We start from the raw sequence: 115343 nt of genomic DNA, 5'->3' as shown, positions 1-115343 counted from the left end.
CGCTAATACCTTTAATATGACCTCTGAAAAGCTAATGGGAAAACGCCTCGCTGCTTTTGTTGAGTATGAATTTTTGAGCACATTCAACTACCATCTAAATTCTGTATTTAGCGCAAAACAGAACACACACTGTGAATTACGACTGAACATTAATTCGAAACAAATATGGATGCAGGCCAACTTCAAGCTAGATAAAAATCAGAGTAAATGTTTCATTGCATTGATCGACATCACCAAGCAAAAAGTGGCAGAAGAAGAAATTAGACTTGCTGCAACGGTTTATGAATCGCTAAACGAAGCTGTTGTTGTTGCCAATAATGAAGGCAATATTATTGCGGTTAATCCCTCATTTATAAAGTTGACGGGAATGAGCAGCGAACAAATAGTTGGACAATCTTGTAATGTATTGCGCTCAAAGTTTCATAACAACGCATTTTATAAGAATATGTGGTATTCGCTGCAGAAGACGGGAAGATGGCAAGGTGAAATAACCAACAACAGACAAAATGGCGAGCGGTACATGGGTTGGTTAACCATCAGTACTATTTATGATGCAGATAAAAACGTATCCAAGCGCGTTGGCTTGCTCACTGATATCACAGAGAAAAAACGCGCAACTGACCTGATTGAAAAACAAGCAAACTTTGATAGCTTAACAGGTTTGCCGAATAGGCGTCTCTTCAATTCAAAGCTCATGCAAGAGCTTCTCCTATCTCACCGCAAAGAGAGACAGTTTGCTTTGTTTTCTATTGACCTAGACCAATTTAAAGATATTAACGATTCATTGGGTCATCATGTAGGTGACCAACTGCTAATTGAGACCGCTTTGCGACTTCAAAAGTGTATTCGAAATGTTGATACTGTCTCTCGACTTGGTGGTGATGAATTTACTATTATTATGAGCAACCTTGCGACGATCGAAAGCACAGGGATACTAGCTGATAGAATTCTGCAGACTTTAAACGCACCGTTTCATTTGGGAGATAATTTGGGGTATATTTCGGCCAGTGTCGGCATAGCGATTTACCCAGATGATGGTACCAATATAGAGACATTGATAAAGAATGCTGACCAAGCTATGTATGCTGCCAAAAATGATGGTCGCAACTGCAAACGCTATTTTACTCTTGCTATGCAAGACAAAATACAAAAAAGACTAAGCCTAAGTCATGAGCTTCGAAGCGCAATTGAAAATAACGAATTCTGGATAGCCTATCAGCCGATTATCGATTTGAATTCAGGTCTAATTCAAAAGGCCGAGTCTTTGTTAAGATGGGAGCATCCCGAGCTAGGCAACGTGCCGCCGATGGAATTCATTCCCATAGCGGAAGAGTCTGGACTAATCTCGAACATAGGAGATTGGGCTTTCGAGCAGGTAACATTGCAAACTCAGCTGTGGCTGCAAACATTCCCGCAAGATTTCCAAATAAGTATTAACATGTCCCCCGCTCAGTTTAGAGGCGAGAGAACCACTCACAAGCATTGGCTAAAACACCTAAAAAAGTTAAATCTGAATTCAAAAAACGTAGCGATAGAAATAACCGAAGGCTTGTTAATGGATATGAGTAATCAAGTGATGGCTCAGCTTGATAGTTTCGATACCGCGGGGATCGAAATATCGCTCGATGACTTCGGCACTGGGTACTCTTCGCTTTCTTACCTTAAAAAATTCCATATCGATTACTTGAAAATTGACCTTTCCTTTGTGAAAAACCTTGAGGCAGATTCAGATAACATGGCGCTATGTGAAGCGATTATCGTGCTAGCTCATAAACTAGGTTTGAAAGTAATAGCAGAAGGTATAGAAACCACAAAGCAGCGAGATTTACTAATTGCAGTTGGCTGCGATTACGGTCAAGGCTACTTATTTTCAAAACCTCTATCGGCAGTGGATTTTGAGGCACTTGTCCGAGAGAACCTAAACGAACCATAGTTACTTGGCAAAAGGGGAAATGCAAGATAACTAAAAATTCGTCACCGATAGGCTATATCTGTATCCCTAACTAATTCCCGAATTCTGTTTGCAACTTCCTTAAGTGCTTAATCACACGCATCATGGCCGTGCGCGTCGTTTATCAATCTAAACTAGGTATAAATTGTGAAAGCAACTAGTAGACCAACTAAACGCAGAAATTGGCAAAGCTAGTGCCGTAAATGCAAAGATGTCCCTTTACACAATGTTGTAAATATCGTTAATATTAATTGAATCAGTAATTTGCCGATAAAATAATGGCTCAAACTCGATTAATTATAAAAATCGTTAGATACTTAGCGAATAATTCAATTTTTGGCACATGTGAACTATGGCATTTTCAATCATTTTTTTCGTTCTTATCAGTCTTGCTATCATGTGGTTATTAATTCTCAAATATGACACTACGTTCTTGCTTGCCAATGGCATATACAATTCAGCAAATAAGCTTGAAGCTAAAATTGCCAATCTAAAGCATTATTCAACTTGGAGTGAAACCTTTAATCTACAAACACATTATTTAAGCAATGTAGAAAAATTTGATAACGATAAACCGATTATTGTTTTACTTCATGGATTCAGTGCAGATAAGTATATTTGGAATCGAATTTGTAAAAAGCTAACGAAAAAATATCAATTATTTTGTCCAGACTTACTAGGACATGGAGACGTTATATATCGTCCAAGTGACAACTATTCGGTGCCTGAACAAGTGCGATATTTGATTGATATGATTGATCAACTTAAAATTCAAAAGTTTCATATCATTGGCAATAGTATGGGCGGACTTATGGCAGCAAAAATGCTAGAGCGCTGCCCCGAGCGTATACGCAAATCAGTTTTAATTGACCCTGCAGGTATACGTTCTGATTTTTCATTAGAAATGGCTAAAACCAATCAAAATCCTTTTAATCACTATAACGAAAAAGACTTTTTCTATTTCTACGACCTGGTGATGACCAAACCACCTTACTTGCCGAAATTTATTTTGCGTGCCATTGCAAATAGATACATCGGTAAACGAGAACAATATGTACATATGTTTCGAGATTTCTTCAATCCTGACGATTTTTTTGACATAACGCATGAAATTGAGGCCTCTAACGTGATGTTGATTTGGGGAGTAAATGATAAACTCATGCCTGTAGCTGATTATATGATTTGGCAGAACATGTTAGATTCTACTACGTACATATACGAGGACTTAGGGCATATGCCGATGGTTGAAGATGTCCGCAAAGTATCCAAGGATATCATGTCGTTTTTAGAGCAAAGCACCTAAGCCCCTATTTTTGGTGCACTTTGGCTGTATTTTTTCGGCCCCTTATTGATTACTTGAGAACATAAAACGCCAATGGAATATATCTACTTATTACTTGCCTTTACTTTCGGATTTGCCTTTAAATTATTGAGCTTACCACCGCTGATTGGGTATCTCATCGCTGGCTTTGCGTTAAACGCTTGGGGAATAGAAAATAACAGCAGCCTGCAAGAAATAGCAGACCTTGGTATAACAATCATGCTGTTTACGATCGGCCTTAAGCTTAACATTCAAGATTTATTGAAACGCGAAATATGGTTGAGCAGCATTTTACATACGACTGCATGGATCGTATTTATTAGCTCTATATTTTTGTTATTAAGCTTAATTGGACTGCCCTACTTTACCGATATGTCACTCGCGACAGCTGCTTTAATTGGCTTTGCATTTAGCTTTAGCTCAACCGTTTGTGTGGTAAAAATATTAGAGGAAAGTGGTGAAAGCCGAACTCGTCACGGTAAAGTTGCTATTGGTATTTTAGTAATGCAAGATATATTCGCCGTTCTATTTATGGTTGTGGCAACAGGCAAGATACCCTCACCTTGGGCTTTGTTACTCTTTTTACTCATACCTGTCGTCCCCCTTTTACACAAGTTATTAAACAAGTCGGGACATGGTGAATTACTTCCATTGTCGGGTTTTATTTTAGCATTGGGTGGTTATCAGTTATTCGAACTTGTTGGCATTAAAGGTGATTTGGGAGCCCTTATATTCGGCGTATTGATTGCAGGTCACTCAAAAGCAAACGAGTTGTCAAAGGCACTACTGAGTTTTAAAGACTTATTTTTGATCGGCTTTTTCCTGACCATCGGTTTAACAGCGCTCCCAACCCTAGAGATTACCGTTATTGCTCTGCTTATAACCCTATTGCTCCCAATTAAATTCTACCTGTTCTTTACATTACTGACCAAATTTCGACTAAGAGCAAGAACGTCTTTTTTGTCCAGTTTAGTCATGTCTAACTACAGTGAGTTCGGGCTTATTGTAGCAGCCGTTGCAGTTAGTGTAGGGTTCTTAGACAGCGTTTGGTTGGTTATTATGGCGCTTAGCGTTTCATTTTCTTTTGTTTTTACAAGTGCAATTTACAAAAGTTCACACAGCAGATATAACAAGCATAAAGACCAATTGAAAAAGTTTCAATCACGCATTCCCTTGAAGGAAGACGTTTACCCGGAGCTACTAGACACCAAAGTGCTAGTTATTGGAATGGGACGGGTTGGCAGAGGTGCTTTTGAAACCTTAGCGAAATTAATGGAAAAAGGTGTTACTGGTATGGACGCAGATTTGGATAAAGTGAGTTCATTACGAGAACAAAATTTCAGAGCGATTCTCGGAGATGGTGAAAATATAGATCTTTGGGAAAATGTAGATATCAGTAAAATTGAATTAATTCTACTAGCCCTTCCGTCTATTCAAGATTCATCAAATATCACCAATCAGCTGAGAACAGCATCTTATGCAGGAAAAATTGCGGCTATAGCCAGATATGAAGATGAAGTTCAACCACTGTTAGACGTAGGCGTGGACAAAGTATTTAACTTTTTTACCGAAGCTGGCTTAGGCTTTGCTGAAGAAAGCTTCGAGATGCTGAAGCATGCAAAGGATTGAGTGATTTCAATTGCCAAACGTTGTTACTTAATGCAAATCATTCTCTTTACTATCATGTTGAAATTTAAGGATTATTTACCATCCAGATTGATATTACTCAAAACCTAGCTATAATAGATTTGAAAAGAAAACAACCTGTTCACTATAGTCAGGTAAAGAGGCAGTCAGATGAAAGGTAAACCCGAAGTTATCAAAGTACTGAATGAAGTGCTTACCACTGAACTCACTTCAATAAACCAATATTTTTTGCATGCTCGTATGTATAAAAATTGGGGTTTTGAAGCGCTTAATCAAAAATGCTACAAAAAATCGATCAAGGATATGATACAAGCAGATGAATTGATCGCTCGTATACTATTTCTAGAGGGTCTGCCTAATTTACAAATGCTTGGAAAAATAAATATAGGTGAAGAACCCGTCGAAATGCTGAAGTGTGACGCAGGCTTTCAAACTAAACAAATTCCTCAGATGAAAGATGCGATCGCGCTTTGCGAATTACATTTAGATTTTGTATCTCGAGACCTATTATCTAACATTCTTGAATATGAAGAAGATCATTACGACTGGTTAGATACACAAGCTTATCAAATTGAACAATTGGGAATTCAAAATTACCTCCAATCTCAAGTAGAGGACGATTAATATGCAAGGCAACAAGAATGTAATTGATGGGCTAAATACCCTACTTGGTTATGAGTTAGCGGCAATGGACCAGTACTTTGTGCATTCACAAATGTATCTTGATTGGGGCTTACATAAGCTATACGAGCGCATTAATCACGAGTTTGACGATGAAAAGAGTCACGCGACTAAACTGATAGAGCGGATGTTATTTTTAGGTGGCAAACCCGACATGGAAACTCGCGTTGGCTACAAGGTAGGAAATACGGTTGCTGAAATGCTGCAGAGTGATTTGCGCGTAGAGTATGAAGTTGCCGATAAGTTAAGAACGGTCATTGCAATGTGCGAAAGCGAAAAAGATTTTGTGACGCGAGACATGCTAATGATTCTGCTCGATGATACTGAGATGGACCATGCGCACTGGCTTGAGCAACAACTCGGGCTTATAGAAAGGCTCGGTCTAGCGAATTATCAACAATCTCAAATGTAGTTTATTCGCTGCTAGTATAAAAAACGGCTGAGTATGAATTTACTTGGCCGTTTTTGTCTATAACTTTTATAGTAAGTTGCCAATGCATTGTTTCAAGATTGCAACTTCCTAAAAACGTAACGTAGCGCCCCGCTTCCTCTATGACAGGTGTTTTTCCCATGAACATATTGAGGCCTTCAATCCAAGCTTCGGTTAGTTTAACGTTTGGCGGTAACTCTAAACGAAGTAAAACTTCCTCTTCAGTGACGATCGGCGATAAAAAATTTACAGATATTTCATCATCTCCGTATACAAATGTGCACTTTCCAAGGTTTAAATCACACTTATCTTGCGAGGCACCCGAGCTGTTAACATTTTTATAATATACTCCTGCAAGGCTTATAGCTAAAAGAGCTACGAAGAGTATTAGTGCCTGTTTTGAATACATTTTATCTACTTTATTTACTTTTTATTAACGATTAAATTAGGTTTATTGATGAAGATCAAGACAACCGTAAGTATTATATCTTTTTGTACTTAAAAACATTATGATCCGTATGTAATACCTCAATAGCTTACTTAACTTGTTTCCCTTACTCAACTAGTGAGAGACAGTGGGTTGGCAATATTGCGATTTAGTTATTTTTTCTCTACGCGGAAGATTTATTGATATGAGTGAAACAAGCCAAGTACATCCTGATTACAATTATAAGGTAGTCAGACAATTCACGATAATGACGGTAGTTTGGGGCATTATTGGGATGTCATTGGGGGTATTAATTGCTGCGCAATTATTTGCTCCTGCGCTAAATTTTGATATTCCATGGTTAACTTATTCTCGTCTGCGCCCTCTACACACCAATGCGGTTATTTTTGCATTTGGTGGCAGTGCACTGTTCGCCACTTCGTACTATATTGTGCAGAGAACATCGCAGGTGCGACTCTTTAGTGACAAGCTGGCAGCCTTCACTTTTTGGGGCTGGCAAGCGGTTATTGTAGCGGCTGTAGTGACTTTGCCTCTCGGTTATACGTCTAGCAAAGAGTATGCTGAACTAGAATGGCCAATTGATATCTTAATTACATTGGTTTGGGTTGCTTACATAATTAACTTTTTCGGTACATTGGTTATACGAAAAACATCCCACATTTACGTTGCGAACTGGTTTTTAGGCGCCTTTATGTTGACGGTCGCTGTATTGCACATCGGCAACAGCATGGTCATACCCGTCACTTTCGGTAAATCATATCCAATCTATGCAGGCGCTGTTGATGCGATGATGCAGTGGTGGTACGGACACAATGCAGTAGGTTTCTTCCTAACAGCGGGTTTCTTAGGAATGATGTATTACTTCGTGCCTAAACAAGCTGGCCGCCCTGTTTACTCATATCGTCTATCAATTGTTCACTTCTGGGCGCTTATATCTCTATACATCTGGGCTGGACCTCACCATTTGCATTACACTGCGCTTCCTGATTGGACACAATCTTTGGGTATGGCTATGTCTATCATTCTATTCGTACCCTCTTGGGGCGGAATGATTAACGGCATCATGACGCTCTCAGGTGCTTGGCATAAGTTGAGAACCGACCCAATATTACGTTTCCTTATTGTTTCACTGTCTTTCTATGGTATGTCTACCTTTGAAGGTCCGATGATGGCTATCAAAACGGTAAACGCTCTATCCCATTATACTGACTGGACAGTTGGTCACGTTCACTCAGGTGCGTTAGGTTGGGTAGCCATGGTCACGATCGGCTCTGTATATCACTTGGTCCCAATTTTGTTCGGGCAACCAAAAATGTATAGCACCAAGCTTATCAATGTTCACTTCTGGCTAGCTACAATCGGTGTGGTTCTGTACATCGTTGCAATGTGGATGTCAGGCGTTCTGCAAGGATTGATGTGGAGAGCAGTAAATGCTGACGGCACTCTAACCTACTCTTTTGTGGAGTCATTAGAAGCCTCTAAGCCATTCTACATCGTTCGCTTCATTGGTGGCTTGTTCGTTGTAGCCGGCATGTTAATAATGGCTTACAACTGCTATCGCACAATCCGTGCACCTAAAGAAAGCATTGTAGAAAATACTGCAACCGCTGCGGCATAAGGAGAACGATAATGAAAAATCCACATGAGTTGTTAGAAAAAAACGTTGGTTTATTAACTGTTCTTATTCTAGTCGCAATTAGCTTTGGTGCTATGGCGCAGATCTTACCATTAATGTTTGACCAACAAGCATTAGAGCCAGTTAAGGGCTTGCGTCCATATACCGCCTTAGAGTTGGAAGGTCGTGACATTTACATCCGTGAAGGTTGTGTTGGCTGTCACAGCCAAATGATCCGCCCTTTCCGCTCAGAAACAGAACGCTATGGGCATTACTCAGTAGCCGGTGAATCTGTTTGGGAACGACCCTTCTTATGGGGTTCAAAAAGAACAGGTCCTGATTTAGCGCGAGTTGGCGAACGCTATAGTGATGAATGGCATCGCGTTCACTTGATGAATCCAAGAAACGTAGTACCTGAATCAAATATGCCGGGTTATCCATGGCTAGCTGAGAACACACTTGATGGTAAAGATATCGTCAAAAAAATGGAAGTTAACCGTATGCTAGGTATGCCTTACACAGATGAAGATATTGCAGGTGCTGAAGCTGCAGTAAAAGGCAAAAAGGAAATGGAAGCTTTGATTGCCTACCTACAGCAACTTGGGACTCATTTAAAATAATGGACCAGGGAACTATAGGCAGCATATTTACGGTTATCGTTTTCGTCTCTTTCGTTGGCGTTTGTTATTGGGCATTCAGCAGCCGCAATAAAAAAGGCTTTGATGAGGCAGCAAACTTAGTTTTCGATGACGAAGAAAAGAAAAACTTAAATAAAAAAGATCAGGAGTCTTGAACTTATGAGTATGTTTTGGACAATTTGGATATCAGTAATAACATTAGGTTCAATATTAGGCTGTTACGTTCTTTTACGTTGGTGTTTATCAAATAGCACTGGGGTCAAGGAAGGCGAGTCGATGGGACACGTTTTCGATGGCATAGAAGAGATGAACAACCAATTGCCTCGTTGGTGGACAATATTATTCTACATTTGTATTGTTTGGGGTGTTGCTTACTTACTCTTGTACCCTGGTTTAGGCGGGTATAAAGGGCTTCTTGGTTGGGAAAGTTCTAACCAAGGTGTGCTTTCACTTGAAGAGTCGAAGCTTGCATTGCAAAAAGACATTGAAGACGGTAATTGGAACGAGTATGCCCTGCAGATCAAATATGCAAATGAGAAATTCGATCCCATTTTTGCTGAGTATGCAAAAACACCGGTCGAGCAACTAGCAAAGAATGAAGAAGCTGTGCAAGTTGGCCAACGCTTGTTCTTGCAGAACTGCGCGCAGTGTCATGGATCGAATGCAAAAGGTGCAGCATCAGGTTTCCCTAACCTTACGGACAACGATTGGATATATGGCGGTTCTGGTGACAAGATCAAAGAAACATTAATCTTAGGTCGTCGCGGCGCAATGCCTGGTTGGCTCAACAGCATGGGTGAAGACGGCGTAGCCGAGGTTGTAGCATATACCTTGAGCCTAAGTGGTCGTGACGTTGATCAAGGCTTAAAAGAAGCCGGCAAAGCCAGATTCGTGGTTTGCGCAGCCTGTCACGGAATGGATGGTAAAGGCAATCAAATGATCGGTGCTCCTAACCTGACAGACAATATCTGGTTATATGGCGGCAATCAGAAGACTGTGACTGAAACTCTCTATTATGGGCGCAACGGTGTTATGCCGGCGTTTAAAGAGACGCTTGGTGAAGACAAGGTGCATGTCGTTGCAGCTTATGTTTATAGCCTGTCTCAAATAAAGTAAAAATACGACTCAAAAAGCCTCGTAATGACGAGGCTTTTTTTTACCCAATTCCGTATACTCTCCCACCGACAGCATAGTTAATTCACGCAAGTAAAAAAAGAGTTAAAGCATTATGGAAGAACTAGACGTTAAGCCTTGGTATAAACAGTTTTGGCCTTGGTTTCTAATCTGTATCCCCGTTTCATCATTTATCGTTGGCGGCATTGTAGTCAATTTCGCAACGGATGGTACCAACAGTCTTGTAGTTGATGACTACTACAAAGAAGGCAAATCAATTAATGCTAGATTAGATAAAATTGAGAAAGCAAAATCACTCGGTATCAGCACTAGATTAAACATAACGGACGATGTCATCTCCGTTGAATTTTTATCAGGTGCACCGCAAACCAGAGAGGCATTAAAACTAGATTTTTTTCATGTCACCCTAGAAGAGAGAGATTTTTTTGTGTTGTTAAGTGCCGACGCCAGTGGGATTTACAGAGCTCAAAACGATACCAGCGTAGAAGGAAAATGGCGGTTACGACTTACTCCACTTGACGAGAGTTGGAAGGTTCAAAAAACCATTACCTTACCGACATCGAAAGCGACTAGTTTTAATCCATAATGGCGGTACCCATACTCAATGGCTATTAATATTTCAAAAGGTGATTGCTTTCATTGTGGGCTGCCAAATTTAGAGGGTGACAAATACCCCGTCACTATTCTCAATAATAAACATTATATGTGCTGTCCAGGTTGCCAAGCCGTGGCGAGCACAATTGTCGATAACGGGCTAGAGAGTTACTACGAATTCCGGACTGAACCTGCAGCAAAAGGCGATTCTGCGCTTGACAATACGATGAGTAAACTTGCGGTTTATGACGAGCCGGAACTGCAAGAAGAATTTGTTTTTGATAGCGGTAAAGATAAACAAATTCAGTTAACTGTTGAAGGTATAACGTGCGCGGCCTGTGGTTGGCTTATAGAAAAGCAACTGGCAAAAGTAAGTGGCGTTAAACAGGTTGCTGTTAACGTAGGTGCAAGGCGAGCGATGGTTACATGGAATGATGATGAAATTCATCTTTCACAACTGCTTGGCAAGCTTAAAACTATTGGCTATGAATCACTTCCCTTTCAAGCTGATAAACATGAAGCGTCATTTCAAAATGAACAGAAAAGTTATCTAAAAAAGCTCGGCCTAGCGGGTATCATGACTATGCAGGTGATGATGTTAGCCATGGCTCAATATTTCGATCTCTTCGGCGATATGGATGCTGAAACAACCCGCTATTTCAATTGGGTCAGTCTTGTTTTAACTACCCCTGTTGTTTTGTATTCAGGCAGTGTTTTTTATCTCAGCGCTTTAAAATCCACATTAGCAAAAACGATTAATATGGATATTTCAATTAGCATTGCCATATTATCTACCTATATCGCTGGGATAATCACAATCAATCAAGTTGATGCTGAAGTGTATTTCGAATCAATTTGTATGTTCGTTTTCTTCTTGCTTATTAGTCGCTACTTGGAACAAAGAACGCGTCATAAAGCAAATCAAATATCTTCAAATATGTTAAAGCATATTCCCGTCACCGCATTTAAGTGGGTAGATGGCGAACTGAAGTCCGTGTTAGCTAAGCAGTTACAAGTAAACGACCTAGTACTTGTTAAGGCCGGTGAAATCATCCCAGTGGATGGGGAAATCACTGAAGGACAAGCAACCATTGATGAATCGATGCTAACAGGTGAGTTTGAGTCCGTCGAAAAACAGCAGGGCGCACAGGTATATGGCGGAACAATCAACCAGCTAGGTGTTATTACTATCAGAGTCACTACATCGCTTAAATATGCGATGGTGAATCAAATTTTACGGCTGCAGGAAACGGCATTAGCGAACAAGCCTAAAGTTGCCTTGATGGCTGACAAACTTAGCCGTCACTTCGGTGCGATTGTATTGGCATTTACAGCTATCACTTACACATTTTGGTACTTTCAAGATGGTCCAAATGCATTTTGGATCGCTATTTCTGTGCTCGTTGCTACGTGCCCCTGCGCTCTTGGTTTGGCTACGCCTTCTGCCTTGACGTGTGCAATGGCTAAGTTAAACAAAGGCGGCATATTGCTTAAACGAGCCGATGCACTCGAGCAACTTACTGAAATAACAGACATCGTGTTTGATAAAACGGGTACGCTAACCCGTGGAGAGTTTTCTATCGAAAGAGCTTGGTTTGCTGATGACCAGCAGCGAGATAAACTGCTCTCAATAGCCACAGCATTAGAAATAAGATCCGAACACCCTATTGCAAAAGCCTTTGCAAAACTCAACATAAATACTAAAGACGAGCAAATTGACGATTTTAGCTTAAGCATTGGTAATGGCATTGCAGGTAAGCTTAACGGGCATGTTTATAAACTAGGTTCAGCTAACTTTGTTAATTTAACTGGGTGCCCACCTTTAGCTAATGAGCTTGATAATGCCACAGTGATACTTACTAAAAATGACGCTGTTGTCGCCGCGTTCTGGTTAGTTGACCAAATAAAGAGTGACGTAGCAGCAGTACTGAAGAAATTAAAGCGCTATGACACAAGTATATTAAGTGGTGATAGCGAAAAAAATGTTAGCTTTGTAGCACACAAGTTAGGCATTAATAATAGCTATGCACAATGTACCCCGTCACAAAAGTTAACAACAATAAAGACCATGCAGCAGCAAGGTAAAAAAGTATTGATGCTTGGCGATGGTATTAATGACGCTCCTGTATTAGCGGCAGCGGATGTGTCTTTGGCCGTAGGTAATGCGTCAGACTTAGCGAAAAACGCAGCCGACGTTATTTTGCTTAACGCACGATTGGATTCTCTTTCTTTGGTGTTGGCTATGGCAGACAGAACCCGGCGTAAAATAAAACAGAATATGGTGTGGGCAATTGGGTATAACGTGCTAGTTTTACCACTAGCAATGGCTGGTTTTTTAACGCCTTGGATGGCTGCTCTTGGCATGTCTATTAGTTCCATCATTGTGGTAATTAACTCTACGCGGCTGCTTAAAGATTAAGATAAAACCCTATAGGTAACGGAGTCTATTGAAAGTATGAGTATTATTTATGTGTTGATACCCCTTGCTATCATCATTGTAGGTATCGCGATCGTTGTATTTTTTTGGGCTGTTCGGTCGAATCAATTTGAAGACCTCGATCGCCAAGGCTATAGCATTTTGTTTGATGACGACATCAATACCCAGGATAAAGAAGCTGATCAGAGTATCGTTACACTAAACAAAAGTAATGGCTCCGACAGCAACGAGTCGAAGCCAAGCACTGTCGATAAGTAATAATGGTCGACATTAACTACATAGGAGCTTTCTTAATTGGCATCGCCGGAGGTGTTCATTGCATCGGTATGTGCGGTGGTATTGCCAGTGCATTTTCATTTGCAATTCCTAAAGGGCAATCACAGCTTCCCTATATTTTTTCATACAACCTTGGTCGTATAGTCAGTTACACGATTGCAGGTGCAATTACTGGTTTTATAGGCAGCATTGCAACCGTTAATATTCAATCCGCATTCCCTTTTTTGCAAATTATTAGTATTGTATTTTTGGTTTTATTAGCGCTTTACATCAGCGATTGGTACAAGGGTTTATCTTACTTAGAAAAACTAGGTGGAAGTCTTTGGAGAAAAGTAGCCCCTCTATCCAAAAAACTTATTCCCTTCAAAAACCCATTGTACACTCTACTGTATGGCATGATATGGGGCTGGTTACCCTGTGGTTTGGTTTATTCGGTGCTGACTTGGTCTCTGGCCAGCGAGTCGGCAATGCAAGGTGCGCTTGTAATGTTTTCTTTTGGCGTAGGGACACTCCCTACGCTTTTTGCAGCGAGTTTAGGAGCAAGCTTTTTAGTCCCCATTTTTCAACATAAATTGACTAGGATTACGATCTCTTTGCTGTTGCTTCTATGTTCTTTGGCCTTGACCTTAAACCTAGTTATGAGCTAACTTAACGGCATAATTAACAAGGATGAATAAGTAATGGCAAAAGCCCCCGAACTTTCGATTCACTGTCAAAGTTGTACCTTTAGTCACTTGTGTTTGCCGGTTAGTTTGAACAAAAATGAATTGGAATCGTTAGACGACATTATTGAGCGCAAAAAACCTCTACACAAAAATGATAAATTAGTTCGCCATGGCGATGATTTCCATTCTTTGTACGCTGTACGCTCTGGTTCGTTTAAGTCATACGTTAGCGATAAAGATGGTGTTGAACAAATTATCGGCTTTCATTTCCCTGGCGATATTATTGGCTTTGATGCATTAAAAGACAATAAGCACGGCAGTTCTAGCCAGGCCCTAGAAACGGCTATGGTATGCGAGCTCCCCTACGATACCCTCGACGAGATGTCGGTGAAATTTCCAAAGTTAAGACAGCAAATAATGCGCTTCATGAGTGCGGAAATTAAACATGACCATGATTTAATGATGTTGCTCAGTAAGCGCAGCGCAGAAGAGCGGTTATTGCACTTCTTGAGCCATTTATCGCAGCGCTTTGAAGAAAGAGGCTTTTCTGCAAAACAGTTCAACCTATCCATGACCAGAAATGAAATAGGCAACTACCTTGGCTTAACGGTGGAAACTATCAGTAGATTATTAACCCGCTTTCAAAAAGAAGAATTAATAAAAGTTGATGGCAAATTAATATCCATTATTAATTTTGATGGAATTAGGCAGCGTTTACCCGATATGGAAATTAACTTTACTAACGTTTGTTAGTGCAAATAGTAAACATCTCATGTGCTCTGTTATTTTGGCTCTTTCTGCGCAGAACTTAATAGAGCTAAACTTTTAACTTTTTTCGGCAATTATTTGATCTGCGGCAATAGCTTAACTGGTGTATTGAACAAAAAGCATCCACACTACAAACTTATATATCAGTGTTGGAGAAAATCATGTTTACGTGTAAAAAAATACTCGCTGTTACCGACCCCACCCTCGAACAACAAACTCCGGTGTTGCGTGCGCTGAAATTTGCGCAAAGAACAGACGCTACAATAATCGTGTTTTCCTGTATTTATGATAAATCTTACGATATGACCGCAGTGCTTAACAGCGAAGCACGTGTCAATATGAAAGAGGCCATGGTTGAACAAGAAAGATTAAAGATAGAGGCTCAAATAAAACAACTCAACCTAACAGGTAAAGTTAAGATTGACATAGTTGTTGTGTGGCATAAAAAATTACATGAAGCGGTAATAAATACCTGCAGTGATTATGGTTGTGACCTTATTATAAAAGCGACTAAGAAGCATGGATTACTCTCTTCTAGTTTATTTACTGCTGCAGATTGGCACATTGCTCGAAACTCATCTGTTAACTTACTCTTAGTAAAGTCTCACGAATGGCCACAAAAACCAACTATACTGACTGCAATCGGTGTTTCGGCTAAAGATGATGAACATGTATTCTTGAGTGATAAAGTGGCTGAAACAGCATATGAGTTATCTCAGCTACTTGATGCGAATCTTCATTTTGCCAACTCATATGCTGGTGCACCGGTCCAAGTAACGGTCGAAGTACCTAGTTTTTCTCCCGAAATTTACAATAAAACGGTGCAAGAAAGACATACTACACAATTAAATACACTGGCTGAGAAATACAAGGTCAACGATACTAATATACATGTGCAGGAAGGATTACCCGAAGATATGATCCCAGCCATTTGCCAGCAATATAAAGCCGACCTCGTAGTTATTGGCTCAGTTGGAAGAAAAGGATTAACCGCCGCACTCCTAGGTAATACAGCGGAGCTTATTATTGACTCAGTTGATTGCGATACCTTGATTGTAAAAACAAATTAAATTCAGTTGATATTAGCAAGAGCCAAGCTTATGCCAGAAAATTAAGCTATTGCGACCTAGGCAGAAGCTTTCTCTACTCGCTTTCTCAACTAAATACTTAAAGCGTTTAACTTAACGCCTCTTTGTTAATTGCTTACCAAGCTCACAAGCATTAAAATGACACCCATCGAAAAACGCCATATTTTTTTGTATTCTATGGAAGCATACACAGACCAGCGTTTTTATTTTGAATGAATTGACCCAGCTTATGGGTTGTCGGAATGCATAATGAGTGAAGAAACAGGCTTTAACCAAAAGCTAAAATACAGTAACGATAAATTAGCAAAAAAAATACGTAGAAACGTTGGCAAAGCTATAGACGACTACAACATGATAGAGGATGGGGATGTTGTGATGGCCGCCATAAGTGGTGGGAAGGATTCATTTGCCATGTTGGATATTTTGCTCAGTCTGAAAAAATCAGCTCCCATTCATTTTGATGTTATTGCAGTCAACTTAGACCAAAAACAACCCGGCTTTCCAGAGCATGTCTTACCTAACTACCTAGAATCAAAAAATATCCCCTACTACATTATCGATAAAGACACATATTCAGTTGTGAAAGCTAAGATTGACGAAGGTAAAACCACCTGTGGTTTGTGTTCTCGACTTCGTCGTGGCAGTTTATATTCGTTTGCGGAGAGCATAGGCGCAACTAAAATTGCACTTGGGCACCATATGGATGATATGGTTGAAACAACTTTTTTAAACATGTTTTATGGTGCCAAATTAAAATCAATGCCTCCTAAACTACTGTCTGACGATAAGCGAAACATTGTCATTAGACCCATGGCATACTGCCGAGAAAAAGATATTGTTCGATTCGCTGAGCTCAATGAATACCCCATAATTCCGTGCAATCTGTGCGGTTCTCAAGAAAATTTACAGCGTCAAAATATTAAAGCGATGCTCACTGATTGGGACAAAAAAACGCCGGGCAGAATAGAGAATTTATTTAAATCTTTTCAAAATATCAGTCCAAGTCAGATGGCAGATAAGCAGTTATTCGATTTTGACACATTAACGATAGACCGCAGTGCACCAAAGAAAGAATATAAATTCAATAGTGAAGAAATTTCATCGACCAATATCGATGATTCACTTGTGATACAAATTGCAAATATATAACAAGGAATAATATGAAAATTGGACTTGCACTAGGTGCTGGTGCTGCGAGAGGCTGGGCTCACATTGGCATCATAAGGGCCTTGCAAAAAGCTGGCGTTCAGATAGATATTGTCGCGGGTTGTTCAATTGGAGCATATGTAGGCGCTGCTTTTGCAAGTGGAAAACTTGATGAGCTGGAAGCTTGGGCAAATACATTAACCGAATGGCAAGTGTTTAAGCTACTGGGTGTCGGTTTTCGACGTGGTGGACTTGCTAGCGGACAAAAGGTATTTGACAAACTAAGAGAAGATTTTTGTGCTTCTACCTTTGAAGAAATGAACTTGCCTTTTGCTTGTGTAGCCACTGATCTTTACTCTGGTAAAGAGGTTGTTTTTAATCAAGGTGAAGTTGGTGATTCTATTCAAGCATCGTGCGCAATACCTGCATTATTTAGCCCCGTAGAACATAATGGTCGCTGGTTAGTTGATGGCGCCGTCGTGAACCCTGTTCCTGTGAATCAATGCAGACATATGGGCGCTGATTTTGTTATTGCTGTCAATTTGAGCGCAGACTTCCGTCCACGCCTTATTGAAACTTGTGAACGTGAGCACGAAGAAAACCAAAGAAAAACGGATGAAATGCTAGATAGAGCAAGCGATGGCTTTATAAAGAAATGGTTTTCACCAGACACTAAACCGAATAAAAGAACGCCTCCGGGGATTGTAGGTGTTATGAGTAGTTCATTAGAAATACTGCAAGCTAGAGTAACTCGGTCTCGACTCGCTGGTGAGCCGCCCGATATTTTAATTGAACCTCAACTGCATGATGTCGGGATACTTGAATTTCATCGCGCAATTGAGGTTGCAGAGAAGGGAAATCAAGCCGTTGAGCGCCTAGCGCATCAAATTGCGTATCAATTAAATATTGTGAAAGAAACTTAATTCCTAGACTACTTGCTGGCCATAGCCGTTATGCGTAACGGTATGGTTTGCAGTTTCAGCCCCTTTTTACGTTCAAACCATTCATCATCCAACATCAGTGTACCTGCATTGACCATCTCGCCTGTTTTGGTGGCTTCACGTAAGTCTTGGTCGCTAAATTGAAACATCAATCCCTTGACCGTTGGCATCATAAAGGATAGAAAGCTGCCCATCTCGTTAAAAAATGCTTCGTACTGTTCGTAAATAAACTGCATTTCTTCGAACGTATACTCTGCTTTTAAAAACTCTGGCTTTGTTTCAAGTTGAACGGAAATGTCGCACTGATTTGAAGGCTCTTTAAAATCAATCACAACAAACGCATCCGCCAAACTAAGGGCTTTTTCAGATTGTATAGTGAAGCGGTTCTCTGCCGTAACCGTAAGGGGGAGCTGAACTTTTTGTGTGCTTATTCGTGCTTTATTTATTGTGCATAGCTCACCGGTGCCAACATGCTTAAACCCAAAAGCAAACTGCAGGGCCTGAGTGTCTTCATTATCTAACTTTTTAACGTGACTATAAAATGTCTTGTAACTTACTTCTACTTCATCAGCATAAGCTACTTGCGTCAGTAACATTGCTAAAACTACCAATAAGATAGGTTTTTGCATTACATCAAATCCTTATTAACTCTAATCATTTGTTTTAATTCCACTACGTAATCGTCGCCGCGCTCTGAATACTTCGTTAGCCCTTCAGTTAGTGCAACAGCTGAAATCGGCTGCATTTTATTCCGCAACTGTTTTCTAATTGCGCGCATTTCTCGATAAGCGTCATGCCTATTCAAATTGCGCATATATGTATACATAGCCCTTGATAGATTATTAAACTTTGCTACCTCATGTACCGAACCATCATTACGACGTTTGGGCACAAAACCACAGCCTTCTTTAAAACACCAAAGACCAAAGAAATTGTAACCTTTGCGAGCAAAGCGTGATGTTCCCCAGGCTGATTCATTCGCAGTTTGGACCAACACCAACTCTACAGGAATAATATCAACCCTAGTTAATAGCTTATCAAATACGGGCTCTAGGCTTTTGTCTACGTCGACACGATATTCATCGGCGAGCCAATTGAGCTCTTGCATTTGTTTCTCAGTTATCATTTCGCCGGATATATATTTTGCCCTCAAGCCATGAATGAATTCTCGTTGTACTAAAATATGATTGTTTTGTGCTTCAACGGCTGGCTTTAAATAACTAAAAAATGCTCTCTTTTTTTCCGTCGTGATTTCATATTGGCTAAAGTCTGGGATGGGCTTTTTAGCCGATTCACTCTGCGGGATTTTTTGTATAACCGATTGCTCTGGTTGTAATGAATATACACCAAACAGCACTAAAACAAGAACGATGACGGCAATCGAAATAATTTTCAATTTATGCATCAAAATGCGTTTCCTCGGAGTTGCCAGCTTGTGTTTGAGGGGCCTCAACGTTGGTTCCAAACAAGTCATTATATAAAATGCCGATAACGTTGTAATAAAGAGGCAACACCCAAATAAATGCTAAACCAAAGGTTAGCATGCCGATCACGAACAAGACTAAGAAAATAGCGAATAAGACGGTAAGTTGCAATAAATACTGGTTACACATTTGAATCGAGGTTTTTATTGCAAGAAACGGTCTTAGCTGTTTATCCGCTATTAAAAGTTTCGCAAAGATGGTAGTAATAAAAATGTAAATTGCGGGCAAAATAAACAGCGTCATACCCACTTGGGTAAGCAAGGATATAATCAACTCTGCTGTGGCTAGCCAGAGTATAAAGGGGACGTACATAAACAAACTAATAACATTAATCGCTTGTTTTCGTTCAGTTTTAACCGCCAGCATACCCATCCCGGCCATCAGCGGTGACAATAAAACTGTCAATAACATATTAAAGAAATACGTTTCAGTTTGCATGGCTTCAAGTTGAGCCACTGTTTCTATCTCATAGATGTTGAAGAAAGCCACGAATGCAGCAAGCCCGATAAAAAGCAAAATAAACATGCAGCGAAGCATAACTGGTAAGTTTTGCTTGGTCGCGATGTTCCCTCGTTCAAAAAGGCTTTTAATATCTAAAGTATAATTTTGTTTTGGTACTTTATTCATTGAGACTTAATTTTCCACGTTAATTAGGTAACGCCACTAATTTTAAATTAGAACCACATACTCACCACATATTTTACGTATGAATTACGTCATTTTACAGATTTATTCATCGTTCCCATAGAACAAGTACACACCATTTGCCGTGACGAAGTATACTAAAAAATGTAAAGAGGTTCTCTAATCAACTGGTGACAACAAGGAATAAAGCCATGATTATGAGAACAACTCCCATAATACGGTCAAAGATGTAGCCATTTAGCTCATAAAACGCACGTACTTTTCGATGCGTAATGACAACAGATAGAAATATAAACCATGCGGCAGTGGCAACAGCCATATATAAGCCATAGATAATTTTATGTGATAAAAGCGTTTCTGATGATATTGCTACCGTGAAAACAGACAAAAAGAATAACGTGGCTTTCGGGTTTAGACCGTTAGTGATGAAACCTATCATAAATGATTTTATCAAGCTTTTTTGTGGGACAGGCACAGCCGATAGTTTGGCCTGGCCATGCGGTTGACTCTTTAAAGCACTGATACCAATCCATGCTAAATAAGCAGCGGCCAGATATAGCAGTATATTTAGCAACCACGGAGTGGTCTTAATTATTAAGCCTATTCCAATCAGAGAATAAGTAACATGCAACAGTATGCCAGTACCAATACCAATACTGGTGGATATTGCAGCCGCTCTTCCCTGCTGCATACTTTGCTTAAGTACAACAGCAAAGTCGGGCCCAGGACTTGCTACAGCAAAAAAGTGAATAACAGCGATTGAGAAGAGTTCTAACCAGTTAAATGCTATGACTTCAGTCATACACCCACCTCGATGGGCAATGTCTGACTGGCGCCCCACTCTGACCAACTAGCATCATAGACTTTAACGCGAGGCGCTCCTAAAGAATAGGCAGCTTGTGCAACAATGCAGGCTGTTACGCCACTACCACAACTTATTATCATTTCATTCTTGAGATTAATATTATTGTCCTCAAACATGTCTGTTAATTCGTCAGAGGATTTAAACTTGCCTGCATGCTGCAAACTTGCATAGTGTATATTCACAGAAGTAGGTATATGTCCCGACCTCATACTAGCCCTTGGTTCGGACTCAATGCCTGCATAACGTCCAAAACTTCTTGCGTCAATCAGTTGAGACCTATTTGTTTTGCCTGTCTGCAGGGTAATCGTAGTTGAAGCTTTAGATGCGGGTACTAATAAACATGCGGACAATGCAGTACAAATATAGTCTGCATCGACAAAGGAATAATTAAGCGATGCTTTCAACTGAACGTTGGACTCAATGTTGGGACTTATTAGAGAGCTTTCCGTTTTATAACCACACTTAATCCATTGGGGTAACCCGCCGTCCAACGTTTTAACATTCGTAAAGCCCATAGATAAGAGCATAAACCAAGCCCTTGACGCACAAAAATTACCAAAGTCGTCATAAACCACAATCTCGTCGTCTACGTTCAGTCCGAGCTTTTGAGCCGAAACTTGAAAGGCACTAAGAGATGGCATCATATTGCTAAACGAATTTTGTTTATTCACAAAGTCATTTTCGAAATCGAACAACAAAGATTTTGGTATATACAACGAAACATCTTCTCGCTTCAAATCAGGCTTTGACGTAGGTGCGTTTGCCATGGTTGTGAACAGTATTTTTATACTAGACGTGTTTTTAGACTCAATTTTTTTAAATAAGTCATGACACGAAATAATGGTGGATATCATGATGTAAGAAAACCAATAATGTTATTCGAAAAAACATGGGATAATTAAAACATTAATTTGTTATACATAACAGGTTGCTAAAAAATTATAAGTGCCGGGGCCTGAACATCACTATCTTTAGGGTATTGAAAGCGATGCATTATCACTGATTTGATTGCGCGCAATAGCAGTCCTGAGGATAGTTACTTTTAGCAGATGACAGAAATAAAAAAAGCACCTACCGAATGGCAGGTGCTTTCAGAAAAATTAATAAATTTATTTTTTGAAGCGACGCGCGCCTAAACCAATTAAACCTAATGCTAGGATGGCTAATGTTGATGGTTCTGGGACCTCATGTAGAGCATAACCATTTAGAACAGCTCTTCCTGGTTGATTATTAGGACCGTCGAATCCGACAAATAAAGTCTCTGCTTCGGCAGTAAACCTTACAATTAAGTTTACAGCATTTGGCTGCCAATTTTTTAACGAGAAGTCAGACCCTAACAGCGAAACAAAAATGTCGTTACCAGTAGAGTTTTTGTCATTTGAGAACAGTAATTGTAATCTATAGCTGTTACCGATCGTTAGACCGTCTAACGTGAACCCAAGACTCCCGAAACCAGATGCGTAAACCAATTCATCTAAAAGTGCTTCTAGATCAGTATTGAAATTATCATTAGAAAAATTTCCAGAACCATCTGTCCAACCTGCGCTCAATGCAGATTCGTCTGAGCCGAACAAGACACCGTTTATTGTTACAGGGTTATTGCGAGCCCCTAGATTATTAGCTTCGATTAATGAACCATCATTTAAAACGCTAATTTCGCCCGTTATAGAAGTTTGTAAAAAGATTGGAACAGCGTGAGCGGGAACTGTTAGCCCGATTGATAGAACTAAGAAACCGAATAGTGTTTTTGTAATTTTCATTTCTGTAAACTTATGGAGTTGTAATAGCCTTGTTAAGCAAGTTTTACGCCAAAAATTAAAACCAATATTTATCAATACTTTAAAGCTAATACTTGTTTGTTTTATTTAGCCTATGTAAAAAAAGCTGACACAGAAGTGTTTGAATTTTATCCAATTATGGAACAATACAAAACCGAATGCCGAACAACCGTATCATTTAAAACCGTCCATTTGTCCTATTTCGTCGCCCCAAGCCGAGAATCGCTCATTGTCGCCCCCTCCGGTTAAATAGCAATAATTCGGATAATGCCAACGCTTGCGCTAAATTGGCTCGCAGAACCTGATCGTTGGGATGGCCTAAAGCGCCAAAATTCGTTTTGAACGTTAGATTTAATTAATTAGGGAAGTATGGCGTTGATACAAAAAACATTGAATGTGTCATCATGAGATTTTCTATTGATACATGTTTGACGCGTATCTTATTATCATAGTAACAACTATCTTTGGAAGTGGTGCCCGGGGCCGGACTTGAACCGGCACACTCTTACGAGCGAGGGATTTTAAATCCCTTGTGTCTACCAATTTCACCACCCGGGCACTGATGCTGCGACTTAATTAACTAGCATTAAGTGGAGGCGGAACCCGTCCACATATAGCGTAGTTAACTAGCTGATAATTAATAGGTATTTGTGTTTACTAAATACCCTGTACCAACTAAAGTACCAACAGAACGTAGGTGAACGTCTGCGGAACGAGGAGCATTATACATACAGAAATGTACTGTGCAACAATAAATTTAAACAATTAAACTAAGTGAGTAAATTATGGGCAGCATGGTAGATGTATTCGTTAACACGAAGAAACATAATGTAATGCAAGACACATGGGGCCACATGTATCCAGAGCCAGGTTCTAAGCATGAGGGCTACATTGTGTTAGCTCATGGTGATTATGGCGGCACAACGATACTGGAGTACTCATTTGGCGATCTATGCGGAAGCCCACAGGTTGCAGAATTAGTTGCTACCTCTATGAGCATGTATGAATGGACAAATGGACTTTACCGATTAGATTGTTCGCTTTGGTTTTTTAAGAACTCAAGTAACCTCTATCTAACAAACGATAGCATCGGTCGGATCATAAAACCGAAGCTTACTACCCTATACACTTTTGAGGTCTAAACATGCTTTATTGGTTTGAAGAAGAAAACATACTCTGTGATAAATATGGAGAAGAATATTCGGTCATCAACGGAGGTTGGCGTTTTAAAATCAGAAATGGAAACTCAGTCTTAAGTTCTGGTGAAATTATTCATCGTGGAATTAGTGAACCACTCAAATTAACAAGAGAAGAATTTGATGAACGCCATCCTGAATTTGGTTATTAAATTCTGTCTCTCACCTATTTTGTTAATCATGTTAAAACTGTATGAGTCCCTAATAGAGATCCATAAACCCATTGTATATACTTATATTACTTAATTTATATTGTAATCTATTAGTTAAAGTACCATAATATGTACCATATAATTAAGTAGTAACAAGCCACCGCTGACGCTATGGGCTTGACTAGATCAACTGTTGGTGATTCTGTTCTCAGGGTTAAGAAGTATGCTGCTTTGCGTGGCTATGCCCCTGAACATGACATGATGCATTACACACCTGATACCCATTACGTTAAGGGTGTATCAACAAGATACAACGCAGAAGGCCAAGTTGCCGGACAGTGGGTAAAAACAGATGTAAACAAAGAAGACAGTATCGCTTTAATGCAGGCAGTTATTGACGGCTTAGTTAAAGATATGCCGGTCTACAAACCAACTAATAAAATCATACATGGATCATCCGATCTAATGGCGGTATATCCACTTGGTGACCCGCATATTGGAATGTTAGCACTAGCTGATGAAGCGGGTGAAGACTGGGATATTGCCAAGGCCAGAGAAGTATTCATAGGAATATTCACTCGACTGGTATTAACAGCTCCTCCTTGTAAACAATCAGTGATCGTAAACTTAGGTGATTACTTCCATGCAGATAACATCGCAGGGACTACTACCCGTTCAGGACACCCATTAGACACAGACAAGAACTTTCTTACTATGGCTGATGTTGGTGTAGAAATCTTATTACACATGATCATGGCAGCACTAGAGCACCATGAGACAGTACGTGTGATCAATGCAATCGGTAACCATGATGATACTGGCTCAATGTTCCTTCAAGTAACACTGAAGCACATGTTCAAAAACGAACCAAGAGTCATCATTGATGTAACCGCTAATCCTTATAACTTTGTGCGGTTCGGTAAGTGCTTCTTCGGAGTGCATCACGGACATACGACAAAGGCTGACAAGCTTCCGCTTGTTATGGCGACTGATAAACCGCAAGACTGGGGCGAAACCCAGTTTAGATATTGGTACACAGGCCACATTCACCACGACACTTTAAAAGAATACAACGGTTGTACTGTTGAATCCTTCCGTACACTCGCAGCCAAAGATTCTTATGCATCATGGGGCGGATACAGATCAGGACAAGACAGCAAAGCTATTGTACTTCATAAGGACTTTGGTGAGGTGGAACGACACACAGTAAACATCGCGCAACTAGGAAGTAAATTATGAAAACCAAAGAAGAAATTGAAACAGCTCGTGACAATGTGCAAGAAAATGAACCCAGTAAATACCCAGGCATGACCTATGAACAAGGTGTTGCTGATGCGTTAGATTGGGCTGCTGGTCATGTAGCAGATGACGAGTTCGAGTACTAATTATGCAATTAGACACACTGATTGAACAACTCACAGAAATGCAAGCCATCCATGGTGGCGAAATGGAAGTTAGGGTCAATGCTGATCATGGTCAAACCGCTATGGCAGCAACATACGTTAGTGCTGCTTATATCGACCAAGATACTTACATGCCTGAAAGCATAAACGATGGTGATTTGGAAGAGTTCCCAGATGCCATCCAAGTTATCGAAATACAGGGGTACTAGTATGTTCCAGCCTTTCCCAAAAATAGGACAGTTCCGTAATGTAGTTAAAGACATACGCGACATTGCAGAATCTTCCACGATTACACACCTAAGCTTTATTGGAACCGTTAAGTTACACGGAACCAATGCGGCAATAAGTTACTCGGTACAAAAAGACAAGGTTTACTATCAAAGCAGATCACGTTTAATTCAACCTCTTAATGACAATGCTGGTTTTGCTACATGGGCTGAAAGTATTGAAACTGATTGGCACTACTTTTTGCAAGACATTGCAGATGGTAAAGATGTCATCGTCTATGGCGAATGGTGTGGCGGCAATATCCAGAGAGGTGTTGCCTTAACTAATATGCCTAAGATGTTTGTAATGTTCGCAGCAGAAATTGAAGGTAAGCATATACCATTAAGTTCTCTACATCTAAGCAGCGATTCACACGGCCTACTTGAAAGAGCAGATGTATTCTTTATTGACGACTTTCCTGTTTATGAGGAAACAGTTGATTTACAGATGCCTGAAAACTCCATTAACCGACTCACAGAGCTTACTTTAGCTGTAGAAGACCAATGCCCTGTAGCTCATGCATTAGGTGTAACTGGTGTAGGTGAAGGCATTGTTTGGAGATGCACCCATCCTAGCCATACTGACTTACTTTTTAAGGTTAAAGGCGAGAAACACTCTGTGTCTAAAGTGAAAACTTTAGCAGCTGTTGATCCAGAGAAGCTTAATTCAATGAGAGAGTTCGTTGAGTATGCAGTTACTGAAAACAGGCTGAACCAGGGTGTTGAAGTACTGGGCCTGGATCAAAAGAATGTAGGCAATTTCATTGGTTGGGTAAGCAAAGATGTTTGGACGGAAGAACAAGATGTTCTCGAAGCCAATAATCTTACGATGAGGGACGTAGGTAAATTTATTGCCAACAAAGCCCGTCATTTTTATCTAACAAAACTCAATAACGAGGTGTTCGCCTAATGAAAGCTGAATACGTAGACCGTATGGGCAATGACCTCTCAGTAGTTAACGCTGCTAGAGTGAGCTTCAATAAAACGTCATCTTATGTCTACTTAGATGAAGATGGTAATGAGGTGGAATTAAAAGTCCAAGACGGTATTAGTAAAGACTTTTTAGATCCACCAAAAGTAATACGTGGCAAAGACGTAGGACTGATCAAATTCTTAGCCAAGCATCATCACTGGACTCCGTTCGCACACACAGCAATTACGTTGCGTATGCAAGCACCTATCCCAATCAGAACTCAAGCGTTTAAGCACAAAGTGGGTTTGATTGAGAATGAGGAATCCAGACGCTACATTAGCACTGCTCCTGATTACTTTACGCCTACTTTTAGGCAGCAAGCTAGTGATAAAAAGCAGGGCAGCGGTGAAGCATTTGATCCAAGCACTCAAACTAAGCTTCAGTCATTTTACGATGGTGTTATGAGTGATGCCGTTTCTAATTATGATTACCTACTAGAACTAGGTGTAGCTGAAGAACAAGCACGATTTGTTCTACCACAAGGCTGTGAAGTCAATTGGGTTTGGACGGGTAACTTAGTTAGCTTCGCTAACTTCGTAAACAAACGTTCTAAGTCTGATGCACAAGGTGAGATCCAAGATCTTGCTAAACAAGTGAACGATGTTATTGCGCCATTATTTCCTCATAGTTGGGCCGCTTTAACCTCTTAAACTTTGACTGCTAGGAAAGACTAGCAACCTCCCCCACACACACCACAGATTAGGATAATCATGTTTAATAAAAAACAAATGGTAACAATGCTGACTTTACAAAACAGCATGAACTACAAAGTCAACTCAGATTGGCTACAAGCAGGTAATGACTGGTCACTGGCTGCAATGATGGAAGCTACTGAAGCTATTGATCATCACGGCTGGAAATGGTGGAAACATCAAGAACCAGACATGGATCAACTCCAGATGGAGCTTGTAGATATTTGGCACTTTATCCTTTCAGGAGTTATGGAAGAAGGCTGCCACGGCTCTATTGATACAATATCCGAAATCATGCTTGAGCTGATAGAAGAAACCAAGATCGGTGTAACTACCACAGATAGCTTTAATGGCTTACCTGTAAAACCGGCAGGCATGACATTAGTTGAATTACTTAAGCTCTTTGCAGGTTCTTGCGCTTCTGGATTGATGCCAACACATGTCTTCTTACTTATCGTAGAACGCAGCGGTATGACTACTGATGACCTGTATAAGCAGTACATCGGTAAGAACGTGCTTAACTTCTTTAGACAGGATAACGGCTATAAAGATGGCACTTATCAAAAGATTTGGGCTGGTCGTGAAGACAACGAACACCTAACCGAAATACTACAAGAGCTTGATGCGACAGTAGATGATTTTGAAACCCACTTATACGATGCATTAGGTCGTATATACAAACTAGCAACGAAAACGGAAGCAGCGTAATTATGTACGAACAAGATCAAGCAGCAGCAGTGAAACGAATTAAGCGATACATCACATTAGCAATTGTAGCGGTTGTGGTTTTCCCTATATTACTTGGTACATTCTTCACAGTTGAAGAAGGCCACATTGGTATCGTTAAGCGATTCAGTGAAGCCAAGTATCAAGTAAACCCTGGTATTCACTTCAAAGTACCGATGATCGACTCTGTTGAAGAGATCGAAGTGCGTACTCGCAAGAACGAAGAGAACATGGCTTCAAGTACTGCTGAACAAATGCCGGTTACAGTTGCTGTCTCAGTTAACTGGACGGTAGAAAGATCCTCTGCATTGGATTTGTTCAAGCAATATGGTGGCCTAACTCAGTTTGAACAACGCATACTAGATCCAAGATTTAGATCAGCCACTAAGGACATCATTCCAAAGTACACCGCAGAAGCTCTTATACAAGACCGTGCGGCTGCTATTGCTGGAATTGAGCGTCTACTAATGGACGAGATGGAAGGCTTCCCAGTCACTGTGGACAACATTCAAATTGAGAACATCCAATTACCTCAAAAGTACTTGAACTCAATTGAAACCAAGCAGACTGAGAAGAACTTAGCTGATGCCGAGCAACATAGATTAGCTCGTCAAAACCTTGAAGCACAGCGTGATGTGAATACTGCTAAAGCGAAAGCTGATGGTATTACTCTAGTCGCAATTGCTGAAGCTGAGTCAACTCGTATCAAAGGTATTGCTGAAGCATCTGCTATCACAGCGAAAGCCAAAGCACTTAATGGTAATCCTCTTATCATAAAGTTAACTGAAGCTCAGAACTGGGATGGTAAATTACCACACACAATCTTAGGTGGTGGTTCAACACCTATCCTAGATATGCGGAGCAAATCGTAATGGCTATTAATTCCCTGATTAAAGCATTTGAAGTAATCAAGACAAAGCTAGACAAGTACATTGCCAAGCAAGAGTCTGAAGTCAATGAGCGTGAACTGATGCTATCGCAAGCAGCTGATGATCTTAGACTAGCCAACAAGCTTAAAACCAAGCTTGCTGACTTTGTAGTTTAATAAACCAAGGCGGTAACACCAGCCATGAGGCAGCGGGAAACCGAGGTTAGCCTTTAAAGACCCCTTCTGGTCGTGTTACAACTCAATGGAGATGGTATGACTACCACCCTAGAACCATTCTTAAAAGAGAGAGTCATTCCACTTACCCGCATACTGAGAAGAAAAGAAGTATTGCAGTTATGTGGCATTGGACAGACGCATCTCTATGATCTAATCAAACGAAACGAATTCCCCAGACCAGTAAACCTTACGGGCAAAATTGTAGGCTGGGTAGATAACGAAATTCAAGATTGGATTGATACAAAAATACAACAAAGGGATCAATAACGATCCCCTTTAATTAAACCCTTTAAGGAACACCATGGAAATCAAAATCACGATTACACCGGATACTAACCAATCTTCTGATATTGAAATGAATTTTTCGGAAGACTTAGTGTTACCAAATACACAAGCATTTGTGGAACTTAGCGAAGAAGATAAAGGCCGCCATTACGCAGCCTTTATTGTTGCTAGAGCAGTTCAAGACAAACTTCAAGAAACTCAGGCGCAAGCAGAAAATGCTGCACCACTTGAAGTAGCTGTTGAAAGCTAGTTACACATTGTTAGGCTACCTGTCGTCAGGCAGGTAGTCTTTACTCTAGGAGGATTCATTGAGTTAGCAAATGACTCTAAAGATTTATTATAATTTTCCACATACCTCTGTTCTCGTCCCTTAGCCTTGTCACTGGCGCTTTTTACCTGAGTTAATGCAAATTCATGATTCTTACAGTTACTAGCATTAGTGATCAAAAATCTAAATCGAATATCAATTTCTTCCTTCATCCTGTCAACATCGTAAACCCAAGTATTTAGTACGTGAGAAAAACTATCTATACCTTCAGCATATTGTTGAGGAGATATATAGTTTTTCTGGTAACAACCTACATTATCAGCCCAAATGTTTGCGAACAGTAAGTACACATCCGGTGTCATAACTTTCTTAGTTGGGCCTGTTGCACAACCAGTTAAGCCAACTACTAACAATCCTACAAGTAACTTCTTCATTTTATCCCTTAAGTGAATTTTCGTACTTAGATTTAATTTCTATATTGTTCTGTGTTTTAAACTCCAAATCGTCAAGGTAGTCCGACCACATTTGTAACATGACTCTTCGTTCATCTAACTTAGTTGTTCTGTTGTACGCCCTACCATTTACATCTTTAACCTTATGGGCTAACTGATGTTCAATGTATTCTGGGTTCTGAGACAACTCTTCATCTAACAGGGTTCGAGCCGTGGCTCGTAACCCGTGGGCAGTCTGTTTACCTACATAACCCATTTTTCTTATTGCGGTGTTAACCGTATTTTCACTCATTGGTTTGGCTAAACATCTAATTGAAGGAAAGACATAAGCTGAAGGTCTATTGTTATCTTTAATAAACGTCAACATCTTCTTGGCTTGATCACTCAGTGGAACCCAATGATCCTGACTCATAGAAGTCTTTTTCATATTGGCTTTATCAATCTGAATACAGTTCAAATCCCAATTAACATTCTCCCATTTAAGCGTTCTCAGTTCTCCTGGTCTGATGAACCAATGCAATGAGAGTCTCATAGCTATTACAGTAAGCCAGTACGACTTAGAGCTGTGCATATCACAAAGTAGTCTGCCAACCTCTTGTGGGGTTATCAACGCAGGGTGATGCGACTCAGGAGCTGTCTTGATCAGGGTTTTTATATCATTAAGCCAATTGCGATCAATCGGCACCGAGGGTTCTGCAATACAGTAAGCAAAGAACTGATTAAGCAACGCTGCAACTTTATGTGCAGTAGCTCTCTTGTTCTCTTTTTCAATATCTTGAATTAAGCCAAGTACTTTCTGTGCTGTTATCTCTCTACAACCAATAGTCCCAATCTTTGGTTTAATCCAGTTACGTATCAGACCTTCTGCTTTAGTTATTGTTTTAGGGTCTTTACCATCTGAATAGTGTTTAAAGAAATCATCAAGCACTTTTGATATTAAGACAGACTCCTGTTCTTCCTCAGTACGTTTTATCCTAATATTCTTTGCTTCTTGCTGGGGATCTATATCGTTAGCTAAAAGAGTACGAGCATTGTCTCGTTTATCTCTTGCTTGTTTTAAAGTTACTTCAGGGTAAACACCGAAAGCCATAGTCTTTTGTTTACCTTCAAACCTGTAAGACCATCTCCAGTATTTTGCGCTATTTGTTTTGACAAGCAGATAGAGTCCTTTGCCATCTGTCAGCTTGTAATCTTTATCCCGTGGCTTGGTGTTAACCAAAGCCATGCTAGTTAAGGGCATGTGATATTCCTAAATTTGATGGTACATTTTTAAGATACTACAAATTTGTTGGTACATGCAAAGTAAAAGTACCAACAAAAGTGCTGGTAGCACACGAATAGTGGTGAAATTCAGGCGTAAAAAAATCCACTCAAAAGTGGATTATTCTATGTGAATCAGTTGCTTGCGGTGTGTTGTGGTACTGGGTGATATGAGCATTGGAGGCGGAACCCGGAGTCGAACCGAGATCCACGGATTTGCAATCCGCTGCATAGCCATTCTGCCATTCCGCCGCAACATTGTTGCTTTTACATTTCGTCAATCAAGAGATTGGAGCGGGAAACGAGATTCGAACTCGCGACCCCGACCTTGGCAAGGTCGTGCTCTACCAGCTGAGCTATTCCCGCCTCGAAATGTGGGGTGCATTCTACCCTCAAAAACAAACCTGTCAACACTAAATCTTAAAGAAATATACTGTTTCATTAAAAATTGTACAGTTCGCTGCTATTTTGCACTGAAACGACTGAAAACTAAGCTTTTACCTGACTAAGTTGCTTCCACGCGGCTTTGGTGTAAACAACCATAGACCAGACCGATAGCACTGCAGAAAAATAAAGTAGAATTTTCCCTAGCGTGACCCAATAGATCGGAAAGCCCATGAACTCCTCTAAACCAGATAATAATCCGATTAACGCGAGCATTTGCGCCATCGTTTTAGATTTCCCGATAAATGACACCTTAACAACTGAAGCACTTCCATACTGCCCCATCCATTCGCGTAAAGCCGATACATAAATTTCACGCATCAACAAGGCAATGGCAGGGACAGTAATCCACACGCTAGCATAAGTGTGCGTTACCATGAGCAACGCTGCTGCAACAATTAATTTATCGGCAACCGGATCAAGGAAAGCACCAAAAGGTGTTGACTGCTTTAGTTTTCTGGCCAGATATCCATCAAACCAATCGGTTATAGCTGCAAACCAAAATATAAATGCGCCAGCCTGATGAGCCCATCGCCAATCAAGAAAATAGACAAGAACAAATACTGGTATCAGAAGGACTCTGAACATGGTGATAATGTTGGGGATGGTCCACATAATAACTACATACCTTGGTTTAAAACTCTTCTCTCGGAATATGATACCAGAACAGACTCAATTAAGAATGCAAATGATCGTATATGATATCGGCAAGTTCCTCGCTTATCCCAGGAACCTTGCTAATTTCTTGCTTACTCGCTTTTTTAAGACCCTGCAGACCACCTGAATATTTCAATAAAGCCTGTCGTTTCTTCGGGCCTACGCCTGATATACCCTCTAAGGTCGACGTTTTCTTGACTTTCTGCCTTCTATTTCGATGCCCTGATATCGCAAAACGATGCGATTCGTCTCTAATATGTTGGATTAAATGTAAACCAGGAGAATCACTTTCCATCGGAATAGTTTCGTACGAGCCGGCTCTTATCAATGTTTCTAGTCCGGCTTTTCTACTGCTGCCCTTAGCCACACCAATAAGCATGGGTTTGAATTCGGCTGGCCAGTCTTCAAAATGCGCTTCTGCTTGTGAAAGCTGCCCTTTGCCACCGTCTATGAATAATATATCGGGTAGCTTAGCGTCTGCGTTAGGCGACTTGTAACGGCGCTTCAATGCTTGTGCCATTGCTGCGTAATCATCTCCCGGAGTAATACCTTCAATGTTAAAGGTTCTATAATCGCTCTTTAATGGACCGTCGCGGTTAAAAACAACGCATGAAGCAACGGTTTGCTGTCCCGAGGTGTGACTTATGTCAAAGCATTCCATTCTACTAATGGGTGTATCTCTTTCAATCGCTTTTTCTAAATCGACAAATCGTGCAAACATCGATTTCTGCTGATTTTGTTGAGTTTCGAGTGAATTGTCGGCGTTCTTGTTTGCTAACTGCAAATATTGCCTTTTTTCGTCTCTCACTCCCTCAAAGAATTTAACTTTGTAGCCAGCTTCAGTTGTCAGCACTTTTTCGATATCTTCCATTTCTGGAAACTTCATTGGAATAACAATCTGTCTAGGAATAGTCTTATTTCCTGCAAGATAAAATTGCAGAATGAAAGACTGAAAGACGGTCTCACCATCTATATCTCGCGGAATTTTAGGAAAAAATGACTTACTGCCCAACAACTGGCTATCGCGAATAAAAAGGCCTTGGACGCAGGCGTAACCATTTTTAAAGGCAAAACCAAATACATCCATTTCTTGCTGATTACCAGTCACAAACTGTTGTTCTTGTATGCGACGCAGTGCGCTAATTTGATCTCTATAACGAGCAGCTGCCTCAAAGTTTAAGGCGATACTTGCCTGCTCCATTTTGTCGACTAACGAAGCTATCACTTCAGAATTCTTTCCTCTGAGAAATAGTGTAGCTAAGTTTACTTGTTCTCGATACTCTTCGTCGCTTACATAACCAGCGACACAAGGTGCTGAACAGCGCTTCATTTGATATTGCAAACAGGGTCTGCTGCGAGCTCTATAATAGCTGTCTTCGCACTGTCTGATTGGAAATATTCGTTGCATGGATCTGAGGCTTTCTCTTACCGCCCACGCGCTAGGATATGGGCCAAAATAGGTACCTTTTAGTTTTTTTGTGCCACGATGGAAGCTCAGTCGCGGGTGTTCGTGTTCAGACAGGAATATAAAAGGGTATGATTTATCGTCACGCAACACCACGTTGTAACGCGGACGATATTTTTTTATGAAATTATTTTCTAGTATAAACGCTTCGGTTTCACTTGAAACAACCGTCACGTCCATTTTTGCGATATGCGTAACAAGCGATTGAGTTTTTACGCTGTCTACATTTTTGCGAAAGTATGAACTAACTCGTTTCTTTAGATTTTTAGCCTTGCCTACATAAATGACTTCTTCTCTAATGTTATACATTCTGTAAACACCAGGCTTCGAAGTCAGGTTCTTGAGAAAGGCCTCTGAATCAAATAAAACGTCTTCACTCATCGCTATTCGGTTTGTATCAGCTTATGGCGCAGCGCTAAATGCGTTAATTCAACATCGGAACTCACATTCAACTTATCAAACATCCGATACCGATAGGTGTTCACTGTTTTAGCCGTAATATTGAGATTAGATGCAATTTCTGGCACTCGAGTGCCTCTTGTCAGCATCAATGTGATTTCGAGCTCACGATCTGACAAATTTTCAAAAGGATTATCATGATTCTGTGAAGTGCTGCCTATGGCAAGCTCCTGCGCAACGTCAGCTGATATATAACGCTGACCTGAAGATACTTTATAAATAGCATTTACCATTTCGCTAGGGTCAGCATCTTTCGTTAAGAAACCATGCGCACCCGCCTGCATTATTTTGGTAGGTATAGGATTTTCTTTGTGCATTGACAAACAAATAATGCGTGTACTGTCGCAAAATCGCAAAATTTTGCGTGTCGCCTCCAAACCACCAATGCCAGGCATGCTGACATCCATCATGATGATGTCAGGCGGACTTTTACGACACAGCTCAACGGCTTCTTCGCCACTTCCAACGGAAGCAACAACATTAAAATCTTTGACATCGTTTAATATACGACTGATCCCTGTCCTAACGAGCTCATGGTCATCAACCAATAAAATCTTGATCACGTAGGAACCTCAATTTCTTATTATTTATTAAATTCAGCTAACTGCGAGCCGAGAGTATCTTACATATAGCGCCATATTGGAATAACTTAATATATCAATAGTATTGATTTCTAACAATAAAGGAATGTGTGGTATCGATAATCTCTTTAAAGTACTGTCGATACCAATTTGGCTGCTGAAAAACTAGGCTTTGAGGATATTGCCTCTCCCTGTTCGTTCGATCACCGAAATCATTTAAAAAGGGTAAGCTAAGCTTTAAAGTTTGATAGTTAGCTTTTTAGGGCATTGCTTTCATTAATATTGCTTTCATGAATTAGAGAGTTTGTAGAAAAAACCTTGATAAACAGCTTGTAGAAACCGGCTCAGAACCAGCCAGTTTTATTTGCGCAAACCAAAAAGGGCCTAAACATTGTTTAGGCCCTTAAATTGGCGGATAGCGAGGGATTCGAACCCCCGGTACGTTTGACCGTACGTCTGATTTCAAGTCAGGTGCATTAAACCGAGCTCTGCCAGCTATCCATAAACTTTTTACGCTATGTCATTAATCTATTTCTAAATTAATGAATTGTCATATTACCCTAGCCCCAGGGTTAACTTCAAGTTATGACCCTGTTTAGGTTCATAAGTTCACCTTGAAACAAGTGACTCTGCGTAAGAGGTGCGCATATTAAGCATCAAACTGACTGTTGTAAAGTCTTTACATAGAAAAAACTGTTTTTTTTTGTTTGTTTGAACATTTTTTATGCATTCCTGTAATAATATACATTACTTAGTGAAAACTACTTGAAATTTTGAACCAAACACCCTACAAAGTATCTAACAAATAACCAACTGTTTTACTCAATTATTATTTAACGTGGAGACGTACAAAATGGAACAACGTTCAGTATATTCTGCTTCTGGCACTCGGTCAGCGATAGAAATCAATAAGGTATTAAAAAACACCTATCTACTATTGTCGATGACTTTAGTCTTTAGTGCTGTTTGTGCCTGGATCACGATGGGTATGAATCTAGGTGGTTTTGCAAGAATTGGCCTCATGTTGGCTGCGTTTGCTTCGCTGTTTGCTGTTTCGAAATATGCAAACTCTACCGCTGCACTTCCCTTAACGTTTTTGTTTACAGGTTTAATGGGCGCAGCGCTCGGTCCATTGATAAACTACTACTTAAATGTAGGTTATCCTGGACTTATTATGGAAGCGTTTGGCACAACCGCAATTATTTTTGTAGCATTGTCAGGTTACGTAATCACTACTAAGAAAGATTTTAGTTTCTTAGGTGGCTTTCTAATAGTAGGTTTAGTGTTCGCAATAATAGCAAGCATAGCAAACATGTTCTTTGCTGTTCCGGCCGTACATTTAGCGATTAACGCGGTTATTGTTTTCATCTTTTCTGGCTTTATCCTGTACGACACTAGCAGAATTGTAAAAGGTGGTGAAACGAACTATGTCATGGCAACGGTAGCACTGTATTTGAATATATATAACTTGTTTACTTCGCTACTAGCGCTGTTAAACGCATTTGGCGGCGACGATTGATCGCTCAAACTCACGATGGAAAACACCCCTTCTAAGGGGTGTTTTTGTTTGTTATGAATAGATTCCTTATTTTTATTACACGCTCTCCATTTGACTCTCTAAATGGCCAAACTGCTCTATCTTTTTGTGAGGCAGCAATCGACTTAGGCCATCAAATAGAACAGGTCTTCTTTTATCACCATGGTGTCTTGCACGCGAATAGTGACATTCAGCCGGGGGCAGGTGAAAAAAACATGCTTCAACTTTGGACGCAGTTTACAGAACAAACAAAAACACCACTGAACGTTTGTGTTACCGCATCAGCAAAACGTGGCGTATTATCAGAAGATGATGCGAGCATGTTTAAGCGACACAGCAATATCCACGAAGCGTTTTGCCCGGTAGGTATGGCTGATTATTTTTCTGCGCTTAATTCAGCTGCAATTGGCAACGATAGTTCGCCAATTTGTATTCAGTTTTAGAGACTGCTCATGACAACCTTACTGATCATTTCGACATCTCCACCTTACTACAACAGTGCTGCACAAGACGCATTAGAAGCAGCGCTGGCAGCAAGCAATGTTGGTGTCGAGGTGACATTTGTATTTGCCCAACAAGGGCTTTACCAATTACTAGATAAGCAAGACGGTACTTATTTACAAAAGAAATCGATGGCGAAACAAATCAATGTAATGCCCTTGTATGATATTGACGCTATATATTATTTAGAAGACGATATGGCTTCCCTTAATCTTTCCAGTGATACCATTATCGACACTGCATCAGCCATAAGCAGCATTGAATTCAGTCGACTTTGTGAATCGTCAGCCGCTGTTATTCGATTTTAGTTCAGGAATATTGTACTTATGTTAATTCTTTTTTTAGGTTCCGACTATCATGCCATTAAACCTATGCTGGGCAGTCATAGCGATGAAAATAGTGCTGAAAAGCACCATGCTATTATTGTAGCGCAACAAGCTGTTTTTCAACTGTATAATATATTGGATGAGCTAAACGAGCGCACTGACACTCTTATTTACGTCATCAAGCGTGACCTACAGGCGAGCGGTCTTTTAGCTAATTTTGCAGGGCACAATAAAATTAATATTATAGAATTTGAAGAGTTTGTAACATTATCTACGCAACATATCCCGTGTATTACGCTGCAATAGCACAGGCTGTCAGTTTAAAAGAGAGTATTTGTAAACAGTATGCAAGAATTTTTAGAGGTCGCTGGAAAGAAAATAGAAGTAGATGCAAATGGTTATTTGTTGGACCATACAGAATGGAACACCGAAATAGCAGAAATTATTGCGCAAAAGGAATCGATTGAGTTAAGTGATGCCCATTGGGAAGTGGTACTTTTTGTTAGAGAGTTTTATAAAGAATACGACACTAGCCCAGCAATACGCGTATTAGTAAAAAGCCTAGCAAACAAATTTGGGCCTGACATTGGAAATAGCCGTTATGTACAGCGTTTGTTCCCAAAAGGCCCAGCGAAACAAGCAACGAAAATTGCTGGCCTTCCGAAGCCAGCAAAATGCCTATAAGTTTATAAGTAAGTAAGCTTTATGCAGAAGGTGAAATTACTTCAACACCATTCATATAGGGTACTAAGGCTTCGGGAACTTTGACGCTACCATCAGCCTGTTGGTAGTTTTCCAGTATCGCAACTAGTGTTCGTCCAACGGCTAAACCAGAACCATTCAATGTATGCAATAATTCAGGTTTTTTCATCTCGTGAGATTTATACCTTGCCTGCATTCTGCGAGCTTGAAAATCGCCCATATTTGAACAGGAAGATATTTCTCTATAGGTATCTTGAGCGGGTAACCAAACCTCTAAATCGTAAGTTTTAGTTGCACCAAACCCCATGTCGCCGGTGCATAAAAGAACTTTACGATAAGCCAATCCTAACTTTTGCAATATGGCTTCAGCATGACCAGTTAACTCTTCTAGGGCTTGCATTGACTGTTCAGGGTGAACTAGCTGAACCATCTCAACTTTATCAAATTGATGCTGGCGAATAAGTCCCTTTGTATCACGACCATACGAACCGGCCTCACTTCTAAAACAAGGTGTATGTGCCGTCATTTTGATTGGAAGTGCACTTAAAGGGAATATTTCGTCTCTTGCTATGTTCGTCAATGGCACTTCTGCGGTTGGAATAAGCGACATTCCCTGACCTTCTTCGGTAGCCGGCTTGGTATGAAATAAATCGGCTCCAAACTTCGGCAACTGACCGGTACCGTAGAGACTGTCTGAATTTACGAGGTAAGGAACATAAACCTCTTGATAACCGTGTTCCTGCGTATGCATATCGAGCATAAACTGACCGAGCGCTCTGTGCATTCTGGCAACGGCTCCATTCATCACTACAAACCGTGAACCAGATAGCTTAGCCGCTGTTTCAAAATCAAGGCCGTTGTCTAACCTTGTAGAAACATCAGTATGATCCTTTACTTCAAAATCGAAGCTAGGAACTTCGCCCCACTTGAGGACTTCTTGATTTTCACTTTCATCTTTGCCAACAGGTACTTCGTCAGATGGCAAGTTTGGTGTTTCTTGATAAATAATGTTAAACGCATTCATCACTCGTTCTAAGCCAGATTTAGCTTCATCTAGCTTTTCACCAAGACCACTAACCTCATCAAGTAATGGCTGTATATCCTCACCAGAGGCCTTCGCTTTGCCGATTGCTTTGGAGCGAACTGTACGCTGATTCTGTAATTCTTCAGTCGCTAATTGCAGAACCTTGCGTTTTTCTTCTAACTCAGTAATTGCGACAACATCGAGAGAGTAACCACGTTTAAGCAGTTTTGCAGCCACTTCGTCAAGGTTATTTCTGATCAATCTAGGATCTAACATTTTTTACATTATCCTTTGAAAATTAATAAAGCCAACCACACTGAAATGAGACAAACAGTGACGTTGAAAAAAACATTGAGCGAGGCTTTCATGATTTCGCCGTGCTGAATGAGTAATACGGTATCGAGTGAAAAGGTTGAGAAGGTAGTGAATGCGCCTAACAGGCCAATGCCAATTAGGGCTCTTAACCCTGCGTTTTCACCGTTATCCTGTTGCATAAAGGAATACAATATGCCCAATAGGAACGAGCCCAATACGTTGACGACAAGAGTACCAAATGGAAAGCCCTTTCCCAATAGATTAGTCGAGATTTGAACAATTAAATACCGCATAGAGGCGCCAACTGCACCTCCCATTGCTACAAATAGATATACTTGAAACGTATGCATTTTATGAACCTGTTGTGTTTTTTCGTGATTTACCTTGTGCATGAGCTTCGGCATCAAGTTGGGCCAAATAGTCCATCTTCGCACTTAATTGCTTCTCTAAGCCTCGCTCACTGGCATGATAAAATGTTATTTCGGCGATATCCGGTGGCAAATACGATTCGCCTGCCGCATAAGCATTAGGTTCGTTATGAGCATAGCGGTATTCATCTCCATGGCCCATTTCTTTCGCTAGCTTAGTAGGCGCATTTCTTAAATGTGCGGGAACGTCGTAACTTGGGGTTTCGTCAATAAGTCGCTGTGCCTTTTTAAAAGCTGTGTAAACGGCGTTACTTTTGGGTGCAAGCGCGCAATAAATGACGGCTTGAGCAAGCGCTCTTTCGCCTTCAGCAGGGCCCACGCGATGATATAAATCCCAACTATTAAGACAAACTTGCAGTGCCCTTGGGTCCGCATTGCCTATATCTTCAGATGCTATCGCCAACAGGCGTCGCGCGATCACTAGCGGGTCACCGCCACTCTTTAAAAGACGACAAAACCAATACAAAGCGCCGTCTGGAGATGAACCTCTCACTGATTTGTGAAATGCCGATAACAAATCGTAATAGTGGTCTCCATTTTTATCAAAGGCTAAGGTTTTAGCGCCTGTTGCTTTCTTTATCAACGATAGACTTATTTTTTCACCGCTGTTGGCCAAATCGCTGCAAATTTCGACTGACATTAATAGGCTTCTTGCGTCTCCATTCGCTTGAGTAACCAGCGCCAAAGCCGCGTTTTCTTCAAACTCAATGGTCTTTTTTTCGCGTTCTTGCAAGAATTCAATCGCAGCATTCAGAAGCTTCATCAATTCATCTGTTGATAGTTTTTCTAAAATAAAAACACGTAATCGAGACAACAATGCGCGATTAACGGAAAAGCTAGGATTCTCTGTTGTTGCGCCAATGAGAATGATATGCCCGCTTTCGACATAGGGTAGAAAAGCATCCTGCTGACTTTTGTTGAAGCGATGAATTTCATCAACAAAAACCACTTTTTGCTTCGCAAATAAATCCGAATTCCCGCGAGTTAATGAGCCGCTGACCTCCCCAATAGCTGCACGTATCTCTTTTACTCCCGAGTTAATGGCAGAAAGTTCAATCACGTCGGCGTCGAGTTGCTCTGCAATTAAATGCACTAGTGTAGTTTTACCTGTACCTGGCGGCCCCCAAAATATCATTGAATAGCAATTATTTTGCGCTAGCATTTTGGAGATAGTCCCCTGCTCACCAATTAAATGGGACTGGCCCACGTAATTATTGAGGCTGCTCGGTCTAAGTAAGCTAGCTAGGGGCTTATAGGTAGAAGATTTCATCCATTACTCGAGGTTAGTAGCAAGTTAGGCTATTGCTGCAAGCTTCAATTATTGACTACGTTGGTCATCGATAATATAGTTTTCTGGGATTTGATACGAAAACAGCATCTGAGCAACCGGTTGATTTTGTTCGATATTTGAAAATATCAATAGACTCTTTTGTTGCTGTCTATCTGTAGACTGCAGGCGCGTAAGTTGATCACCGCTAAACTCAATATTCAATGAAATTATATTGGCATTCTCATCTTGCGAAACAACCATAAATCGAGATTCTTTCTTTTCAACAGTCACCGCATTCCATTGTTTTTGGTCATCCGAGACAAGCAGCATCAATGGGTTATTTTGTGTAATCGACGCTTGTTGCATCACAGTAACTTGCTCTACGAAAGGGTCAACATTCCATACGGTTGTGCCATCAGCAATGAGGAGAGTTTCATCTGGCAATTGCGTCTCCCAGCGCAGCATATTGGGTGTTTTAAGGGTCAACGTGCCAGAAGTTCTCTGCAGCTCTTTACCGTTGATGTCAGAGATGCTCTGAGAAAAGTTAGCGGAGTATGAAACCAGTTTACTTAGCTTCATTTTTAATTCATCTTTAGCCGCTATATTTTGTGTTTCCTGTTGCGCAAGCGCCGCGCTATTAGCAGTGCTGCTCATTGCACTTGTACTAACAGCAATCAGAGTAGAAGCACTCATCACGCTGGCTATCATCGTCAATAAACCAGCGCGTATCTTTTTATTCGCAGCGAACATAATCTAATCCTTTCGTGGAGGTGGAGCTAACACTTCTCTATTGCCATTATGGCCGGGTGAACTTACGACACCGCTCTGTTCCATTTGTTCAACCAAGCGGGCTGCTCTATTGTAACCGATTCTAAACTTACGCTGCACACTTGATACAGACGCTCGTCGTGTTTCTGTGATGAAGGCTACTGCTTCATCGTAAAAAGCATCATTTTCCTGATCATCACCTTCCGCCTGTTCTCCCGGCAACAATACTTCGGATGTCGCTTCGCCGTTAAGAATTTCGTCGATATATTGAGGAGCGCCTCGTTGTTTCCAGTCAGCAACAACAGCATGTACTTCGTGATCATCAACAAAAGCACCATGAACACGCGTCGTTATACTTGTTCCTGGAGGGTTATATAGCATATCACCTGCTCCTAACAATGACTCTGCACCCTGCTGATCTAATATGGTTCGAGAATCAATTTTACTGGATACCTGAAACGCAATTCTAGTAGGAATATTGGCTTTTATTAATCCGGTAATGACATCAACGGACGGTCTCTGTGTCGCTAAAATAAGGTGTATTCCCGCCGCACGTGCTTTTTGTGCTATTCGAGCAATTAACTCTTCTACTTTTTTACCGACAATCATCATCATGTCGGCAAATTCATCGACGATAACGACAATACTAGGCAGTTTATCGAGCTCTGGAGCCGTTTCTTCCATACTTTCTTCAGACTTCCACAGTGGGTCGAGTATGGGTTCACCGGCGTCTTTAGCGTCTTTTATCTTTTTGTTATAACCTTTTAAGTTTCTTACACCTAATGCTGACATCAAACGATATCGACGTTCCATCTCACCAACACACCAACGCAAAGCGTTGGATGCTTGTTTCATATCTGTTACAACTTCGGTTAATAGATGCGGTATACCTTCATAAACAGAAAGTTCTAGCATTTTAGGGTCGATCATAATTAGTCGGACATCTTCAGGAGTCGACTTATACAGCAGACTCAGAATCATGACATTCACGCCCACTGATTTACCAGACCCTGTAGTACCAGCAACCAATAAGTGTGGCATCTTACCAAGATCCACGACCACGGGTTTACCCGAAATATCGGCACCAAGTACCATCGTCAATGGTGATTCACTCGCTTGAAACGCTCTAGTTTCAATCACTTCACTCAAGCGCACCATTTCACGATGTTTATTGGGCAGTTCAAGACCAATCACAGACTTACCAGGAATAACTTCGACAACACGAACCGATATGGCCGACATAGCTCTTGCTAGATCTTTGGATAAAGCACTAATTTTGCTGACTTTAACTCCCGGCGCTAAGTCCAATTCAAAACGAGTAATAACAGGGCCCGGTAAAACATCAACTACATTCGCAATGATGTTGAAATCTGCTAGCTTCTCTTCTAACAGCCTAGAAACCTGATCTAACTCTTCTTGCGTTATCGGGTTTTCATGCTTATCAGCTCGTTGCAATAAGTCGAATGAGGGCATGACAGCTTTTTCTAAGGGCTTTATTGCCACGTTTTGACTGGTTGCTAGTGGCTTAATACTCTGCTCTGCACGCAAACCGCCCTGCCCTGCACTTTTTGAAGCTCGGACAACCTTGATACGCTGCCGCTCAATCTCTGGGCTTGGCTTTTTTTCATCCTCGTCGTCGCCAGCATTATAAACATATTTATCAGCTGGCCGAACATCATCATCCTCATACATAAATACAGCGTCTGGTATGTGAAACTCAGGTTCTGTTCTAATTGATGAGGTGTTATTTTGCGTGGTTTCAGTGCTTGTTGGCTGAGTTACTTTTTCTGACAATGCATCAGGTTCTGGTTCTGCGCGTAAACTCGTGATATTTAATTCAGAGCTATCAGTATTGATTGGTTTAGGTAAGGCTTTTTCGTTACTGTTGCCAAAAGTCGGCAGTGAGAGCGCGCTGACCTTCTTAGGTAGACTATAAATGTCCTTAGCTCGGTTAATCGTAAATGAACCAATACTGTCAATGATGCTCAACCACGAAATACCTGTCGCTAACGTGAATCCAGTGCAGAAAAAACAAATCAATAACAACACAGTGCCAACAAAACTAAAGTGCGGGATAAGCGCTGTGCTAATGATGTCACCCATTGCCCCGCCAGCAGATACGCTGTAGAAGTCGTCAAAGTTGATGCTAGCAATACCTGTAAAACCAAATATCACTAATAAAGCACCGACAAGGCGAAGGCTGATTGTTAGGTAATCTAATTTAGTTACACTCTTTATATGCAGGAAAATAAACCAGCCGCAAAATGCGAGAGTAAATGGAAGAACATAGGCCGTTATGCCAAATGTAAAAAGCAGTATATCGGCGGCCCATGCGCCGATAGAGCCCATTAGGTTTTGAATTTCGTTGTGTAAACCCGCCTGCGACCAACCTGGGTCGCTTGGGTGAAATGAAGCCAGTGCTATTAGCAAGAAGAAGGCCGTTGCACATGACAGCATCATGCCTACTTCCATCAACCGCTGTGTTCCGGATAATCGCGCCATATCCCTACAATTCTTTTATTTATAATGCTAATTGAATTAGCAATAATTTAACTAATCCATAATGGTCGGTAAGAATATCATAATCCAAACAACCGAATACAGAACGAATGTTATTTATCGTTAATTTTTATAATATTGGTATGTTTTACTTCTTCCATTACGACATATGTTCGAGATTCACTTACACCGGGCAGGCGCAGCAATGTGTCCCCTAATAACTTTCGATAGCTCGACATATCTGCTACACGTGCTTTCAATAAAAAATCAAAATTTCCTGAAACTAAGTGGCACTCTTGAATGTCATCGAGTCCTTGCACTGCCGCAGAAAATTCTGCAAAGATGTCTACTGACGTTTTTGATAAGGTTATTTCGACAAACACTAACATTGCCGCCCCTAGCTTCGTTGGATCAACGGTAGCAGTATAGCCTGTAATATACCCCTGCTGCTCAAGTCTCTTAACCCTTTCTAAACAGGGGCTAGGACTCAAGCCAACCTTCTTTGCTAACTCAACATTTGAGATTTTTCCGTCAATTTGCAATACAGTGAGAATTTTTCTATCAATTCTATCAATATGTTTGGGTGTTTTGACTAGCATTTAATTTCAAGAGTAATGAATTAATCAACATATTATACTGCAATTGCAAAATCTTCGATATTTTTATTTTCAAAAAATGCAGTACACTGCTCGCAATTAATTAACGTTTAAGGTCTAAAAATGATTGTTGGTGTACCAAAAGAAATAAAAAATCATGAGTATCGTGTTGGTCTTGCTCCAGCAGCGGTTCAGGAGTTTGTTAATTGCGGTCATGAAGTACTCGTACAAACCAGTGCTGGTGCATCGATTGGCTTTACAGATGAGCTGTACGTGAATGCAGGTGCTAAGATTATACAAACACCTGAAGAGATATTTGCTAAGGCAGACATGATCGTAAAAGTAAAAGAGCCACAGCCGAACGAATGTAAAATGCTTCGTAAAGGTCAGACTTTATACACTTACCTGCATCTTGCTCCAGACCCAACGCAAACAAAGCTGTTGGTTGAATCTGGTGCAACTTGTATTGCTTATGAAACCGTCACTGATAGTCGTGGCACATTGCCGCTTCTAGCACCGATGAGTGAAGTTGCTGGTCGTATGTCTATTCAAGCAGGTGCGCATTACCTTGAAAAAGCACATGGCGGTAGCGGCACATTATTAGGCGGTGTTCCGGGTGTTGCGCCTGGTAAAGTATTAATAATAGGTGGCGGCGTTGTTGGCTTGAATGCTGCAAAAATGGCTATGGGTCTTGGCGCTGATGTTACCATTCTTGACCGTTCATTAAATCGTTTACGCGAACTCGATGATATTTTTGAAGGCCGCTTAGCGACTGTATTTTCTACGGCAGACGCGATAGATTATTACTCATCACGCGCTGACTTAGTTATTGGCGCTGTTTTAGTGCCGGGTGCTGCTGCGCCAAAATTACTGAATGGCGAACATATCAAAAATATGAAGCCTGGTTCAGTGCTAGTCGATGTTGCAATTGACCAAGGTGGTTGCTTTGAAACATCTCGCGCAACGACACATCAAGATCCTGTTTATATTATTGACGATGTTGTGCATTACTGCGTAGCAAACATGCCTGGTGGCGTAGCGCGCACATCAACCATGGCTTTGAACAATGCCACGTTGCCATTCGGTTTAGCCCTTGCAAACAAAGGTCCTAAGCAAGCAATGCTTGATGACCCACATTTGCTTAACGGCTTGAATGTACACAACGGTATTGTTACCTATAAAGCGGTAGTCGATGCGTTGGGCGAGAAACTAGATCTTACCTACATGCCTGCAGCAGCAGCATTAAACTGTTAATTTTTTAATCTAGAACCAAAAAGGAGCAAATGTGAATTTGCTCCTTTTTTTTAGCTGTTCTATTCAACAACCGATAACGCCCACCAGAAAAACGAATCTTAAAGACTTAAATTTTTGTTAAATGCTCAATAGAGGCGTTAATTTGCTTTAAGCTACTTAGTGGATCAAGCGCTTGTGTAATAGGTCTGCCGATAACTAAATAATCAACTCCGCTTTGAATTGCACTCGCAGGTGTTGCCACTCTAACTTGGTCACCCTTTTCAGAACCCGCAGGTCTTATGCCCGGTGTAACCAACAAGAACTTCTCGTTGACTATTTCTCTTAATGTTATCGCTTCTTGCGCAGAACAAACGATGCCATCTAAACCACACTCTTGAGTAAGCAACGCCAAGCGCTTAACTTGCTCATTTATTTCTCTATTTCCTAGCACCGAATCCAATTGAGATTGATCCATGCTGGTCAACACTGTTACCGCCGTTAGCAAAGGTCTATTTTCACCTGATTCATTAAGCGCTTTTACCGCTGCCTTCATCATTTCAGGGCCACCGCTTGCATGCACATTGACCATCCAAACGCCTAAGGAGGCTGCTGCTTTAACTGCCTTAGCCACTGTATTAGGGATATCATGAAACTTTAAATCCAAGAAAACGTCGAACCCGAGTGCGACCACTTTTTTGACCCAATCAGGACCATAATAGGTAAACATTTCCTTGCCAATTTTTAAGCGACAGGCTTTTGGATCAAGCTTAGCAATGAGCTCATTAGCCGCTGCCTCGTCGTCAAAATCGAGTGCTACTATTACTTTAGGGTCAGAATGAGCGGTAAGCATACTAATATTATTCTCCGTCTAGTCCTTTAATAGGTTTAATGCTTGACCACGTTTTACAAGATGGACAAAGCCAGCGCAATTGACGGCCGGAAAAGCCACAGCTGCTGCATCTATATTTTGGACGTTGGCCGATTTGTTTATCAAGTAGTGATTGCAAGTGACCTAAACTCTCTTGAGTTTTTTCAGCATCGCTAAAATTCTGCTGATATAGTTGGAGTAGTGTTTTAAATCCGCGCATAGTCGGATGTTTTTGAAGCTGCGCAATCAATATATCAACGGCATGTTCATTGTCGCCACTGCGAGCAATAATATTGACCTTAGCAATATAGGATGAAGCACACTTCTGCCAGTAAGGCTCCAATAACTTATCTAGTTGTTCCCAACCATCTGTTTTACCCGCCCACTCTTCTAACAGCGGGATCGCTTCACTTAGCCAATCTACGTCACGCTTTGGTATTTCAGATAGATAAGAGAATGCTTCTTTATAGTTTTCAGATTCGAGAGCGAGCTTACCTAAATCCAACCAAGCTCTTACTTGACTACCATCGATCACAATAGCCTTTTTAAGTAACGAGGTTGCTTCATCGTTTTTATTTTCCTCGAGCAATGCTTTTGCTTGCTCGCAATAAAAATGGGAAAGCAACACATACAAATGTTTATCATTGGGCGTTATTTGAATACTAGCACTAGCCAAATCGATGGCTTTATTCCACTCTTTGGTCACTTGGTAAATGTTAAACAACTTCTGCTGAGCAACATCGAAGTGCTGTGTCTGTTCTAATAACTGTAGAAACACACCTTCGGCACGTTCAAGAAAGCCAGCCAATAAATAATCAGTACCTAATTCCAATAAAGCGAGCGCTTCTTGCTTGTTGCTGATCTCGTCTCTGCTGATTAGATTTTGATGTACTCTGATGGCTCTGTCGAGTTCGCCTCGATGTCTAAAAAAGTTACCCATGGCAATATGTGTTTCAACGGTATCGTTATTAACGCTGATCATTTTCATGAGAGTATCAACCGCTTTATCGGGTTGATCAGATAACAGGAAGTTGAGCCCCCTATAATAATGCTTTGAAAGAATAGATGATTGTCTACGCTGCGCTTTTCTGAGGCTGTTTCGGCCCATTACCCAACCATAGGCAACGGCTACAGGCAATGCTAAGAATAATGCTTCTAACATTTATGCGGAATCTTTGGATAGCTTCTTTAGCCGACGTTGCAAAAGTTTGTTTTGCACTTTAAGACCAAGAAAACGGAGTAGCATCATCAAAAAACCGATTAAAAATCCGATCGCAATGGTAATAACCATAAACGTCGAGACTCGGAGTTCAGCTTTAGCGATAACATAGTTTACGGTAATCATTTGGGTATTTTGAGAACCAATTACAATCGATATCATTAACAACAGTATAATAACAACGAAGACGATTATTGCTTTCATCGAATAACCTTGATTACTGAATAGCTAATATTTACAGGTCAACTCTATCTCTGAGTTCTTTTCCTGCTTTAAAATGAGGTACATGCTTACCTGTCAATTCTACTGTCTCACCTGTTTTAGGATTACGACCAGTGCGAGGCGCACGATAATGTAGTGAAAAGCTGCCAAAACCTCTTATTTCAATACGATCTCCGCGTTGAAGGGTCTGCGCCATTTGTTCAAGTAATTCTTTTATTGCCAGCTCAAGTTCTTTGCCTTGAAGGTGCTGTGCTTTTTCGCCTAAGCGTTCAATAAGTTCTGATTTGGTCACGCTAATCTCCTAGTTAAGAATGATACAAGCAACCGGGGGAGAAATTAGAGCGGCAGGAACTGCCGCTCTGAATTGCATTACTCGCCTTTAGCAGCTTTAAATGCTTCTGCCATCGCACTTGCGAAACCAGCTTCGTCAGTCTTGTTAACGCTATCGATAGCTTCTTTTTCATCAGCCTGATCTTTAGCTTTAACCGAAAGATTAACAATGCGGTTTTTACGGTCAACGCCCATGAACTTAGCATCGATTGCATCACCAACCTTCACTACTTCACTCGCATCTTCCACTCTATCGCGTGCAAGGTCACCAATACGGATATAACCAACAACTTCTTCACCAAGTTGAACTGTTACACCTTTAGCATCGGCCTCAGTTACTGTTCCATTAACAATAACACCTTTCTTGTTATCTGTCAGATACTTATTGAATGGGTCTTCATCAATTTGTTTAACACCTAGAGAGATACGTTCACGCTCTGGGTCAACCTGAAGGACAACAGCTGATATTTCATCACCTTTCTTATAGTCACGAACTGCGTCTTCGCCAGTTTTCTGCCATGAAATGTCAGATAAGTGAACTAGACCGTCAATGCCGCCGTCAAGGCCGATAAAGATACCGAAGTCAGTAATTGACTTGATCTTACCAGACACTTTGTCACCTTTTTCGTGTGACTTAGCGAAAGTTTCCCAAGGATTGTCGATGCACTGTTTAAGGCCAAGAGAAATACGACGACGTTCTTCGTCAATTTCAAGTACCATAACTTCAACTACATCACCAAGATTAACAACTTTAGATGGGTGAATGTTTTTGTTAGTCCAATCCATTTCTGAAACGTGAACAAGACCTTCAACGCCGTCTTCAATTTCTACGAAGCAACCGTAATCAGTTAGGTTAGTAACAGCACCGCTTAACTTAGCACCTTCTGGGTAACGATTAGCAATTTCCTGCCATGGATCGTTGCCCATTTGCTTCATACCTAATGAAACGCGTGATTTTTCTTTGTCAAACTTAAGTACCTTGACGTTGATTTCATCACCAACATTAACGATTTCGCTTGGGTGCTTAACGCGTTTCCAAGCCATATCTGTGATATGTAGAAGACCATCTACACCACCTAAGTCTACGAACGCGCCGTAGTCAGTAAGGTTCTTAACGATACCTTTAACTTCATCACCTTCTTCCAAGTTAGAAAGAAGTTGATCACGTTCTGCGCTGCTCTCTGCTTCGATAACCGCACGACGAGAAACAACAACGTTATTACGCTTAGCATCAAGCTTAATAACTTTAAATTCTAATTCTTTGCCTTCAAGGTGAACTGTTTCGCGAACAGGACGAACATCAACAAGTGAGCCAGGTAAGAATGCGCGTACAGTATTAACTTCAACTGTGAAACCACCCTTAACTTTACCGTTGATAACACCTTTAATTGTTTCTTTCTCTTCGTAAGCTCTTTCAAGCTCAACCCATGCTTCATGGCGCTTCGCTTTCTCACGAGAAAGAATAGTTTCACCGAAACCATCTTCAATAGCATCTAATGCAACGTCAACAACATCACCAACAGCGATTTCTAATGAACCGTCAGCCGCTTTAAATTGGTCTACCGGAATAGCACTTTCTGATTTTAAGCCAGCGTCAACAAGAACTATGTCCTTATCGATTGATACTACTGTACCTTTAACGATTGCGCCTGGGCGAGTTTCTAGCTGTTGTAAGCTTTCTTCAAAAAGTTGTGCAAAATTTTCAGTCATTTTATTTGATATTCTTTTTTAGACCGTAACATCATCCATAGAATTACGGGGTTGTTAGTAATACAGTCGTCTTCCTGATAACTGTCTTTAAACATCGTCGCCAAACAATTTGGATTCAATGAAATTCTTTGCCTTATCAAGTACTTGATTTATACCTAAAGAGGTTGAATCAATTACTAAAGCGTCACTTGCGGCCACTAAAGGAGCAACGGAACGATTCGAATCACGCTCATCACGAGCTTGTATATCTGATAAAAGGCGCGGAAGTTTAACATCATGGCCCTTTAGTTTCAACTGATCGTATCGTCTTTGCGCTCGCGATTCGGCACTTGCCGTCAAAAATATCTTTACGTCTGCATTTGGGAACACAATGGTACCCATATCTCTGCCGTCTGCAATGAGTCCTGGCGCTTCAGCAAAGGCACGTTGCCTTCTTAATAATGCTTCTCTTACGGTGGGTAACGCTGCAACTTGCGATGCAATTGAACCTACTTCTTCCGTACGAATATCGTCAGTAACATCCTCGCCTTCAAGGATCACTCTCGTCACTCCGTTTTGAGTGTCAAAAGTAACATCTAAACTGGAGGCTAAAGGTACGATCCCAACTTCGTCATCAGGTTCAATACCATGGTGAGTTGTTGCGACAGCCAATACCCTATAAATTGCACCACTGTCTAAAAATTGCCACTGATAATGCTCAGCTAAAAGCGTGCTTAGCGTTCCCTTTCCTGCACCGCTCGGCCCGTCAACAGTTACTACTGGCACCTTCTGCATAATTACTCCATTATGTTTGATGGCCAAAAAACGCCGCAATTATACGCGCATGCACGGTCAGTGCAATGCCTTATCGGCATTGTACTGTCCTAGATCGAGATATTTGCGGTTTATATGTAAACTAATTACTTCGCAATTTTTCGAAATTCATCAAAATAAGTAGGAAACGTTTTCGCCGTACATCCAGGGTCGTTGATAGTAATTCCTGCATCACCAAGAGCAAGCAGAGAAAAGCACATCGCTACGCGATGATCATTGTACGTATCTATAGCTGCGTGTTTCAGCTGTTCTGGGGGAGTTATCGTAATGTAGTCTCGTCCTTCTTCGACAATGGCACCCACTTTTTTCAATTCGGTTGCCATCGCGTGCAGGCGGTCAGTCTCTTTCACACGCCAGTTGTAAACATTAGAAATACGCGTAGTGCCTTCAGCAAATAACGCGGTTGTCGCTATAGTCATGGCCGCATCAGGAATGTGGTTCATATCCATATTCACTGCCTTTAACGGCGCGCCTGTTACCGCAATAAAATCATTGCCCCAAGTGACGTTAGCACCCATTTTTTCAAGTACATCAGCAAAAGCGATATCACCCTGTATCGACGCTTTTCCTACACCTGTGACTTTTACAGTACCGCCCTTTATGGCGGCTGCAGCAAGAAAATAAGATGCCGAAGAAGCATCTCCTTCAACCAAAAATGTGCCCGGTGACTGATAAACTTGATTTGCACCAATAACGAAAGATTCGTAATTATTATTAATGACGCTTACACCAAAAGTTTGCATTGTCTTTAGTGTGATATCAATATAGGGCTTTGAAACGAGCTCACCAATAATGTGTATGCTCACCTCGTGTTCAAGCAATGGTGCGGCCATTAACAGTGCGGTTAAAAACTGACTTGAAACAGACCCGTCAATATTAAATGACTTTGTTTTTAATTGCTTTCCCTTAATACGCAGTGGAGGAAAACCCTTATTTTTTAGATAGCTGATGTCAGCACCAGCGTTGACCAGTTCGTCAACTAAATCGCCAATAGGACGTTCTTCCATGCGAGGCTCGCCAGTTAGCTCCGCGTCGACATCTGAAAATGCTAGTGCCGCGCAAAGCGGACGCATTGCTGTTCCAGCATTGCCAAGAAACAGAGACAGCGGCTTTATCGTTGAAAACTTACCGCCTAAGCCATGCACTTCACACTTGGTTTTGTCATCATTTAATTGATAAGTCACACCTAGCTGCGTCAATGCCGTTAACATATGCTTGATATCATCACTGTCTAATAAGTTAGTTAACGTTGTTTTGCCAGTTGCCAAAGCGGCTAATAAAAGCGCTCTATTAGATAAACTTTTTGAACCGGGAACGTTTATCTCGCCATCTACATGGCTAATGGGTTCAAGAGTCAAGCTGTTCATCTATCCGTTTTTCCTTTCAAATTCTTTCATAAAATCAGCCAAGGCCTGTGCCCCGGCTAATGGCATTGCGTTATAAATACTCGCGCGCATACCACCTACTGCTCGGTGTCCCTTTAAGGCGACTAAACCGTTCGATTCCGCTTGTTTGAGAAATACTTCATTGAGGGATTCATCACTTAATTTGAAAGTTACATTCATTTTTGAGCGATATTCATTATGTACGTTATTACTATAAAAACCAGTGGCGTCGATTTGTTTATATAAAACTTGGCTTTTTTGCTGATTAACTCGTGCAATTTCTGTTAAGCCACCTTGTGCTTTTAACCACTTAAAAACGAGTCCAGCTAAATACCAAGAAAACGTTGGCGGCGTATTATACATTGAGCCACTTGCTGCCTGTAACTGATAATTAAAGATTGCCGGCGTATCCTTTCTGGCGAAGCCTATTAGATCATTTCGCACTATGACAACCGACAATCCCGATGGCCCTATGTTCTTTTGCGCACCGGCATAAATGATACCAAAGTCTTCGATATTCAGTGGCTTCGATAGTATATTTGACGACATGTCGGCTACAATTGGAACCTGACCGCTCTGGGACTTAGGGACCCAATCGATTTCAATACCATCAACAGTTTCGTTAGTACAATAGTGGAAATAACCAGGTTCTTCGGCTATCGACCATTCATCTTGCTTCGGTACATACATTTTGCCTTCAATTTCTTTACTCTTGGCAACGATGCTGCTTCGACAAAACTTTTGCGCTTCCTCTTCGGCACCGACAGACCATTGTCCTGTCACTAGATGCTGACTCAAATCAGATGATTTTGTGATGTTTAACGGCACTGCAGAAAACTGTGCCCTGCCGCCGCCGTGCATAAACAAGACAGTATAATTAGCCGGTATTTGCAATAACTCCCGCAGATCAGCTTCGGCCTGTTCAGCAACTTCGATAAAAGGCTTACCACGATGACTGACTTCCATCACTGACGTGCCTAAGCCTTGCCAATTGATAAGTTCCTCTTGGGCTTGTTGCATAACTTCTTGCGGAAGCATTGCTGGACCAGCACTAAAATTAAATATATTTTGCATTGATTTTCATCTTCCAAAAACAAGATAAGCGGCAAAACGCCGCTTATCTATACTCTACAATTAATTACCTTACTGCGGAATTAATGCTTATTCTGAATCGCTTGGCGTATCCGCGTCAGGTGCTTCGACAGATGAATCGGTTTCAGCAGACTCTGCCGTTACTTCAACTGATTCTCCGTCTATATCTTCCAAGTCTTCTTGTTCAAGTTCATCAATACGCTGTAGACCAACTACTAGCTCATCTTCAGCTGTTCTAATTAATCGAACACCTTGGGTATTACGGCCAACGGTAGAAACCTCAGAAGCACGTGTTCTCACTAGCGTACCCTGGTCACTGATTAGCATGATTTCTTTGCTTTCGTCCACTTGAATAGCGCCAACAACTAAACCATTTCTCTCAGAAACTTTTATAGAAACAACGCCTTTGGTTGCTCTGCTCTTCGCTGGATATTGTTCTATTGGCGTGCGTTTTCCAAAACCGTTTTCAGTTGCAGTTAAAATATCTCCTTCGCCCTTAGGCACAATGAGAGAAACAACTTTTTCGGTTTCCATTAGACGAATACCGCGAACACCCGTTGCTGTTCTGCCCATTGGACGTACTTGGTCTTCGCTGAATCTAACGACTTTGCCGGCGTCAGAGAACAGCATAATTTCGCTTTCCCCATCCGTTAAATCAACACCTATCAATTCATTTCCATCGTTAAGGTTCACAGCAATGATGCCGTTTGCTCTTGGACGTGAATATTGAGTTAATTCGGTTTTCTTAACGGTGCCGTTAGTTGTGGCCATAAACACAAATTTGCCCGCTTCAAACTCTTGAATAGGCAATATGGCAGTAATGCGCTCGCCTTCTTCTAAGGGCAGAATATTCACAATCGGACGACCGCGGGCATTTCTGCTCGCTAATGGTAATTGATAAACTTTAAGCCAATATAGTCTGCCTCTCGTTGAGAAACAAAGAATATGGTCATGAGTATTCGCAACCAATAATTTCTCGATGAAATCTTCGCCTTTCATCTTCGTTGCCGACTTACCCTTACCGCCACGTCTTTGTGCTTCATAATCAGACAGTTTCTGATACTTCACATAACCTTCACGCGACAGGGTAACCACAACGTCTTCACGCTCGATTAAATCTTCAATATCAATATCGTGAGTCGCCGCGGTGATCTCCGTACGACGCTCGTCACCAAATTCATCACGCACCGCTTCTAATTCTTCGCGAATGATTTCCATTAATCGCTCTGAACTTGCCAAAATGTGTAACAACTCTGCAATCGTATCAAGTAACGCTTTGTATTCGTCGAGGATCTTATCGTGCTCAAGACCGGTTAGTTTATTCAAACGTAAGTCAAGAATAGCTTGAGCTTGTTCTTCCGTTAAGAAATACTGCCCGTCGCGAATACCGAATTCCGGTGCCAACCAATCAGGACGAGCTGCGTTATTCCCTGCTCTTGATAGCATTTCAGCGACGTCTCCTAAATCCCAACCTTGAGATATTAGTGACTTCTTAGCGTCTGATGGGCTTTGAGATGCTTTAATCAATTCTATAATAGGATCGATATTAACTAGCGCGATGGCCAAACCTTCAAGAATATGAGCTCTGTCGCGTGCTTTTTTCAGCTCAAAAACAGTTCTTCGGGTAACTACTTCACGACGATGCAGAACGAATTTCTGCAAGATATCTTTCAGGTTAAAAATACGAGGCTGTTTGTTGTCCAAGGCAACCATATTGATGCCGAACACGGTTTGTAGCTGAGTATTAGCGTACAAATGATTAAGCAGTACTTCACCTGACTCATTACGTTTAACTTCGATAACGATGCGCATACCGTCTTTATCGGATTCATCACGCAGTGCAGAAACACCTTCAATTCGTTTTTCTTTAACTAAGTCCGCTATTTTTTCAATAAGACGTGCTTTATTTACCTGATAAGGTAATTCGTGGACAATAATTGTCTCTTTACCGTTATCTTCCTGCTCGATTTCAGCTCTAGCGCGAAGATAAATTTTACCACGCCCTGTTTTATAAGCTTCTACGATACCTTTTCTGCCACTTATTATCGCTGCAGTTGGGAAATCAGGACCCGGAATAATTTCCAATAATTCATCAATACTTAATTCAGGGTTATTAATTAATTCGATACAGCCATTGATGACTTCTGTGAGGTTGTGAGGCGGAATGTTCGTCGCCATACCAACCGCGATACCAGAAGAACCGTTAACTAACAGATTAGGTACTTTAGTTGGTAATACCTCAGGAATATGTTCCTGACCATCGTAGTTAGGTACAAAATTAACGGTTTCTTTTTCTAAATCTGCTAACAATTCATGTGCAATTTTAGACATGCGAATTTCGGTATAACGCATTGCTGCAGCTGAATCACCATCAACAGAACCAAAGTTTCCTTGACCGTCTACCAGCATGTAGCGTAATGAAAAGTGTTGCGCCATACGAACAATAGTGTCGTACACCGCTGAATCACCGTGAGGGTGATACTTACCAATGACGTCGCCGACGACACGGGCTGATTTTTTGTAGGGCTTGTTGAAATCATTTTTCAACTCGTTCATCGCAAATAAAACGCGTCTATGAACTGGTTTTAAGCCATCTCTTACATCGGGAAGAGCACGACCAACGATGACACTCATCGCATAATCGAGGTAAGAGTTTTTTAATTCATCTTCGATATTAATCGGCAGGATTTCTTTAGCGTTATCAGTCATGAACTGCACTGTCCTTTATTATTTGTAGAGCATTTATCAACTGATGCTATCCATTCTATAAATAGACGTTGACCTGACGTAAATGGCTCACTTGTTATTTTAGCCAAGGTTGGCATATAGATATTATCATTAAGACTGTGGAATATGTAGATGTATGTCATAATAATTCCTATAAAAATTGTCAGTTGATACACTTAACTGCATTAAAGGCTGAAATAACAAGAATTCTTTGGGGATAACATGACCACAGTTAATGTTGATAACAATGAAATAGAGAAGTTTTCCGCTCTAGCTTCCAAATGGTGGGACCTTAACGGTGAGTTTAAACCACTTCATGATATAAATCCGGTACGACTCTCCTTTATAGAAGAAAGGTCACAAGGTTTAGCTTCAAAAGAGATAGTAGATGTAGGATGTGGCGGCGGCATTTTAGCTGAGTCTATGGCTAGAGCTGGCGCACAAGTGACCGGTATCGATTTGGCAAAAGATTCTTTAGACGTCGCTAAGTTGCATGGTCTGGAATCGGGCGTAAGCGTGGATTATAAGTTAACTAGTGCCGAAGATTTTGCTCGGGCATTTCCCGCGAGTAAAGACATTGTAACCTGTTTAGAGATGTTAGAGCATGTTCCCGACCCCGCGTCAGTTATTCGAGCTTGTGCCGATATTGTGAAGCCAGGAGGACGCATATTTTTCTCTACTATCAATAGAAACTTGAAATCATGGGTCATGGCTATTTTGGGCGCTGAATATGTGCTGAATTTAGTGCCAAAAGGCACGCACAATCATAAGAAGTTCATTACGCCGGCTGAAATGACTCGATGGATAGACAGCACATCTTTGGTTCCAAAAGAAATCACGGGCCTACATCTAAATCCGCTCAATAATACCTATTACCTGTCAAACAAAAACGTTGATGTGAATTATATCTTGTATTGTGAAAAACCGCTTTAGCCACTATATCTAGTGGCTTTTTAATAAATCAACACTAGATACCCGATTTCATTAAAACAAATAAGTATAAACAAACGCTTTTTAGATTAATTTATTTTACTAGAAAATAAATTAAAATAATTCAGTTGCATCCTCCATAAGCTTGCCAATTTGGTCTCGTTCACGTTAGCCACTACTAACCGAAAAAAGCGCTAGTGCCCATTTGTTAGAAAAACACTATATGTTGGGTTGCAACAAAGTCAAAACAACACTATCTTGTGTTCATTCACTACCCAGCACTAGCAAATAAGTGTATAAAGCCATACTTAATAACGCGGTGTTAATAAGGCAAGTGTTTAAAGGAATTTAAATCACGCTATACAACTAGGCGCAGACCAAAGAGCGATAATAAATAATGAACAATACTCTTCTAGTGACAAAAAGAAACGGCACACAAGAACCGATAGAATTAGACAAAATCCACAAAGTCGTTGCATGGGCAGCCAAAGGGCTTTCTGATGTGTCAGTTTCACAGGTTGAAATCAAAGCTCAGATTCAGTTTTATAATGGTATAAAATCAGCAGAGATCCACGAAACACTAATTAAATCTGCTGCAGATTTAATTTCAACCGACGCGCCTGACTATCAGTATTTAGCGGCACGTTTAGCTATCTTTCATCTTCGAAAGAAGGCTTACGGGCAATTCGAACCGCCAGCGCTTTATACCCACGTAAAGAAAATGGTAGACGCCAAGAAATATGACGAACACTTGCTAGAGGACTACACGCAAGCAGAGTTTGAAGAAATGGATAACTTCATTGACCATTGGCGCGACATGAATTTCAGCTATGCAGCCGTCAAACAGCTAGAAGGCAAATATCTTGTCCAAAACCGTGTCACTGGCGAGATATATGAAAGCGCTCAGTTTTTGTACATTCTTGTCGCAGCGTGTTTGTTCGCAAAGTATCCAGCGGAATCTCGCATGGATTATATCAAGCGTTTCTATGACGCAGCTTCAACGTTTAAACTGTCTCTTCCTACACCAATAATGGCGGGTGTTAGAACGCCAACTCGTCAATTTAGCTCCTGCGTTTTAATAGAGGCCGGTGATAGCTTGGATTCCATTAACGCAACTGCTTCCGCTATTGTGAAGTACGTGAGTCAGCGCGCTGGTATCGGGGTTAATGCGGGCCGAATTAGAGCTCTTGGCAGTCCTATCAGAGGTGGTGAAGCTTTCCACACGGGCTGTATTCCTTTTTACAAGCATTTTCAAACGGCTGTCAAAAGCTGCTCTCAAGGCGGTGTCCGTGGCGGCGCAGCAACACTTTTCTACCCGCTATGGCACATGGAAGTTGAATCTTTGCTGGTATTGAAAAACAACCGTGGTGTTGAAGAAAACAGAGTTCGCCACCTAGATTACGGCGTACAGTTCAATAAACTGATGTACACGCGAATGATAAAAGATGATTACATCACATTATTCAGCCCATCGGATACTCCTGGCTTGTACGACGCATTCTTTGCCGATCAAGACGAGTTTGAGCGCTTGTATTGCATATATGAAGCTGATGACAGCATTCGTAAAAAGAGAATAAAAGCGATTGAACTGTTTAGCTTATTCATACAAGAACGTGCAAGCACGGGTCGAATTTATTTACAAAATGTTGATCACTGTAATACCCACAGCCCTTTCAATCCTAAATTAGCGCCTGTGCGTCAAAGCAATCTATGTTTAGAAATTGCATTGCCAACTAAACCACTCTCTCACGTCAATGACGAAGAAGGTGAAATTGCGCTTTGTACATTGTCAGCATTCAATCTAGGTGAAATCAAGAGCTTAGACGAGTTTGAAGAGTTATCTGACCTCGCGGTGCGTGCACTTGATAGTTTACTAGATTATCAAGATTACCCTGTACCTGCAGCGTATAACGCTACAATGGGCAGACGTACATTGGGTGTAGGTGTTATCAACTTAGCTTATTACCTTGCTAAGAACGGCGTTAAATACAGTGACCATAGTGCTAACGGTTTAGTCCATAGAACCTTCGAAGCAATGCAGTATTATTTGCTAAAGGCATCAATGGAATTGGCCAAAGAGAAAGGTGCTTGTCCTAAGTTTAATGAAACGACTTATTCGCAAGGCTTATTGCCCATTGATACCTACAAGAAGGACGTTGATGGCATTTGTAACGAAGCCCTTCACTACGATTGGGATACCCTGCGCGATGATATCGTCAAGCACGGTTTACGAAATAGCACTTTATCGGCACTTATGCCTTCAGAAACATCATCACAAATATCAAATGCAACTAACGGCATTGAACCACCACGCGGGCATATCAGTATAAAGGCCAGTAAAGACGGTGTTTTAAAACAGGTTGTTCCGGAATATCAGCGTCTGAAAGATAATTACGAGCTGCTTTGGGAACTTAAGTCGAACGACGGCTACCTGCAGTTGGTTGCTATCATGCAGAAATTTATTGATCAGGCTATTTCGGCAAACACCAGCTATGATCCGGGTAAATATGAAGGCAACAAAGTACCGATGAAGGTGCTGTTAAAAGACCTACTAACAACCTATAAGCTGGGTATTAAGACGCTTTATTATCACAACACCAGAGATGGTGCTTCTGACAATACTGACAAAGCCTATGTTGAAGAAGCTACATCTAAACCCGCTCAAGAAGTCATTATAGAAGAGGATGATGATTGTGCTGGCGGTGCTTGTAAAATTTAGACTCATTTGATTAAACCAATAGGTGAAAAATAAAACAATGAAATACACAACCTTTAATCAAGAAAGCAACAATACGATGATTGAGCCTATGTTTTTCGGTAACCCGGTAAACGTTGCCCGTTATGATCAACAAAAGCATCCCATTTTTGAGAAGCTAATTGAAAAACAAATATCGTTTTTCTGGCGCCCAGAAGAAGTGGACGTCAGCAAAGACCGTATGGATTTTCAAAAGCTCTCCGATGCGGAAAAACACATTTTCACGTCAAATTTGAAGTATCAAACTTTGCTTGATTCGATTCAAGGTCGTAGCCCTAACATTGCGTTTTTGCCGATCGTTTCAATTCCAGAGTTAGAGACTTGGATCGAAACGTGGTCTTTCTTTGAAACCATTCATTCACGTTCGTACACGCACATTTTACGTAATCTTTTTTCTGACCCAAGTGCCATTTTTGATGACATCGTTGTAAACGAAGAAATAAAGAAACGCGCGAGTGATATTTCAAAGTACTATGACGATCTTATCTATGCCACACAGTTGTGGCAGACACAGGGCGAAGGTGAGTACGTAATTGACGGCAAGACTCACGTCATTAACATGCGTGAGTTGAAAAAACTGCTGTACTTATGCATGAACTCAGTTAACGCACTTGAGGCTATTCGTTTCTATGTCTCCTTTGCATGTACGTTCGCATTTGCTGAGCGTGAATTAATGGAAGGTAATTCCAAAATAATTCGCCTGATTGCGCGCGATGAAAACATTCACTTAACCTCTACCCAGCACGTTCTTAATTTGTGGGCAAAAGGTAAAGATGATCCGGAAATGGCTGAAATTGCTGCCGAATCCCAAGAAGAAGCAAAAGCTATTTTCTTGAAAGCGGTCGAGCAAGAGAAAGAGTGGGCACACTACTTATTCAAGAATGGCTCAATGCTAGGACTGAATGAGGAAATACTCTGCCAGTATGTTGAATACATTGCGAACCACAGAATGGCCGCAATTGGCATGGGACAGCCATTTGATATAAAAAGTAACCCACTACCTTGGATGAATAACTACCTTAGTTCTGACAACGTGCAGGTTGCTCCTCAGGAAACTGAAATCAGTAGCTACCTCGTTGGTCAGATTGACAGTGAAGTTGCCTCAGATGATTTCGAGGCATTCGAACTCTAAAGTGTCAGAAAAATCAGGAATGTATCAGGTCCGAGTCGACGACTCGGACCCTTTTAATTGCTCAAATAACGAAGACTCGTTGTTGTCTCACCTCGAACAACAAAACATTGACGTGCACTTTCATTGCCGCGAGGGCTATTGCGGAGCGTGTCGCACCAAACTCATTTCAGGCGATGTAGAGTACCTTACGGACCCACTCGCATTTATCGACGATGATGAAATCCTACCCTGCTGTTGCAAACCCATTAGCGACATACAGATAAAACTTTATTAAACCCCAGCTGCACTCTAAGCAATTGCAACTTAATATCGCACTAAGCCTGATAATAAAGATATTAATACAAAAAAACCGCTATCGCATCAATGCCAGTAAACACTGGAGCCATATCCTCAATAAACGGTTTTAAGCTAAACCTGTAGATTACGCATTAATTTATTTGGTGAACAAAGGAATGATATTCTCTGAAGATTGATATCCAGGAATTATCTGAATAGCACCTTTCGTTAAATACATGAACGGGGTGCCCTCTAATCCAACAGTACGGCCAGCCATTTGTCCTTTTCTGATACTTTCAACACAGGCTGCGTTATAGCTTTCTTGCACAAATTCGCCATTATCAGTACCCGCTTTGATTTTGGTCATGGCCTCCGTTTTGTCTTTAGCACACATAACCTGTTTCATATTTTCAAATGCAGGTTGACCATCAACTAATTGACTTCTTGGATACGGAATATACTTCACGTCAATACCTGCATTTTGATAATCTTCAACTTCTAAATGCAGTTTCTTGCAGTAGCCGCAGGTAGTATCTGAAAACACATAAAGTTGGCCTATTGATTTGCCTTTTGCAGGATAAGTGACTAAATCACTCTCACTTAGCTTTGCAATCTCTTGTTGAACAAGCACTAATTGTCCTTTCTGCTTTTCTATTCGAGTCAGGTTGATCATTTTTTGCAGATCAAACAGCTCTCCTAAAACTGCTCTTGTACCATCTTTTGTAACCACAAGCGATTGACCGTCGATGGTTACTTCGTATAAACCGGGCAGCTTTTCATCACTCAATTCACGCATTACGACAACTGCAGAATTTGCAAATTGTGCATTTACGCTCTTCAAATTGTTCTCTACTTGTTGTAGGTCACTCTCCTGCGCATAAGTGACGCTGCTCAACATACTTGAGATGGCGGCAATTACTAATAAACGTTTTCTAATCATATTTTTTCCTTAAAAAAAGAGCACCTTCAGGTACTCTTTTATGGCAATCATTATTGGGAAGCAGCTACAGGTCGAGGCCAATCCTTTTAGCAACTTCGATATACGATTCAACGACTGAACCTAAACCCTGTCTAAATCTGTCTTTATCCAACTTTTTGCGCGTTTCCTTATCCCACAGGCGGCAGCCGTCAGGGGTAAACTCGTCGCCCAAAATTAACTCGCCGTTACATAGACCAAATTCTAATTTGTAATCTACAAGTAACATTCCGCCTTTTTCAAATAACGGTTTTAGGACGTCGTTAACCGCAAAGGTCAGGCGTTTCATTTCGTCGATTTGTTCTTGTGTGGCCCAACCAAATGCTGTTATGTGGTAATCATTCACCATTGGATCGTGGAGCGCATCATTTTTCAAAAAAAACTCAAACGTCGGAGGGTCTAAAACAAGTCCCTCCTCCACTCCAAGCCTGCGAACCATTGAGCCCGCGGCAATGTTCCTCACCACACATTCGACAGGGATCATATTCAGTTTTTTTACAACACATTCAGTGTCTGAAAGCAACGACTCTACCTGCGTTTTTATTCCAGCGGCTTCCAGCTTTTGCATGATGAAATGATTAAATTTATTATTAACTTCGCCTTTACGCTCAAGTTGTTCAATTTTTTCTCCGTCAAAAGCCGAAGTGTCATTTCTAAAATATAAAACCAGCTTGTCAGCTTCGTCAGTTAAAAAAACTGTTTTCGCTTTACCACGATATAATTCATCTCGTTTTTGCATACAAAGAATTCCTAAGCCTAAATATCTAAATCTTCATTGCCCATAAAGTCTTTAAATGGCGCAAATATTTTTGTGATTCTTTTAGCGTCAAACGGCTTGCTTTCATTATCCATGAAAGTCACTGTTGTTTTTTCGCCAACCCCACCTAACTGCAGACGGTACTCGTTTTTTTCAATGTCTAATTTATCTTCAGAGCCAAAAAGTCCTGACCACCATGAGCTTTCAATACCGTTGTATTGAACGAACAAAAGCCCTGTAGATTGGTCTAAATCTTTTACATCAAAGCCCATTTTACGCAAAACAAGCAGCAAGCGAGGCCACGTATTTTCATACACAGCATCTACCACAAACGCTGGATTGCCGTCGGCATCAAAGCCCATATCGGTGTTAAAACCTTGGCGTATTTTGGCAATACGTTGGGTATTTGCAAGACGAATTCCAAAGTCATATTCGGTAATAACGTTATTCAAAAAATTTGATTCAGCTGTGCGTTTACTAATAAGGTCTACCTGATCCAAAGCTGCTCGACCTTGCTCATCTACATAATCAACGAGCTCTGTTCTAAGTGCAGCTGTTCTGCCATGTGGCGCCAAAGTCATAGTGAATTTAAACTTTTTCTTCACTGTCACTAAGTTATCAGTAAAGTCATACCAACTAGACGGTACTTCACGTATCTCTGTAACCCAATCGGTAACTAAAATGTTATTTTCTTTTTCGAATTTCTCAACGCCCACGCTGCTTTTTTCAAGATAAGTTAATACCGTGTCCCACACTGTTTTCTGCAAAGGTTCGTTGTCATTAACTTGGTCAAAAAGAACTTTAGCGTCCTCTGACCCTTCTTCAACATGGGTTCCTGCTACCAGAGGTAATATTAGTGATGGTGGTGTTACCTTTAGTTTTTTTCCCTTTAAATCTTTCGGTGCGTTCTCACCTACATCAGGCAAGATATATCGTTGAGAATAATTTGGGGAATCAAAATCTTCAGGTACATCTAAGGACTTGTGCTGCGCTGCCTCCAAGTACTCAAAACTTCCTGATGCAATTTCACGCTCTTCCTTACCCGCACATCCAGCTATCGCAAATGCCACAAGGCCTAAACCTACCACTTTATATTTCATTCAAAACCTAACTAAATTAAATTCAACGCACTGAGAGCTTCTTCGATTGCTTTTTTGCTATTAAGTTCAGGTAAAACCATTGGAAGTCGCAAAAAAGCATCATCGATGATACCCATTTTATATAATGCCCACTTAGGGATTACCGGGTTTGGTTCAACGAACAAAACCCGATGTAAATCGATTACTTGTTTATTTAATTGCTGCGATAACTCGAAGTCACCGCTTAACGCAGCCTCACACATATCGCTCATAATTTTCGGGGTGATGTTTGCCGTTACAGATATAACGCCGTCTCCACCCTTACACATAAAGTTGCAGCCTGATTCGTCATCACCACTGAAAAATAGAAAATCATCAGCAACCATCTTTTTTGTCTGTTCTAAGCGAGATAAGTCACCAGTTGCATCTTTAATGCCGACAATATTCTTATGCTTGGCTAACTCAGCCACGGTTTCTGGCAGCATGTCAGCAACCGTCCGCCCAGGGACGTTGTACAATATCAAAGGAATATCTGTTGCGTCAGCTATTGCATTAAAATGAGCGACCATGCCCGCCTGTTGTGGTTTGTTGTAATACGGAACGACACTTAAAAATCCGTCAACGCCGAGGCCCGACATTTGTTCACTCAAAAATATGGCTTCTGCTGTCGAATTCGCGCCACTGCCTGCAATTACAGGTATCTTTTTATCAACAAATTCAATTATCAATTTAACCACATCAATATGTTCTTGAAACGGCAGCGTCGCTGACTCACCGGTTGTTCCAACAGCGACAATTCCATGCGTGCCATTATTCAAATGAAACTCAACTAACCTTTTCAGACTAGGAACATCTATCTTACCATCCGGCAGCATAGGTGTTACTAATGCAACATAACTTCCTTTAAACATTATTCCCCCTTTAAATCTGCCCGACATGTTAGTGTTCACGGGCAATAAACACAAGCAGATAAAGCCTAAGCTATTACATTTTTTTATAATATTTAGTGTATGCACATATTTTAAGCAACAATGTTCCTTAATTTTTTCTTGTGCTAAAATCCACGCTCTTATTTATGAGTACAGTTTTGATATGAAGCAACAGGTTATCGTTAATATTTTAGGTACGGACAAGTTAGGCATTCTAAGTGAAATCAGTGCCTGCGTGCACGACAAATGCTGCAACATCCTTGACAGTCGTCACGCCATTTATGGTAGAGACTTTTCGCTGTCTATGATCGTTGAAGGAACCCAATCAGCTATCACTAAATTAGAATTACAGCTTTCTACCCTTTGCATGCAGCATGATCTGCTGTCTATGATAAAACGTACAAGTGGGCACGCTAAGCAGAACTTAGAACAACTTATCAATTTAGAGTTTTCTGGCGAAGATGCTAAAGGCATTATAAAAAAGGTAACTGGCTTTCTTGCAGAGCGACAAGTTTCTGTCAGCGCATTTAGACAGCGTACCTTCATCGACAAAACCACCAATGTCGAAAATGTAAAATGTAAAATGGTACTCAGTGCCATGAAAGAATTAGATTTAGTTAGTTTCGATGAAGAGATAAAACAACTGATGTGTAATCTTGGCTTATCTGGCAAAGTAACGCACAACGAAATAAAGGAAGAAAATGAACACATTGAAAGCTGGTGATAAAGCTCCCCTATTTACACTACAAAACCAGTCTGATGAGGCTGTATCGCTATCTGACTTTTCAGGTAAAAAAGTATTGGTTTATTTTTACCCTAAGGCAATGACGCCTGGCTGTACCATTCAAGCTCAGGGTTTACGCGATATCAAGAGCGAATTGGACAGACACAATGTCGTTGTACTCGGAATTAGCCCTGACGCCGTAAAAAGGCTACCTAAATTTATTGAAAAAGAATCGTTGAACTTCACTCTGCTCAGCGACGAAGACCATGCCGTAGCAGATGCATTTGGCGTATGGGGTTTGAAAAAATTCATGGGCAAAGAATATGACGGCATCCATCGACTGAGTTTTCTCATTGACGAGAGCGGTGTTATCAGTCACGTGTTGGATAAATTTAAAACGAAAGAACACCATCAAGTGGTTTTAGATTTGTTGGCATAGTGTCAGTGTTAGTGAGAAAGACGGTCAGTTGACCGTCTTTTTTTTACTGCAAATTTTGATTTATATTTTTTCCGTGCCAGCTTCAGGAGCAACGTCAACTTGAATTGGCGATGACCAAGCAGTAATGACGGCTTTCACTAAAGTCGCCAAAGGGATGGCAAAAAACACTCCCCAGAATCCCCACATGCCGCCAAATACGAGGACCGCAATAATAATATACAATGGATGTAGACTAACGGCTTCAGAAAACAAGACAGGTACAATTAAATTACCATCCAATGCCTGAATAATTGAATAGACTAACATCAAATACCAAAACTCAGGCGTTAGTCCGAATTGAAACAAAGCAACAATTGCTACTGGGATCGTAACCACAGCCGCACCGATATAGGGTATTAAAACTGAGAACCCGACAAGTACTCCAAGTAACAAAGAATAACGTAGATCCATAAATGTGAATGCAGCGGAGGTTACTCCACCCACAATTAAAATTTCGATGACTTTTCCGCGAATATAATTAGCGATTTGTAAATTCATTTCTTCACCAACCTGAGTGATCAAACGACGCTCATTCGGCAAAATATTTGAAATGCTCTTAAGAAACAGTTCTTTGTCTTTTAGCATGAAAAAAACCATTAGCGGCACTAGTATCATGTAAATCAACAATGCAGCTACGTTGCCTATTGAACTGACGGAAATACTGATAACTTGTTGGCCAATACCAACGATACGTTGATTGACTGTCGCCATCGTATTTTTGATATAGTCAACTTCAATCACATCAGGGTACTTCTGGGGCAAGCTAGCAAGCCACTTTTGCGCTGAATCCCAGATCAGGGGTAATTCTTGCACAAGATTAACGCTTTGCTTGCTGATGATAGGCACCAAGCCAACGAGCATAAGTATACTAATTAGAATGAAGATAATGAGTGTAATAGAGGTGGCTAGAGTTCTATTAATGCCGCGCTTGTGTAAGTGAGTCACAGGCCAGTCTAATAAATACGCAATAATAGCAGCGACAATGACCGGCATCAAAATACCGCCCCACACAAGTAAAACAACTGTGGTAACAATGATTAACATCAATAACATCATTGCATTAGGGTCTGAAAACTTGCGTTTATACCAACGATCAAAAACGCCAAACATAAGGGGTCTCTATCCTTCTCTTTGATTTTTTAGTTAATTGCAATTATGGTAAACCTTGTTTCGACTTAAAACCAGATAAAGTGAAACTATATTGTGCTATAACGGTCTATGTATCGTATATATCAAACGTGACGTTAGGGACAATTAGAAACAAAACATGAGTATGAATTTAACTAAAAAAATATTTATCGCCGTCAGTTGTTTATTGTTACCCCTTATTAGCAATGCTCAATCTGTCGATAGCAACAAAAATCAATTGCCGGAAATTGGCGTTGTTGCTTCTGACACCTTAACGATTGACAAAGAGGTGCAGGTCGGAAAGGCTGTCATGCGCCAATTGCGGGGACAAGCTCCGATTGTTCACGATCCCGTTATTAATGAATATATTCAGGATCTGGGAAACAAATTAGTAATCGAGGCAGAGAGTGCAAAATTCCCCTTTTCATTCTTCATGATTAACAACGCTACTATCAACGCATTTGCGTTTTTTGGTGGACACGTTGGCATTCATTCCGGCTTAATTACTCAGGCTGATTCAGAGAGCGAGTTAGCCTCGGTGTTCGCACACGAAGTAGCACATGTTACACAACGCCACCTTGCTCGCGCCAGTCAGGCGCAAAAACGCAGCGCGCCGTTGCAAATAGCATCGCTAATAGGCGGTATTCTGATTGCAATGGCAGACCCTGAAGCCGGGCTCGCAGCAATCAGCGCAGGTAATGCAGGTGCGGCTCAAGGTCGAATTAATTACACCAGAAGCATGGAGCAGGAAGCCGATAATATAGGAATCTCAATGCTAGCCAGAGCTGGGTTCGATCCTGCTGGTGCCCCCGCTTTTTTCTCTAAATTAGCGCAGCAATCTCGCGGTCAAAGCAGTCAACTCGAATTTTTACGAACTCACCCAGTTCCGGAAAACAGGATTTCTGAAACACGCGCTAGAGCCGCTACTTATGGTACCCGAAATATACCTGCCAGTTTAAATTTCAGCTTAGTTAAGGCACGGATAATCGCACGATACGAAGGCAATCCACTTCGAAACATAAATTATTTCGGTTATCAGGTTCAAGAAAAAAAGTACGTTTTTCGAGAAGCGGCGCTATATGGTCTAGCGTTATCTTATTTTGAAAGTGAACAGTATGCATCTGCATCGCAAATTTTGACTGATTTGTTGAATGAAGACCCAGAAAATTTATTTTACTTAGATGCAATGACCGACGTGTTAATTGCGCAACAAAACCCAAAAGCGGCAGTTAAAATGCTGACGCCACTTTGGCAATTCAAACCTAAAAATTCGGTCCTTGCGTTGAATCTGGCAAACGCAATGATTCAAGCGAAACAATACCCAGAAGCAATTCAGATACTGCGCGACCTATTATTAGTCAATCCGGAGCACTTCTTGGCTTATTCACTCTTGATTGAAGCGTATACCGCGACAGGACAAAAGCGACAAATGTACAAAGCCAGCGCTGAAAGATATGGATTGTTACTAGCCTACCCTAAAGCCATTGACGAACTTCAGTTTGCCTATAACGAGAGCGGCATGGACTTTTTGGAAAAGCAGCGTATTAAAGCGAGGATAGAGCAATTTAGAAATGAGATGGACACATTAGAAAGGCTTTAATTAATCGCTCATTGTTAACAGTTTATTCGCCACTGATTGCCTGAGTGAGACTCGTAATATTTTGTTCACCAAGCAATTGCCCTGCTAATGTCCCATCGGGTCGTATTAAGTAAGTTGCGGGTAAATATTTTGGAGCATCGAATGGTAAAGCGGTTTCAACGTTATTAATAAGGGGAAACGCAATTTTATATTTTTCAGCCAGCAGAGATAGTTCGTGGTCTTGCATTGCGTCATAGCTTACACCAAATAAAATCGCGTTTTGATTGTTGTCAGTAAGCTCTTTAAACTCGTTGAGTTCTGGGATCTCTCGCAAGCAAGGCGCACACCACTCTGCAAAATAGTTGATGACAACCCACTTACCTTCTAATTCTTTAAATTGATAAGTTGAACCATCAAGCGTAGTAAAATCGTATTTACTATTTAATTGATAAGTAACACCAAGAACGAGCGTGCTGATGCCAACGACTAAATACAGTAGAATCTTTTTCACTCGCCACTCCTTGTTCGTTTTAGACTGTTCTTATTTCTGAGTATTCAAGCAGGCGAATCATCACTATATTTATCAATGCGAAAGAATCTCAGAAATTTAAAATATAACAGAAAAAATAATAATAACTAAATACGTTAATTTCGAAATAGACATCGAAGAGTATCTAAAAGTTCCCTTGCAGGCCAGTGAATTATCTCACCTACAAGGTGGTTATTTACCAGTGGCTACAGAGATAATAAAAAAGAAAAAAAGGTAGAAACAAGTAATGAATGAGACATCATGCCAAGTGCTCGTGTTGTATTATAGTAAACACGGCCTGACAAAAAAGATAGCAGAATCAATTGTGAAAGGACTTGAATCTGAGGGGGTTGAAGCCTTGTTAAGGACTGTGCCAGAGGTCAGTAATAATATTGATGAAAGCGCATTGGCTGTGCCAAAAAATGGCGCGCCTTACGTCACGCTTGAAGAGCTAGCAAACTGCGATGGACTAGCACTCGGCAGTCCAACGCACTTTGGTAATATGTCTGGAGCGATGAAGCATTTTTGGGACACGACCTCAGGCCTGTGGCTAAAAGGAAGTTTAATTGACAAGCCAGCATGTGCTTTTACCTCTAGTTCAAGTTTACATGGAGGTCAAGAAACAACGCTTATCAGCATGATGATGCCGTTAATTCACCATGGTATGATTTTCATGGGTGTGCCCTACTCGGTTGCGGAATTACACAAAACAACAACAGGTGGAACACCCTATGGCGCCTCTGCTGTTGCAGCAGATAAAAAAACAAAGCTGAGTCATGAAGAGGAAGAAATAGCAATATCGCAAGGAAAGCGACTCGCCACGATTGCTAAGCAGCTAAAAACAAATTCAGGAAAATAATATGAGCCAATCTGATAAAACGATCCCCATGTCCTCTCGCGTTAAGCAATTGCGATATCTTGCTTTGTGTTCTCACCTCGCACTAGTTACCTGGATGATTGTTTGGTATTTCTTTTTGCCAATGACCGCTGACTACTCTTTCGTTTTTAAAATCCTTTTTTACATCTTACCTCTGTTATTGCCACTTCCAGGCATAATGCAAGGAAAACCTTACACCCATGCATGGGCAAGTTTTATTGTGTTGCTGTACTTTTTGCACAGTATTACGGTCATATATGCTGAGCCTACTCAAATGCTTTACGCGATTATCGAATTGGTGCTCGCGATCAGTATGTTTGTCGGCTGTAGCAGTTTCGCGCGTCTGCGGGGACAGGAATTAGGTACAGGCTTACCTAAGTTATCAGCAGTGATGGATGAAGAAAAAGAACGGTATGAGGGCAAACCGAATGAGTAAAGGCGTTTTTATCAGGAAAAACAGGTTAGCGTTGACAGCAATCTGCTGCAGCTCACTTATTTTAAGTGCTTGCGGTGGCGGCTCATCAAATGATGGTGGTACTCCGGGCCGGGGTACTCTTCCTCCTCCAGTTCTAACAGAAAGCACTGGATTGATCGAACCTATTGCTGTTTTTAATAACGTTGCTCTTTATGGTGATAGTGAGTTCACCACCAATGGTTCATATGGTTTGGCATTAACCAGCAACGATGGTAGTCAAATAACATCAGTGCGCTGGGAGCAGCTGAGCGGCCCAGCATTAAGCTTATTAGCATCTAATTCTCAAACCATCGGTTTTGATGTGCTTGAAGCAGGCAACTACGCACTTCAAGCTGAAGTAACAACATCCGCAGGAGCGCAACAAAACACGCAACAGCTTACCTATGAATTTGCTGCTCAGCAGAGCGATGTCACGGTTGCCAACTTACGGCTCGATCATACCGTAACTGAAAGAGCTAAAGTATCACTTCGCGTTGACTCATTTAACAACGATATTGGCACAGCATCCATTACTTGGAAGCAAGTTGCAGGCCCAGCGGTATTAGACTTTCAAAGCCAAGGCAATAGCGCTTTTTTTAACGCTCCTGCGGTAACTAAAGACGAGGTTATTAAATTTGAAACCACCGTTAGTTTCACAGATGGTAGCAACTCAATTGATGCTAGTTTTATTACGATAAACGATACACAGATAATTGACGAAGCTTATTTCCCGAACAGTAATATTATTACTAGCGAGGATGTACATGCTTTCAACGCCGATTCACCCTACAAAAACGCGATTGAGTCATGTGTTTATACAAATACACTGAATAGCACCTGCACCTTTGGTAATTTACCGTTAATCGGACAGCAGTTCACTGCGCCAACAATTGACGACATACTCGATAGAACGCTGGTATCACACGACTGGATGGGTAAGCGTTTTCGTCAGTACTTGGAGCAGTCTGCGGCAGGTCCTGACATGCTGAAACTGCTACGCGGTGTAACCGCTATCGTTATTTCTTATGACGTCCGTCCATCGTTCTATTGGGCTGCTACGGGTGCAATATATTTAGACGCTAGGAACTTTTGGTTAACACCAGAAGAGCGAGATACCCTGAATGAGGTTCCCGATTTCAGAAGTGGGTTTAGTGGCGATCTCAAATTTAGAGTATTTTGGCGTTATGTTAAAAACAACGCGCCTTATATGCCGGGTCAAAGCTTTTCCTCTGCTGCTAGGGAAACGAGGACATTTGATGCATTAGAAGCCGATATATCGTGGTTGATGTATCATGAGCTAGGTCATGCAAATGACTTTTTCCCTTACGATGTTTGGGCTGGCCTGTCGAATTCTGATGATCCACTTAGTTTTTTCAGGAGCAATGGCACAAATTCTGACATCATGATTACTTCGTTTCCACTCAGTTCGTCTGAAATGAAGGGATTGGCGCAGGTTAGCTTTGCAGGTGAAACCGCAACCAACGCTCAAAAAGCGTATGTTGGCAGCGATATTGAGACATTTTTCACTCCTGATATTGCTTCGTCTTATTACTCGTATCTCAATGAACGAGAAGACTTTGCGACTCTATTTGAGCGCTTCATGATGCAATATCGTTTAGGGGCATCGGCCGACATCGGTATCATAAACACTCAGGATAATCCTAATCTTTTGGTGACATGGGGACAAAGAGATCGTTTTAATCACATTTCCATACGAGACAGAGCTCAATTTACTGTCAGCAATATCCTGCCTGAATTAGGAAATATAGAAGCTCTTCAAGCATCTTTGCCTGAAGCAGTACAGTTGCGCAGAAATGTCAGTTGGCTTGACAACATTAACTTAAGTGAAAGCGTAGGCACCGAAAGTGTAATCCAAGTTCCCTACCGCTTAGAAAAAGCAGCGACGGTTGAAGAAACTAACCTGCATATTGGAAGACCCGCTTTACCAGAGAGATAGTAAATATAAATCGTAGCGATAAATTGTGATTATAAATCGAGTGCTTGCTTAATAAATGGAATGGTAAGCTTGCGCTTCGCTTGCAGTGATTTTTTGTCTAATTCATTTACAATTAACATTAGGTTACTAAGCTCTCGGTCCACTCGTGTTAACAAAAACTTGATGCAGTCTTCGCTGGCTTCGAGCCCTCTATGTTCTAAGCGAAACTGAATAATACGACGCAGCAAATCGTCTGAGCGCGTCGCCAACTGAAAAACAGCGCCCCATGTGAGCCTTGACACCAGATCCGGCAAGCCAAAACCAACTGTGAGTGGCGATGCCTGCGCTGAAATAATAATTCTAGGTTGATGTTCTCTTTCTGATGCCTGATTAATCAGATCAAAAATAGCTCTTTCCCAAGCCTCGTTTTCTGCAATCTCATGCAAATTATCGATACATATAAGGTCATAATCGACCACATTATTGATAATCTCACTCGGCATTTCTCTTAATTCGAGCATATTGAGATAAACGGTTTGCAGACCGTTTAATTTAGCCTCATGACAGCAAGCGAATAGCAAATGTGACTTCCCAGTTCCTATCGTTCCGAACAGATAACAAATGGCCTTATTGCTATCAGTCTTGCGGTCACAAAACTTCTGCAGATACGCAACCGTAAACTCATTATCTGCAATTAGAAAAGAATCGAAAGTTTCGTCGTCAGGCAGTGAAACGGGTAGACTTAGCTGCAACCTCAGTTACCCCGCCATTCATAGTCTATAACAACGGCAGAGTCTACTCGCTGGTATTCTGGCTCTCGTAGATTTTGCTCCAGCTTCAAAATTGTTTTTAAACGCTGAACAGGAACATTAGAAGTCAAAGTAAAACTAGCAACATCTTTCGACTGCGCCTTCAACTCAACTTTTTGAGTCACTGTTAACGACGTTAATATATCCAATACTTTTCGATATTTAGCGAGAGTATTTACATTCGAAATATGTAAAGTCACCGAGTAAATCATCCCTGTTTCGCTTGTTCCTATGGAATACACGCTCGCTAAATAAGCAGCATACTCATTGACAAACTTTGTGATTAATCCACTAATCGTGTCTCCAACGATTTCGTTTGTTTCTATCGTTTGACCGTTTGTTATAAAGTAAGAAAGTTGCAGCTTTTCACTGGCGCTGAAATCGTCAAAAACGATCCCAACGCGAGCACCTACAACATAATTGGTGCCATAGCGAATTGATTTATTAAATATAGACGATGAATATAAGCCCCAAACATCCAGCGCTGTTACGTTCATTGAGTCTGTAAGGTCACCAATTGGCATCAATAATTCGATACCACGGTCATAAGTTGACTGTTGAATAAGGTCGAGATATTGACTGCTACTTGATTGCGTGACGAGCGATTTGCTTTTGTTCACATCATCTTCAATTGCTAACCAAAATAAACCGGATGGTCTGCGCTTCCCCCAAACATTAAGATTTTCGGCGCGTAATAAACCGACAATCTTTTGTTCATTAAATTCAGCTTGGTATATGAGCTTGTCGCCGTTTTGAACAAAAGTGCTTGATACCAAATATTGCTCAAAATTAGTTGCAGCACGTTTTACTTCAACATTTTCAAGCACAGAGGGATCGCCATTTAACTTAACAATTACCTGCTGAAATGCACTTTTGCCTGCTTTTTTTTGGGTAAAACTTGATTGATCCGTAACAATTATCTGCCCCTCATTGAGGTGCTCAATCGGCGCAGCTTGGCTATGCATCGACACAGCGAAGCACAAAGTAAAAACAAAGAAAATAGAAAACATGTTATTCAAAACTAGTAAATCCTTATAGCGTTCAGACGCCATTGTGAGATATTTCGCACTTTTTTGCATCCGATATTTATTCTTCGTCGTTTTTTGATACCTTTTCAGTCGTTGAACTGCTAAAATTCTGCCTTCAAAAATTTCAGGGGAAAGCGTGTGACAGAGCAAACCAAGCCACTAAGTTATAAAGATGCCGGTGTAGATATTGATGCAGGGAATCAATTAGTTGAAAGAATCAAATCGGTAAGCAAAAAAACGCATCGCCCTGAAGTAAAGGGTGGTTTAGGTGGTTTTGGTGCACTTTGCTCTATCCCAACAAAATATAAGCAGCCTCTTCTAGTGTCTGGAACAGACGGTGTTGGCACTAAACTGCGCCTTGCTATGGACCAAAATAAGCATGACGGTATTGGCATTGATCTTGTCGCGATGTGTGTGAACGACCTCATTGTACAAGGTGCCGAACCATTATTCTTTTTAGATTACTACGCGACAGGAAAGTTAGATGTTGATACCGCAGCAACGGTTGTCACTGGTATTGGCGAAGGATGCCAATTGGCTGGTTGTGCATTAATTGGTGGTGAAACTGCTGAAATGCCGGGCATGTATGATGGTGAAGATTATGACGTTGCCGGTTTTTGTGTTGGCGTAGTTGAAGCAGAAGACGTTATCGATGGTTCAAAAGTAGCCGCTGGAAATAAGCTAATTGCATTAGGTTCATCAGGCCCGCATTCAAATGGCTACTCTTTAATAAGAAAAATAATTGAAGTGAGTGGATTAGATTTGAACACTCAATTGGACGGTAAGTCCATCAGTGACCATTTACTTGAGCCAACTAGAATTTACGTCAAGTCTGTACTAGCTATTTTAGAGGAATATAATGTTAACGCAATATCACATATAACTGGCGGTGGATTCTGGGAAAACATTCCCCGAGTATTACCTTCAGATATGCAGGCAGTTGTTGACGGGAACAGTTGGCAATGGCCGAGTATATTTTCTCTTTTACAAGAAAAGGGAAATGTCACCACTCACGAAATGTACCGCACATTTAATTGTGGCGTTGGTTTGATGTTAGTGGTAGAAGAGCAAGACGCCGCTCGTATCACAAAAGCCTTCAACGATTTAGGCGAAAACGCATGGATCATTGGTGAAATAAAGTCGCTTACTGAAGGCCAGGAACAAGTGGTAATTAATTCATAATGGTTGCTACTCCAAAGCGTATTGTAATACTCGTTTCGGGCAACGGTTCAAACGCGCAGGCGATTATTGATGGCTGTTCGAGAGAATCAATACAAGGTACTGTTGTAAAATTAATTTCAAACGTGCCAACGGCTTTTGCGCTTAAGAGAGCCGCTCAAGCAAATATTCCATCGAGTTGTATTGATCATAAGGCGTTTGAAAACAGAGGCGCTTTTGACCTCGCGCTAGCTAAAGAAATCGATGATGCTAAGCCTGATGTTATTGTATTAGCTGGATTCATGCGGGTATTGAGTGGCGAGTTTGTTGAGAAATATTTGGGTAAATTATTGAACATTCACCCATCTTTGTTGCCGAAGTACCACGGACTCAACACGCATCAGCGCGCAATAGATAACAAAGACAGTGAACACGGGACTTCTGTACATTTCGTAACACCTGAAGTAGACGGCGGTCCTGTTATACTTCAAGCGAAAGTACCCGTATTTGAAGATGATACGGCAGACGAGTTAGCGGAGCGCGTGTTGGTGCAAGAACATAAAATTTATCCGCTCGTGGTAAATTGGTTGTGTAAAGAAAGAATTGTGCTGACAAATATGAAAGCATTTTTTGATGGACAAAAACTACCGGAGCGTGGCTATGCGAGTGACTAAGATGTTGAAGGTAACGAGCCTAATTGTGTTTGCAGTTTCTGCCAGCATGAGCTTTGCAAAAGAAGCAAATGAATTACCCTCACCTTTTATTGCTCACTATGAGGCATGGCGACATGATAACAACATCGGCAGTGCTGAGCTCAGTTTAAAATCATCAGGCGGCAACTTCTACGAGCTCAAGTATTCATCTAAAGTATCTCGCTACTTTCTTTCTGACAGGCGGTACGAGACAAGTTTATTTTCCTTTAGTGACGGCAAAATAACGCCAATTGCCTACGATTTTAAACGCACGGGAACAGGGCCAGACAAGGCATTAAGCGCTAAATTCGATGCAAAAACAAAGACTATTGTTCTAAGAGAAAAAGATAATCAACCCTGGGATGGTGAGTTTGATAACCAATTGTTTCGTATCGATATATCAAGACAATTAGCGCAGGACGAAAAAGAATTTGAGTATAAGTTTCTCAACTACCGTGGGCAAAAGCGCTCTTACGTTATCGAAGCGCTCGAAAAGGAAATATTAAACCTGCCGTATGGAAGTATTGAGGCAATAAAGGTAAGAGTTAATCGCGACAGCAGCTCAAGACAAACCTACGCATGGTTCGCCCCTAGTCTTGATTATGTGTTGGTGCGTCTTCAACAATTTAAAGACGATGACGAGCAAGGCGACATCCGTTTAAAAACATACCAAAAACTTTAATTCTATTCTATTGTATACTACGTAAACAAATCTTTGAGGATACTCGTCCTCTTTTGCGCTAATCGACTTGATCTTTTAACCTTCAAGTAATAACGTTAGCAATCTGGTCAGACCTGCGGGAGCTTACATGAACGAATTATTATGGTTACTTATAGTTATCGGAGTTTATGGTGTAACAGCCTATAAACAAACATCATCACAAACAACGCTTATTGCGACTGTGGTCGCTATGGTGGTCGGCACAGCGGCTGGCGGCATCGGCACTATTGCTTGGATTATATATGCTATCGTGGCTGTGCCCCTCGCCTATTCGCCATTTCGTAAAGGGTATATCACACCTAAACTTTTGGCTTTTTACAAGAGCGTAATGCCGGAAATGTCGACCACGGAACAAGAAGCGATCGATGCTGGTACGGTCTGGTGGGACGGCGATATCTTCAGCGGCAAACCAGATTGGCAGAAGTTTCACGCTATTTCTCAGCCACGATTGACTGCGGAAGAACAAGCGTTTCTTGACGGACCTTGCGAAGTTGTCAGCCGTATGGCTGACGAATGGCAAATTAACCATGTCGATGCAGATATGTCGGATGAAGTTTGGCAGTATCTGAAAGACAACAAGTTTTTTGCAATGATCATCAAAAAAGAATATGGCGGTCTTGCCTTTTCTGCTTATGCACAGTCACGAGTATTGCAGAAGTTAGCGGGCGTCAGCGCAGTATTGTCTAGCACAGTCGGCGTACCGAACTCTCTTGGCCCAGGCGAACTACTTCAGCATTACGGCACTAAAGAACAACAAGATTATTATTTGCCGAGACTAGCGGTAGGCGACGAAATTCCTTGTTTTGCGCTTACTGGTCCGGAAGCTGGCTCTGATGCCGGTTCAATACCCGACATTGGTGTTGTTTGCAAAGGCGAATTTGAAGGCGAAGAAGTGTTAGGTATGCGTTTAACATTTTCTAAGCGTTACATCACATTAGCCCCAGTCGCGACGGTTATCGGTCTAGCTTTCAAACTGCAAGACCCAGATGGGCTACTTGGCGATGTTAAAGACTTAGGCATTACTTGCGCCTTGATCCCAAGAGAAACCAAGGGGCTAGACGTTGGTCGTCGTCACTTCCCACTCAACGTGCCGTTCCATAATGGTCCCGTTCGTGGAGAAGACATTTTTGTGCCATTGAGCTACATCATTGGTGGCAAAGAAATGGCAGGTAAAGGCTGGCGCATGCTAATGGAATGTTTGTCGGTTGGACGCTGCATTACACTGCCATCATCAGCAGCCGGCGGTGCGAAGTCACTTGCGTTAGCAACGGGTGCTTATTCCAGAATACGTCGTCAGTTCCGTATGCCCATTGGGCAAATGGAAGGTGTTGAAGAGATGCTCGGTCGTATAGGTGGAAACGCCTATTTGATGGACGCAGTTACCTCGCTTTCGACTGCGGGGGTTGATTTAGGTCAAAAACCATCCGTCATCTCTGCTATCTGTAAATACCATTTAACAGAAAGAATGCGTCAAGTCGTTAACGATTCAATGGACGTGCACGGAGGCAAAGGAATTTGCCTCGGTCCAAATAATTACTTGGGCAGAGCCTATCAAGGTGTTCCTATTTCAATCACCGTTGAGGGGGCTAACATTCTGACCCGCAACATGATGATATTCGGTCAAGGTGCAATGCGCTGCCACCCATACGTATTAAAAGAAATTTATGCGTCACAAATGGAAGATCGAGAAGAACAGTTAGAAGCCTTTGATGATGCTGTGTTTGGTCATATTCGCTTTGCGATTAGCAATACATTCCGCTCAATTTGGTTTAGTTTGAGCGGCGGCCGTCTAAGCTCTGCGCCCTTTAAAGACGAAACAGCGAAGTATTACAGAAGTATGCAGGGTTACAGTGCAAACTTAGCGTTATTAACTGATATTTCAATGGGCGTGTTAGGCGGTTCACTTAAGCGGAGAGAACGTTTATCTGCTCGTCTCGGTGATATCCTAAGCTATCTATACTTGGGCTCAGCTGTTATGAAGCGCTTTGACGAGCAAGGTCGTAATCATGACGACCTGCCCTTCGTGCATTGGGCAATGCAGGATTGTTTATCTAAGTTAGAAGAAGCACTTGATGATTTTTTGAGAAACTTCCCTAACCCAGTTGTCGGTGTGTCAATGCGTTTGCTTGTATTGCCATTTGGTACGCGTTATAGCGCTCCATCTGATGCACTTGAGCATAAAATAGCGCACATTCTGCAGCACCCTAATTCAACAAGAGACAGACTAGGCCACGGCCAATATCTTACTCAAGAAGACGGGAACTTGCTGGGTGACTTAGAGAAGACGTTAATCAACATCGTTAAATGCGAACCTATTTTTGACAAAATATGTAAAAAATTAGGAGAAAAATTACCGATGACTAATCTTGATGCCTTAGCCGAACGTGCGCTAAAAGAAGGTATCATAACAAGTGAACAGGCCGAACTGATGAAAGAAGCCGAAGCGGGTCGATTGAGAACCATCAACGTAGATGATTTCGACAACCAAGAGTTGTTGATGTCGACCAGCAAGAAGGTCAAAAAGCCTGTGACAAAGCGCAAGGCAACCAAGTCTGTTAAGGCTGCGTGATCCGTTACAGGGATAATCTGTTAAAAGGATAGTCTGTTCAAGAGACAGTATTCTAAACAGGACAGGTCAAATTAAATATGAAGGACTTCAGGCGCTCTGAAGTCCTTTTTTTATGTTTTTAAAAACTGTTGCGCTTGACCATTGAGTTGAATTTGCTGTATCTGCGCTTCATTCAGATTAACGGTTTTGCTAGCAACAGAATATTCGTGCTTAATGTCGATATTGGAAATACCAGGGTCGTCAGTATTTAAACTCACCGACAATCCATGCTCCAAAAATGTTTTTATCGGATGATTCGCAGTATCCACCCATGCACCTGTTTGATAGTTAGACGTTAAACAGCTTTCAATACCAATATCATGTTTCAGCATATACTCAATGAGCTTCTGATCCTGGGCTACTGCCACTCCATGCCCTATCCTTTTCGCCCCAAGTAGTTCGATTGCTTCCCATACGCTCTCAGGGCCCGCTGCTTCACCAGCATGCACGCTAACCTGCAAACCAGCCGCTCTCGCTGCTTGAAAGTGCTCAATGTATAAGTGAGCCGGATAATTCAGCTCATCACCCGCTAAGTCGAGGGCAACAATATGATCTGAATAGGCCAAAATTGACGCTAGCTCTAAATGACATGACTCCACGCCGAATGTTCGACTAAGGATCCCAATTAACTGATAGTTTGTATCGTGAGCAGCATTTCCCGCTTTTACACCTTCTACAACAGCTTCAACGACAGCGTGCAATGGCAGGGAAAATGCTCTGGCCATGAAGAAAGGTGAAAAACGCAGCTCCGTGTAATCGATACCCTCGGCTTTTGCCATAGCAACATTTTCAAAAGCGACTCTATAACATGCCTCAGGGCTGCCTAATACAGAGACGCCATATTCAAGTTTGTTTAGGAAAGAAAGTAAATCACTGGTTTTATTCTTAACAAAAACATGGTCTGCGAGCTCAGATTCCGTAGTAAATGGAAGATTAATTAACTGTTCTCGGGCTAATTGCCAGATAAGTTTAGGAGGAATATTGCCATCCAAATGACGGTGCAAATCAACTAAGGGGAAGTTTTTATTGTACATCGGTAACCCTAAACGGTTGGGCTTTTATAAGAACATGACTATACAAACCAGACTAATCCAGTTGCAGCTTTTCCACAGCTAAGACGATTTGAGTTCTTGTTTTAACATCTAACTTTTTAAAAACAACACCGATATGCGCTTTAACTGTTGCTTCAGTGACATCAAGCGTAGTCGCTATTTGCTTATTCATTAAGCCATCTTTTACCAGCTTCAACACTTGAAATTGCTTTGGCGTCAATGTTTTCAATTTGTCTGCGATGTCTGTAGCATTGGTGTCTACGTTCACTATTGCCTTTTCGGCTTCTTTGGACAGCCACTTTCCGCCTTTTAAAATAGTTATTATTGCCTCTTTAATCGTTTCAGTGCCTGTTGTTTTTGCGATGAAACCATCTGCTCCGAACGCCATCACCTGAGAGATGACCTCTGGAGAATCACTCGCTGACAGAACTACCATCGGAACAGAAGGAAATAATTCTTTCACACGAAGCAAACCGTAAAAATTATCACAACCGGGCATTGTTAAATCGAATATAATAATAGAAATATTACGATTTTTACGTAAAACGGCAATGGTTGAGTCAAGAGAGTCAGATTCTAAAAACGTGACATTGTCAAAACAGTGCGATAGAGCACCTCTGATAGCTTCGCGCATTAGAGGATGGTCATCTGCTATTAAAAACTTGTACATAGTTTTATACTCAGCTATTTATTTATAATTAGTATGTTACAGCAACCGTGTTTTTTATATACTTCGCCATGCTTAAGTGTTGATATTATCACTACGACACAAAACATCCCATAGCTATATAATTGTTATCCTAAATATAAGTTTCAGAAAATCATGCCAGAATTCAAAAATAAAGCATCACCAGATACGATCTATCAGAAACCACAGACTAAAGTGGATGATTTTAGCTTTAATCACCAAGTTGTCGACGTGTTCCCCGATATGATTGAAAGATCAGTACCGGGTTATGCGAACATAATAGATGGCGTTGGAAGGTTGGCTGCAAAGTTTGCAGTTCCGAACACCCTAATTTACGATTTGGGTTGTTCCTTGGGCGCTGTGAGCTTATCTATCGCGAAACATAATCGGCAGCCAAATGTCCAAATTGTTGGGGTTGATAATAGCTCTGCAATGGTTGAACGCTGTCAGCGGCACGTCGATTCTTATAATTATGAAAGTCCTATCAGCATCACAGAAGCGGACATTGTTGATTTTAAGTTAGATAAGTCATCAGTAATCGTTATGAACTTTACACTGCAATTTATTAAGCCAAAGTTCAGAGATGCTCTAATGGCGAAACTATTCGACGCGCTTGTTCCAGGTGGTATCTTAATACTTTCTGAAAAAATTAAATTAGGTCATGCTGAAATGGATTCCGCCATCATCGATTTACATCATGATTTTAAGAGAGAAAATGGCTATAGCAATTTAGAGATTAGTCAAAAAAGGACTGCGCTTGAAAACGTGATGATCCTTGATGAGTATTCATCGCACGAAAAAAGGTTACTAACTATCGGATTTGAAGCTGTTAGCATTTGGTATCAACAGTTTAACTTTGTTTCATTCTTTGCCATTAAAGGACAGTAATATGAATTGGAAGTCCGCGTTATATGCAGAACTAATAGGCACAGAATTAGAGAAATGGGCAGCTCACCTAATACCTCAACTTGAACAATGGGAAAACATCGCTAACCATGGCGATAGAAAAAAATGGCAAAAGCAATTACAGCAGCTTCCCGCGATTGAAGCTGACAAGGTTGATTTAAAATCACAGGTCTCAATATCGCAAGTGGACGCATTTGGTCATGCGCAGACCGCGCATATCGAATCTGTGTTAAAACAATTTATGCCATGGCGAAAAGGTCCCTTTCACTTTTTCGGGATTGATATTGATACAGAATGGCGTTCAGATTGGAAATGGGACAGAGTTCTACCGCATATTGCGCCTTTGGCAAAAAGAAAGGTGTTGGATGTTGGCTGTGGTAGCGGCTACCACTTGTTCAGAATGTTAGGTGAAGATGCGAAGCTCGTCATTGGCATAGACCCAACCGAGCTCTTTTTCTATCAATTTCAAGTATTTAAAAAATACCTACCGAAAACTAGCGTTCATTATGTTCCTCTTGGTATAGAAGATATGCCAACTTTAAACGCTTTCGATACCGTATTTTCGATGGGCGTGCTGTACCACCGTCGTGATCCAATTGAATTTCTATACCAATTAAAAAATCAATTAGTTAGTGGTGGACAACTGGTGCTTGAAACTATCGTAATTGATGGCAATGAAACGTCAGTTCTGATGCCAGGCGAGCGTTATGCGCAAATGCGCAACGTTTGGTTTTTACCTAGCTCCGAGGCACTAATGCAATGGCTGTCTCGAGTTGGTTTTGTGGATATTAAGAAAGTAGATGAAAATACGACAACTGTTGAAGAACAAAGAACAACCGACTGGATGACTAATCACTCCTTAGCTGACTTTCTAGATCCGACTAACAGGACCCTCACCATTGAAGGTTATCCTGCACCTAAGCGGGCAGTATTTACCGCAATCAAAAAATAAATGTCAGAATTGAAGCGGTGAAAATGTCAAAAAGAGTGTCAAAGAGAGCGTCAAAGGCACTCTTGCCCTCTCAATCTTGTTATAACAGTGCTTTGGTCATTTGCTCATAATTCACGTCAGCAACTCGTTGGCATAGTCTTTGAATAGTAATTCAGTATATTGGCCCTTTGGTGCAATCTATAAATCGCTGCTACGGGACTATAACAACACTATTCCGACATCTAATAATAGTTTTCTATGCCGGTTATTATCACTGTAGAGCGTGTTACCAATCATTTTATAAGGCTTTAATGCTAAAACTTACAAAGTTAATTGAACAATACATTGCAAAAGAAAAGCTTCCAAACGCCTACCTTGACGTTGCACTAAAATGGTTCAAGCCTCTTTGTGACTCAATTGATTTGCACCAAAAAAAGTCAAAGCAAACTAAAGACGCATCTCCTTGTCCTTTTTTCATTGGTATTAACGGCTGCCAAGGCTCAGGCAAGTCGACCTTGAGCGGTTTAATGAGTTATTTGTTCAATGAATACTATGGCAAAAAATCAGTCGTACTGTCTCTCGATGATTTTTATTTTACAAAGCTAGAGCGCACAAATCTGGCACAAACTGTCCACCCTTTACTATTAACTCGAGGCGTACCTGGGACACATGACACCCAGTTAATGTCAGATGTTTTTGCGTCCTTGGCCAGTGGTGAAGCCCTGAGCATACCTACTTTTGACAAATCAATCGATGACAGAGCGCCAATGAGTATGTGGCAAGAGGTTGCTGGCCCGGTCGATATCGTTATTGTGGAGGGCTGGTGCTGGGGAACGCATGCACAAGACAATAAGGCCTTGGCTACTCCAATTAATTCCTTGGAAAAGAATAGCGATAGCGATGGTACTTGGCGAAGCTACGTTAATAACGCATTGCTCACTCAATACACCCCACTTTATAGCTATATGGACAGCTGGGTATTTTTAAAAGCACCAAGCTTCGATGCTGTTTATGCATGGCGCCGACAGCAAGAGAAAAAGCTAAAGCTGCGCGTCGGTAATGCATCAAACATTATGAGTGATGAAGAAATTCTGACATTTATTCAATATTATCAGAGGCTAACTGTGCATACTTTATGTACACTAGAAAAGTACGCCGACTTTATATTCGAATTAGATAATGAACGAAACATTACAAGAAGTAGATATCATGCAAAGTGAATTAATTAGTAAATACAATAGACAAGTCCTCATATTCACAGACCTCGACGGTACTCTCCTCGATCACTACAGCTATGAGCATGAAGATGCAAAAGCCTGTATGGAGCGTTTATTAGGACATGGCATTCCCATTATTCCTAACACGAGTAAGACCTTCGCTGAACTCATCACGCTGCGCAAGAGACTGGGCTTAAATGGGCCTTTTATTGTAGAAAATGGTGCTGCTATATTCATCAATAAAAACTTTCTACCAGAAAAGCCAAAAGGCGCAGTCTGGCAGGATGGATTTTGGGTAAAGTCCTTCAGTTCAAAAAGGAATTACTGGCTAGGCCTGATTAAAAAAATCAGCCCCGAACATGGGCATCTTTTCGAATCCTTTGCAAACATGTCCCTCGAGCGCATAGTTGAAACAACAGGACTAGAAGAAAGCGATGCCCTGCTTTCTTCTCAACGTCAATTTGGTGAGCCCTTGCTATGGAAAGGCACTGAAGAACAGCTCGAAAGCTTTATCCTGATGTTGCGTCGTTTAGGTGCACACCCAGTAAAAGGCGGTCGATTCTTGCACGTTGGTGGTGATTGTAATAAAGGCATCGCATTAACTTGGTTGTTAAAAGAATACCAGCGACAGCATCGAAACGTTACAGTGAGCACCATCGCTTTGGGTGATGGTAAAAACGACGTAGCGATGTTAGAAATTGCTGATACCGCAGTCAGAATTGCTTCGCCGGTGCACGAACCTCCGGAATTAGAACGAACATTAAAGCTATATACTAGCAATAAACTGGGTCCAAAAGGTTGGACGGAAGTACTTGATCAGCTTATTCCTGAATCTGTATTTTTTAGTTCAAGCAAAACGCCCGATAAAACAACTTAAGGAGCTATTTAATGGCTGATTTTTATCAAAACGGCATCGTAACCACTTTGCACAACTTAGAAGATCGTTCTATTGACGATCTCGAAGCAGAGCTGAGTGAGTTTTCTAAAAAGCGCCCATTAGGCTTAATCCTTCCGTCATTGTTTTCTGAACTTGAAGGTCAAGCACTGCCAGCCACAATAGAGCATTAAAAAAGGTTCCTTATCTCTCTGAAATTGTCATTGGCCTTGATCGTGCCGATTTAGAACAGTACAAATATGCCCTTAATTTTTTCTCAACGCTCCCTCAACATCATCGCGTGTTATGGAACGACGGACCCAGGTTGCAGGCACTGGATGCTGAATTATTAGAGCTTGGCTTAGCACCGAAGGAATTAGGAAAAGGCCGAAACGTATGGTATTGCATGGGCTACATTCTTGCATCAGGCAAAGTTGAAAGTGTTGCCCTGCACGACTGTGATATTTTGACCTACGATCGCTCTTTACTGGCTAGACTAATTTATCCAGTAGCAAACCCGCAATTCAATTATGAATTTTGTAAAGGCTATTACGCTAGAGTTGCCAACGGTAAAATCAACGGTCGCGTATCCCGCTTATTGGTTACACCGCTGCTAAGAGCCTTAAAAACAACCTTAGGTCACAACGATTATTTAGAATTTATGGACAGTTTTCGTTATCCCTTGGCAGGGGAATTTTCTTTCCGCAGAGATGTCCTAAATGACATTAGAATTCCAAGCGACTGGGGGTTAGAAATCGGTGTATTGTCGGAAATGCACAGAAACTATTCGCACAACAGACTATGCCAAGCTGATATCGCCAGAACCTACGATCACAAACACCAAGATCTCTCTTTGAATAACGAACAAGGCGGCCTATCAAAGATGTCGATTGACATTACCAAGGCATTGTTTCGAAAACTTGCAACTCAAGGCACGACCTTTAATACCGAAACATTTCGAACAATAAAAGCGACGTATTTCCGCATCGCCCTCGACTTTATCGAAACTTACCGCAACGACGCCGTCATGAATGGTTTGAAACTAGATATTCACAACGAAGAAAAAGCGGTTGAGATGTTTGCTCACAACATTATGAAAGCCGGACAAAGCTTTTTAGAAAACCCAATGGAAACCCCCTTCATACCCAGTTGGAATCGTGTTGTTAGCGCAAAACCTGATGTTTTAGAAAGACTTAAAAAGGCGGTTGAAGAGGACTTCCAAGAATTTAGCCAAGGACTTTGAGATGCCAAATCATTTTGTTCAATTTACCGCTAAAGTAAAACATCATTTGGAAGTAATTTATCACGATATTTTAACTCCCTCTGAAATCGAAATACTAGTGCCTAAATTGCAGCACAGTATTGGCGTCACGGGCAACGATAATTGTCATTACCCAACGCCGCATAAAAACAGATGGGATGAATCAGACATCGTCATGATCACCTACGGTGACAGTATTGTTGAGAACACCGAAGGCGTTGAATTTGGTTTTAGCCAGAAACCGTTGAAGACACTTCGGCGCTTCATTAATGAGTATTGTGACTCGATTATAAGTCACGTGCACATATTGCCCTACTTTCCCTATAGTTCCGACGATGGCTTTTCTATTATTGACTACTCTATCGTTAACCAAAGCTTAGGTGACTGGAAAGATATCGAAGCTATTTCAAAAGAATATGGTCTTATGACCGATGTTGTCATCAATCATTGTTCAGCGCGAAGCCAGTGGTTCGAAAATTTTAGCAAACAAGAAGGTATTGGTAGCGACTATTTCTTTACTGCGTCACCGGATGACGATCTTAGTATGGTAGTGCGTCCTAGAACTTCAGACCTGTTGAAAGTAGTTGAAACACCGAATGGGCCAAAGCATGTATGGTGCACATTCAGTCACGATCAGGTCGATTTTGATTTTAGAAATCCAAATGTGCTTATCGCTTTCATCGATATCATTCGTTTATATTTAGATAAAGGAACAAAAGTTTTTCGTTTGGACGCCATCGCATTTTTATGGAAAGTACCCGGTAGCCCAAGTATCAATTTGCCCGAAACTCATGAAGTTGTTCGACTTTTAAGAACACTTATTGAGCACACCGCGCCAGAAGTTATTATCATCACTGAAACTAACATTCCGAATAGAGAAAACCTGACCTACTTCGGTAATGCAAATGAAGCCCATGCTATTTATAATTTCTCATTGCCCCCTCTTCTCATCAATACGCTGGTAACCGGCAATTGTGCATATTTGAAAAGTTGGATGATGAGTATGCCGCCGGCACAAAATGGTACAACGTACTTTAATTTTATTGCCTCGCACGACGGCGTTGGCTTGCGACCTGCTGAAGGATTGCTGGATGAACAGGAAATTGCTGAACTTGCAAATTGTATGCAAAACTTTGGCGGCAAAGTTTCTTGGCGAAAGACAGACAATGGTCAACAAAAACCTTATGAGATGAATATTGCGTTGATTGACGCATTAAAGGGCACAATAAAAGGCCCCGATCAGTATCAATTTCAGCGTTTTATTTGTGCGCATGCAATTATGCTCGGACTAGAAGGGATACCGGGTATTTATATTCACTCTTTACTAGGTACACCTAATGATGAAGAGAAAGTTAAAAATACTGGGCATAACCGCGGCATTAATCGTCACCGCTGGGACTTCGCTGAGCTTATCTCTGAATTAGAGGACAAACAAAGCCTACATGCGAATGTGTTGTCTGCTTTGTCTCTGCTTATAAGAATACGACGTTCTCAGCCTGCATTTCACCCAAACGCGGTCCAATTTACCCTGCAGTTAGGGACAGAAATATTTGGTTATTGGAGGCAAAGTATTGACCGAAAACAAAGCATATTTTGTATATCTAACGTAACCGATATAGAGCAAAAGGTTAGACTGTCAGATATCAACCTGATTGAAAATAGTTTATGGCATGATCTGATAGCTGAAAAAACAATTAATCAGACAACTGAGTTTTTGTGTCTAGCACCCTACCAGACAATGTGGATTTCAAATAAAGCCACAGGTTAATCCTGTGGCTCTTTCTCAAAAGCGGGATGCATAGCCAACTTACCGAGAATATATCTACTCGTAAGTTCTCTCTCTCTTCACCTCAATTGTATCTATATAACCATGCCAACTAGCGTAGCCGATAAGCGGCATAAGCACTAGGAAAGCCAAGAAAAAGGTGAAAAAACCTATACATACAGAGATAAAGATAACAAAAGCCCAAAAGAACATGGCTTTTTTATTCAACCAAACTGCGTTCATACTTGTGAGCACAGCCGTTGCTAAGTCCACTCGTCTTTCTAACAGTATAGGTTGTGTAAACGCTGTGATAAAGAAAACAAGTAAGGTTAAGGCTACACCAATCAACGTACCGATTATGAGAAAGGTTCCTAAATTAACCAAGGTGTAAGCCTCGTTCTCTGGATAGAATGCATGCAGCAGTGATGCAATGCGAAGCCAAGCAATCATGAATACCATCAGCAGTATAGCGAAACCCCATTCGTTAACCGCATTTCTCGACATTGCTTTTAATGAATGTCGAAACGAGGGTGTTCTTTTTTTCTCAAACTGCCAAGCGACGTCATACAGCCCAGCCGCTAAATAAGGACCTATTAACATGAAACACACCATTGCAGGGAATATGATCATGTACCAACCGGTTGAATTAATGAGATAGTATATAAGCCAAGGAATGAGTGTAAATACCGCGCCGTAAGTTAAACTGATAACCGGTGCTCGTTTGAAATCGTTAACGGCAAGACTCAACCATTTAAGTGAATCAAACATCTCTAGTTTTCTACAAGGTATTACACGAGCAATACCACTGTTTTCAATCGCTGTATCTGGCATTTCGTCGAACTGCTGAGACATAACATCTCCTATTAAGCGTAAATCGTTAACTCATGATGGAGTATAAATTGTGATGTAGCATCTTTGGTTGTTGAACAAACAAATCAACAGCTACACTTCATACTAATTCAGAAACTGATTAAGTTCAAAAAATACTCACCGAAAATCAACTTTAGCTTCGTGCCAATTGATACTGGTCAAAAATAACGAAGAAAGTGCTTCATTTAAGTCACTAAAACTGGTTATTTTAGTTCTTTCACCTGTCAACATTTCGGCCACGAATTGATGGCAGTTATTATTGATCAAATGATAATCGCGCAACTGAAATAAATTATCGATACAACGCTGCGAGACGTCATCAGCAGCTAACGGCATGTAGTGTTCATCGCATGCGACATAAATCTTTTTACCTGTCCGATTATGCAAAAAACGTTCGGGAGACACCGAACGAATTAAGCCCTTACCACTCAACTCATAAATATTACCGTTTACCCACACACCTGTGTGGTCCAACACTCCATAAATTCCGCATGTGACAATAGCACCATTTCTTGGTGTTATACGTTTGCTCGAATCGCCCGGCAACGTGCGAACCGTATTTGTACTTTTTAAGTAAGCATCGTTTGCTCTATTAGAAGCATATAGCCCCAAGCAAGCTGCACCAAACCACAATAAAGGAGCAGGCATAAAACCCTCCGATTTAGTCAAACCCACAGTTAGCAATACAATATACGTTAAGCGTTGAGTATTTAGGCAATAAAAAATGTGACAAAATTTGTCATGCCCCCTTAACAGGAGGTTCTAGCTGTACTATTCTTATCGTCTATTGAACCTCTAGCCTTAAGACCCCTATTTAATGTCTAAAATTAATCGCTCTAGTAAGTTAGATAATGTGTACTACGATATTCGTGGCCCCATATTAGAACAAGCAAACAAAATGGAAGAAGCTGGAGAGAGAATATTGAAACTCAATATTGGCAACCCAGCTCCATTTGGCTTTGAAGCCCCCGACGATATTTTGAAGGACGTTATATACCAACTACCTAGCGCACAAGGCTATACCGATTCTCAAGGCATCTACAGCGCAAGAGTTGCGGTGATGCAGTATTATCAGCAAATGGGTATAAAACACATTCAAGTAAAAGACATCTACTTGGGTAATGGCGTGAGTGAGCTAATCATGTTATCCATGCAAGCATTATTGAATAATGGCGATGAAGTGCTGCTACCCGCGCCTGATTATCCCCTTTGGACGGCCGCGGTCAATTTATCATCAGGCACAGCCGTGCACTACCGATGTGATGAGCAAGCGGATTGGTTTCCAGATTTGCAAGACATCGAATCAAAGATTACAAAAAATACAAAAGCAATCGTATTGATTAATCCAAATAACCCAACCGGCGCGGTTTATAGCGAAGCACTGTTAAATCAAGTTGCCGATTTAGCGCGCAAATATAACTTAATCATATTCAGCGACGAGATTTACGATAAAATACTGTACGACAACGCAAAGCACACTTGTATTGCCTCCCTTGCCCCCGACTTATTTTGTGTCACGTTCAGTGGTTTGAGTAAAAACTATCGCGTTGCCGGTTTCAGGGCTGGTTGGATGTTAGTCAGTGGTGATAAACAATCTGCGCAAAGTTATATAGAAGGATTAACTATTTTATCCTCCATGCGGATGTGCGCCAACGTGCCGTGTCAACATGCGATTCAAACAGCTTTAGGTGGATATCAGAGTATTAATGATTTGGTCACTGGTGACGGCCGCTTATTATCACAACGAAATATAGCTTTCGATGGTCTCAACGACATTGACGGTGTGACTTGTGTAAAACCGATGGGAGCGATGTATTGTTTTGCCAAAGTGGACACCAAAAAATTCAATATCTCCAGTGATGTCAATATGGTGCTCGACTTACTTAATAAAGAAAAGATCTTGCTGGTGCATGGCAGCGCTTTCAATCTGCAGGAAGGATGCTATTTCAGGTTGGTATTTCTTCCACACAAAGAGCAATTATCACCAGCCCTTTCACAAATGAAACGTTTTTTTAGTAATTATCAACAATGATCTTCAATTTAAGCATTGTTTTGAAAGTAAGCTAAAGCACAACAACAATGACTGCTAAACTAGTGGTCTAACTAATCAATCACAAGCTTTGACTACCGCGCTCAGCGCGACGAGGAATAACAAATTAATGAATAGTGCATTTTTAGCATGGATTTTACGTATGCCCCTGATAAAAAGATGGGCGCTAATGCATGCAGTCAAGAATGAAAATGTTGCAGAGCACAGCCATCAAGTGGCGGTTATTGCCCACCTCCTTGCCGTTATAAGGAATACCTATTTCAACGGTACACTCAATGCCGAAAAAGCAGCGACAATTGCGCTATATCATGAAGTGTCTGAAACCAAGCTGCAGGACATCAACCACGTCACCAAATATCACAACCCTGACTTAACTCGCGAATTTAAAAAGATTGAAGAAATGGCGGAACTAGAGTGTTTGAAAACACTTCCCGTAGAATTGCAGCCTATTTTCAAACCATTGTTAGTGCAGAAGGAAGTTGACGCAGAATATAAAACCTTAGTGAAGGCTGCTGACCTTATTTCAGCGTACTTAAAAGCATGCGATGAATTACGCTTTCAGAACTCAGAGTTTTCACACGTCAAAACAAGACTAGAAAAAATGCTAAATGAATACAAAAATACGATGCCTGAAGTTGACTATTTTTTATCAATATTTAAAGAAAAATGCTTTGTCAGTGTAGACCAACTCGCCGATTAATAGATAAGTACACAGTCATTACACGCTGATAAACAAGCCGCACAAAGGAGCAACATGACGCACAGCAACGAGTGGACAGAACGAAGACTAACTCGCTTAGAGAAGCGTGACGGTGATCACCGCAACGCTTATCAACGAGATAAAGCACGTATTATGCATTCAGCGGCTTTTAGGCGGTTACAAGCTAAAACTCAAGTTTTAGGTATTGGTATCAGTGATTTTTATAGAACCCGTTTAACACACTCATTAGAAGCCGCGCAAATTGGAACAGGTATCGCTGCCCAACTGACTCAAAAGCAAGCAGAACTTTCTGCCCAGCTTGGCATTGATGAGCATCTTATTGAGAGCCTATGTCTAGCGCATGACATTGGACACCCACCTTTTGGTCACGGCGGTGAAATTGCGCTGCATTATATGATGCATGAACATGGCGGGTTTGAAGGTAACGGCCAAACCTTTCGGATACTCACTAAGCTAGAAACATACAGTCCGTCAGATGGCATGAATCTGGCACGACGCACTCTGCTAGGTTTAATTAAATACCCTAATTATATTGACCTACTAACCAACCATCATCTTGAAACAGAAAAGCCAGAGTCACACCGTTTGGTAAAGTCGAAGCAGTGGCACCCACCTAAGGGTTTATATTTGTGTGACAAGAACGCCTTCGATTGGGTAGTTGCACCATTAAGCTCAAATGACCAACAGCGCTTCAGTGAATTTTCCGTTGGCGATGATAGGCACTCCAAAACACGCTATAAATCGATCGACTGTTCAATCATGGAGTTAGCAGATGATATTGCCTATGCAATCCACGATTTGGAAGATGCAATTGTCATGTCAATGGTTACGCGTGACTCATTTGAAGTGGAAATTGTCGCGCCGATTAAAACCCTTGAACTCCCCTGGTTGTCAGTCCAAATAGATGTTTTAACAGATAATTTATTCAGCGCAGCACCTTATGAAAGAAAGAATGCTATCGGTGCGTTGGTCAATTGCTTCATAACGGCAATTAGTATAGAGAAACAGGACTTATTCGAATCAGAACTTATTGATTACAATGCTCAATTTGCAGAAAACTACCAGATTGCGCTCGGTCTATTTAAGTCATTTGTGTTTAATTACGTTATTCGAAAGCCTGAACTTCAACTTTTAGAGTACAAGGGACAACAGATAGTCATGGCGCTATTTGAGGCATTTAGTTCTGAACCTGAAAGGTTACTCCCAACAAATACCGCTAAACGTTGGTTAGAAGCTGATTCGGATATTTCAAAGCATCGAGTATTAGCCGATTACATTTCTGGGATGACAGACGAGTATGCAACAAGATTATACAATCATCTCTTCTTGCCAAAATCGAATGCCGTTACTGACTCATTAACCCCCTAGTGTAAATAGCTCGCTCGGCAAAAGTGATTCACACTGCTAATTGGCGAGTGAGCTATTCAATTTTTTCTACTTCTTCTCAAACTATCAAACGCTGCCTACCCACAATATGCAGCACTCCCCTAAACGAGGATATGTCGACGTTATTTTCATTGTCAGCAAAATGCTTATGCCCTTAACTCTGTATCACATGCACACGCGCTATATATATATAGATTCAAATTTCTTCTTTTTGCATTTTAAGCTCAACAAATCTAAAAAACTTAAAAATAGTGCTTGCATGTTTATTTATACAGTACTACTGTATGTAAACACATAGTGTATAAACAAACAGCGGATGATTAATATGCAAACTCAATTATTTAGTAATTCGGCGATGAACGGCCAACCAGCAATAAATGCTTCGCAGGCAATACTGGGAAAAAGTCGCTGGGTTGCCCACGTCTCTGTAAAAACAAAGCTCGCAGCTTCTCATAGGCTGGTATTAAATATTAAACCAACGGCCACAGCATCTGCCTTTGATATAATTGAACGTTTATTATTTGCAAAAACGTGTGCTGCAATATTCTGCGATGAAATATTACCCTTACATCAGGTGAAAATGCTCAAGCAAATGGCGATGTTTAGTGGAACGGAAGTCACGTTTATTGCTGATAAAGCTGAGTTCAACTCAATGCAAGCAGATGATTTAGAAAAAGCATAACGAATTGGAATCAGCGATACGGGTAGTAATTATTATCGTTTATTCCCGTAAGCTGAATCATTCACAACAGCGCTGTCTTAAATTAAGCTAAAGATGTAAACGCTTTTTTAGAAATATCGAGTTTGCAGTGCATTTCCTAACTGCTTCTAGGCGTTTACAACCACCTCTAACCAATCATTCTCAAAATCAGATAAACACCTCAGCTGTGGCGAGTTTTTCAAGTTCAGATAATCAACGGTCAAAGGGGTAAAAATGACAACGCAAAAATTGTCACTAATATCTTCGTCGACATTTTCCGAGCGCTGACTGAAATATTCTATGTCACTCTCGCTTTCAAATGGAGCCTTCGGCGTTGGCCAAGAAAACTGTGCCTTCGCAGCAGCAGATAGATTTTGCCACTGTTCACGTAAGAATTTATGAGAAAGGTAAGCTGGTTGCCTTTCTGGATTACGAATTTTCGCATCTTTGATCAATTCACTACTGACCAATGATACATGCCCTGCAACGCGATACTGCTCGCGTGAGCCGGCAAAATACCAACATATCTCAAATTTCTTTGGGGTACTAAGCTTCCAATCTGCAACTTTGTCACTTCGTATGTCTGTTACTGAGAGTAAGTTTAACGAATCGGGTACAAAGCCCCTAAATACCATCGTTCTATTTTTAGGTAATCCATCCATGGAAACCGTCGCTACTTGAAAGTACTTAGATTGAGCTTGGCTTCGATTTACATGAAGACTTCGTGCAAGCCTTTGTCTCCAACTTGGAAATTTGAAATCAGACATTGGGTTTGCTTACCATTGAAAACAATTTATAGAAATTCGCCGTCGTCGCTTCAGCTAATTCAGTAACGGAAATACCGCGCAACTCTGCAATGAAGTATGCAACATCAACGACGTTTGCGGGTTCATTTTCTTTTCCTCGATGAGGAACTGGCGCTAACCATGGACTGTCTGTTTCTATTAATAATCGGTCCAGCGGTATCTGTTTCACGGTCTCTTGCAGATCTTTCGCTGATGCGAATGTAACAATGCCTGATATGCTAATGTAAAACCCCATTTCTATTGCTTCTCGCGCCATTTCTAAGGATTCAGTGAAACAGTGCAGAACACCAATAGTCGACGACTCTCGGTGTTCTTTTAATAACTCAATCGTGTCTTTGTGTGCATTTCGAGTATGTATTATTAGCGGCTTTCGAACGACGTTCGCCGCTTTTATGTGATCGATAAAAGACTGCTTTTGAATATCTTCAGTTTCAGCGCTATAAAAGTAATCGAGTCCTGTTTCACCAACGGCAACAACGTCATCCTGCTTCACGCTGGCTAGCAGCTCGTCATAACTGCATACATCTTCATTATGCAGAGGGTGAACACCACAAGACATCGAGACATTATCAAATTTCGATACTTTAGCTTTCATATCGTTAAACTCTTTTACAGAGACAGCAACACAAAGCATGTGCTCCACTTTTCTTTTTTTCGCCGCAGCAACAGTATCAACGAGCTCTTCATCGCTCTTTTTTAATCTATCTAGGTGACAGTGTGAATCTACAAACAAAGAAGTTCCCCTGTTAAGAAAGTTGAATGTTAATTAATATTTAGGAAAAGTAGACCGAACCGATCTAATTAAACGACGCCACCTTTGTTGTACGTAATTGATCAAACAATGGGGTCAATATCAATGATTTGTTAAGACCTGGGTGACTCATACGCTTTGAAGCGACTAAGCATGCTTGGTAGTTATCATACGCCGAAATATTTTGAGTGCTTTTATAGCGCTCTAACCAGTGTTGAGCCAACCACTTCACAACCTTCGGCGCTTCTGTCTGCCATTTTAGGGCAGCCCTATTGGCTGTTTCGCTTCCTTCTAACAATCCTTGCAGCGTTTCTAGGAAATCATCAAAACCGATACTCTCTGCGTCTTCTAACTCCTTCTTGTATGTAATGGGAGATGAACCATGCGCCAGCAGAGCGGCTCTACTCGGTATGGATACATCAAGCGTTGCCAACCAGTCACAACTCTGTTCAAAACTTGGTAGAGCAATAGTTTGTTTTTCGCAACGACTTAGTATGGTTGGAAGCAATCGTTGAGACTCATTAGTTGTCATCAACAAGTAAGTGTTTGGAGTAGGTTCTTCCAATGTCTTTAACAAAGCATTACTTGCTGATTCAGACATCAGTTCAATTTGCGGAATAATAACCACTTTATTGCCGCTAAGCTGCGCTGTTTGTGTCACCTTGCTAATTGTCTGCCGAATGATGTCAATGCCAATTTGTGACTTCTCTGTCGTAATGATGTGTAAATCAGGGTGTGAACCTGCATCGATAAGTAAACAGGACTTACAAACACCACAGGCTTCTAATTTATCATCAGGCGCTTGCAGCGCAATATCTTCAATTTCAAATAAGCCACTGCTTTGAGTTTCAGCAGCGGCTTTTCTTGTTCCCGCTATTGTTTTACACAACAGCGACTTTGCGATTTCCTGGCATAATTGAGTTTTACCTGCGTCAGCTACGCCCATAAATAATAGACCATGATGCAACTTTGCTATTTTATAACGAGCAATTAAGCTGTCGAAGCTACTTTCTAGCCAAGGATACATTATTGGTCTACTCTTTTTATTTCAACATTATTAGTCGCTAAACAACCTTTAGCGTACCAATTTTCAAGCGCAGCACGTACGTCAGAATGAACAACATTCATTTCCTGCATCGCGTCTATTTCAACTGCTTTACTAGAGTCTTGAACTAATTTTTTGTATGTTCTACGCGCGTTTTCAAAAAAGGATAATCCTGACAACTCAATTCGGTCGAGTTCACCTCTACCTCTAGCACGAGCAAGACCTACACTTGGCTCAACGTCTAAATATAAAACTAAATCTGGCTCAAAAGAACCTAAAGTCATTTTCCGTAAGGTATTCAATACACTGATATCGATGCCTCTGCCTCCGCCCTGGTATGCAACGGACGACATGTCATGTCGATCACCGATAACCCATTTGTTTTTGGCCATCGCTGGCTTGATTTTGTTTTCGACTAGCTGACTGCGAGCCGCATACATTAATAGTAATTCGGTTTCTTGGGTAACCACTTCATCCCAAGTTTGCTTGACGCACTCTCGTATTGCTTCAGCCATTGGGGTGCCGCCAGGTTCACGAGTGCACTCGACATCATGTCCTTTTGCAACTAAGAACGCTCTAATTAATTCAATAACAGAACTCTTCCCTGCTCCTTCTAAACCCTCTACAACGATAAATGATGGGTTCATTATTTTCCTTTATTCAATTGATATTCACGAACTGCGGCATTGTGTTCGGCTAAGGTCTCCGAGAATTGATGAGTTCCGTCGCCCTTTGCAACAAAGTAAATTGCTTCAGTTATTTCCGGTTTTGCCGCAGCTTTAATAGATGCAGGTCCTGCCATTGCAATGGGTGTAATGGGTAGACCTTTAATTACATAGGTATTGTATGGGGTTCTCTGACGCAAATGCTTGCGCGTTAAATTGCCATCAAAATTATCGCCGACGCCATAAATAACGGTAGGATCTGTTTGTAGTCGCATGTTTAGCTTAAGCCGATTATCGAACACACCAGAGATTAAACCTCGTTCATCTTCTACTGCTGTTTCTTTTTCAATGATTGAGGCCATAATTAACAGCTGATACGGGGAATCATAGACAGTGTCAATATACCGTCCTTGCCATTCTTCACTGATCACAGTTTGCATGTTGTTATAAGCACGTTTAATAATATCTGTTGCGCTGGTCTGGTAATCAAAAAAGTAGGTATTTGCCAGCAAACAACCTTCTAAAGATCTATACTGATTATGACAAAAAGAAGAATGAAAATTTACCACACTTTCTCTCGCAGCTGTTTTAGACCGCTCGCCTTCATTAACCTCAGCGTCATAAGGCGCACCAACAATTTGATCATATAGAGCAGCGGCATCCTTTATGTTATAGTTGATCGCATCATTATTGGCTAAAAGTACTAACCATTGTTTTAATGTAAGTCCTTCAATGAGAGTAATAGAAAACTGCTTAACCCTACCGTTAGAAATTGCGCTAAAAATACTTTCAATACTCGCACCGGAATAAAATTCATAATATCCTTTTTTCACCGCGCTATATTCAGGATGAAGCTTTAGCCACAGCTTTGCTAATAATGGATTAGCAAAAACACCCTTTTGTTTTAATTTATTAAGTACTGACGAACCTGTATCGCCTGCTTTTAATTGAATAGTTAAGATTGCATCAGATTCAGCAACATAGGTATTGTTTATTCCATACTGGTCGATGCTTTGATAGACAAAGAATGCAGCTACCGCAGACACAATAAAAACAGCAACAAAAACGACAGCCAGCTTTTTCATGATTTCTCCTTTGCTATTTCATCCGAAATTTTTTGTGCTAAGCACTGGCTTGGCCCAATGTCATAGCAAGTTGACTCATTGCCTATGCTGACATGAGATACCGGCACTAGCTGGGTTACAGCATTGCAACTGAAAGCAGTTTGAGCAGATAGTAAAGCTGACACATGCATATCACTCACGTTGCAAATGATTTGATTACGCTGCATATAGTCCAAAATGTATTGTCGCATAACTCCATTTACACCTGATTTCTCAACACAAGGAGTATGCCATATACCGTCTATACAATAAAAAACATTAGAGGATGTAAGCTCAATAACTAGCCCTTTAGCATTAGTTAATATTAAGTCGTCTACGCCCTCATGGTCGGCAAGCTCAATTTTGGCCATGACCTGCTCGAGCCTATTTAAATGCTTAACACCCGACAATATCGATTGTTCAGCAAGCTTCATATGCGCTAGTCCCAAACTTACTGTGTGATCCGCTACTGGGTAATAGTCTTTCGCCGATGGTATGAATACAGGAGCGCTATCCATTGAAGGAGCATATCCGCGTTCACTGTCGCCTCTCGCTATTAAGAGCTTCACGATTTGCCATTCAGTTTCTACGGACTTAGTTTCTGTGCTTTGCTTCGCTGCATTGTAACTTTCTAATGCGAAGGTCTTTATCAGATTTTTTAAATCATCAATGGAGAAACTTACCTTGCTGTTAATGATTTTTAATTTCTTCGCATCATTCACTAGGCGTTTTGTGTGTCGATCAAGCAGTTGGATATGACCCTTTCTGCTTAACATTGTACTAAAACAACCATCGCCATAATTTAACGCACGATTTTTTAGTGAAGGCACCATAGTAACAGCGCAGTCTGATACATTCATCATGTTCTACCTATGACCAAAAATACATCATTAAAGGTGCTTCCCATTTTAATAGCGAATACAAAAAAGCCACGAAACCGTGGCTTTTAATCATAACAAATTGTGGTCTTTCTTAACTAGTTTTTCTACACATTTATCTTCGCAGCTTGCGTTGTTTTACTCAACGCCGACAGCCAGGGTTTAAAGAATAGAAATTAATTATTCCACTTCTTAAATAACAATGAACCGTTGGTTCCACCGAAACCAAATGAATTGCACAAAGCGTAATCAGAATCAAATTTTGCAGCTTTGTGAGCAACGAAATCTAAATCACAACCTTCGCCTGGATTATCCAAATTAATTGTAGGTGGTGCCATTGCATCACGCAAAGCCAGTATAGTGAATATCGCTTCTACTGACCCGGCAGCACCCAGCAGATGTCCAGTCATTGATTTTGTAGAACTTACTTTTACGCTTTTAGCTGCATCACCAAAAATACTTTTGACAGCGCTAACTTCAGCAACATCACCAGCAGGTGTTGATGTTCCATGCGCGTTAATGTAGCCCACTTGTTTGGCTTCGATACCAGCGTCTTTCAATGCGTTCTTCATTGCCAACGCGGCACCTTCTCCGTTTTCAGGAGGAGACGTCATATGATACGCATCACCACTCATGCCAAAACCAACTAATTCGGCATAAATTTTAGCTCCTCGAGCTTTTGCATGTTCATATTCTTCAAGCATAATTACACCTGAACCTTCTCCCATTACAAAGCCATCTCTGTCTTTGTCCCAAGGACGACTTGCTTGTTGCTGATTGTCATTATTCGTCGACAATGCCCGAGCTGCACCAAAACCAGCGATTGATAATGGTGTGATAGCCGCTTCAGCACCGCCTGCCAACATACCGTCGGCATCTCCATATGCAATCGTGCGTGCAGCAATACCGATGTTATGAACGCCAGTTGTACATGCAGTGACAACATTTAAATTTGGACCTTTCAAGCCTTCCATTATAGAAATAAAGCCTGAAATCATATTAGTAATTGTGGATGGAACAAAGAATGGAGACACTCTCCGTGGACCACTATTTAACAACTTACTGTGGTTTTCCTCAATAAGTTCTAGTCCCCCAATACCTGAACCTATGGCAACGCCAATCCGCTCAGCATCCAATTTTTGGATATCAATCTGGGCATCGCGAAGCGCTTGTATTCCAGCTGCAATGCCAAGCTGAATAAAACGATCCATTTTTTTAGTTTCTTTCTTCGGAATGTAGTCTTCAGGATTAAAGTCTTTCACTTCACCTGCAAACCGAGTAGAAAACGCTGACGCATCAAATCGAGTGATGTCAGATATGCCGCTCTTTCCAGCTAAAATGTTGTTCCAAGTAGTATCAACATCATTGCCAAGTGGGGAAAGCATACCGATACCGGTTACTACTACACGACGTTTAGTCATGATAGTCTCCATAATACTTTTTTATAAAACTCAGAAATGAAAAAACGGCTCGTAAAGAGCCGTTTTTCTAAAGATTCAATTACGCGTCTTTATTAGCGTTGATGTAATCAATAGCTGATTGAACTGTTGTGATCTTCTCTGCTTCTTCATCAGGAATCTCAGTATCAAATTCTTCTTCTAGAGCCATTACTAGCTCTACAGTATCTAAAGAGTCTGCACCTAAATCATCTACAAAAGAGGCTTCAGATTTTACTTCTTCTTCTTTTACGCCCAATTGCTCAATAATGATTTTTCTTACACGTTCTTCGATGTTACTCATAATTTCAGGTTTCCTTTACGTACCTAATAAAAATTCCGCAGATAGTTTATTTGCCTACCTAGCTGCTTGCAAGTCTTTCCCGCATTAATCGCTGTGGTCAAACCACGATTTTACTACAGCTAGGACAACTAAAACAGTCTCTTTTTTTGTTATTTTACCTATAATTGCAATTAAAACAATGAATAAGCAGTTATGACATGTACATGCCACCATTTACATGAATCGTTTCGCCCGTAATATATCCTGCCTCATCACTGACCAAAAATCCAACAGTTGCAGCAATTTCTTTTGGTAAGCCCAATCGATTTGCTGGAATATCTTTAAAAATAGCTTCTTTTTGATCGTCGGTTAAACCTTTCGTCATGTCTGTATCGATAAAACCAGGGGCGACCACGTTAACAGTAATGCCACGGGATGCGATCTCTCTTGCCATCGATTTACTAAATCCAATGACTGCCGCTTTAGCCGCTGCATAATTAGCTTGCCCAGCATTCCCGGTTGAACCAACAACCGAACCAATATTAACAATTCGACCGTGCCTTTTCTTCATCATACCGCGTAACACAGCTTTGGAAAGCTTAAACACCGGCGTTAAATTTGTTTGGATGATATCATTCCACTCGTCGTCTTTCATGCGCATCAACAGATTATCACGCGTGATACCAGCGTTATTAACCAAAATATCAATCGGCCCAAACTCTTCACCAATTTGTAATAACAAATCGGCTATTGACGCTTCATCGGTCACGTTGAGTACTTTTCCAGTACCGTTTGCAGCTAAGTATTCTGAAATTGCAGCGGCTCCATTTTCGCTCGTTGCTGTACCAATGACGGTAGCGCCCATTGAAACCAACTGCTCGGCAATTGCTTTACCTATGCCTCTGCTTGCACCCGTTACTAAGGCTATTCTTCCATTTAAACTAGACATTATTTACCTTTTTACTAAATCGTTATAAGTCGCTTGGTTGACTAAAAGATGATAACACTAAACTTTTATTAATTCGTTTGTTCAAACCGGTAAGCACTTTACCCGGTCCAACTTCAATAATATCGGTCACACCTTGCTCACTCAAATACAAAACAGACTCAGTCCAGCGCACAGGCAAATATAGTTGACGTAAAAGTGCGTCTTTTATCTTATCAGTATCAGTTTCAACGCTAACATCAACATTATTTACAACACTAATTAGCGGCTGATTCAAACTGATGTCATTGAATAGTAGCTCTAGCTTCTCGGCGGCCGGTTTCATTAAAGCACAATGAGAAGGTACACTGACAGCAAGTGGCAATGCTCTTTTTGCTCCTGCTTCTTTACACAAAGCACCCGCTTTATCGGTTGCATCAGACTGGCCCGCAATGACAACTTGGCCTGGAGAGTTAAAGTTGACTGCCGCAACAACCTGCCCCATCTCCTGCGAAACCTGTTCGCAGATTTCAATAATTCGACTATCATCCAGACCAATGATGGCATACATAGCGCCTGTTCCAGCCGGTACCGCTTGTTGCATAAACTCACCACGAGCACGCACTAGCTTAACGGCGTCTTGCAATGAGAAAACGCCTGCACAAGTCAATGCTGAATACTCTCCCAAACTATGGCCGGCTAAAAATGCGGGTGAAATGTCTTTTTCAGAAGTGAGAACTTTGTATGCAGCAACGCTGGCAGTTAATAGTGCAGGTTGCGTAATCTGGGTTTGATTTAACTGTGTTCCGTCGTCATTTTGAACAACTTTCCATAAGTCATAACCCAAGGCTTCTGATGCTTCAGTAAAAGTATCTGCTACAACTGTAAACTGTTCCGCCAAGTCTTTTAGCATTCCAACACTTTGTGACCCCTGTCCAGGGAATACACATGCTGTTTTACTCATTTATTCATCCTATCTTTTTTATTTATGTGATTAATCACTGTTTCATTACTTGTTCGATTATCACCAACTTGATGGTGATTATTGTCTTATTAATATTTAACCAGCGCAGAAGCCCACGCAAAACCGCCACCAAAGGCTTCCAGTAAAAGGTATTGCCCTCTTTTAATGCGTCCATCTCGAATTGCTGTATCTAGCGCTGTGGGCACAGTTGCAGCGGAGGTATTACCGTATTTCTCAAGCGTCATGACGACCTGATCAAGTGACATATTCAGCTTTTTAGCGGTAGCCTTTATAATTCTAAAGTTAGCTTGATGCGGCACTAACCAGTCAATGTCCGACTTCTTAAGATTATTCGCCTCTAAAGTTTCAATGACTATTTGACTCAATTTTGTTACCGCGACTTTGAAAACTTCGTTACCTTTCATTTCGCCCCAATTTTCATGCACGGACTGCTCATCGCCGCGCGTTGGATTGCCTATTCGCAGCAAATCACCGTGGGAACCAGCAGCATTAATATGTGTGGATAGAATTCCAGGCTCTTCGCTGGCTTCAATAATAGTTGCGCCAGCACCGTCCCCAAATAAAATGACCATCGATCTGTCGGCAGGGTCAATAAGACGACTCAGACAGTCGGTGCCAACCACAAGAATTCGCTTGGCCATACCGCTTTTTATGTATTGGTCTGCAACGCTTAACGCGTAGCAATAGCCAGCGCAAGCAGCTGCAATATCAAACGCTGGAATATTGTCTACATCGAGAATTTTTTGAATTTCGCAGGCTGTACTTGGCAGTGAATAGCGACCACTTGTTGTTGCACAGACAATCATATCAAGGTCGCTAGCTTCGATTCCTGCCGCTTCTAACGCTTTTTTTGAAGCTTCAGCTCCCATAGTTGCCGCAGTTTCATGCTCACCAATTATTCGACGCTCTTTAATACCTGTGCGATCTGTTATCCACTCATCTGAAGTATCAACCATTTTTTCCAAATCAGCGTTTGAACGCACATCGGTGGGATAATAACTTCCCGTTCCTATAAATCGTGAATATATCAATTAATGCTCCATCAAGACTGATTCTATTTTTGTTTTTATTTTGTCTGGAACCGCATTTTCTGCCTCCTCATAAGCTTGTTTTATTGCGTAATAACAAGCTTCTGCCGAAGCGTTTCCGTGACTCTTTACAACAATTCCGCGCAATCCTATCAGACTGGCGCCGTTATACTGGTCGGGGTTCATGCGTTGATAGAGTTTTTTTAGTAGTGGTAAGGCCAATTTGCTTAATATTCGTGCAAAAAGGGTTTCGGTTGTGGCTTGCTTAATTTCGCTGATCACAAGCTTCGCGATACCCTCGCTCGACTTCAGCGCAATGTTACCGGTAAACCCGTCAGTAACAACGACATCAGCGTCACCAGAAAAAATCTGATCGCCTTCGACATAGCCAATATAATTAACGCTAGGACAATCACGCAGAAGTTGGTCTGCATGCTTAACAAGGGTGTTCCCTTTTATGTCCTCTTCCCCTACATTTAAAAGAGCAACTTTAGGTGAGTGAATGTGAGAGCACTGTTCAGCTAGAACTGAGCCCATAACAGCATATTGAAATAGTCCTTCTGCATCACAGTTAACCGAAGCACCGAGATCGAGAAGAAGTACTTTTTTACCTTGGCCTTTTGGCAGCCATGAGATGAGCGCGGGGCGAGAGATCCCTGGTAACGTTTTTAGAACATAAAACGCCATGGCCATGAGTGCGCCCGTATTACCAGAGCTAACGCATGCCTGTGCGTCTCCTGATTGAACTAAATCAATGACTTTGCGCATAGAAGACTGCTTTTTCTTGCGCAGAGCAGTTGTTGGCTTGTCATTCATTGTAACCACTTCGTCGCAATCAACAAAATCGACTCGTGACAATGTTTTAGCATCTAGCCCGTTTTTAAAATGAGCATACTCGCTTAGATGACCGCAAATAGTAAGGTGTAGTTTGGGAAGTTGCTTTAGGGATTTTTCTGCAGCAGACAAGAGAACATGGGGGCCGTGATCGCCCCCCATGATATCTAATGCAATTTTTACGTCAGACAATGTTTTTCGCCGAATTAATCAGCAATAACTTTTTTGCCTTTGTAGAAACCGTCCGCCGTCACATGGTGACGAAGGTGAGTTTCACCAGACGTTTGATCAACTGATAAAGTTGCGCCTGTTAATGCATCGTGTGAACGACGCGTGCCGCGTCTAGCACGAGTCTTTTTATTTTTCTGTACAGCCATAGGTTATACTCCTAGTCTCGCTTAAGTTCTTTTAAAACCGCAAATGGGTTTTTACGCTCTTGTTCCGGTTCGATTATTCCGAATGTCATATCATCAGGCCCTACGCTACAATTTTCTTCTGCATGAAGTGCAACAATAGGTAGTGACAAAATCAACTCGTCTTCAATTAATTGAAGTAGATCGATCTCTCCATGGTCATTGACCTCTACCGGTTCAAATGCTTCTGGTAACTCTTCCTCTGTATCAGTGCCCTGCACAGGACTAAAACAAAACTCAACGTTAATTGGGTGAGAAAATTCATGGTTACATCTCTGGCAAAGCAATGTTGCCTGCGTCGTCGCTGTTCCCAGGAAGTAAGTAAGACTCTGCGCGTCTTTTAAAAACTTAACATCCACGAAAACGTTGTCTTCACAAGCAATTACAGACCCGACGAATCGCTCCATTAAAGAGGTAGAATAAACGCCAACGTAGGTTGAGCGTTTCATCGCACTTTTCAGTGGATCTATTAATCGGGGTAGTTTCACTTTATCCATAGCGCGCGCATTCTAAAGGTTTACATGTATTGAGTCAAAGTTTTTAGGCGAATCAGAGCAAATATCGCTAGAATATCCCTTCTTATTTTAAATAATCGGAAATAATACACTTTGGACACAAACAATGAAGGTTTGATACTCGCCTCATCCTCTCCCTATCGTAAATTACAAATGGCGAGATTAGGACACCAATTCACTACACAGTCGCCTAACATTGACGAAACGCGGCTAGCTGGCGAACCACCCTTAGATTTAGTCAAAAGACTCAGTTACCAAAAGGCGTTAGCAGTACAAGCGTCTTTTCCTAATTCTACTATTATTGGTTCCGACCAAGTTGCCTATATGAAGGAAGAAGGAAGTAGTATTAGCTTGTCTGATGTAAAAATACTAACAAAACCAAGAACTGTCGCAAATGCAATTCAACAATTGTCAGCATGCTCAGGAAAGTCAGTTCGGTTCGTCACCGGCTTATGCTGCCTTTCAACTCAACATGACGCCGAGGTCATTGCCGAATATGTTGACGTAACGTTCAGAGAGCTTAGTGAGCATGAAATAGAAAACTATATCAATATTGAAAAACCGCTAGACTGTGCAGGCAGTTTTAAAGTAGAAGGTCTCGGTATTACCTTGTTTCAAAAGATTGAATCTACTGATCCGAACACTTTAATAGGATTGCCGCTGATTGCATTGAACAACATACTTATTGGTATTGGCTATAATAGTTTGTTGAAGTAGTTAACTACTAGTCGTTTGTATCTTTCATTTAACAAACGACTTCATCATGTCTAAACTATCGATGATAGTTAATGGTTTGTGCTTTAGTAATTCAATCTTGTCGTGCACGCCATAGGAGACGCCTACCCGCGGCATCCCGATGTTCTCTGCCATCTGCATGTCATAAACAGTATCACCTACCATTAAGGCTTGCTCTGGCTCAATCTTCCACTCTTTTAATATTTGCAGCAGCATGTCAGAGCTTGGCTTTGACTCAGCTTCATCTGCACAACGAGATAATTCGAAAAAATGCTTTGTATTAGTATTCTCCCAAGCTCTTTCTAATCCGCGACGCGCTTTCCCCGTTGCTACCGCTAATCTCGCGCTTTGGCTAAGGTGGGTTAAGGTTTCACTCGCATTAGCGAATAAAGGACACGCCGTTTTATCCTGATCAAGAAATACACTCTTATAATGTGTAACAATTTCATTCGCTTTATCGTCATCTATCGAAAATAATTGTTTAATCGCTGGGTGCAAGCTGATTCCGATAATGTGCTCAACTTGCTCTTTTGTCGGAATATTTATCTGCCCCATTGCAGCTGCTTTTTGCATACAAGCTACGATTTTAGCAGCTGAATCCATCACCGTGCCATCCCAATCAAAAATGATGTATTCAAATTTCATGGCTTTGTTTCTCTATTAAATTGCTCAATGCGCTATCGTACTCTGCTTCAAATCTTACACGTTCTTTACTCACCGGGTGGTTAAATGAAAGACTCTTAGCATGCAAAAACAATCGTGTGAACTTCAATTTTTTGAGCTTCGCATCAAAATCGTCATCACCGTATTTGCTGTCCATTGCAATTGCATGTCCGGCGTGTAAGCAGTGCACTCTAATTTGATGTGTTCTCCCTGTTATAGGGCTTGCCTCAATTAACGTCGAGTGTGTGAAATTTCTTAATACTCTAAACCGCGTTTCTGAAGGTTTACCTTCATTAGAGACTGACACAAGTCGCTCACCGCTTTTTAACACATTTTTTTGCAACGGTGCGTCTACTTTGAAACAATTAGCAGGCCACTCACCGGCGACCAACGCGTGGTAACGCTTATCAACCTGTTTACTGCGCAACTGTTCATGCAAATCACGCAATGCAGAGCGTTTCTTCGCAATTAATAAACAACCCGATGTGTCTCGATCGAGTCGATGCACCAATTCCAAAAACTGGTGCTGTGGACGCAATGCTCGCAAACCTTCAATCACCCCAAAATTAAGACCACTTCCGCCATGCACTGCAAGTCCTGTCGGCTTATTAAACACGATGATGCGATCATCTTCAAAGATGATGTGGCTTTCCAACGTAGACACTCTATTCAAGTTTACATTGTTTTGTTCTTTGACAGCTGTACGCACAGGGGGAACGCGCACAACATCACCTATCGCCAATTTATACTCAGGCTTTACACGCTTTTTATTTACCCTTACCTCGCCTTTGCGAACGATCCGATAAATCATACTTTTCGGAACACCCTTCAGCTTGCTGGTTAGGAAGTTATCTATACGCTGAAATTGATTGTCTTCGTCAATTTCAAGCAATTGCACATTATTATATTCTTCATTCATATGAATAGTATATCCCACCTTTAGATTGAATACGTCCGCAAATCACTGTTTTTCTGGTTTTTTTAAGGTACTTTTTAGCTACGTGCTACTTGTTTGTCAGCGCAATATAAGCAATAATGCGGCTCGGTGCGACAGTATTCATCTATTAATAACAAAACAACGGGTCATTGGCCTGTTACAAAATAGAGAAACTGACACGTCAGCCCAACATACCAAAATGAGTATTTGCAGGCGATACGACACCAATTACCAACATTCAACTAAAACAAAATGAATGTGCGCCTTGATAAAGAGTGCTGAGAAAGACATGCACTGCATTCAAAAACAAATGCAACAAGGTTAAATTAAACAGGCAATAATTGACTGTTGAACAGATTTGAATTAACGCTAGTGAGTAAGCTCATTAGTTCAAAAGATTGTAAAAGGACGCCCTATTGTAAAGGGTTGTTGGATTTTTTAGTGCAGTGAAAGTTTATCATTACTATTAAGAAAATACTATAATAAACAAGAACTTGTAATTTCCGATATCGCATCAAAGGACAATTTAGCTCAGTCGTGAGGCTCAGTAAAACAGTTAATTCAAAACTGTATCTTCTAGGATTATTCCTATACAGAGTTAGATACAATGAAAAGAATGTTAATAAATGCAACTCAATCTGAAGAGTTGCGTGTAGCCCTTGTAGACGGGCAGAAACTCTACGATCTAGATATAGAAAGCCCCGGTCATGAACAGAAAAAAGCAAACATCTATAAAGGTACAATCACACGTGTTGAACCGAGCTTAGAGGCTGCGTTTGTTGATTACGGTGCTGACCGCCACGGTTTCCTCCCATTAAAAGAAATAGCAAAAACATACTTTCCTTCTGGTTATAAGCTTGAAGGCCGTCCTAATATCAAAGACGTTGTTAGAGAAGGCACGCAGGTAATCGTGCAAGTTGATAAAGAAGAACGTGGCCAAAAAGGGGCTGCGTTAACGACCTTTATCTCCCTTGCAGGTAGTTACTTGGTATTAATGCCTAACAATCCTCGTGCTGGCGGTATATCACGCAGAATTGAAGGCGACGAACGTACCGATCTTAAACAATCATTAGGTCAATTAGAACTTCCCGATGGTATGGGTTTGATTGTGCGTACTGCTGGCGTAGGCAAATCTTATGAAGAGCTGCAGTGGGATTTGGGTGTGTTAGTTAATCACTGGTCAAACATTATGAAGGCGTCTGAAACAAAACCAGCTCCCTTCTTAATACACCAGGAAAGTAACGTCATCGTCCGTGCTATTCGAGATTATTTACGCAGAGATATTGGCGAAATTCTTATCGATAAGCCTGCTATTTTTGAAAAAGCATTGGCACACATTGAATTAGTTCGCCCTGACTTTGTTAGTCGTGTAAAACTGTATCAAGGTGACGTTCCTTTATTCAGTCACTATCAAATTGAAAGCCAAATTGAATCTGCATTTCAACGCGAAGTTCGTTTGCCATCTGGCGGCTCAATTGTCATTGACCCAACAGAAGCGCTTACCTCTATCGATATCAACTCAGCCAGAGCTACAAAAGGCGGTGATATTGAAGAGACAGCGTTCAATACCAACTTGGAAGCTGCTGACGAGATTGCTCGACAGTTACGTTTACGCGATTTAGGTGGTTTGGTTGTTATCGATTTTATCGACATGACGCCAGTGAAAAATCAACGTGAAGTTGAAAACAGAATGAAAGATGCTGTCAAACCTGACAGAGCTCGCATTCAACTGGGTCGCATCTCTCGCTTTGGTTTGCTTGAAATGTCTCGTCAACGCCTGCGTCCGTCTTTAGGTGAATCAGCCTATCACGTATGTCCGCGCTGCAGTGGCCACGGCACCGTTCGAGGAACAGAATCACTCGCCCTATCCGTTTTACGTATTATTGAAGAAGAAAGCATAAAGGACAATACAGGGCAAATTGAAGCTCAATTGCCGATCAACGTTGCTACTTATCTACTAAATGAAAAGAGACGAGCGTTACGCAGCGTTGAAAAGCGCCATAACGTTGAACTATTAATCATTCCAAATCCAAACTTCGAAACACCGCATTACGAAATTGTGCGTCGCCGTCCAGATGATAAAATTGATGATATTAGTTATAACATTGAATTATCTCAGGTGCCGCAAACCGCTGCAGACACTACTGCACCGAAAGTTGTGAAACGTGAAGAGCCAGCCTTATCAGGCATGTCAGCGCCAGAGCAAGTAACACAGGCGCCTACACCATCTTCTGCAACGACAACGCCTAAGAAAGAAAAGAAGGCTGAGCCATCTGTTTTCACCAAGGCAATTGCTTGGATGAAGTCTCTATTTGAAGAAGAGGAAAAACAACCAGAGACAGCTCCTCAGCCTCGCAGCAACAACAATAGAAACAGAAATCAAAATAAGCGTCGAAGCAATCCTCGTGGACCTCGTCCAGAAGGAACTCGCCAAGACAAAACATCAGACAATGCGCAGCGTCAAGACAAACCTCAAGGTGAACGTCCAAACAATCGCAAACGTCGCACTAATAATGAACGCAATGAACAGCCCAAAAATGAGCAACATAAGGCTGCGGTTGAAAAGCAAGAAGATGTCGCTGAAGTAGCACAAGATAATTCAGCGCCTAAGCCAGCTAAGAAAAGAGCACCTGCTGAACGCAGAAAGCGCAGAGACACGAAAAGAAACGTTCGAGTGAACGACGACTCTCCTGCTCCAGCGCCGGGCAATCAGGCAGAACCTTCGAGCAACACCAATCCTGTCGATACTCGTCAGCTTGAAGAAGTTCGTGCGGTGGAAGATGCACCAGTACAAAAACCGGCTAACACCGAAGTTGTTGAGCAAACTGCGACTGAAACAACTGCTGTTGATGAAAACGCAATGCAAACGAATGACGCTTCTAAGAGCGAGACAGACGCGCCTAAGGGCAGAGGAAGACGTTCACCCAGACATGTGAGAGCTGCTGGCCAGCGTCGCAAGAAAGGAAAGGATGAACAGAACGCGGCCGACGCTAGTGACGATGCAAACTCAGTCCAAGATGAACTGCAGTTCGATGCACCCGAAGCAAAAAATGAAGTTCAAACTAGTGACGTTGAAAAGGCTGAAGTAACAAGCGAAGCTGCAACAACAGAGCCTGTGCAAAAAGAAATTGAACTAGACGCCAATGCAACTTCAGCGGAGCCAATTAAGGCTAAAGAAGAAGTTAGTGTCGATGCTGATGCTGAAAATGTAAAAGTATCAAGTCCGGCAGAGGATCCTGTCAAACTTGAGCAAACAGCCGAAGCTACAAGTGTACCTGAAGAAGTTGTTGCTCCTGAGCCTGTCTTGGCCAAAGCCGAGACAAAAGTAAAGGAAGCGAAGCAATCAGGACCGTACGTTAAGGCTGCAGTTAGATCGGTATCTCACCCTATGACAACGCCAGCGAAAGTTGCTATGCCAGCTGAAACAGAGACCGTGAGCGCTATTTCTGATGACGTCAGAGGCAGTTTTGAACATGGCGGCAAATCAGCAGCTGTTGCGAATGCAAAATCGCAGGCGAGTTCTCCAATGAAAAAGCCGAACTCAGTAGCCTAAATAAATAGCTCCAAAACTAAAAAAGCAGAATCATTAGATTCTGCTTTTTTTTACTTTGATGAAAATTTCAGTATTAAAATATGGAGAAACAATCTACCAGACAAGGTCGTCAGGAATATCGTAATCTGCATACCAATCATTGTCCTCACTACTCGCTTTATCTTCTGGCACTTCTGTCGCTTGATAAACAACAGATTCAGGAACCCGCTCTTTAATTTTATCCGCAACCGGCGTTGGTACTAGCTCATACACGTCTGGTTCACAGCTAACAATAGACAGCCTTCCCTGCGTAACGAGTTTATGCATCTTTTGGTCAACATACATTCTCTTCACTAAATTATTATCAGTGAAGTTCAGTACAAGGTCGCCTCTTCTGCGAGTTTGCGCATTGACTTTAATTAAATTAACAACTTGTGCAATAATTTCTTTACGCATTCGTTCTTCACGCTGCTTTTCGCTGAGCAAACGGTCTTTGTCTTGTTTAGCTGCCAAGGCAGCCTTCGCTGCCTTTTTGGCTTCGTTCTCTATTTCCTGATTGTTACGCTGTTTTGCTTTAACTTGCTTATGCTTTTCCTGCTTAATCTTTTTAGCCTTTTTTTTGTCAGCTAGGCCTGCTTTCAGCAGTTGTTCTTGTAACGATAATGCCATAATTACTCTCTATTATTTTTTAGGCTCTTTCTTTGCTTTCTTGCGTTTATCATCAGCAACCCATTTTCCATTTTCATACCATGCAGACCAGCCTGTCGCTTTACCTTTGCCGTCTTCAGACATGACGTACTGTTGTTTAGTCTTACGGCTAAAGCGAACAATCGTTGGGTTTTTATCTGGATCAGCTTTGGGAGCATCTGCTAGATAGTAAAATTTAGGAGAAATACGATCTCTAAAGCGCGCTAACTCCTCGACTAAAGGCGCCCGTGTTTCGCGTGATTTAGGAAAAGTATGTGCAGCCAAAAATAGCCCCGCAGCGCCGTCTCTCAGAACAAAATGTGCATCCGATTTTTCACACTCTAATTCAGGTAAAAATACCGGATCTTCTTTTGGTGGCGCTGCTTCTCCACTGCGCAATAATTTACGTGTGTTTTTACATTCTTCGTTAGTACAGCCAAAATACTTACCGAAACGACCCGTTTTAAGCTCCATGTTGCTTTTACACTTGTCACACTCAATGATGGGCCCGTCGTAACCTTTAATTTTAAACGTACCTTGTTCAACAAACACACCTTCACAGCTCGGCGCGTTTCCGCAAACGTGTAGCTTGCGATTTTCATCGACTAAGTAACTATCCATTGCAGTACCGCATTTGTCACAACGACGTTTTGCGCGCAGCACTTCAGTTTCTAATTCTTCTTCGTCATCAACCTTGATCACTTCATCACCCGGAGTGAGGTTCATGGTATTCGTGCATTTTTCTTTTGGTGGTAGATTGTAGCCCGAGCAGCCTAGGAAAACGCCTGTGCTAGCAGTCCGAATATTCATCTCACGACCACATTTACTGCATTCAATATCGACTGGAACAGCTTGGTTCAGCTTCATCCCGCCATCTTCTACCGATTTTTCAGCATTCTCTAGCTGCTCAGAGAACTCTGAATAAAAGTTATCTAACACGCTTTTCCATTTGGTTTCGCCGTGCGCGATATCGTCTAATCGTTGCTCCATCTTAGCTGTAAAATCGAAGCTAATTAGGTCAGAGAAGTTTTCAACTAGTCTGTCGTTAACAATTTCCCCCATCTTTTCAGCATAAAACCGTTTGCTATCAAGTTTTACATAGCCGCGATCCTGAATGGTTGAAATAATACTCGCGTAAGTTGAAGGACGACCAATACCTCGTTTTTCAAGTTCTTTAACTAATGAGGCTTCGTTGAATCTAGCAACGGGTTTTGTAAAATGCTGTTTAGGGTCTAACTCGTTTAATTTGAGCGTATCCCCCTGCTTCACATCCGGCAGCAATAATTCATTATCGCCCTTGCGTTTTATTTGAGGTTGCACTGCGGTCCAGCCATCAAATAACAACACTCTTCCCTTGGCAGTCAATTCATAGTTATTCGCTTCAACTCTGATAGTTGTTGCGTCATATTTTGCAGGTGTCATTTGACATGCAACAAACTGGCGCCAAATGAGCTCATAAAGACGCTGAGCGTCCCTTTCCATTTCTTTGAGTGAATCTGCCTTGACGGCAACGTTCGACGGCCTGATGGCTTCATGCGCCTCTTGAGCACCATCCTTGCTTCCATACGTTAATGGATTGCTTGGAAAATACTTATCACCGTAGTTTTTTTGAATATAATTGCGGCAACCTTCAACTGCATCTTTACTGAGGTTTGTCGAATCAGTTCTCATGTAGGTAATATGCCCGGCTTCGTATAAACGCTGCGCCATTGTCATCGTTTTCTTTACGCCGTAGCCAAGACGCGTACTTGCCGCCTGCTGCAAAGTTGAGGTGATAAAAGGTGCTGAGGGTCTACTTTGTGTCGGCTTAGATTCTCGACTAGTTACAGTGTAATCCGCATTTTCTAACGCACTTACTGCTTCATCAGCCTGCTTTTTATTAATCGGTTTAAAAGCAGCGCCCTTATGTTTCGCAACTAGCATCTTCAGCGCATCTTTTTTCTGGGTACTCAGGTCCGCATGGATATCCCAAAACTCTTCTGGGACAAACGCTTTAATTTCACGTTCACGCTCAACGACTAGACGCACTGCTACCGACTGCACTCTACCCGCGGACAAACCACGAGCAACCTTTTTCCATAATAAAGGAGAGACCATGAAGCCAACGACACGATCCAAGAATCGTCTCGCTTGCTGCGCATTAACTCTATTGATGTTCACAACGCCGGGATCAGAGAAGGCCTCTTGAATTGCATTCTTCGTAATCTCGTTAAACACAACCCGCTGATAAGTTTTGCCTTTGCTACCAAGCAGCTCTTGCAGGTGCCACGCTATTGCTTCTCCCTCTCTATCCAAATCGGTTGCGAGATAGATAGTGTCTGCATCTTTCGCCAGCTTCTTTAATTCCGCGACTACTTTTTCTTTGCCTTGCAAAATTTGGTAGTGCGCCATCCAATTTTGCTTTGGGTCAACTCCCATTCGATCTACGAGCTTCTGATACTCGTAATCTTTTAAATATTCTGCTTTCTTTTTATCTGTCCATTTACTTAATTCTTTCGCTGGTTTTTTAGGCTCAACTAGGCCTAATGCCTTAGTTGGAAGATCTCGCACGTGCCCAACACTCGATTTAACAATAAAATCTTTACCTAGATATTTATTTATTGTTTTCGCTTTGGCCGGTGACTCTACTATTACCAGTGATTTAC

At 41.3% G+C, this 115343-nt stretch carries 116 protein-coding genes, 4 tRNA genes and 3 pseudogenes (2 of these 123 running past the window's edge); 61 read left to right on the top strand and 62 right to left on the bottom strand.

From position 1 onward, the window contains the following. From GNIT_RS08765 to bfr (GNIT_RS08745), 5 genes are all read left to right on the top strand, one after another. Positions 1–1933 carry the 3' portion of a putative bifunctional diguanylate cyclase/phosphodiesterase gene (locus tag GNIT_RS08765; RefSeq protein WP_014108824.1) on the top strand. It extends 218 nt beyond the left edge of the window, so only the last 1933 of its 2151 coding nucleotides appear in the window; its start codon lies off the left edge, out of view; it ends in the stop codon at positions 1931–1933. A gap of 370 nt (positions 1934–2303) precedes the next feature. Further along, on the top strand, positions 2304–3254 hold the full coding sequence (locus tag GNIT_RS08760) for an alpha/beta fold hydrolase (protein ID WP_014108823.1): 951 nt from the start codon (positions 2304–2306) through the stop codon (positions 3252–3254). Positions 3255–3326: 72 nt separating this feature from the next. Continuing rightward, a complete protein-coding gene (locus tag GNIT_RS08755) occupies positions 3327–4901 on the top strand; it encodes a cation:proton antiporter family protein (protein WP_014108822.1) in 1575 nt (524 codons plus the stop codon). A 168-nt stretch (positions 4902–5069) separates the two neighbouring features. Beyond that, the gene (gene bfr / locus GNIT_RS08750; RefSeq protein WP_014108821.1) at positions 5070–5543 is read left to right on the top strand and encodes a bacterioferritin; all 474 of its coding nucleotides are present in this window, start codon (positions 5070–5072) and stop codon (positions 5541–5543) included. Position 5544: 1 nt separating this feature from the next. After that, positions 5545–6012, top strand: a complete 468-nt coding sequence (gene bfr / locus GNIT_RS08745; RefSeq protein ID WP_014108820.1) for a bacterioferritin — start codon at positions 5545–5547, stop codon at positions 6010–6012. 1 nt (position 6013) lies between these two features. Here bfr (GNIT_RS08745) and GNIT_RS08740 read toward each other — a convergent pair whose 3' ends face one another. Continuing rightward, the gene (locus tag GNIT_RS08740; protein WP_014108819.1) at positions 6014–6439 is read right to left on the bottom strand and encodes a hypothetical protein; all 426 of its coding nucleotides are present in this window, start codon (positions 6437–6439) and stop codon (positions 6014–6016) included. 223 nt (positions 6440–6662) lie between these two features. On the opposite strand from GNIT_RS08740, the gene ccoN reads away from it, so the two are divergent. The 12 genes from ccoN to rssA all read left to right on the top strand — a co-directional run bounded on the left by ccoN (position 6663) and on the right by rssA (position 17762). Further along, positions 6663–8096 (top strand): cytochrome-c oxidase, cbb3-type subunit I, encoded by a 1434-nt coding sequence (gene ccoN, locus GNIT_RS08735; protein ID WP_014108818.1) that lies wholly within the window; start codon positions 6663–6665, stop codon positions 8094–8096. An 11-nt stretch (positions 8097–8107) separates the two neighbouring features. Then, positions 8108–8713 carry a cytochrome-c oxidase, cbb3-type subunit II gene (gene ccoO, locus GNIT_RS08730; RefSeq protein WP_014108817.1) on the top strand — a complete coding sequence of 202 codons (606 nt, stop codon included), beginning with the start codon at positions 8108–8110 and terminating at the stop codon, positions 8711–8713. Then, entirely contained in the window at positions 8713–8886 is a 174-nt protein-coding gene (locus GNIT_RS08725) for a cbb3-type cytochrome oxidase subunit 3 (RefSeq protein WP_014108816.1), read from the top strand. The genes ccoO and GNIT_RS08725 overlap by 1 nt, the downstream gene beginning before the upstream one ends. Before the next feature lie 4 nt (positions 8887–8890). After that, complete coding sequence (ccoP, locus tag GNIT_RS08720; protein ID WP_014108815.1) at positions 8891–9847, top strand: cytochrome-c oxidase, cbb3-type subunit III; 957 nt, start codon at positions 8891–8893, stop codon at positions 9845–9847. 112 nt (positions 9848–9959) lie between these two features. Continuing rightward, positions 9960–10451, top strand: a complete 492-nt coding sequence (locus tag GNIT_RS08715; protein ID WP_014108814.1) for a FixH family protein — start codon at positions 9960–9962, stop codon at positions 10449–10451. An 18-nt stretch (positions 10452–10469) separates the two neighbouring features. Then, positions 10470–12878, top strand: coding sequence for a heavy metal translocating P-type ATPase (locus tag GNIT_RS08710; protein ID WP_014108813.1), 2409 nt, complete (start codon positions 10470–10472; stop codon positions 12876–12878). Positions 12879–12914: 36 nt separating this feature from the next. After that, positions 12915–13154 carry a cbb3-type cytochrome oxidase assembly protein CcoS gene (ccoS, locus tag GNIT_RS08705; protein ID WP_014108812.1) on the top strand — a complete coding sequence of 80 codons (240 nt, stop codon included), beginning with the start codon at positions 12915–12917 and terminating at the stop codon, positions 13152–13154. 2 nt (positions 13155–13156) lie between these two features. Continuing rightward, entirely contained in the window at positions 13157–13819 is a 663-nt protein-coding gene (locus tag GNIT_RS08700) for a sulfite exporter TauE/SafE family protein (RefSeq protein WP_014108811.1), read from the top strand. A gap of 33 nt (positions 13820–13852) precedes the next feature. Further along, positions 13853–14590 carry a fumarate/nitrate reduction transcriptional regulator Fnr gene (gene fnr, locus GNIT_RS08695; RefSeq protein WP_014108810.1) on the top strand — a complete coding sequence of 246 codons (738 nt, stop codon included), beginning with the start codon at positions 13853–13855 and terminating at the stop codon, positions 14588–14590. Positions 14591–14766: 176 nt separating this feature from the next. Then, on the top strand, positions 14767–15675 hold the full coding sequence (gene uspE, locus GNIT_RS08690; RefSeq protein ID WP_014108809.1) for a universal stress protein UspE: 909 nt from the start codon (positions 14767–14769) through the stop codon (positions 15673–15675). A 267-nt stretch (positions 15676–15942) separates the two neighbouring features. Beyond that, positions 15943–16842 carry a tRNA 2-thiocytidine(32) synthetase TtcA gene (gene ttcA, locus GNIT_RS08685; RefSeq protein WP_014108808.1) on the top strand — a complete coding sequence of 300 codons (900 nt, stop codon included), beginning with the start codon at positions 15943–15945 and terminating at the stop codon, positions 16840–16842. A gap of 11 nt (positions 16843–16853) precedes the next feature. After that, positions 16854–17762 carry a patatin-like phospholipase RssA gene (rssA, locus tag GNIT_RS08680; protein ID WP_014108807.1) on the top strand — a complete coding sequence of 303 codons (909 nt, stop codon included), beginning with the start codon at positions 16854–16856 and terminating at the stop codon, positions 17760–17762. 8 nt (positions 17763–17770) lie between these two features. Here rssA and GNIT_RS08675 read toward each other — a convergent pair whose 3' ends face one another. The 7 genes from GNIT_RS08675 to GNIT_RS08645 all read right to left on the bottom strand — a co-directional run bounded on the left by GNIT_RS08675 (position 17771) and on the right by GNIT_RS08645 (position 23110). Beyond that, positions 17771–18409 (bottom strand): DUF2987 domain-containing protein, encoded by a 639-nt coding sequence (locus tag GNIT_RS08675; RefSeq protein WP_014108806.1) that lies wholly within the window; start codon positions 18407–18409, stop codon positions 17771–17773. Continuing rightward, positions 18409–19185 carry a glucosaminidase domain-containing protein gene (locus tag GNIT_RS08670; RefSeq protein WP_014108805.1) on the bottom strand — a complete coding sequence of 259 codons (777 nt, stop codon included), beginning with the start codon at positions 19183–19185 and terminating at the stop codon, positions 18409–18411. Before GNIT_RS08670 ends, GNIT_RS08675 begins: the two co-directional genes overlap by 1 nt. Further along, positions 19178–19891, bottom strand: coding sequence for a DUF975 family protein (locus tag GNIT_RS08665; protein WP_014108804.1), 714 nt, complete (start codon positions 19889–19891; stop codon positions 19178–19180). The genes GNIT_RS08670 and GNIT_RS08665 overlap by 8 nt, the downstream gene beginning before the upstream one ends. Positions 19892–20072: 181 nt before the next feature. After that, entirely contained in the window at positions 20073–20711 is a 639-nt protein-coding gene (locus GNIT_RS08660) for a LysE family translocator (RefSeq protein ID WP_014108803.1), read from the bottom strand. Next, the gene (locus GNIT_RS08655) at positions 20708–21628 is read right to left on the bottom strand and encodes a sulfurtransferase (protein ID WP_014108802.1); all 921 of its coding nucleotides are present in this window, start codon (positions 21626–21628) and stop codon (positions 20708–20710) included. The genes GNIT_RS08660 and GNIT_RS08655 overlap by 4 nt, the downstream gene beginning before the upstream one ends. 255 nt (positions 21629–21883) lie before the next feature. Next, a complete protein-coding gene (locus GNIT_RS18385) occupies positions 21884–22534 on the bottom strand; it encodes a PEP-CTERM sorting domain-containing protein (RefSeq protein ID WP_014108801.1) in 651 nt (216 codons plus the stop codon). A 489-nt stretch (positions 22535–23023) separates the two neighbouring features. After that, a tRNA-Leu gene (locus GNIT_RS08645) sits at positions 23024–23110 on the bottom strand. Between the two features lie 227 nt (positions 23111–23337). Between GNIT_RS08645 and GNIT_RS08640 the strand changes: the two genes are divergently transcribed. From GNIT_RS08640 to GNIT_RS08595, 12 genes are all read left to right on the top strand, one after another. Next, positions 23338–23694 (top strand): hypothetical protein, encoded by a 357-nt coding sequence (locus tag GNIT_RS08640; RefSeq protein WP_014108800.1) that lies wholly within the window; start codon positions 23338–23340, stop codon positions 23692–23694. A 2-nt stretch (positions 23695–23696) separates the two neighbouring features. Then, a complete protein-coding gene (locus GNIT_RS08635; RefSeq protein ID WP_014108799.1) occupies positions 23697–23900 on the top strand; it encodes a hypothetical protein in 204 nt (67 codons plus the stop codon). A 171-nt stretch (positions 23901–24071) separates the two neighbouring features. Then, positions 24072–25139, top strand: coding sequence for a hypothetical protein (locus GNIT_RS08630; protein ID WP_014108798.1), 1068 nt, complete (start codon positions 24072–24074; stop codon positions 25137–25139). Continuing rightward, complete coding sequence (locus GNIT_RS18175) at positions 25136–25285, top strand: hypothetical protein (protein WP_014108797.1); 150 nt, start codon at positions 25136–25138, stop codon at positions 25283–25285. The genes GNIT_RS08630 and GNIT_RS18175 overlap by 4 nt, the downstream gene beginning before the upstream one ends. Before the next feature lie 2 nt (positions 25286–25287). Continuing rightward, positions 25288–25512, top strand: coding sequence for a hypothetical protein (locus GNIT_RS08625; protein ID WP_014108796.1), 225 nt, complete (start codon positions 25288–25290; stop codon positions 25510–25512). Position 25513: 1 nt separating this feature from the next. After that, positions 25514–26479: an RNA ligase family protein gene (locus tag GNIT_RS08620; RefSeq protein WP_014108795.1), complete on the top strand. Its 966-nt coding sequence runs from the start codon at positions 25514–25516 to the stop codon at positions 26477–26479. Continuing rightward, positions 26479–27192: an FAD-dependent thymidylate synthase gene (thyX, locus tag GNIT_RS08615; protein WP_014108794.1), complete on the top strand. Its 714-nt coding sequence runs from the start codon at positions 26479–26481 to the stop codon at positions 27190–27192. Before GNIT_RS08620 ends, thyX begins: the two co-directional genes overlap by 1 nt. Before the next feature lie 87 nt (positions 27193–27279). Further along, entirely contained in the window at positions 27280–27942 is a 663-nt protein-coding gene (locus GNIT_RS08610) for a dUTP diphosphatase (RefSeq protein WP_238526954.1), read from the top strand. A 2-nt stretch (positions 27943–27944) separates the two neighbouring features. Then, positions 27945–28832, top strand: coding sequence for a prohibitin family protein (locus tag GNIT_RS08605; protein ID WP_014108792.1), 888 nt, complete (start codon positions 27945–27947; stop codon positions 28830–28832). Further along, a complete protein-coding gene (locus GNIT_RS18170) occupies positions 28832–29005 on the top strand; it encodes a hypothetical protein (RefSeq protein ID WP_014108791.1) in 174 nt (57 codons plus the stop codon). The genes GNIT_RS08605 and GNIT_RS18170 overlap by 1 nt, the downstream gene beginning before the upstream one ends. Positions 29006–29101: 96 nt before the next feature. Continuing rightward, positions 29102–29332 (top strand): AlpA family transcriptional regulator, encoded by a 231-nt coding sequence (locus GNIT_RS08600; protein ID WP_014108790.1) that lies wholly within the window; start codon positions 29102–29104, stop codon positions 29330–29332. Between the two features lie 34 nt (positions 29333–29366). After that, the gene (locus GNIT_RS08595; protein ID WP_014108789.1) at positions 29367–29600 is read left to right on the top strand and encodes a hypothetical protein; all 234 of its coding nucleotides are present in this window, start codon (positions 29367–29369) and stop codon (positions 29598–29600) included. Here GNIT_RS08595 and GNIT_RS08590 read toward each other — a convergent pair. The 8 genes from GNIT_RS08590 to GNIT_RS08555 all read right to left on the bottom strand — a co-directional run bounded on the left by GNIT_RS08590 (position 29597) and on the right by GNIT_RS08555 (position 35437). Next, on the bottom strand, positions 29597–30052 hold the full coding sequence (locus GNIT_RS08590; RefSeq protein WP_014108788.1) for a hypothetical protein: 456 nt from the start codon (positions 30050–30052) through the stop codon (positions 29597–29599). The two genes, GNIT_RS08595 and GNIT_RS08590, sit on opposite strands and share 4 nt — an antisense overlap. A gap of 1 nt (position 30053) precedes the next feature. Beyond that, a complete protein-coding gene (locus GNIT_RS08585; RefSeq protein WP_014108787.1) occupies positions 30054–31310 on the bottom strand; it encodes a tyrosine-type recombinase/integrase in 1257 nt (418 codons plus the stop codon). A 198-nt stretch (positions 31311–31508) separates the two neighbouring features. Continuing rightward, positions 31509–31582 (bottom strand) — tRNA-Cys (locus GNIT_RS08580). Between the two features lie 38 nt (positions 31583–31620). Then, positions 31621–31696 (bottom strand) — tRNA-Gly (locus GNIT_RS08575). A 123-nt stretch (positions 31697–31819) separates the two neighbouring features. After that, positions 31820–32389, bottom strand: coding sequence for a CDP-diacylglycerol--glycerol-3-phosphate 3-phosphatidyltransferase (gene pgsA, locus GNIT_RS08570; RefSeq protein WP_014108786.1), 570 nt, complete (start codon positions 32387–32389; stop codon positions 31820–31822). Positions 32390–32450: 61 nt separating this feature from the next. Continuing rightward, positions 32451–34277, bottom strand: a complete 1827-nt coding sequence (uvrC, locus tag GNIT_RS08565; RefSeq protein ID WP_014108785.1) for an excinuclease ABC subunit UvrC — start codon at positions 34275–34277, stop codon at positions 32451–32453. A 2-nt stretch (positions 34278–34279) separates the two neighbouring features. Next, positions 34280–34918 (bottom strand): UvrY/SirA/GacA family response regulator transcription factor, encoded by a 639-nt coding sequence (gene uvrY / locus GNIT_RS08560; protein ID WP_014108784.1) that lies wholly within the window; start codon positions 34916–34918, stop codon positions 34280–34282. 427 nt (positions 34919–35345) lie between these two features. After that, positions 35346–35437: transfer RNA gene (locus GNIT_RS08555), tRNA-Ser, on the bottom strand. Positions 35438–35789: 352 nt separating this feature from the next. Here GNIT_RS08555 and GNIT_RS08550 point away from each other — a divergent pair. The 5 genes from GNIT_RS08550 to GNIT_RS08530 are packed head-to-tail and all read left to right on the top strand — an operon-like array spanning position 35790 to position 37984. Then, entirely contained in the window at positions 35790–36455 is a 666-nt protein-coding gene (locus tag GNIT_RS08550) for a Bax inhibitor-1/YccA family protein (protein WP_014108783.1), read from the top strand. A 53-nt stretch (positions 36456–36508) separates the two neighbouring features. Beyond that, positions 36509–36916 carry a sulfurtransferase complex subunit TusD gene (gene tusD / locus GNIT_RS08545; RefSeq protein WP_014108782.1) on the top strand — a complete coding sequence of 136 codons (408 nt, stop codon included), beginning with the start codon at positions 36509–36511 and terminating at the stop codon, positions 36914–36916. 9 nt (positions 36917–36925) lie between these two features. After that, entirely contained in the window at positions 36926–37282 is a 357-nt protein-coding gene (locus tag GNIT_RS08540) for a DsrE family protein (protein ID WP_014108781.1), read from the top strand. A gap of 18 nt (positions 37283–37300) precedes the next feature. Continuing rightward, entirely contained in the window at positions 37301–37606 is a 306-nt protein-coding gene (locus GNIT_RS08535; protein WP_014108780.1) for a DsrH/TusB family sulfur metabolism protein, read from the top strand. A gap of 39 nt (positions 37607–37645) precedes the next feature. Beyond that, positions 37646–37984 (top strand): TusE/DsrC/DsvC family sulfur relay protein, encoded by a 339-nt coding sequence (locus GNIT_RS08530; protein WP_014108779.1) that lies wholly within the window; start codon positions 37646–37648, stop codon positions 37982–37984. A gap of 19 nt (positions 37985–38003) precedes the next feature. Here the strand turns inward: GNIT_RS08530 and serS are convergent, their stop codons facing one another. The 7 genes and pseudogenes from serS to lrp form a co-directional block, all read right to left on the bottom strand. Further along, positions 38004–39302: a serine--tRNA ligase gene (gene serS / locus GNIT_RS08525; RefSeq protein ID WP_014108778.1), complete on the bottom strand. Its 1299-nt coding sequence runs from the start codon at positions 39300–39302 to the stop codon at positions 38004–38006. Between the two features lie 8 nt (positions 39303–39310). Further along, a complete protein-coding gene (gene crcB, locus GNIT_RS08520) occupies positions 39311–39691 on the bottom strand; it encodes a fluoride efflux transporter CrcB (RefSeq protein WP_041246361.1) in 381 nt (126 codons plus the stop codon). 1 nt (position 39692) lies between these two features. Beyond that, the gene (locus GNIT_RS08515) at positions 39693–41039 is read right to left on the bottom strand and encodes a replication-associated recombination protein A (RefSeq protein ID WP_041246360.1); all 1347 of its coding nucleotides are present in this window, start codon (positions 41037–41039) and stop codon (positions 39693–39695) included. A 48-nt stretch (positions 41040–41087) separates the two neighbouring features. Next, a complete protein-coding gene (lolA, locus tag GNIT_RS08510) occupies positions 41088–41789 on the bottom strand; it encodes an outer membrane lipoprotein periplasmic chaperone LolA (protein WP_014108775.1) in 702 nt (233 codons plus the stop codon). A 3-nt stretch (positions 41790–41792) separates the two neighbouring features. Next, positions 41793–43277: pseudogene (locus tag GNIT_RS18540) on the bottom strand (DNA translocase FtsK); the annotation flags it as partial. Positions 43278–43832: 555 nt separating this feature from the next. Further along, positions 43833–44264 (bottom strand): annotated as a pseudogene (locus tag GNIT_RS18535) (DNA translocase FtsK 4TM domain-containing protein); the annotation flags it as partial. Between the two features lie 155 nt (positions 44265–44419). Beyond that, complete coding sequence (gene lrp / locus GNIT_RS08500; RefSeq protein ID WP_014108773.1) at positions 44420–44905, bottom strand: leucine-responsive transcriptional regulator Lrp; 486 nt, start codon at positions 44903–44905, stop codon at positions 44420–44422. A gap of 120 nt (positions 44906–45025) precedes the next feature. Between lrp and ald the strand changes: the two genes are divergently transcribed. Further along, positions 45026–46156, top strand: a complete 1131-nt coding sequence (ald, locus tag GNIT_RS08495; RefSeq protein ID WP_014108772.1) for an alanine dehydrogenase — start codon at positions 45026–45028, stop codon at positions 46154–46156. A 106-nt stretch (positions 46157–46262) separates the two neighbouring features. Here ald and pyrF read toward each other — a convergent pair whose 3' ends face one another. The 9 genes from pyrF to gyrA form a co-directional block, all read right to left on the bottom strand. Further along, positions 46263–46985: an orotidine-5'-phosphate decarboxylase gene (pyrF, locus tag GNIT_RS08490; RefSeq protein ID WP_014108771.1), complete on the bottom strand. Its 723-nt coding sequence runs from the start codon at positions 46983–46985 to the stop codon at positions 46263–46265. A 7-nt stretch (positions 46986–46992) separates the two neighbouring features. Continuing rightward, positions 46993–48165, bottom strand: coding sequence for a lipopolysaccharide assembly protein LapB (gene lapB / locus GNIT_RS08485; protein WP_014108770.1), 1173 nt, complete (start codon positions 48163–48165; stop codon positions 46993–46995). Continuing rightward, entirely contained in the window at positions 48166–48426 is a 261-nt protein-coding gene (locus GNIT_RS08480; protein WP_014108769.1) for a LapA family protein, read from the bottom strand. 31 nt (positions 48427–48457) lie between these two features. Continuing rightward, positions 48458–48736, bottom strand: a complete 279-nt coding sequence (gene ihfB, locus GNIT_RS08475; protein WP_014108768.1) for an integration host factor subunit beta — start codon at positions 48734–48736, stop codon at positions 48458–48460. Between the two features lie 77 nt (positions 48737–48813). Then, positions 48814–50484, bottom strand: coding sequence for a 30S ribosomal protein S1 (gene rpsA / locus GNIT_RS08470; RefSeq protein WP_014108767.1), 1671 nt, complete (start codon positions 50482–50484; stop codon positions 48814–48816). Between the two features lie 87 nt (positions 50485–50571). Further along, positions 50572–51258, bottom strand: coding sequence for a (d)CMP kinase (gene cmk / locus GNIT_RS08465; RefSeq protein ID WP_014108766.1), 687 nt, complete (start codon positions 51256–51258; stop codon positions 50572–50574). 125 nt (positions 51259–51383) lie between these two features. Next, on the bottom strand, positions 51384–52664 hold the full coding sequence (aroA, locus tag GNIT_RS08460; RefSeq protein ID WP_014108765.1) for a 3-phosphoshikimate 1-carboxyvinyltransferase: 1281 nt from the start codon (positions 52662–52664) through the stop codon (positions 51384–51386). Then, positions 52665–53756, bottom strand: a complete 1092-nt coding sequence (serC, locus tag GNIT_RS08455; protein WP_014108764.1) for a 3-phosphoserine/phosphohydroxythreonine transaminase — start codon at positions 53754–53756, stop codon at positions 52665–52667. An 87-nt stretch (positions 53757–53843) separates the two neighbouring features. Continuing rightward, entirely contained in the window at positions 53844–56483 is a 2640-nt protein-coding gene (gyrA, locus tag GNIT_RS08450; protein WP_014108763.1) for a DNA topoisomerase (ATP-hydrolyzing) subunit A, read from the bottom strand. Positions 56484–56723: 240 nt separating this feature from the next. On the opposite strand from gyrA, the gene ubiG reads away from it, so the two are divergent. From ubiG to yfaE, 4 genes are all read left to right on the top strand, one after another. Then, positions 56724–57434 (top strand): bifunctional 2-polyprenyl-6-hydroxyphenol methylase/3-demethylubiquinol 3-O-methyltransferase UbiG, encoded by a 711-nt coding sequence (ubiG, locus tag GNIT_RS08445; RefSeq protein WP_014108761.1) that lies wholly within the window; start codon positions 56724–56726, stop codon positions 57432–57434. Between the two features lie 394 nt (positions 57435–57828). Beyond that, positions 57829–60150 (top strand): class 1a ribonucleoside-diphosphate reductase subunit alpha, encoded by a 2322-nt coding sequence (nrdA, locus tag GNIT_RS08440; RefSeq protein WP_014108760.1) that lies wholly within the window; start codon positions 57829–57831, stop codon positions 60148–60150. Between the two features lie 37 nt (positions 60151–60187). Beyond that, a complete protein-coding gene (gene nrdB / locus GNIT_RS08435) occupies positions 60188–61318 on the top strand; it encodes a class Ia ribonucleoside-diphosphate reductase subunit beta (protein ID WP_014108759.1) in 1131 nt (376 codons plus the stop codon). 19 nt (positions 61319–61337) lie between these two features. Further along, a complete protein-coding gene (yfaE, locus tag GNIT_RS17880) occupies positions 61338–61592 on the top strand; it encodes a class I ribonucleotide reductase maintenance protein YfaE (RefSeq protein ID WP_083822481.1) in 255 nt (84 codons plus the stop codon). 159 nt (positions 61593–61751) lie between these two features. Here the strand turns inward: yfaE and GNIT_RS08430 are convergent, their stop codons facing one another. The 4 genes from GNIT_RS08430 to dapA all read right to left on the bottom strand — a co-directional run bounded on the left by GNIT_RS08430 (position 61752) and on the right by dapA (position 65317). Then, on the bottom strand, positions 61752–62534 hold the full coding sequence (locus GNIT_RS08430) for a DsbC family protein (protein ID WP_014108757.1): 783 nt from the start codon (positions 62532–62534) through the stop codon (positions 61752–61754). Between the two features lie 64 nt (positions 62535–62598). Beyond that, positions 62599–63309, bottom strand: a complete 711-nt coding sequence (gene purC / locus GNIT_RS08425; RefSeq protein ID WP_014108756.1) for a phosphoribosylaminoimidazolesuccinocarboxamide synthase — start codon at positions 63307–63309, stop codon at positions 62599–62601. 17 nt (positions 63310–63326) lie between these two features. Next, complete coding sequence (gene bamC / locus GNIT_RS08420; RefSeq protein ID WP_014108755.1) at positions 63327–64427, bottom strand: outer membrane protein assembly factor BamC; 1101 nt, start codon at positions 64425–64427, stop codon at positions 63327–63329. Positions 64428–64438: 11 nt separating this feature from the next. Then, on the bottom strand, positions 64439–65317 hold the full coding sequence (dapA, locus tag GNIT_RS08415) for a 4-hydroxy-tetrahydrodipicolinate synthase (protein ID WP_014108754.1): 879 nt from the start codon (positions 65315–65317) through the stop codon (positions 64439–64441). Positions 65318–65498: 181 nt separating this feature from the next. Here dapA and GNIT_RS08410 point away from each other — a divergent pair, with 181 nt between their 5' ends. Together GNIT_RS08410 and bcp are read left to right on the top strand one after the other, a co-directional pair. Beyond that, positions 65499–66059 (top strand): glycine cleavage system transcriptional repressor, encoded by a 561-nt coding sequence (locus GNIT_RS08410; protein WP_014108753.1) that lies wholly within the window; start codon positions 65499–65501, stop codon positions 66057–66059. Next, positions 66037–66498, top strand: coding sequence for a thioredoxin-dependent thiol peroxidase (gene bcp, locus GNIT_RS08405; RefSeq protein WP_014108752.1), 462 nt, complete (start codon positions 66037–66039; stop codon positions 66496–66498). Before GNIT_RS08410 ends, bcp begins: the two co-directional genes overlap by 23 nt. 60 nt (positions 66499–66558) lie before the next feature. On the opposite strand, the gene GNIT_RS08400 is transcribed toward bcp, so the two are convergent. Beyond that, positions 66559–67647 (bottom strand): AI-2E family transporter, encoded by a 1089-nt coding sequence (locus GNIT_RS08400; protein WP_014108751.1) that lies wholly within the window; start codon positions 67645–67647, stop codon positions 66559–66561. A 157-nt stretch (positions 67648–67804) separates the two neighbouring features. Between GNIT_RS08400 and bepA the strand changes: the two genes are divergently transcribed. Next, on the top strand, positions 67805–69265 hold the full coding sequence (gene bepA, locus GNIT_RS08395) for a beta-barrel assembly-enhancing protease (protein ID WP_014108750.1): 1461 nt from the start codon (positions 67805–67807) through the stop codon (positions 69263–69265). 22 nt (positions 69266–69287) lie between these two features. Here bepA and GNIT_RS08390 read toward each other — a convergent pair whose 3' ends face one another. Continuing rightward, positions 69288–69755, bottom strand: a complete 468-nt coding sequence (locus GNIT_RS08390; protein ID WP_014108749.1) for a TlpA family protein disulfide reductase — start codon at positions 69753–69755, stop codon at positions 69288–69290. A gap of 265 nt (positions 69756–70020) precedes the next feature. Between GNIT_RS08390 and wrbA the strand changes: the two genes are divergently transcribed. From wrbA to GNIT_RS08375, 3 genes are read left to right on the top strand one after another with little or no spacing between them, the layout of a single operon-like run. After that, entirely contained in the window at positions 70021–70632 is a 612-nt protein-coding gene (gene wrbA / locus GNIT_RS08385) for an NAD(P)H:quinone oxidoreductase (RefSeq protein ID WP_014108748.1), read from the top strand. Position 70633: 1 nt separating this feature from the next. Next, positions 70634–71086, top strand: a complete 453-nt coding sequence (locus GNIT_RS08380) for a DUF2069 domain-containing protein (protein ID WP_014108747.1) — start codon at positions 70634–70636, stop codon at positions 71084–71086. Further along, positions 71079–73061 carry a hypothetical protein gene (locus GNIT_RS08375; RefSeq protein WP_083822431.1) on the top strand — a complete coding sequence of 661 codons (1983 nt, stop codon included), beginning with the start codon at positions 71079–71081 and terminating at the stop codon, positions 73059–73061. Before GNIT_RS08380 ends, GNIT_RS08375 begins: the two co-directional genes overlap by 8 nt. Before the next feature lie 29 nt (positions 73062–73090). Here GNIT_RS08375 and hda read toward each other — a convergent pair whose 3' ends face one another. Both hda and GNIT_RS08365 read right to left on the bottom strand, forming a co-directional pair. Beyond that, positions 73091–73792 (bottom strand): DnaA regulatory inactivator Hda, encoded by a 702-nt coding sequence (hda, locus tag GNIT_RS08370; protein ID WP_014108745.1) that lies wholly within the window; start codon positions 73790–73792, stop codon positions 73091–73093. A 2-nt stretch (positions 73793–73794) separates the two neighbouring features. Next, a complete protein-coding gene (locus GNIT_RS08365; protein WP_238526968.1) occupies positions 73795–74859 on the bottom strand; it encodes a DUF2066 domain-containing protein in 1065 nt (354 codons plus the stop codon). Positions 74860–75015: 156 nt separating this feature from the next. On the opposite strand from GNIT_RS08365, the gene purM reads away from it, so the two are divergent. From purM to fadE, 4 genes are all read left to right on the top strand, one after another. Then, positions 75016–76059, top strand: a complete 1044-nt coding sequence (gene purM, locus GNIT_RS08360; protein WP_014108743.1) for a phosphoribosylformylglycinamidine cyclo-ligase — start codon at positions 75016–75018, stop codon at positions 76057–76059. Then, the gene (purN, locus tag GNIT_RS08355) at positions 76059–76709 is read left to right on the top strand and encodes a phosphoribosylglycinamide formyltransferase (RefSeq protein ID WP_014108742.1); all 651 of its coding nucleotides are present in this window, start codon (positions 76059–76061) and stop codon (positions 76707–76709) included. Before purM ends, purN begins: the two co-directional genes overlap by 1 nt. After that, on the top strand, positions 76669–77409 hold the full coding sequence (locus tag GNIT_RS08350; RefSeq protein WP_148261702.1) for a DUF3108 domain-containing protein: 741 nt from the start codon (positions 76669–76671) through the stop codon (positions 77407–77409). The genes purN and GNIT_RS08350 overlap by 41 nt, the downstream gene beginning before the upstream one ends. A 127-nt stretch (positions 77410–77536) precedes the next feature. Continuing rightward, complete coding sequence (gene fadE, locus GNIT_RS08345; RefSeq protein ID WP_014108740.1) at positions 77537–80017, top strand: acyl-CoA dehydrogenase FadE; 2481 nt, start codon at positions 77537–77539, stop codon at positions 80015–80017. Between the two features lie 110 nt (positions 80018–80127). On the opposite strand, the gene add is transcribed toward fadE, so the two are convergent. Then, positions 80128–81090 (bottom strand): adenosine deaminase, encoded by a 963-nt coding sequence (gene add / locus GNIT_RS08340; protein ID WP_014108739.1) that lies wholly within the window; start codon positions 81088–81090, stop codon positions 80128–80130. Positions 81091–81142: 52 nt separating this feature from the next. Then, positions 81143–81778, bottom strand: a complete 636-nt coding sequence (locus GNIT_RS08335; RefSeq protein WP_014108738.1) for a response regulator transcription factor — start codon at positions 81776–81778, stop codon at positions 81143–81145. Between the two features lie 153 nt (positions 81779–81931). Here GNIT_RS08335 and cmoA point away from each other — a divergent pair, with 153 nt between their 5' ends. The 6 genes and pseudogenes from cmoA (at position 81932) to GNIT_RS08305 (ending at position 88753) form a co-directional block, all read left to right on the top strand. After that, positions 81932–82684 (top strand): carboxy-S-adenosyl-L-methionine synthase CmoA, encoded by a 753-nt coding sequence (cmoA, locus tag GNIT_RS08330; RefSeq protein ID WP_014108737.1) that lies wholly within the window; start codon positions 81932–81934, stop codon positions 82682–82684. Position 82685: 1 nt separating this feature from the next. After that, positions 82686–83654, top strand: coding sequence for a tRNA 5-methoxyuridine(34)/uridine 5-oxyacetic acid(34) synthase CmoB (gene cmoB, locus GNIT_RS08325; RefSeq protein ID WP_014108736.1), 969 nt, complete (start codon positions 82686–82688; stop codon positions 83652–83654). 290 nt (positions 83655–83944) lie between these two features. Beyond that, entirely contained in the window at positions 83945–84853 is a 909-nt protein-coding gene (locus GNIT_RS08320; RefSeq protein WP_014108735.1) for a hypothetical protein, read from the top strand. Next, complete coding sequence (locus GNIT_RS08315; protein ID WP_014108734.1) at positions 84843–85727, top strand: HAD-IIB family hydrolase; 885 nt, start codon at positions 84843–84845, stop codon at positions 85725–85727. The genes GNIT_RS08320 and GNIT_RS08315 overlap by 11 nt, the downstream gene beginning before the upstream one ends. Positions 85728–85738: 11 nt before the next feature. Beyond that, a pseudogene (locus tag GNIT_RS08310) lies at positions 85739–86967 on the top strand (glycosyltransferase family protein). 1 nt (position 86968) lies between these two features. Continuing rightward, positions 86969–88753 (top strand): sugar phosphorylase, encoded by a 1785-nt coding sequence (locus GNIT_RS08305; RefSeq protein ID WP_014108733.1) that lies wholly within the window; start codon positions 86969–86971, stop codon positions 88751–88753. 54 nt (positions 88754–88807) lie between these two features. On the opposite strand, the gene GNIT_RS08300 is transcribed toward GNIT_RS08305, so the two are convergent. Both GNIT_RS08300 and GNIT_RS08295 read right to left on the bottom strand, forming a co-directional pair. After that, positions 88808–89602 carry a DUF2189 domain-containing protein gene (locus GNIT_RS08300; protein ID WP_014108732.1) on the bottom strand — a complete coding sequence of 265 codons (795 nt, stop codon included), beginning with the start codon at positions 89600–89602 and terminating at the stop codon, positions 88808–88810. A gap of 135 nt (positions 89603–89737) precedes the next feature. After that, positions 89738–90268 (bottom strand): C97 family peptidase, encoded by a 531-nt coding sequence (locus tag GNIT_RS08295; protein ID WP_014108731.1) that lies wholly within the window; start codon positions 90266–90268, stop codon positions 89738–89740. A gap of 169 nt (positions 90269–90437) precedes the next feature. On the opposite strand from GNIT_RS08295, the gene GNIT_RS08290 reads away from it, so the two are divergent. From GNIT_RS08290 to GNIT_RS08275, 4 genes are all read left to right on the top strand, one after another. Beyond that, positions 90438–91652 carry a pyridoxal phosphate-dependent aminotransferase gene (locus GNIT_RS08290; protein ID WP_014108730.1) on the top strand — a complete coding sequence of 405 codons (1215 nt, stop codon included), beginning with the start codon at positions 90438–90440 and terminating at the stop codon, positions 91650–91652. 127 nt (positions 91653–91779) lie between these two features. After that, positions 91780–92370, top strand: a complete 591-nt coding sequence (yfbR, locus tag GNIT_RS08285) for a 5'-deoxynucleotidase (protein WP_014108729.1) — start codon at positions 91780–91782, stop codon at positions 92368–92370. A gap of 54 nt (positions 92371–92424) precedes the next feature. Continuing rightward, a complete protein-coding gene (locus GNIT_RS08280; protein ID WP_014108728.1) occupies positions 92425–93759 on the top strand; it encodes an anti-phage deoxyguanosine triphosphatase in 1335 nt (444 codons plus the stop codon). Between the two features lie 343 nt (positions 93760–94102). Next, the gene (locus GNIT_RS08275) at positions 94103–94459 is read left to right on the top strand and encodes a hypothetical protein (RefSeq protein WP_014108727.1); all 357 of its coding nucleotides are present in this window, start codon (positions 94103–94105) and stop codon (positions 94457–94459) included. A gap of 146 nt (positions 94460–94605) precedes the next feature. Here GNIT_RS08275 and GNIT_RS08270 read toward each other — a convergent pair whose 3' ends face one another. The 14 genes from GNIT_RS08270 to yceD form a co-directional block, all read right to left on the bottom strand. Next, positions 94606–95244, bottom strand: coding sequence for a pyridoxamine 5'-phosphate oxidase-like FMN-binding protein (locus GNIT_RS08270; protein WP_014108726.1), 639 nt, complete (start codon positions 95242–95244; stop codon positions 94606–94608). Next, the gene (locus GNIT_RS08265) at positions 95237–96016 is read right to left on the bottom strand and encodes a TatD family hydrolase (RefSeq protein ID WP_014108725.1); all 780 of its coding nucleotides are present in this window, start codon (positions 96014–96016) and stop codon (positions 95237–95239) included. The genes GNIT_RS08270 and GNIT_RS08265 overlap by 8 nt, the downstream gene beginning before the upstream one ends. Before the next feature lie 64 nt (positions 96017–96080). Further along, positions 96081–97061: an AAA family ATPase gene (locus GNIT_RS08260; protein ID WP_014108724.1), complete on the bottom strand. Its 981-nt coding sequence runs from the start codon at positions 97059–97061 to the stop codon at positions 96081–96083. Continuing rightward, positions 97061–97726, bottom strand: a complete 666-nt coding sequence (gene tmk, locus GNIT_RS08255; protein WP_014108723.1) for a dTMP kinase — start codon at positions 97724–97726, stop codon at positions 97061–97063. Before tmk ends, GNIT_RS08260 begins: the two co-directional genes overlap by 1 nt. Further along, complete coding sequence (mltG, locus tag GNIT_RS08250) at positions 97726–98829, bottom strand: endolytic transglycosylase MltG (protein WP_014108722.1); 1104 nt, start codon at positions 98827–98829, stop codon at positions 97726–97728. Before mltG ends, tmk begins: the two co-directional genes overlap by 1 nt. Next, the gene (pabC, locus tag GNIT_RS08245) at positions 98826–99710 is read right to left on the bottom strand and encodes an aminodeoxychorismate lyase (RefSeq protein ID WP_014108721.1); all 885 of its coding nucleotides are present in this window, start codon (positions 99708–99710) and stop codon (positions 98826–98828) included. The genes mltG and pabC overlap by 4 nt, the downstream gene beginning before the upstream one ends. A gap of 191 nt (positions 99711–99901) precedes the next feature. Continuing rightward, positions 99902–101146, bottom strand: coding sequence for a beta-ketoacyl-ACP synthase II (fabF, locus tag GNIT_RS08240; RefSeq protein ID WP_014108720.1), 1245 nt, complete (start codon positions 101144–101146; stop codon positions 99902–99904). A gap of 79 nt (positions 101147–101225) precedes the next feature. Next, positions 101226–101465 (bottom strand): acyl carrier protein, encoded by a 240-nt coding sequence (gene acpP, locus GNIT_RS08235; RefSeq protein WP_014108719.1) that lies wholly within the window; start codon positions 101463–101465, stop codon positions 101226–101228. Between the two features lie 190 nt (positions 101466–101655). Beyond that, complete coding sequence (gene fabG, locus GNIT_RS08230) at positions 101656–102393, bottom strand: 3-oxoacyl-ACP reductase FabG (protein ID WP_014108718.1); 738 nt, start codon at positions 102391–102393, stop codon at positions 101656–101658. A gap of 22 nt (positions 102394–102415) precedes the next feature. Further along, entirely contained in the window at positions 102416–103333 is a 918-nt protein-coding gene (fabD, locus tag GNIT_RS08225) for an ACP S-malonyltransferase (RefSeq protein WP_014108717.1), read from the bottom strand. A gap of 89 nt (positions 103334–103422) precedes the next feature. Then, complete coding sequence (locus GNIT_RS08220; protein WP_041246752.1) at positions 103423–104382, bottom strand: beta-ketoacyl-ACP synthase III; 960 nt, start codon at positions 104380–104382, stop codon at positions 103423–103425. 3 nt (positions 104383–104385) lie between these two features. Then, positions 104386–105408: a phosphate acyltransferase PlsX gene (gene plsX, locus GNIT_RS08215; RefSeq protein WP_014108715.1), complete on the bottom strand. Its 1023-nt coding sequence runs from the start codon at positions 105406–105408 to the stop codon at positions 104386–104388. Between the two features lie 14 nt (positions 105409–105422). Next, complete coding sequence (gene rpmF, locus GNIT_RS08210; protein ID WP_014108714.1) at positions 105423–105593, bottom strand: 50S ribosomal protein L32; 171 nt, start codon at positions 105591–105593, stop codon at positions 105423–105425. Between the two features lie 11 nt (positions 105594–105604). Then, on the bottom strand, positions 105605–106126 hold the full coding sequence (yceD, locus tag GNIT_RS08205; RefSeq protein WP_014108713.1) for a 23S rRNA accumulation protein YceD: 522 nt from the start codon (positions 106124–106126) through the stop codon (positions 105605–105607). Positions 106127–106237: 111 nt separating this feature from the next. On the opposite strand from yceD, the gene GNIT_RS08200 reads away from it, so the two are divergent. After that, entirely contained in the window at positions 106238–106861 is a 624-nt protein-coding gene (locus GNIT_RS08200) for a Maf family protein (RefSeq protein ID WP_014108712.1), read from the top strand. A 24-nt stretch (positions 106862–106885) separates the two neighbouring features. Here the strand turns inward: GNIT_RS08200 and GNIT_RS08195 are convergent, their stop codons facing one another. Both GNIT_RS08195 and rluC read right to left on the bottom strand, forming a co-directional pair. Then, complete coding sequence (locus GNIT_RS08195; protein WP_014108711.1) at positions 106886–107524, bottom strand: HAD family hydrolase; 639 nt, start codon at positions 107522–107524, stop codon at positions 106886–106888. Continuing rightward, on the bottom strand, positions 107514–108461 hold the full coding sequence (gene rluC / locus GNIT_RS08190; protein WP_014108710.1) for a 23S rRNA pseudouridine(955/2504/2580) synthase RluC: 948 nt from the start codon (positions 108459–108461) through the stop codon (positions 107514–107516). The genes GNIT_RS08195 and rluC overlap by 11 nt, the downstream gene beginning before the upstream one ends. Positions 108462–109095: 634 nt before the next feature. On the opposite strand from rluC, the gene rne reads away from it, so the two are divergent. After that, positions 109096–112032, top strand: coding sequence for a ribonuclease E (gene rne, locus GNIT_RS08185; RefSeq protein WP_041246751.1), 2937 nt, complete (start codon positions 109096–109098; stop codon positions 112030–112032). A gap of 93 nt (positions 112033–112125) precedes the next feature. On the opposite strand, the gene GNIT_RS08180 is transcribed toward rne, so the two are convergent. Both GNIT_RS08180 and topA read right to left on the bottom strand, forming a co-directional pair. Beyond that, positions 112126–112680 carry a DUF2058 domain-containing protein gene (locus GNIT_RS08180; protein WP_014108708.1) on the bottom strand — a complete coding sequence of 185 codons (555 nt, stop codon included), beginning with the start codon at positions 112678–112680 and terminating at the stop codon, positions 112126–112128. Between the two features lie 12 nt (positions 112681–112692). Continuing rightward, positions 112693–115343, bottom strand: partial view of a type I DNA topoisomerase gene (gene topA / locus GNIT_RS08175; RefSeq protein WP_014108707.1) — the 3' portion only. It continues 4 nt past the right edge of the window; only the last 2651 of its 2655 coding nucleotides appear in the window; the start codon falls outside the window, past its right edge; the stop codon is at positions 112693–112695.

Source organism: Glaciecola nitratireducens FR1064, from assembly GCF_000226565.1.
GTDB lineage: Bacteria > Pseudomonadota > Gammaproteobacteria > Enterobacterales > Alteromonadaceae > Glaciecola > Glaciecola nitratireducens.
Note: the sequence above shows the minus strand (reverse complement) of the source record. Positions and strands in the feature narration are given on the sequence as shown.

Excerpts from the sequence above, each read along its gene's own strand:
- GNIT_RS08760 (WP_014108823.1), top strand. The coding sequence starts at position 2,304 with ATGGCATTTTCAATCATTTTTTTCGTTCTTATCAGTCTTGCTATCATG.
- GNIT_RS08755 (WP_014108822.1), top strand. The coding sequence starts at position 3,327 with ATGGAATATATCTACTTATTACTTGCCTTTACTTTCGGATTTGCCTTT.
- bfr (WP_014108821.1), top strand. The coding sequence starts at position 5,070 with ATGAAAGGTAAACCCGAAGTTATCAAAGTACTGAATGAAGTGCTTACC.
- bfr (WP_014108820.1), top strand. The coding sequence starts at position 5,545 with ATGCAAGGCAACAAGAATGTAATTGATGGGCTAAATACCCTACTTGGT.
- GNIT_RS08740 (WP_014108819.1), bottom strand. The coding sequence starts at position 6,439 with ATGTATTCAAAACAGGCACTAATACTCTTCGTAGCTCTTTTAGCTATA.
- ccoN (WP_014108818.1), top strand. The coding sequence starts at position 6,663 with ATGAGTGAAACAAGCCAAGTACATCCTGATTACAATTATAAGGTAGTC.
- ccoO (WP_014108817.1), top strand. The coding sequence starts at position 8,108 with ATGAAAAATCCACATGAGTTGTTAGAAAAAAACGTTGGTTTATTAACT.
- GNIT_RS08725 (WP_014108816.1), top strand. The coding sequence starts at position 8,713 with ATGGACCAGGGAACTATAGGCAGCATATTTACGGTTATCGTTTTCGTC.
- ccoP (WP_014108815.1), top strand. The coding sequence starts at position 8,891 with ATGAGTATGTTTTGGACAATTTGGATATCAGTAATAACATTAGGTTCA.
- GNIT_RS08715 (WP_014108814.1), top strand. The coding sequence starts at position 9,960 with ATGGAAGAACTAGACGTTAAGCCTTGGTATAAACAGTTTTGGCCTTGG.
- GNIT_RS08710 (WP_014108813.1), top strand. The coding sequence starts at position 10,470 with ATGGCTATTAATATTTCAAAAGGTGATTGCTTTCATTGTGGGCTGCCA.
- ccoS (WP_014108812.1), top strand. The coding sequence starts at position 12,915 with ATGAGTATTATTTATGTGTTGATACCCCTTGCTATCATCATTGTAGGT.
- GNIT_RS08700 (WP_014108811.1), top strand. The coding sequence starts at position 13,157 with ATGGTCGACATTAACTACATAGGAGCTTTCTTAATTGGCATCGCCGGA.
- fnr (WP_014108810.1), top strand. The coding sequence starts at position 13,853 with ATGGCAAAAGCCCCCGAACTTTCGATTCACTGTCAAAGTTGTACCTTT.
- uspE (WP_014108809.1), top strand. The coding sequence starts at position 14,767 with ATGTTTACGTGTAAAAAAATACTCGCTGTTACCGACCCCACCCTCGAA.
- ttcA (WP_014108808.1), top strand. The coding sequence starts at position 15,943 with ATGAGTGAAGAAACAGGCTTTAACCAAAAGCTAAAATACAGTAACGAT.
- rssA (WP_014108807.1), top strand. The coding sequence starts at position 16,854 with ATGAAAATTGGACTTGCACTAGGTGCTGGTGCTGCGAGAGGCTGGGCT.
- GNIT_RS08675 (WP_014108806.1), bottom strand. The coding sequence starts at position 18,409 with ATGCAAAAACCTATCTTATTGGTAGTTTTAGCAATGTTACTGACGCAA.
- GNIT_RS08670 (WP_014108805.1), bottom strand. The coding sequence starts at position 19,185 with ATGCATAAATTGAAAATTATTTCGATTGCCGTCATCGTTCTTGTTTTA.
- GNIT_RS08665 (WP_014108804.1), bottom strand. The coding sequence starts at position 19,891 with ATGAATAAAGTACCAAAACAAAATTATACTTTAGATATTAAAAGCCTT.
- GNIT_RS08660 (WP_014108803.1), bottom strand. The coding sequence starts at position 20,711 with ATGACTGAAGTCATAGCATTTAACTGGTTAGAACTCTTCTCAATCGCT.
- GNIT_RS08655 (WP_014108802.1), bottom strand. The coding sequence starts at position 21,628 with ATGATATCCACCATTATTTCGTGTCATGACTTATTTAAAAAAATTGAG.
- GNIT_RS18385 (WP_014108801.1), bottom strand. The coding sequence starts at position 22,534 with ATGAAAATTACAAAAACACTATTCGGTTTCTTAGTTCTATCAATCGGG.
- GNIT_RS08640 (WP_014108800.1), top strand. The coding sequence starts at position 23,338 with ATGGGCAGCATGGTAGATGTATTCGTTAACACGAAGAAACATAATGTA.
- GNIT_RS08635 (WP_014108799.1), top strand. The coding sequence starts at position 23,697 with ATGCTTTATTGGTTTGAAGAAGAAAACATACTCTGTGATAAATATGGA.
- GNIT_RS08630 (WP_014108798.1), top strand. The coding sequence starts at position 24,072 with ATGGGCTTGACTAGATCAACTGTTGGTGATTCTGTTCTCAGGGTTAAG.
- GNIT_RS18175 (WP_014108797.1), top strand. The coding sequence starts at position 25,136 with ATGAAAACCAAAGAAGAAATTGAAACAGCTCGTGACAATGTGCAAGAA.
- GNIT_RS08625 (WP_014108796.1), top strand. The coding sequence starts at position 25,288 with ATGCAATTAGACACACTGATTGAACAACTCACAGAAATGCAAGCCATC.
- GNIT_RS08620 (WP_014108795.1), top strand. The coding sequence starts at position 25,514 with ATGTTCCAGCCTTTCCCAAAAATAGGACAGTTCCGTAATGTAGTTAAA.
- thyX (WP_014108794.1), top strand. The coding sequence starts at position 26,479 with ATGAAAGCTGAATACGTAGACCGTATGGGCAATGACCTCTCAGTAGTT.
- GNIT_RS08610 (WP_238526954.1), top strand. The coding sequence starts at position 27,280 with ATGCTGACTTTACAAAACAGCATGAACTACAAAGTCAACTCAGATTGG.
- GNIT_RS08605 (WP_014108792.1), top strand. The coding sequence starts at position 27,945 with ATGTACGAACAAGATCAAGCAGCAGCAGTGAAACGAATTAAGCGATAC.
- GNIT_RS18170 (WP_014108791.1), top strand. The coding sequence starts at position 28,832 with ATGGCTATTAATTCCCTGATTAAAGCATTTGAAGTAATCAAGACAAAG.
- GNIT_RS08600 (WP_014108790.1), top strand. The coding sequence starts at position 29,102 with ATGACTACCACCCTAGAACCATTCTTAAAAGAGAGAGTCATTCCACTT.
- GNIT_RS08595 (WP_014108789.1), top strand. The coding sequence starts at position 29,367 with ATGGAAATCAAAATCACGATTACACCGGATACTAACCAATCTTCTGAT.
- GNIT_RS08590 (WP_014108788.1), bottom strand. The coding sequence starts at position 30,052 with ATGAAGAAGTTACTTGTAGGATTGTTAGTAGTTGGCTTAACTGGTTGT.
- GNIT_RS08585 (WP_014108787.1), bottom strand. The coding sequence starts at position 31,310 with ATGCCCTTAACTAGCATGGCTTTGGTTAACACCAAGCCACGGGATAAA.
- pgsA (WP_014108786.1), bottom strand. The coding sequence starts at position 32,389 with ATGTGGACCATCCCCAACATTATCACCATGTTCAGAGTCCTTCTGATA.
- uvrC (WP_014108785.1), bottom strand. The coding sequence starts at position 34,277 with ATGAGTGAAGACGTTTTATTTGATTCAGAGGCCTTTCTCAAGAACCTG.
- GNIT_RS08550 (WP_014108783.1), top strand. The coding sequence starts at position 35,790 with ATGGAACAACGTTCAGTATATTCTGCTTCTGGCACTCGGTCAGCGATA.
- tusD (WP_014108782.1), top strand. The coding sequence starts at position 36,509 with ATGAATAGATTCCTTATTTTTATTACACGCTCTCCATTTGACTCTCTA.
- GNIT_RS08540 (WP_014108781.1), top strand. The coding sequence starts at position 36,926 with ATGACAACCTTACTGATCATTTCGACATCTCCACCTTACTACAACAGT.
- GNIT_RS08535 (WP_014108780.1), top strand. The coding sequence starts at position 37,301 with ATGTTAATTCTTTTTTTAGGTTCCGACTATCATGCCATTAAACCTATG.
- GNIT_RS08530 (WP_014108779.1), top strand. The coding sequence starts at position 37,646 with ATGCAAGAATTTTTAGAGGTCGCTGGAAAGAAAATAGAAGTAGATGCA.
- serS (WP_014108778.1), bottom strand. The coding sequence starts at position 39,302 with ATGTTAGATCCTAGATTGATCAGAAATAACCTTGACGAAGTGGCTGCA.
- crcB (WP_041246361.1), bottom strand. The coding sequence starts at position 39,691 with ATGCATACGTTTCAAGTATATCTATTTGTAGCAATGGGAGGTGCAGTT.
- GNIT_RS08515 (WP_041246360.1), bottom strand. The coding sequence starts at position 41,039 with ATGAAATCTTCTACCTATAAGCCCCTAGCTAGCTTACTTAGACCGAGC.
- lolA (WP_014108775.1), bottom strand. The coding sequence starts at position 41,789 with ATGTTCGCTGCGAATAAAAAGATACGCGCTGGTTTATTGACGATGATA.
- lrp (WP_014108773.1), bottom strand. The coding sequence starts at position 44,905 with ATGCTAGTCAAAACACCCAAACATATTGATAGAATTGATAGAAAAATT.
- ald (WP_014108772.1), top strand. The coding sequence starts at position 45,026 with ATGATTGTTGGTGTACCAAAAGAAATAAAAAATCATGAGTATCGTGTT.
- pyrF (WP_014108771.1), bottom strand. The coding sequence starts at position 46,985 with ATGCTTACCGCTCATTCTGACCCTAAAGTAATAGTAGCACTCGATTTT.
- lapB (WP_014108770.1), bottom strand. The coding sequence starts at position 48,165 with ATGTTAGAAGCATTATTCTTAGCATTGCCTGTAGCCGTTGCCTATGGT.
- GNIT_RS08480 (WP_014108769.1), bottom strand. The coding sequence starts at position 48,426 with ATGAAAGCAATAATCGTCTTCGTTGTTATTATACTGTTGTTAATGATA.
- rpsA (WP_014108767.1), bottom strand. The coding sequence starts at position 50,484 with ATGACTGAAAATTTTGCACAACTTTTTGAAGAAAGCTTACAACAGCTA.
- cmk (WP_014108766.1), bottom strand. The coding sequence starts at position 51,258 with ATGCAGAAGGTGCCAGTAGTAACTGTTGACGGGCCGAGCGGTGCAGGA.
- aroA (WP_014108765.1), bottom strand. The coding sequence starts at position 52,664 with ATGAACAGCTTGACTCTTGAACCCATTAGCCATGTAGATGGCGAGATA.
- serC (WP_014108764.1), bottom strand. The coding sequence starts at position 53,756 with ATGCAAAATATATTTAATTTTAGTGCTGGTCCAGCAATGCTTCCGCAA.
- gyrA (WP_014108763.1), bottom strand. The coding sequence starts at position 56,483 with ATGACTGATAACGCTAAAGAAATCCTGCCGATTAATATCGAAGATGAA.
- ubiG (WP_014108761.1), top strand. The coding sequence starts at position 56,724 with ATGACCACAGTTAATGTTGATAACAATGAAATAGAGAAGTTTTCCGCT.
- nrdA (WP_014108760.1), top strand. The coding sequence starts at position 57,829 with ATGAACAATACTCTTCTAGTGACAAAAAGAAACGGCACACAAGAACCG.
- nrdB (WP_014108759.1), top strand. The coding sequence starts at position 60,188 with ATGAAATACACAACCTTTAATCAAGAAAGCAACAATACGATGATTGAG.
- yfaE (WP_083822481.1), top strand. The coding sequence starts at position 61,338 with ATGTATCAGGTCCGAGTCGACGACTCGGACCCTTTTAATTGCTCAAAT.
- GNIT_RS08430 (WP_014108757.1), bottom strand. The coding sequence starts at position 62,534 with ATGATTAGAAAACGTTTATTAGTAATTGCCGCCATCTCAAGTATGTTG.
- purC (WP_014108756.1), bottom strand. The coding sequence starts at position 63,309 with ATGCAAAAACGAGATGAATTATATCGTGGTAAAGCGAAAACAGTTTTT.
- bamC (WP_014108755.1), bottom strand. The coding sequence starts at position 64,427 with ATGAAATATAAAGTGGTAGGTTTAGGCCTTGTGGCATTTGCGATAGCT.
- dapA (WP_014108754.1), bottom strand. The coding sequence starts at position 65,317 with ATGTTTAAAGGAAGTTATGTTGCATTAGTAACACCTATGCTGCCGGAT.
- GNIT_RS08410 (WP_014108753.1), top strand. The coding sequence starts at position 65,499 with ATGAAGCAACAGGTTATCGTTAATATTTTAGGTACGGACAAGTTAGGC.
- bcp (WP_014108752.1), top strand. The coding sequence starts at position 66,037 with ATGAACACATTGAAAGCTGGTGATAAAGCTCCCCTATTTACACTACAA.
- GNIT_RS08400 (WP_014108751.1), bottom strand. The coding sequence starts at position 67,647 with ATGTTTGGCGTTTTTGATCGTTGGTATAAACGCAAGTTTTCAGACCCT.
- bepA (WP_014108750.1), top strand. The coding sequence starts at position 67,805 with ATGAGTATGAATTTAACTAAAAAAATATTTATCGCCGTCAGTTGTTTA.
- wrbA (WP_014108748.1), top strand. The coding sequence starts at position 70,021 with ATGAATGAGACATCATGCCAAGTGCTCGTGTTGTATTATAGTAAACAC.
- GNIT_RS08380 (WP_014108747.1), top strand. The coding sequence starts at position 70,634 with ATGAGCCAATCTGATAAAACGATCCCCATGTCCTCTCGCGTTAAGCAA.
- GNIT_RS08375 (WP_083822431.1), top strand. The coding sequence starts at position 71,079 with ATGAGTAAAGGCGTTTTTATCAGGAAAAACAGGTTAGCGTTGACAGCA.
- GNIT_RS08365 (WP_238526968.1), bottom strand. The coding sequence starts at position 74,859 with ATGTTTTCTATTTTCTTTGTTTTTACTTTGTGCTTCGCTGTGTCGATG.
- purN (WP_014108742.1), top strand. The coding sequence starts at position 76,059 with ATGGTTGCTACTCCAAAGCGTATTGTAATACTCGTTTCGGGCAACGGT.
- GNIT_RS08350 (WP_148261702.1), top strand. The coding sequence starts at position 76,669 with ATGGACAAAAACTACCGGAGCGTGGCTATGCGAGTGACTAAGATGTTG.
- fadE (WP_014108740.1), top strand. The coding sequence starts at position 77,537 with ATGAACGAATTATTATGGTTACTTATAGTTATCGGAGTTTATGGTGTA.
- add (WP_014108739.1), bottom strand. The coding sequence starts at position 81,090 with ATGTACAATAAAAACTTCCCCTTAGTTGATTTGCACCGTCATTTGGAT.
- GNIT_RS08335 (WP_014108738.1), bottom strand. The coding sequence starts at position 81,778 with ATGTACAAGTTTTTAATAGCAGATGACCATCCTCTAATGCGCGAAGCT.
- cmoA (WP_014108737.1), top strand. The coding sequence starts at position 81,932 with ATGCCAGAATTCAAAAATAAAGCATCACCAGATACGATCTATCAGAAA.
- cmoB (WP_014108736.1), top strand. The coding sequence starts at position 82,686 with ATGAATTGGAAGTCCGCGTTATATGCAGAACTAATAGGCACAGAATTA.
- GNIT_RS08320 (WP_014108735.1), top strand. The coding sequence starts at position 83,945 with ATGCTAAAACTTACAAAGTTAATTGAACAATACATTGCAAAAGAAAAG.
- GNIT_RS08315 (WP_014108734.1), top strand. The coding sequence starts at position 84,843 with ATGCAAAGTGAATTAATTAGTAAATACAATAGACAAGTCCTCATATTC.
- GNIT_RS08305 (WP_014108733.1), top strand. The coding sequence starts at position 86,969 with ATGCCAAATCATTTTGTTCAATTTACCGCTAAAGTAAAACATCATTTG.
- GNIT_RS08300 (WP_014108732.1), bottom strand. The coding sequence starts at position 89,602 with ATGTCTCAGCAGTTCGACGAAATGCCAGATACAGCGATTGAAAACAGT.
- GNIT_RS08295 (WP_014108731.1), bottom strand. The coding sequence starts at position 90,268 with ATGCCTGCTCCTTTATTGTGGTTTGGTGCAGCTTGCTTGGGGCTATAT.
- GNIT_RS08290 (WP_014108730.1), top strand. The coding sequence starts at position 90,438 with ATGTCTAAAATTAATCGCTCTAGTAAGTTAGATAATGTGTACTACGAT.
- yfbR (WP_014108729.1), top strand. The coding sequence starts at position 91,780 with ATGAATAGTGCATTTTTAGCATGGATTTTACGTATGCCCCTGATAAAA.
- GNIT_RS08280 (WP_014108728.1), top strand. The coding sequence starts at position 92,425 with ATGACGCACAGCAACGAGTGGACAGAACGAAGACTAACTCGCTTAGAG.
- GNIT_RS08275 (WP_014108727.1), top strand. The coding sequence starts at position 94,103 with ATGCAAACTCAATTATTTAGTAATTCGGCGATGAACGGCCAACCAGCA.
- GNIT_RS08270 (WP_014108726.1), bottom strand. The coding sequence starts at position 95,244 with ATGTCTGATTTCAAATTTCCAAGTTGGAGACAAAGGCTTGCACGAAGT.
- GNIT_RS08260 (WP_014108724.1), bottom strand. The coding sequence starts at position 97,061 with ATGTATCCTTGGCTAGAAAGTAGCTTCGACAGCTTAATTGCTCGTTAT.
- tmk (WP_014108723.1), bottom strand. The coding sequence starts at position 97,726 with ATGAACCCATCATTTATCGTTGTAGAGGGTTTAGAAGGAGCAGGGAAG.
- mltG (WP_014108722.1), bottom strand. The coding sequence starts at position 98,829 with ATGAAAAAGCTGGCTGTCGTTTTTGTTGCTGTTTTTATTGTGTCTGCG.
- pabC (WP_014108721.1), bottom strand. The coding sequence starts at position 99,710 with ATGATGAATGTATCAGACTGCGCTGTTACTATGGTGCCTTCACTAAAA.
- fabF (WP_014108720.1), bottom strand. The coding sequence starts at position 101,146 with ATGACTAAACGTCGTGTAGTAGTAACCGGTATCGGTATGCTTTCCCCA.
- acpP (WP_014108719.1), bottom strand. The coding sequence starts at position 101,465 with ATGAGTAACATCGAAGAACGTGTAAGAAAAATCATTATTGAGCAATTG.
- fabG (WP_014108718.1), bottom strand. The coding sequence starts at position 102,393 with ATGTCTAGTTTAAATGGAAGAATAGCCTTAGTAACGGGTGCAAGCAGA.
- fabD (WP_014108717.1), bottom strand. The coding sequence starts at position 103,333 with ATGAGTAAAACAGCATGTGTATTCCCTGGACAGGGGTCACAAAGTGTT.
- rpmF (WP_014108714.1), bottom strand. The coding sequence starts at position 105,593 with ATGGCTGTACAGAAAAATAAAAAGACTCGTGCTAGACGCGGCACGCGT.
- yceD (WP_014108713.1), bottom strand. The coding sequence starts at position 106,126 with ATGGATAAAGTGAAACTACCCCGATTAATAGATCCACTGAAAAGTGCG.
- GNIT_RS08195 (WP_014108711.1), bottom strand. The coding sequence starts at position 107,524 with ATGAAATTTGAATACATCATTTTTGATTGGGATGGCACGGTGATGGAT.
- rluC (WP_014108710.1), bottom strand. The coding sequence starts at position 108,461 with ATGAATGAAGAATATAATAATGTGCAATTGCTTGAAATTGACGAAGAC.
- rne (WP_041246751.1), top strand. The coding sequence starts at position 109,096 with ATGTTAATAAATGCAACTCAATCTGAAGAGTTGCGTGTAGCCCTTGTA.
- GNIT_RS08180 (WP_014108708.1), bottom strand. The coding sequence starts at position 112,680 with ATGGCATTATCGTTACAAGAACAACTGCTGAAAGCAGGCCTAGCTGAC.